Annotated in this window: 74 protein-coding genes and 1 tRNA gene (2 of these 75 running past the window's edge); 40 read left to right on the top strand and 35 right to left on the bottom strand. The window is 36.8% G+C overall.

From position 1 onward, the window contains the following. Positions 1-68, bottom strand: partial view of a Fic family protein gene (locus tag CGC58_RS07565; RefSeq protein WP_232748810.1) — the 5' portion only. The gene continues 874 nt to the left of window position 1, outside the view; 68 of the gene's 942 nt are visible here — the first part of the coding sequence; its start codon is at positions 66-68; the stop codon falls past the left edge of the window. Positions 69-219: 151 nt separating this feature from the next. Between CGC58_RS07565 and CGC58_RS07560 the strand changes: the two genes are divergently transcribed. The 3 genes from CGC58_RS07560 to CGC58_RS07550 all read left to right on the top strand — a co-directional run bounded on the left by CGC58_RS07560 (position 220) and on the right by CGC58_RS07550 (position 5932). Further along, on the top strand, positions 220-1563 hold the full coding sequence (locus CGC58_RS07560) for a PKD domain-containing protein (protein ID WP_095896176.1): 1344 nt from the start codon (positions 220-222) through the stop codon (positions 1561-1563). Positions 1564-1586: 23 nt separating this feature from the next. Beyond that, positions 1587-3800 carry a TonB-dependent receptor gene (locus tag CGC58_RS07555; protein ID WP_095896175.1) on the top strand — a complete coding sequence of 738 codons (2214 nt, stop codon included), beginning with the start codon at positions 1587-1589 and terminating at the stop codon, positions 3798-3800. Between the two features lie 65 nt (positions 3801-3865). After that, complete coding sequence (locus CGC58_RS07550; protein ID WP_232748809.1) at positions 3866-5932, top strand: fibronectin type III domain-containing protein; 2067 nt, start codon at positions 3866-3868, stop codon at positions 5930-5932. A gap of 49 nt (positions 5933-5981) precedes the next feature. Here CGC58_RS07550 and CGC58_RS07545 read toward each other — a convergent pair whose 3' ends face one another. Next, positions 5982-6386: a lipocalin-like domain-containing protein gene (locus CGC58_RS07545; RefSeq protein WP_095896173.1), complete on the bottom strand. Its 405-nt coding sequence runs from the start codon at positions 6384-6386 to the stop codon at positions 5982-5984. A 114-nt stretch (positions 6387-6500) separates the two neighbouring features. Here CGC58_RS07545 and CGC58_RS07540 point away from each other — a divergent pair, with 114 nt between their 5' ends. The 11 genes from CGC58_RS07540 to CGC58_RS07490 all read left to right on the top strand — a co-directional run bounded on the left by CGC58_RS07540 (position 6501) and on the right by CGC58_RS07490 (position 26566). Further along, positions 6501-9839 carry a T9SS type A sorting domain-containing protein gene (locus CGC58_RS07540; RefSeq protein ID WP_095896172.1) on the top strand — a complete coding sequence of 1113 codons (3339 nt, stop codon included), beginning with the start codon at positions 6501-6503 and terminating at the stop codon, positions 9837-9839. 115 nt (positions 9840-9954) lie between these two features. Next, entirely contained in the window at positions 9955-14976 is a 5022-nt protein-coding gene (locus tag CGC58_RS07535) for an AHH domain-containing protein (protein ID WP_095896171.1), read from the top strand. An 11-nt stretch (positions 14977-14987) separates the two neighbouring features. Continuing rightward, on the top strand, positions 14988-15677 hold the full coding sequence (locus CGC58_RS07530) for a hypothetical protein (RefSeq protein WP_095896170.1): 690 nt from the start codon (positions 14988-14990) through the stop codon (positions 15675-15677). A gap of 5 nt (positions 15678-15682) precedes the next feature. Continuing rightward, a complete protein-coding gene (locus tag CGC58_RS12855; RefSeq protein ID WP_232748808.1) occupies positions 15683-16165 on the top strand; it encodes a hypothetical protein in 483 nt (160 codons plus the stop codon). Positions 16166-16182: 17 nt separating this feature from the next. Further along, the gene (locus CGC58_RS07520) at positions 16183-16878 is read left to right on the top strand and encodes a hypothetical protein (protein ID WP_095896169.1); all 696 of its coding nucleotides are present in this window, start codon (positions 16183-16185) and stop codon (positions 16876-16878) included. 218 nt (positions 16879-17096) lie between these two features. Continuing rightward, entirely contained in the window at positions 17097-18542 is a 1446-nt protein-coding gene (locus tag CGC58_RS07515) for a hypothetical protein (protein WP_095896168.1), read from the top strand. After that, positions 18514-19503 (top strand): hypothetical protein, encoded by a 990-nt coding sequence (locus CGC58_RS07510; RefSeq protein WP_095896167.1) that lies wholly within the window; start codon positions 18514-18516, stop codon positions 19501-19503. Before CGC58_RS07515 ends, CGC58_RS07510 begins: the two co-directional genes overlap by 29 nt. Continuing rightward, on the top strand, positions 19490-20155 hold the full coding sequence (locus tag CGC58_RS07505) for a hypothetical protein (protein ID WP_095896166.1): 666 nt from the start codon (positions 19490-19492) through the stop codon (positions 20153-20155). The genes CGC58_RS07510 and CGC58_RS07505 overlap by 14 nt, the downstream gene beginning before the upstream one ends. A 1-nt stretch (position 20156) precedes the next feature. Then, complete coding sequence (locus CGC58_RS07500) at positions 20157-21197, top strand: hypothetical protein (RefSeq protein WP_095896165.1); 1041 nt, start codon at positions 20157-20159, stop codon at positions 21195-21197. A 67-nt stretch (positions 21198-21264) separates the two neighbouring features. Beyond that, positions 21265-21990 carry a hypothetical protein gene (locus CGC58_RS07495; RefSeq protein ID WP_095896164.1) on the top strand — a complete coding sequence of 242 codons (726 nt, stop codon included), beginning with the start codon at positions 21265-21267 and terminating at the stop codon, positions 21988-21990. 40 nt (positions 21991-22030) lie between these two features. After that, positions 22031-26566, top strand: a complete 4536-nt coding sequence (locus tag CGC58_RS07490; RefSeq protein WP_095896163.1) for an Ig-like domain-containing protein — start codon at positions 22031-22033, stop codon at positions 26564-26566. Positions 26567-26632: 66 nt separating this feature from the next. Here the strand turns inward: CGC58_RS07490 and porV are convergent, their stop codons facing one another. Further along, on the bottom strand, positions 26633-27787 hold the full coding sequence (gene porV, locus CGC58_RS07485; RefSeq protein WP_095896162.1) for a type IX secretion system outer membrane channel protein PorV: 1155 nt from the start codon (positions 27785-27787) through the stop codon (positions 26633-26635). A 222-nt stretch (positions 27788-28009) separates the two neighbouring features. Continuing rightward, on the bottom strand, positions 28010-29221 hold the full coding sequence (locus CGC58_RS07480) for a site-specific integrase (protein ID WP_198540712.1): 1212 nt from the start codon (positions 29219-29221) through the stop codon (positions 28010-28012). A gap of 282 nt (positions 29222-29503) precedes the next feature. On the opposite strand from CGC58_RS07480, the gene CGC58_RS07475 reads away from it, so the two are divergent. Beyond that, on the top strand, positions 29504-30388 hold the full coding sequence (locus CGC58_RS07475; RefSeq protein WP_095896160.1) for a hypothetical protein: 885 nt from the start codon (positions 29504-29506) through the stop codon (positions 30386-30388). A gap of 173 nt (positions 30389-30561) precedes the next feature. Continuing rightward, entirely contained in the window at positions 30562-30807 is a 246-nt protein-coding gene (locus CGC58_RS07470) for a helix-turn-helix domain-containing protein (RefSeq protein WP_095896159.1), read from the top strand. A gap of 36 nt (positions 30808-30843) precedes the next feature. Here the strand turns inward: CGC58_RS07470 and CGC58_RS07465 are convergent, their stop codons facing one another. The 3 genes from CGC58_RS07465 to CGC58_RS07455 are packed head-to-tail and all read right to left on the bottom strand — an operon-like array spanning position 30844 to position 34287. Next, positions 30844-32271: a hypothetical protein gene (locus CGC58_RS07465; protein ID WP_095896158.1), complete on the bottom strand. Its 1428-nt coding sequence runs from the start codon at positions 32269-32271 to the stop codon at positions 30844-30846. Beyond that, on the bottom strand, positions 32268-33296 hold the full coding sequence (locus CGC58_RS07460) for a nucleoid-associated protein (RefSeq protein WP_095896157.1): 1029 nt from the start codon (positions 33294-33296) through the stop codon (positions 32268-32270). Before CGC58_RS07460 ends, CGC58_RS07465 begins: the two co-directional genes overlap by 4 nt. Before the next feature lie 4 nt (positions 33297-33300). Next, positions 33301-34287 (bottom strand): virulence RhuM family protein, encoded by a 987-nt coding sequence (locus tag CGC58_RS07455; protein WP_095896156.1) that lies wholly within the window; start codon positions 34285-34287, stop codon positions 33301-33303. A gap of 260 nt (positions 34288-34547) precedes the next feature. Between CGC58_RS07455 and CGC58_RS07450 the strand changes: the two genes are divergently transcribed. Then, a complete protein-coding gene (locus CGC58_RS07450) occupies positions 34548-34976 on the top strand; it encodes a hypothetical protein (protein ID WP_095896155.1) in 429 nt (142 codons plus the stop codon). Positions 34977-35444: 468 nt separating this feature from the next. Here the strand turns inward: CGC58_RS07450 and CGC58_RS07440 are convergent. Together CGC58_RS07440 and CGC58_RS07430 are read right to left on the bottom strand one after the other, a co-directional pair. Next, positions 35445-35518, bottom strand: a tRNA-Asn gene (locus CGC58_RS07440). Positions 35519-35664: 146 nt separating this feature from the next. After that, positions 35665-36897 carry a 3-deoxy-D-manno-octulosonic acid transferase gene (locus CGC58_RS07430; RefSeq protein ID WP_095896152.1) on the bottom strand — a complete coding sequence of 411 codons (1233 nt, stop codon included), beginning with the start codon at positions 36895-36897 and terminating at the stop codon, positions 35665-35667. A 129-nt stretch (positions 36898-37026) separates the two neighbouring features. Here CGC58_RS07430 and CGC58_RS07425 point away from each other — a divergent pair, with 129 nt between their 5' ends. Next, a complete protein-coding gene (locus CGC58_RS07425; protein ID WP_095896151.1) occupies positions 37027-38154 on the top strand; it encodes a DegT/DnrJ/EryC1/StrS family aminotransferase in 1128 nt (375 codons plus the stop codon). A 1-nt stretch (position 38155) separates the two neighbouring features. Beyond that, positions 38156-39127 carry a glycoside hydrolase family 130 protein gene (locus tag CGC58_RS07420; RefSeq protein ID WP_095896150.1) on the top strand — a complete coding sequence of 324 codons (972 nt, stop codon included), beginning with the start codon at positions 38156-38158 and terminating at the stop codon, positions 39125-39127. Positions 39128-39174: 47 nt separating this feature from the next. Here CGC58_RS07420 and CGC58_RS07415 read toward each other — a convergent pair whose 3' ends face one another. The 8 genes from CGC58_RS07415 to CGC58_RS07380 form a co-directional block, all read right to left on the bottom strand. Next, positions 39175-39897, bottom strand: a complete 723-nt coding sequence (locus CGC58_RS07415; RefSeq protein WP_095896149.1) for an energy transducer TonB — start codon at positions 39895-39897, stop codon at positions 39175-39177. 43 nt (positions 39898-39940) lie between these two features. Beyond that, positions 39941-40324: a VanZ family protein gene (locus CGC58_RS07410; RefSeq protein WP_095896148.1), complete on the bottom strand. Its 384-nt coding sequence runs from the start codon at positions 40322-40324 to the stop codon at positions 39941-39943. Beyond that, on the bottom strand, positions 40317-40697 hold the full coding sequence (gcvH, locus tag CGC58_RS07405) for a glycine cleavage system protein GcvH (protein ID WP_095896147.1): 381 nt from the start codon (positions 40695-40697) through the stop codon (positions 40317-40319). The genes CGC58_RS07410 and gcvH overlap by 8 nt, the downstream gene beginning before the upstream one ends. Before the next feature lie 202 nt (positions 40698-40899). Beyond that, entirely contained in the window at positions 40900-56160 is a 15261-nt protein-coding gene (locus CGC58_RS07400) for a T9SS type B sorting domain-containing protein (protein ID WP_095896146.1), read from the bottom strand. Between the two features lie 77 nt (positions 56161-56237). Further along, a complete protein-coding gene (locus CGC58_RS07395; RefSeq protein WP_095896145.1) occupies positions 56238-57677 on the bottom strand; it encodes a PorP/SprF family type IX secretion system membrane protein in 1440 nt (479 codons plus the stop codon). Next, on the bottom strand, positions 57677-60754 hold the full coding sequence (locus tag CGC58_RS07390; RefSeq protein ID WP_095896144.1) for an Ig-like domain-containing protein: 3078 nt from the start codon (positions 60752-60754) through the stop codon (positions 57677-57679). The genes CGC58_RS07395 and CGC58_RS07390 overlap by 1 nt, the downstream gene beginning before the upstream one ends. A gap of 403 nt (positions 60755-61157) precedes the next feature. Continuing rightward, entirely contained in the window at positions 61158-63350 is a 2193-nt protein-coding gene (locus CGC58_RS07385) for a PepSY domain-containing protein (RefSeq protein WP_095896143.1), read from the bottom strand. Positions 63351-63477: 127 nt separating this feature from the next. Next, positions 63478-64734, bottom strand: coding sequence for a sigma-54 interaction domain-containing protein (locus CGC58_RS07380; protein WP_095896142.1), 1257 nt, complete (start codon positions 64732-64734; stop codon positions 63478-63480). A gap of 266 nt (positions 64735-65000) precedes the next feature. Here CGC58_RS07380 and CGC58_RS12905 point away from each other — a divergent pair, with 266 nt between their 5' ends. Continuing rightward, positions 65001-65132 carry a hypothetical protein gene (locus CGC58_RS12905; protein WP_255318135.1) on the top strand — a complete coding sequence of 44 codons (132 nt, stop codon included), beginning with the start codon at positions 65001-65003 and terminating at the stop codon, positions 65130-65132. A 40-nt stretch (positions 65133-65172) separates the two neighbouring features. Here the strand turns inward: CGC58_RS12905 and radA are convergent, their stop codons facing one another. From radA to CGC58_RS07365, 3 genes are read right to left on the bottom strand one after another with little or no spacing between them, the layout of a single operon-like run. Further along, the gene (gene radA, locus CGC58_RS07375; protein WP_095896141.1) at positions 65173-66534 is read right to left on the bottom strand and encodes a DNA repair protein RadA; all 1362 of its coding nucleotides are present in this window, start codon (positions 66532-66534) and stop codon (positions 65173-65175) included. A 27-nt stretch (positions 66535-66561) separates the two neighbouring features. Then, on the bottom strand, positions 66562-67686 hold the full coding sequence (locus CGC58_RS07370; RefSeq protein ID WP_095896140.1) for an alpha/beta hydrolase: 1125 nt from the start codon (positions 67684-67686) through the stop codon (positions 66562-66564). A gap of 36 nt (positions 67687-67722) precedes the next feature. Further along, on the bottom strand, positions 67723-69030 hold the full coding sequence (locus CGC58_RS07365; protein WP_095896139.1) for a hydroxymethylglutaryl-CoA reductase, degradative: 1308 nt from the start codon (positions 69028-69030) through the stop codon (positions 67723-67725). Between the two features lie 191 nt (positions 69031-69221). Here CGC58_RS07365 and gldB point away from each other — a divergent pair, with 191 nt between their 5' ends. After that, on the top strand, positions 69222-70175 hold the full coding sequence (gldB, locus tag CGC58_RS07360) for a gliding motility lipoprotein GldB (protein WP_095896138.1): 954 nt from the start codon (positions 69222-69224) through the stop codon (positions 70173-70175). Then, on the top strand, positions 70175-70504 hold the full coding sequence (gene gldC / locus CGC58_RS07355) for a gliding motility protein GldC (protein ID WP_095896137.1): 330 nt from the start codon (positions 70175-70177) through the stop codon (positions 70502-70504). The genes gldB and gldC overlap by 1 nt, the downstream gene beginning before the upstream one ends. A gap of 83 nt (positions 70505-70587) precedes the next feature. Here the strand turns inward: gldC and CGC58_RS07350 are convergent, their stop codons facing one another. The 4 genes from CGC58_RS07350 to CGC58_RS07335 form a co-directional block, all read right to left on the bottom strand. Further along, the gene (locus tag CGC58_RS07350) at positions 70588-71778 is read right to left on the bottom strand and encodes a RagB/SusD family nutrient uptake outer membrane protein (RefSeq protein WP_095896136.1); all 1191 of its coding nucleotides are present in this window, start codon (positions 71776-71778) and stop codon (positions 70588-70590) included. A gap of 11 nt (positions 71779-71789) precedes the next feature. Next, on the bottom strand, positions 71790-74861 hold the full coding sequence (locus tag CGC58_RS07345) for a SusC/RagA family TonB-linked outer membrane protein (RefSeq protein WP_095896135.1): 3072 nt from the start codon (positions 74859-74861) through the stop codon (positions 71790-71792). Positions 74862-75316: 455 nt separating this feature from the next. After that, on the bottom strand, positions 75317-76918 hold the full coding sequence (locus CGC58_RS07340; protein ID WP_095896134.1) for a SusD/RagB family nutrient-binding outer membrane lipoprotein: 1602 nt from the start codon (positions 76916-76918) through the stop codon (positions 75317-75319). Between the two features lie 10 nt (positions 76919-76928). Further along, positions 76929-80060: a SusC/RagA family TonB-linked outer membrane protein gene (locus CGC58_RS07335; protein WP_095896133.1), complete on the bottom strand. Its 3132-nt coding sequence runs from the start codon at positions 80058-80060 to the stop codon at positions 76929-76931. 496 nt (positions 80061-80556) lie between these two features. Here CGC58_RS07335 and hemL point away from each other — a divergent pair, with 496 nt between their 5' ends. Next, positions 80557-81852 (top strand): glutamate-1-semialdehyde 2,1-aminomutase, encoded by a 1296-nt coding sequence (gene hemL, locus CGC58_RS07330; RefSeq protein ID WP_095896132.1) that lies wholly within the window; start codon positions 80557-80559, stop codon positions 81850-81852. An 83-nt stretch (positions 81853-81935) separates the two neighbouring features. Here the strand turns inward: hemL and dinB are convergent, their stop codons facing one another. Continuing rightward, entirely contained in the window at positions 81936-83063 is a 1128-nt protein-coding gene (dinB, locus tag CGC58_RS07325; protein ID WP_095896131.1) for a DNA polymerase IV, read from the bottom strand. Between the two features lie 110 nt (positions 83064-83173). Beyond that, entirely contained in the window at positions 83174-85423 is a 2250-nt protein-coding gene (locus tag CGC58_RS07320; protein ID WP_095897155.1) for a GH92 family glycosyl hydrolase, read from the bottom strand. A 171-nt stretch (positions 85424-85594) separates the two neighbouring features. Here CGC58_RS07320 and CGC58_RS07315 point away from each other — a divergent pair, with 171 nt between their 5' ends. The 6 genes from CGC58_RS07315 to CGC58_RS07290 all read left to right on the top strand — a co-directional run bounded on the left by CGC58_RS07315 (position 85595) and on the right by CGC58_RS07290 (position 93055). Then, complete coding sequence (locus tag CGC58_RS07315) at positions 85595-86122, top strand: NADPH-dependent FMN reductase (RefSeq protein ID WP_095896130.1); 528 nt, start codon at positions 85595-85597, stop codon at positions 86120-86122. Between the two features lie 145 nt (positions 86123-86267). After that, a complete protein-coding gene (locus CGC58_RS07310; RefSeq protein ID WP_095896129.1) occupies positions 86268-86960 on the top strand; it encodes a NigD1/NigD2 family lipoprotein in 693 nt (230 codons plus the stop codon). Between the two features lie 324 nt (positions 86961-87284). Further along, the gene (locus CGC58_RS07305; protein ID WP_095896128.1) at positions 87285-87854 is read left to right on the top strand and encodes an RNA polymerase sigma factor; all 570 of its coding nucleotides are present in this window, start codon (positions 87285-87287) and stop codon (positions 87852-87854) included. Next, positions 87851-89125 carry an outer membrane beta-barrel protein gene (locus CGC58_RS07300; protein ID WP_095896127.1) on the top strand — a complete coding sequence of 425 codons (1275 nt, stop codon included), beginning with the start codon at positions 87851-87853 and terminating at the stop codon, positions 89123-89125. Before CGC58_RS07305 ends, CGC58_RS07300 begins: the two co-directional genes overlap by 4 nt. 169 nt (positions 89126-89294) lie before the next feature. After that, positions 89295-90803 (top strand): thiol-activated cytolysin family protein, encoded by a 1509-nt coding sequence (locus CGC58_RS07295; RefSeq protein WP_095896126.1) that lies wholly within the window; start codon positions 89295-89297, stop codon positions 90801-90803. 26 nt (positions 90804-90829) lie between these two features. Further along, positions 90830-93055 carry a family 20 glycosylhydrolase gene (locus CGC58_RS07290; protein ID WP_232748807.1) on the top strand — a complete coding sequence of 742 codons (2226 nt, stop codon included), beginning with the start codon at positions 90830-90832 and terminating at the stop codon, positions 93053-93055. A gap of 58 nt (positions 93056-93113) precedes the next feature. Here the strand turns inward: CGC58_RS07290 and CGC58_RS07285 are convergent, their stop codons facing one another. The 7 genes from CGC58_RS07285 to CGC58_RS07255 all read right to left on the bottom strand — a co-directional run bounded on the left by CGC58_RS07285 (position 93114) and on the right by CGC58_RS07255 (position 100856). Then, positions 93114-93575, bottom strand: a complete 462-nt coding sequence (locus CGC58_RS07285; protein ID WP_095896124.1) for a copper resistance protein CopD — start codon at positions 93573-93575, stop codon at positions 93114-93116. 33 nt (positions 93576-93608) lie between these two features. Beyond that, positions 93609-94175: an aminoacyl-tRNA hydrolase gene (gene pth, locus CGC58_RS07280; protein WP_095896123.1), complete on the bottom strand. Its 567-nt coding sequence runs from the start codon at positions 94173-94175 to the stop codon at positions 93609-93611. A 59-nt stretch (positions 94176-94234) separates the two neighbouring features. Then, a complete protein-coding gene (locus CGC58_RS07275) occupies positions 94235-95248 on the bottom strand; it encodes a LacI family DNA-binding transcriptional regulator (protein WP_095896122.1) in 1014 nt (337 codons plus the stop codon). Positions 95249-95372: 124 nt separating this feature from the next. After that, positions 95373-96683, bottom strand: a complete 1311-nt coding sequence (locus CGC58_RS07270; protein WP_095896121.1) for a hypothetical protein — start codon at positions 96681-96683, stop codon at positions 95373-95375. A gap of 62 nt (positions 96684-96745) precedes the next feature. After that, positions 96746-97447: a DUF4198 domain-containing protein gene (locus tag CGC58_RS07265; RefSeq protein ID WP_095896120.1), complete on the bottom strand. Its 702-nt coding sequence runs from the start codon at positions 97445-97447 to the stop codon at positions 96746-96748. A gap of 29 nt (positions 97448-97476) precedes the next feature. Continuing rightward, positions 97477-99927, bottom strand: coding sequence for a TonB-dependent receptor (locus tag CGC58_RS07260; RefSeq protein WP_095896119.1), 2451 nt, complete (start codon positions 99925-99927; stop codon positions 97477-97479). Between the two features lie 20 nt (positions 99928-99947). Next, entirely contained in the window at positions 99948-100856 is a 909-nt protein-coding gene (locus tag CGC58_RS07255) for a DUF6607 family protein (RefSeq protein ID WP_095896118.1), read from the bottom strand. A 281-nt stretch (positions 100857-101137) separates the two neighbouring features. On the opposite strand from CGC58_RS07255, the gene CGC58_RS07250 reads away from it, so the two are divergent. From CGC58_RS07250 to CGC58_RS07225, 6 genes are all read left to right on the top strand, one after another. Further along, positions 101138-101815, top strand: coding sequence for a YceI family protein (locus tag CGC58_RS07250; RefSeq protein WP_095896117.1), 678 nt, complete (start codon positions 101138-101140; stop codon positions 101813-101815). A gap of 100 nt (positions 101816-101915) precedes the next feature. Then, positions 101916-103166, top strand: coding sequence for a hemolysin family protein (locus tag CGC58_RS07245; protein WP_095896116.1), 1251 nt, complete (start codon positions 101916-101918; stop codon positions 103164-103166). A 235-nt stretch (positions 103167-103401) separates the two neighbouring features. After that, the gene (gene lysS / locus CGC58_RS07240; protein ID WP_095896115.1) at positions 103402-105099 is read left to right on the top strand and encodes a lysine--tRNA ligase; all 1698 of its coding nucleotides are present in this window, start codon (positions 103402-103404) and stop codon (positions 105097-105099) included. 495 nt (positions 105100-105594) lie between these two features. After that, on the top strand, positions 105595-106545 hold the full coding sequence (locus CGC58_RS07235; protein WP_095896114.1) for a hypothetical protein: 951 nt from the start codon (positions 105595-105597) through the stop codon (positions 106543-106545). Positions 106546-106716: 171 nt separating this feature from the next. Beyond that, positions 106717-107979: a TlpA disulfide reductase family protein gene (locus CGC58_RS07230; RefSeq protein WP_157909230.1), complete on the top strand. Its 1263-nt coding sequence runs from the start codon at positions 106717-106719 to the stop codon at positions 107977-107979. 230 nt (positions 107980-108209) lie between these two features. Next, on the top strand, positions 108210-109034 hold the full coding sequence (locus CGC58_RS07225) for a thymidylate synthase (RefSeq protein WP_095896112.1): 825 nt from the start codon (positions 108210-108212) through the stop codon (positions 109032-109034). 233 nt (positions 109035-109267) lie between these two features. Here the strand turns inward: CGC58_RS07225 and purD are convergent, their stop codons facing one another. Together purD and nadE are read right to left on the bottom strand one after the other, a co-directional pair. Then, entirely contained in the window at positions 109268-110539 is a 1272-nt protein-coding gene (gene purD, locus CGC58_RS07220) for a phosphoribosylamine--glycine ligase (RefSeq protein ID WP_095896111.1), read from the bottom strand. Between the two features lie 65 nt (positions 110540-110604). Further along, complete coding sequence (nadE, locus tag CGC58_RS07215) at positions 110605-111387, bottom strand: NAD(+) synthase (protein ID WP_095896110.1); 783 nt, start codon at positions 111385-111387, stop codon at positions 110605-110607. A gap of 196 nt (positions 111388-111583) precedes the next feature. Between nadE and CGC58_RS07210 the strand changes: the two genes are divergently transcribed. The 5 genes from CGC58_RS07210 to CGC58_RS07190 all read left to right on the top strand — a co-directional run. Next, the gene (locus CGC58_RS07210; protein WP_095896109.1) at positions 111584-112510 is read left to right on the top strand and encodes an alpha/beta hydrolase; all 927 of its coding nucleotides are present in this window, start codon (positions 111584-111586) and stop codon (positions 112508-112510) included. A gap of 138 nt (positions 112511-112648) precedes the next feature. Continuing rightward, the gene (locus CGC58_RS07205) at positions 112649-113305 is read left to right on the top strand and encodes a CBS domain-containing protein (protein WP_227977385.1); all 657 of its coding nucleotides are present in this window, start codon (positions 112649-112651) and stop codon (positions 113303-113305) included. Between the two features lie 28 nt (positions 113306-113333). Beyond that, on the top strand, positions 113334-114224 hold the full coding sequence (locus tag CGC58_RS07200; RefSeq protein ID WP_095896108.1) for an NAD kinase: 891 nt from the start codon (positions 113334-113336) through the stop codon (positions 114222-114224). A 22-nt stretch (positions 114225-114246) separates the two neighbouring features. Next, entirely contained in the window at positions 114247-114591 is a 345-nt protein-coding gene (locus CGC58_RS07195) for a DUF6787 family protein (RefSeq protein ID WP_095896107.1), read from the top strand. Between the two features lie 6 nt (positions 114592-114597). Then, a protein-coding gene (locus tag CGC58_RS07190) for a S9 family peptidase (protein WP_095896106.1) crosses the window boundary here: on the top strand, positions 114598-115343 show its beginning. The gene runs 1408 nt beyond the window's last position; 746 of the gene's 2154 nt are visible here — the first part of the coding sequence; its start codon is at positions 114598-114600; the stop codon falls past the right edge of the window.

Below are 115343 nucleotides of genomic sequence, written 5' to 3'. Positions count from 1 at the left end.
GGTGGAAGATGTGTATGAAATAAATGAAGGTTGTATATTTGGGCGTTGTTAAAGTGGTTAAGATTCATTTTTAGAATTGGTCACAATAGAGGTAATAAGGGAAAAATGATATAAAGTAAGTTCCCAATTTCAATACGTTTGTCTTGGGAGAAATGTTAATTTTTTTGATGAATAATATCTTTTCTTAATTTTGTGGTTGATATATAAAATATTGCTACGATGATTTTGAGCAGGATTGGATATTTTTGTGTCTGTTTTGTTGTGCTTTTGGGTTGTGCTGTAGAGCAAAATATTCCTATTGAAGGTAATTTTGAGGTTTTGGTTGTGGGGGAGCGATATAACGTTCCTGTGCGGGTTAGGATGCTCAACAAAGTACAAGGAGCTGATACCTTTAAGTGGGAGTTTCCGGGGGGTAGTTATACTTCGTCGGACGTAATGCATCCTGAAGAAATTGTGTACAGACAGCCAGGCACCCACACGATAACCTTGCACACATCGAATGTTGATGGAGAACAAAAAACATTTCAAAAACATTTTACTGCATTTGCAGAATTGGTTGCTTCTTTTGATTGGCAACAGCAAGGAAGTCTGCACGCTCCTCTTACACTAGTGATGCAGAACAACAGCCAAGGAGCTCAGGCGTACCAATGGCATTTTGAGGGTGGTATCCCCGAGTATAGTTCTGAAAAAAATCCGACCGTAGTTTTTAGTCAAGAAGGAGAATTTACAATAAGTTTGGAGGTGATTAATCATTCTCAACGTGAAAGAATGGAAAAAAACATTCGTGTCAATCCGCCTTTGGAGGTTGCTTTTGGTTGGAAAAATGAATATTTTGAAAATTACCAAGCACCTGTACGTATTTTTTTGAGCAATCAAACCAAAAATGCTACTTTGGGGTATCATTGGCAGGTTACCGACGGAATTTCTACGCAGGAAAGTAACGAAGAAAATCCGAATTTTTTACTCGCTCGTGAAGGAAAATACCAAATTACTCTGACCGCAAAAAATGATAAACAAACCCTTTCTTTAAGCAAAGAAATCATCGTTGAAAAGGGAGACAATTTATTGACTTTTAAAGATATAAAATTGGGTGTTAATACGGCTCAAAATACCATCGGTTGCTTTTTTTCTTCTTATTTGGGAAGAATTTTAACTTCGGAAGAAATTACCCTCGAAACAGGAAAACTCATTGATTTTGTTTATTTTGGGCAGAACTCTTCTTTCTCTTATAATATTTTTCTTTCTCCCGATAAAGTTCAAGAAACCGTTTTCGAAAAAATTCCCGGAGCCACACAAAGCCATTTTATCAACAAGCAAGAAAATGTAGGACAAACTTTGTTAGATGTTGATGGTTTTGACCAATTAAGTTCAGGCAGTGCAATTGCTCCAATAGATATTGTTTCTTATAAGAATCAAGCTCCTTTTAATAAAGATTTGATTCCCAGAATTGTACTTTTCCAAACTTCTGATGGAAGAAAAGGTGCGATTAAGGTAAAGGAATACATAAATGCTGGTTTACAATCCTACATACTGGTAGATATAAAAATACAAAAAATACCGTAATTTCATTGTAATTATGTAACATTATGAAATTAAGGCTTTTGTTTTTCGGATTATGGTTTTTGCTGAGTGCTTTGGGATTCTCCCAGCAGATAGATTTGGAGAATATCGGCAGCCGTACTGAAGAAACGCTCAAAAAGAATCCGTTTTCAATTTCAGGGAGTGCCTCTGCCAGTGGGGTTTACACTCATTCTTCGGAAAACAAACAGGCTATACAAAATGCCCCGTTTCTGTACTTTTTCAGCGGAAATATGAATCTTGGTTTTTACAACTGGACGATTCCTTTCAGCTATCGTTTCACCAATCAGGGCAGTAAGTTTGATTATCAAATACCTTTTAAATTCAACCGACTCAGTTTACACCCCAAGTACAAGTGGATACAAGCTCACATAGGAGATGTAAATATGTCCTTTTCGCCCTATACTTTTAACGGTTTGCAGTTTACGGGAGGTGGCTTGGAGCTAAATCCAGAAAAATTTCCTGTTAAGGTGTCCTTAATGGGTGGTCGATTACAAAAAGCCATCGAATATGATGGCAATCCGCAAACCGTGCCTATGTACGAACGTTGGGGCTATGGAACCAAATTGATGTACAAAAGCAATGATGTAGAAGTGGGCGGTATTTTCTTTTTTGCTAAGGATAAACCCAATTCGCTTGAAGTTTTTATTCCTGATGAAAAGAAAATATATCCGTTGGAAAACCAAACCTATTCTCTGTTCGGAAAATACAAACCCTTGCATTTTGTGGAGGTTTTTGGCGAATACGCTCTCAGTAGGTTTTCATATACAAACGAAACGCCCAAAAATTATGCGGCTTATAACACGGGCATCAACTTTTTGATAGGAAAGACAAGTGTTGGATTGCGTTATGAATCCGTAGCCCCTGATTATAAAACTCTTGGAGCGTATTATTTTGTAAATGATATGGAGAATATTACGTTAAATGGTTCGATGCATCTTTTTCAAGGGAATGTAATGATTTCGGGGAGTATCGGAAAACAGCGAGATAACCTCAATGGTCAGAAAATCAAGCAATCCAATCAATGGGTAGGCTCGATGAACGTATCGGCAAAAGTGAATCAATCATTCACACTAACGGGTAGTTATAGTAATTTTACGATGTTTACCAACAAACAGACAAACCCTTTTGAAAAGCTCAACAATCCGCAATTATACGAGCAGCCTCAGGATTCGATTCGTTACAGACAAGTATCGCAAAATGTAGCCGTGAATCTTGCTTATACTCTTTCTGAAAATCAACAATTAACATTGAATTATACGCTCAATGATGTGGTAAATCGAGAGAATGAAATAGTTCGCAGAGGAGGTATTTCCCGATTTCATAACGCAGGAATAAATTATTCGTTGTTGTTTCCCAATGAGAAACTTTCTATAACGCCTTCGCTAAACTATACGCATAATTGGGCGGCTCGCGAAAAATCACAAATTTTCGGTCCCTCGATTTTGGTAACTAAAAGTTTTTTTGAAGATAAACTTTCTGCATCATTGGGTGGTAATTATAGCCGCTCTGTAGGTGTTCATACACAAGCAAATACTGCAAATATTCAATTGGGAGCAGGATATTCGCCTTGGAAAAATCACCAGTTTACTCTCAGTGCCGTACAATCTTTCCGCAATAGCCAATCTCAAAACGATTACCAAACCGGACAAGAAAGCAACATCAGCATCGGTTACACCTATCGTTTTGATAAAACAGAAATTCCTCTGCCTAAGTTCAAATTCAAGAAGAAAAAAGCAAGAAACAAGGAAAAAGATACAAGGAGCAAGGAAAAAGATACAAGGAATAAGGAGAAAAATAACATAAAAGAAAGAAAAATACTTTCTCCTGAGGAAAAATTGGAACAAGATTACCGAATGTTTGTTTTCCGATGCTTACAAAATCTGTATCGGCAGGCACATCAAGCGGACGGTTATTTAAAAAGTAATTTATTTGCCAAAAAACAACAATGGGACAAGGAAAAAACACCTCAGTCGGAAGCCGAATTCCGCAAGGCAGAGCAAGGATATGTCAATCATCTGTGGATGATGCAACAACTTGAAGGACTTACCCTACAAGATGTTATGGAAGAAAAAGGTCTTTTGCAAAACTTTGGGCAACTTCATAAAGAAGATATCTATAAAACGTTGCAAAAAGACATTACCGCCAAAGAAAAAACGGATTACATTTCCGTGTTGCTGGCTGATTTTTATCACAAAGCTTTTTCACAAACAAAAGATTAAAAATTGGCAAAAACACCATTCCATTCTGATAAAAACAAATTAAAAAATATCAAAAAATCAATTGAATGATACCGTTTAGATGCATACTTATTACGATTTTGATGCTCAGCACTGAAATTTTTTCCCAAGAAACAGCATCATTACAGTTAGTTAAGGAAACCCAAAGTGATGCCATTTGTTTGCGATGGGCGGTGGATGCTCCCCTTGCTTGGCAGAAATCCAATACGATAGGTTTTCGGCTGGAACGCTTTACCGTTTTACGTGACGGAAAGTTGCTGTCCGCTCCTGAGCGATTGGATTTGGGAACTTTTATGGTACCTAAGCTCGAAGCGTGGCAATCACTGGTGGAACAAAACGATAATGCCGCCATTGTAGCACAGGCTATCTATGGGGAAGATTTTCAGGTAGAAATCAGTTCCAACCAAAGTGCCATCGAAGGGATTGTAAACAAAGCCAAAGAGGTGGAACAGCGTTTTTCCTTTGCCTTAATGGCTGCCGATTTGGATTTTGAGGTGGCTCGGTTTGCGGGTTGGGGGTATGTGGACAAGCAGGTCAAAAAAAACGAGAAATATTTTTATAAAATTCATCTGCTCCCCAACGAAAAGCTCTCCCTTGAAGCAGGAAGCGTTATGGCAAGTTTGCAGGAGTACGAACCGCTTCCCGTTCCGCTTGATTTTAATGCTTTTTTTCAAGACCAAAAGGTACTTCTTACGTGGGATTATAAAACGTTGAGCAGTTTGTATAGCTATTATTTTTTGGAGAAAGCGGAAGGGAAAACGGATTTCAAGCCTGTTAGCGAACTTCCGGTGGTAAATATGAATCAAGGTGCTAATGCTTCTTCGATGGTTTATATTGATTCGCTTTCACAAAACGATAAAGAATTTTCATATCGTTTGCGGGGAAAAACCATTTTTGGAAGTTATAGCCCTTACACAGAAGTTGTAAGCGGAAAAGGTATCAAATCCCTCAGCATTGCAGCCCAACTTTCAAAAATACAAGCCATAACGGACAATCAATATCGCATTGTGTGGAATTTCCCGAAGGAAAACGAAAATGAAATCACACATTTTGCCTTATTACATTCTGCCAATGACAGAGAATATCGTATCGTGAAAGATGAGATTTCTGTTGCAGAACGAAGTGTAGTGCATTCACCTCCAACGTCTTCTAATTATTATAAGATACGAACCTTTGGCAGAGATGGCTCACAGCAAGATTCTTTTGCAATGCTTGTACAACCCGAAGATGACACGCCACCTATTGAAGTACAGCAACTTATCGGAAATATTGATTCTCTGGGGATTGTTCGTTTGCAATGGAAAGCCAACACCGAAGCCGATTTGATGGGGTATTATCTGTTTCGGGCCTTCCAAAAAGAAGAAGAAATGATGCGTATCACAGGCTCGCACATTACCGACACGCATTTTACCGATACGCTGTCGCTTAAAAATCTCAACGAAAAAATATTTTACGCTGTAACGGCGATTGATTTTCGCAAAAACGAATCCGCTCGCTCTGAAATTTTGCAACTGACCAAACCTGATAAAATTCCGCCTTCAACGCCGATTTTTACGGGGTATATGCAAGAGAAAAACCATTGGAAAATCACTTGGCGACAAAGTTTTGACGATGATGTAACCCATTATCATCTTTACCGAAAAGAAAAGGAGGCGACACAGTGGCACAAAATCCATTCCGAAAAACATAGCCATCAGGAAAGCTATACGTACAAAGAACCTGCAACCCTCTCAGGGACATTTGTGTATTCGCTTAGGGCAGAGGACAGAAGCGGTAATTTTTCAGAGTATGCTCCTGTGATTCACATTCATCACAAGCCACTGACCGATACTCGGGTGCTTCGTGGGCTTAATAGCCGTGTGGGGCAGGGAAAAATAGAACTTCGGTGGGATAAACTAAAAGTAACTATCAGTGAAATAGTGATCTACAAAGCTATTAAAGGTGAAAAACCAACCCTTTGGCGGAGTTTTTCCCAGCCTGTAACCTCAGTGGAAGACACCGACATAGCCCCCGAAACCACTTACCAATATCTGATAAAAGTAATCCTGCAAGACCAAAGCCCCACATCTACTGAGAAAATTGAGGTTTTTGTAAAAGAAATTGGAGGGATATAACAAAAAACCCTCCCACCTCTACAGGTGGGAGGGCTTTGTATTTTAATGATTAAGGCATTACCTTACGAGCATTTTTTTTGTAGATTTGAGTAACAGAACCTAACGTAATCGTTAAAATATCATCTTTAACTGAAAAAGGTATACTTGTCTTTTGCCCATTAGCTTCGCCATGAATTTGATTATTTGAAATAGTGTAAGGGACTTTACTTTCAAATTTATCTGTACAAACGCTTCCCTCTTTTTTAAATCGGTGAAGTTCAACATCTTTTTCAGTAAAAAGAAAATAGGTGTACTCTTGACATTCTTCCTTAAACTCTTTACCACCTTCTGATTGTGATTGTAACGCCCACTCGCCAATTAGCGGATTTGGTGCATCATTTTTCTTGTCATCTTTCCCACAAGAATACAGGGAAACTGCCAAAATAGCTACTACAAAAGTTAAAATTTTTTTCATATGAAATTGCTTTTTAAAGTTATTGAGGCAAATGTATAAAAAAAAGTAAATCAAGCAAATAAATTAAGATAAATTTTTTACCTTTGCGAAGAAAACAGCTTAAAAACAAGGACGATGAGAAGAATTGTTTTTTTTATACTATTACTCTCAAACTTATCTTTTTCGCAAGAAGAAAACCCTTTTGCTTATATAGATTTAACAAATATGCATATAATTTCTTATGCGGAAGACCGTTTATGTACTTCAATAACCGAAATCAAAGCTATTTATGAAGGAGGAGGATATGAAGTTATTTTTTATTCCGACGATAATTCCAATAGCAATATATATCCGCCTAATAAACACTCAACTATATTGAAAAAAAAAGTAATAAGAATTGAAGTGTATAGACGGGTTGTTGATGCAAGAGATCAATGGGTATCTACTTGCTGTGATTGCAACTATACCTCAGAAGCTAAAGCAACTAAACCACACACGAATATTTCTTATTGTAAAACTAACTTCGTTCATTTTGGGGAAATCGAAAGTGGTGATAAAGGAGGTAGCCAAGCAAAAGCAGATTTAAAATTCAACTACAAAATCAGACCCAATCACACGCTTTCTTCCGAAAAGCTAAGAGGCACAATTCCCAACACATATTTACCTATCGGGACAAAGGTAAAGCTATTGGCTAAGGAGGGTTTTCCGTCGGAATTGTATAACTATCAATATTCAAAAACCCGCACTTGGAACAATGCTATTGATGATTATGAATACCAGTGGGAAACTTTATCCCAAACCTCAAAATCGTATATTCTCTCAGTTTCCGCCGAAGATATTTTCGGCAATAAATTGGAGGCTGAGAAACATATTGGAGAAACGATTTATTTTCGGGTGGTATCGTTCGATAAGGACAATCCTAATGAAGTTTGCTCTTCTTCCAATGTCATTCCGTTAGACGTAACCATTTCCGCTCCTAAGGTCAAAGAATTTAAGCCCGAGCAGCCTCGTTGCCCCAAAGAAAGCGGAAACGTTCAAGTGGTTTTAGACAGGGAATTGTACACAAATGAAAAAGCAAGTCTTTCCATTGTTCAGGGTGCGATGGTTAATGGTACATTTAGCAGTACGGGACAGCCTGTTATTTCATATGATAATGAACAATTTAAAGCAAATTTTAAAAACAAAACCATCACCATACCCAACATTGCTTCGCTGACAGATTCTCTCCATTGGTATCAATTGCAATTCATAGGCAAATATCACTACGACAGGGACTCTATTTCAAGTTTTTCCGATGGTGCGGAATTTGAAAAAACCTTTCGTATTGTAGCTATTCCCGAACTAAAAGCGGAAATTACCTCCAAAAACGACAACAAGTGCTATGGCAAGAACGAAGGTTCTATAAAAGTTTCTGTGTCAGGAGGTACGCCTCCGTACAGATACATAAAAGATGGAAAAACAGTAGCTTTTATGGGCAATGAATTTACTCTTGACAACCTTTCGGCGAGAGATTATACCATCGGCATTTTGGACAAAAATGATTGTCAGATGGAAGGGGCTGTTACAGTAACCATTACCCAGCCTGCTGCTCCCATAACTATTCTCAATGAAAAGGAAGCAGAGGACGAAAACGACCAGCCGAATCCGTCATTTTTCAAAAAGGACGTTTCGGGTTTTGGGCTGAAAAACGGAGAAATTCAGGCAATTCTCACTGGCGGAACGCCTTTTAAAGTCCCCTCAGAGCCGTATCAATGTACGCTAACAACTAAAAGTGGCACTACAATCAACACATTTTCAACCCAAACAAATCTGCAAAATCAGTTTGTAGTTCATTATACTCAGCTTGATAAAGGCGATTATATGCTGACCATTACCGACAAAAATCATTGTGTGCTAACCAAAACCATTTCCATTGATGAGCCTGACCCGCTGTTAGTTAGCATTTCTGAAAAAGTAGCGATTTCGTGTAATCCTGCCAATGACGACCCCAATAACGACCCAAAACTCAATAAAGACGGCGAGCTTTACGCATACGTACAAGGTGGCAGACCTCTGTATGAGTACCAGTGGTATCGTGTGGAAGCCACCACTTCTGAAAAATTATTGGGAGAGACAGAACCCGTGCTAAAACAACTCTCCGAAGGGACGTATCGTGTGGATATTAAGGACAAAAAAAACAATACCACCAGCGGTACTTTTACACTGAAATTTCCAGAGCGATTGATACTTACCACCGAAAGTACCGAAATCCGTTGTTCAGCTCCTACTTCGGGAACGGCTAAGGCATTGCCACAAGGGGGAACGCCTCCTTACACCTATCAGTGGAGCGATGGGCAAACCACCCCAACCGCTACGGGGCTTTCGGTAGGAAAATATTTTGTGGTGGTAAGCGACAGCAAAGGCTGTTCGGTGCAGTCGCAAGTGGTACTTTCGTACCCTGAGGCAGCAAGGATTGATAGCGAAGAGATTACTCAGCTTACCTGCTATGGTGATGATAACGGAAGTATTGTTTTAACCACCTCGGGAGGAAAAGGAACGGTAACCCATACGTGGTACGACGCTTCGGGGAGAATGCTAACCAAAGGTGTTTCCCACGATGGAAAGAGCGTGAAAAACCTTGTTGCGGGGACGTACAAAATAGTACTTCGTGATGAGGGAGATTGCCCGCCTATTGAAAAAACCTTTGAAATTACTCAGCCCCAAAAATTACAATTGCAACTCCCCCCAGAAGTTACCCTTTGCCAGGGAGATAGCCACAGTTTTGAGCTTGGCGGACAGATACCTAATGCCACCTATCGTTGGACAGATGCCTCAGGAAATTTGCTCGGCACGGAAGCTTCTTTGGAAGTACATCGGGCAGGAAATTATTATGTAGAAGCCACCACCGATAAGGGTTGTAAAATTTCAGCCCAAACCACTGTAAAACAAAGCTCTCAGGTATTGGAAGTTGATTTTTTAGTGGCTACTACTTCCTACTATGATTATACGTTAAAGCTGATAAATCTTTCTAAAAAAGCAGATGCTTTACAATGGCAATTTCCGGATGATGTGATTGTGATAAATCAAAACAGACAAGAGGCGGAAGTACGTTTTCCTAAAGAGGGGATTTATCGTGTGGGACTTAAAGGTACACTGGGTGAATGCCAAAAAGTGATTGAAAAACAGCTTTTTGTTGAAAAAGACCGTGTGGGCATCTCGCAAGCAATACAGGTACAAAAAAATATCGAATCGTTTTTGATTGTGCCGAACCCCAATTCAGGTTCCTATCAGTTGCATATCAAACTAAATAAGGTATCAACCATTCGGGTACGGCTGATAGATATGCTGGGCAGAGAGCTTTTTGCCCCTGAGGAATTTTCAGCACAAACCGATTTTATACTGCCATTTAACAAACCGAATCTATCGGCGGGGCAATACATCATTCTTGTTGAAGCAGGAGGCGACGTGCTCTCACAAAAAATGATAGTGAAATAGGGATGCGTGAGGCGGTGTAGGGGCGTAATGCTTACGCCCAAATCTACATACCATAATGCTTACGCCCAAATTTAGAAGTAATAAGTAGAGACCTTTGAAAAAATTAGTGTATTTTATGAAACCTATCAAACCACTGTACGTTTTCTTGCTTTTTTGGGTGAGTTTTTCACTCAAAGCCCAGCAATATCCTGTTGATGTACAGCTTGTGGTAACGCCTCCGTATGAGCAAAGTTTGCGGGATTATTGGGCGAGTTTTGAGCCTAAAATACAGGTGTATCTGCTTTTGAAAGATTTAAACAGCCCTGTACGCAATGTGGCCCTTCGGTTTTCGTTGGAAAATGTACAAGGACAGCCCTTGGCACAAACCCCTGATTTTCTGCAACCGTTTCAAACACAGCTTACCTCGGGAGTGCGAAAGTCCCTCTCCAATATCGAACTCAAAGCCCTTTTCGCCTTTGAAAATTTACACGGAGTTACAGAATATTTTTACAATGATTTACTGCCCGAAGGAGCTTATTTTTTCTGTTTGACGGCTTACGATATGGCTACACAAACGCCTCTTTCCGCTAAAGCCCGAACGCTGGTGCAGATACGCCGATACACCCCGCCACTGCTTACCCTACCCGCCCAAGGCGAGGTCATTGCCAAACAGAGCCAATTCCAACACCTTGTGTTTCAGTGGATGTTGCGAGACCCGGCTCCGTTTACGCAATACGAATTTACGCTGAAGGAAGTCTGGGATAACAGCCTCAACCCCGACCAGGCATTCGTTTCGGGGCGATTGGTGTATCAGGGAAAAATTCCGAGCAATACGATTTTGTATGGACCTGATAAACCTATACTGCTGGAAAATAAACGCTATGTATGGAAAGTACGTGCTTTTACCCAAAATCCGAACAACCCCAATCAGCGACAATCTTTTTTTCATAATAACGGGGAATCACAGGCGTTTTATTTTGACTACGTAAGCCATTGCTACGCCCCTAAGTTCCTGACAGCCACTACCAAAGACAATACCGCCCACATCCGTTGGAGCAGTGGAGAGCCGCCACGGGCAAGTATTTCAAATGCAGACGGAAATGGAGGATTGTATAAAATTTTGTATCGCGAAAAGGGAAAGAACTGGAAATCACAGACTTCCAATCTCCCGCAAACGACATTGGCAGGCTTAAAACGCGGAAAAAATTACATTTACAAAGTGGGCATCGCCTGCGGGTTGGGCAAAGCGATGGGCAATGTGTTTGGCGAACAAACCTATTTGTACAGTACTGAACAAGAGTTTGTTACGCCTCACAAAGCGAACGACAGCACCAGCGTACAATGTGGCGTAAAACCTGAGATACGCATTAAAAACCGAGAGCCGTTGCAGGAAGTGTTGGGCGTGAATGAAACCTTTGTAGCGGGTGATTTTCCCGTTACAATTATCAGAGCCACAGGTAGTAATGGCGTTTTTTCGGGCGAGGGTTACGTACAAGTGCCGTACCTTTTGGACACCAAAATCAAAGTAAAATTTGACGGGATAAAAATCAACTCCGAAAGACAACTTTTTGAGGGTAAGCTTATTACGACGTACGATGTGAATGAGAAAAACGTTAAATTCCTTCAAGAAGGCATTGGCGAGGTTTTCGGTGATGCAGGGGTAAAAACCAACAAAATTGATTTTGAAATCGCCGAAATTAAAAAAGACGCAAACGGGCGGGTTGTCGTTATCGGTAAGCCTGACGAAAAAACAGGCATCGCTCCGCAGGTGGTGTTGCCGGCAGGGTCGGACTACCAGCTTTCCGATGCTTCGGGGAAAGTCTGGACATTGGACGAACAAGGCGAGGTAACCTCCGTAGGTGAAAAAGCAGACACCCAACTGGCTCAAAATCAAAATAAAAACAATCTTCCGAAAGGACAAGTCAAATCCGAAAATTTTGAAATACAATGGGATTTTTCGCCAAGTGAATTTGCTTTTGATGCTTCGGGGGAAATTCCGTACAAAGCACTCGTAAAAGGTAAAAACGATGTGTTTCAGGTAGTTATCAAACAGAAAGATACTTTGCGGTATAGTTTTCATTTTCAGACCGATAAAGGCTTGAAAATCGATTCGAAAAAAGAAAAAGAAGGCGTTTTTGAAATCTCACGCAAAGGACTTTTTGATTTTGCCGATGAGGAGCTTTGGGTGGTTGCTAAAAATGCAAAAACCGAAAAAGAAGAGGTTATCGGCAAGTGTATTTTGGTGCATCTCTCTGAAAAAGAGGTGAATGTAACCCTTATTCCCGTAGCGGAAAACTTACCCATCGACACGGAAAAAATCAAAGCCATTTATGCCAAAGTGGGGGTAAAACTCACGATTTCAACCGATAAGCTATTTCCTGTTACAGAAACCATCGACACGAAAAATGCCTTTGGCGACCTTTCCACGTACAGTCCTGAACAACAAGATATTATCACGCGATATAAATCAGAAAGAGCGGTAAAATCGGATACGTATTATGTTTTTGTGGGTAAACAGGAAGGCTCGCAGGCGGGTTATATGCGGTTGGGCGGTCAGTTTGGGTTTGTGTTGGATGCAAATGAACGAACCATTGCCCACGAGTTGGGTCACGGGATTTTCAAACTGGAACACCCATTCAAAAAGGACGAAACCAAAAAAGGAACATTCAGAACCTTAATGGATTACGCCAGCGAGACCAATTTTGCTCACACCGATTGGAAACAAATAAACGACCCGAAGTTGAAAATCTATGCCTTTCAGGGGCAAAGTGAGGGGGAGTTTGGAGGAAAAATATGGCTAACACCTGATTGGAGACCTTTCTCATTTAATAAATCACACACAACATCAATTGATAGAAAAGAATTGACTAAAATTCCACAAGGTACATTACCCGCTATCAAGTATGATGAAGAACCTTATTTTGCTGAGTTTTCAGCACAAGGAAAGTTTGTTGGTTATCAAACTGTTCAAGGCAGCACTTTAAATATTTATTATCAAACGGTTACTGATAAAACAGAAATTTATTTATACAGAGCTGGAAGTATTTGTGGTTCCGATAGGTATTATGTAACTACTTGGGGCTATATAAAAGATAAACGAGGTAAGGAGATAGATTTCGAAAATAACGGAGGAAATATAAAATACGCAGGTACTGTTGTTTGTGATGAACTGAAAAAAGGTAATTGTAGTGAATTTGCACTTATAACAGCGGGGCATATTTCAGAGATAGCAAAATATCAAAAACAACTAAATAGCGATTTAAAAAATGCTGTTACGAAAATAGCAAAATCTCGACAAACAGAAATACAACCTTTGGGTACGTATAATCACATCGTTAATAGTGTTGTGAGCAATGAATCAGCCAGCCAATTATATGAATTGGAAGAAAAACTACATCTTCTTTCTCATTACACTGACGTAGATGTTGTGGTTACCTTTTTACAATTAGAAAGTAATAAATACATAGAGGAACACATAGTTTCTGATTTGGCACAAAATGCTGTACGAGAACTACCGACCAATAATCGTAAAGTAGTGTATGTGGTCATAGCCTCATCAAATTATGAATCTATTTTTAAAGAAGGAACGATAAACCAAAAAACGTGTTATAGCATAGCTTACGCACAGAGTCACAACGATGTTGTTAGAGTTAAACAACAGGGAAAATCTGTGTTTGAAACCATTATTGGTTTGTATGCAGACATTGAAAAACCCGTTATTTTCAACAAGTTTTATCAATATGCCGATGGTTCGGTACAGAATTATATCTATAAATCGAAAACCAACCAAAGAGGATATCCGTTTATAAAACATTTGGAGTTTTATCAATCCAAGTCTTTAAGTAGTAGAAGCGTATTTTATCCAACTTCTCCCAGCATTTCTGATGACAAACCATTAGAAGAAATAATGGAACAAGTTCGGCAAGCGAGAGCAGATGCTGAGTTGGCTTTACAAAAAGAAACCTCTCAAAACGGACTTGCTAACAAAGAACTATGGAAAACACTATCCATTAATGATTTGGGTAAATTCCGAGAGGTATTTATGGATTATGGGCAAAACGGAACGCCTGATTACCCGCGTTATTTGTGGCAAAATTCAGTAAATACTTGGAACTGGGGCAATAAGGTAACCATAGCCTTGGGGCAAAGTTCGTTGTCATCAGAGGCACTGTATGACTTTAAGAAAATGACATTGTTAGACGATGCCGTTTACTCAATGTTGGATATTTTTGGAACCATACCGGGTGTTGATACCTTTACCGACCCCATTGGAGCAGCTTATGCACTGGCACGTAGTGATGTGGAAAATGCCATAATTTATTCGGCATCTGCGGTAACTCCTTTGGTTGGAATAGCCTACGTGCGTGGTGGTGCCAAAGCCCTTTCAAAAGCCGAACCAGCAGTGGCATTGGTTGCCAAAAAAGCCGATAATGCCGATGGTTTTGAACTGGTTTATAAAAGCGTAAACGACATACAAGCCAATGAATTTTACGTAGCCTCTGCCATTGATGGCAAACAAAGTCAAGAATTTTTGGAGCAAACTAAAAAATATCTTGATAAAGATGCCATTAAAAAGCAGGTGGATAACTTGGCGAAAGCGAAAAACACTTTAAAAACTTTCAACACCGCCCAAGAGTTGGTTGATGATATTGTTGCAAACCGAAGTACAATACGAAAAAACATCATAGAACTGGCTGAAAGTAAAGCGTATGCCAAAAAATACTTTGATAAATTTGTAAAGCAAGGCGATTTTGACGATTGGTTTAAAAACACCTTTGCCAAATATGAGGGCAACACCTTAAACTTTGAGGCACACCACATTATACCAGTTGATGTGTTAAAAACAAACCCCGATTTAAAACAATTACTCTTTGACCTAAAAAAGGCTAACCCAGATTTTACATTTGATTTTAATGGTATTGACAATGGTATGATGATACAAAAGAAAAGTTTAAAATTAGACATCAATGGACACGCAAGTCATAATGATTACAATAGAGAGATTGGTAAAAAAATATCAGAGATTATAAATAATGTTAATGGAGATAATGAATTAGCCTTTAAGCAAATCCAAAGACTAATAAAAAATACGAAAAATAAATTAGAACAAGAGGTCTTGTTAGGGACTAAAAATGTAAATGATATTATTAATTTTTAAATTTGGAAGTAATGAGATATTATAGAATAACAGATAAAAGTATTGATTTAGAGCAAAAATCGAAAGGTTTAGTGGCGGATATACCAAGTGCCAATGGGGAATTTGTCCCCAACGGAGCGTTTTATTTTGACAGAATGAGAAAAAGAGAAATTATAGAAGATGCCCCTATATTTGATTATTTTCATTTACAGAGTTTTGGCGAAGAAAAAGATTGGGAATGGCGATTGCAAGATGTCCACGGAGGAATGGGGGAATATCCCAGTGGAGCATACTGGTATGTATCCGATAAACTAAAAACCTTATTAGAAAAATTTAAAATAGCCCCCAAATATCATTTTTATGAAACGAGGCTTTTATACAAAGGTGAAAAATTGAAATACTGGATTTTTCAGTTTCCGATAAATCCTTTGCAAAACATTATATTTGGACAAAGTCACTTTTACTATCTAAAAAATGATATAAATACTGTTATAGAAATAGAAAATGAATCTGAATTTATAAAAATAAGACGAAAATTAATGTTGGAGGAAGACATTGAATTGGAATGCTCAAAAGTTTGTTTTTCAAGAGAATATGATATTATTTACAATTTGCCTAATGGTGATACGCTTTGTTCCGAAGCTCTAAAACAATCCATTGAGGAAAATGGTATTATTGGCTTTGAGTTTTCAGAGCTTGATTATGAAGTGGTTGTAGAGTAGCCTATGTGCGTGGTGGTGCCAAAGCCCTTTCAAAAGCCGAACCAACAGTGGCATTGGTTGCCACAGTAAAAACAAAAATGGGCAAAGCCTATAACGAACTTAAAAAATTAATCCCCGACCTTGACCAGCGCAAACTTATTAGCCAGATGCAGTTTTGTTTACCAGGCAAAACACCGCCTTGCTCTGCACAAGGGGAGTATTTTATTGCCGACCAAGTGTGGGTAAAATATGATGACTTTGATGAAATTGTAGATATGGTAATAGTAGATACCAAATTAAGCGAAAAAACAGCTTTTACCAAGGGACAAAAACTGGCTCAACAACAAGCTGGAAAAGGTAAATTGGCATATAAATCAAAAGAAGTGAAGGGGGAAGATGAATTAAAAATTAAATTACCGAAAGAAATAGAACAAGGAGAACAGATACAAATAAAAGCCTTTTATAAAATGTATGGCGATGGAAATAACCAATTTTTAGGAATAAAATAAATAAAAAATAGATAACTATGTGTTTAGAAGTAAAAAAAGATTTTATTAAGAAGTGGGCAAAGAAAACAATGCCAGACTATAAAGTATGGATAGGTGATTCGGGATATATTATCTTTGTAAAAGAAGATATTGATTTTAGTATAGAAACCAGAATAAGAGTTCAATTTAATGGAACTATTCTTAATTTTGAAGGTTTTATAGTTGATTTAAATTCTTTTGAAAATATTTTTAGTCTATTACTTAACAATGTAGTTAATGAAATTATTGTTAAAGAGTATTATAGACGAAGATTTATTTTTGTGATTAAAGATTTTTATCATTCAGAATATGTTTTTCCTGAAAGTGTAAAAGATGAAGAAGAATTAAACCTTTATTTATCAGAATTTTGTAAATGTGTTCGTTTCTATGAAACCGAAATTTTCCCAAAACTAACAGATATAAACTTTTTGGCGGAATATGTAGGTAGTGTTCCGTTTGAGCAAAGGTCTGAAATCGTTGTTGGCGGTTCTTTTCCTTTGCAATTATTTAAAAAATTAGCGATTCTCAAATGGGGAAATCATTCACGCTACGAAGAATACAAAGAAGGAACTCAAAAATTAATCGAGCTATATGGGATTAAAAAACCTGAAAAAATAGATGAAGTGAAATTTTTTCAGCAAGGTTTTGAAAAACTGATTTATCATTTAGAAAATGAACCCAATCCTTTTTTGTAAAGTGGGTGTTTTTACTACCAAATAGTATACTTTGTATATTTTGAAAGAGGGTAAAAATTGGAGGATATTAGTAAATTATTTATATTGTAACCCACAGAGCAGCCGATACAAATGAAGATTTTGAGCTGGTTACTTTTTTAGAAGGAGCCGATCCGTTTAGTGGCATTTCTGAACATTCGTTCCATAAAAAAGAAATAGCATTTTCAAATGAAGGGTATTTGTTGCCTCTAATTTTTTTAGAATATCTGGATGTTAAAAAGGATAGACAGCGTTTTAAAAATTTTGCTTGGAACACGTTTAATGTGGTTTTAACAGTCAGTACCTTTGGAGAAGGCACAGCAGCAATGGCTTCTTTACGGGTTGCCGCCAAACAAGGAACAACGGCTTTTACAAGAACCTTAGCCACCAAGGCAATACCTCTTGCCGATTTTGCATATACCACAGGAACAATAGCTTATAAATCAATTACGGATACAGAACTCCCTAAGTTTTTTGGCTGGATAGAGGGCTTTTTTGTAACGAAGGGAAGTTATGATTTGCTTAACGAAGGGTTCAAAACGCTTGCTTCCCTGAATAAAATAAAAGCGATTCAAAACACCTCTGAGCGAAGCACAAAATTAACCAAACTTATCAATGAGTTAAATATTACGGAGGCTAATGGCTACATAATGACTGATAAGCAATTGGAAGAGCTTATTGAGAAAAATGTCATCAGGCTTAAAGAAACTGCTTTGAATGACCCCAAAGTTAGGAGGGCTTGGGAAGAAGCTCAGATGTACGCCGAAGGTAATGCGGTGAATTATCTTGATGAACTATCAAAGAATAATATCCCCAAACTTGAAAGTTTGGGTTGGCAAAAAACCGACATAGAGCTTTTCAAAAATACTTTTAAAGGAACTTTTTCAATAGAAAACGCCCAAAGCTGGAAACTTTTAAAAGATGCCAACCGCACGGGGTTAATGAAAAACGCCGATGCAGTAGAAGCCCTTACAAGGGTAAGAAATAACCAACAGATACAAAAACTTGGATTTATAGATGAGCTTTTAGCACGGGTAAGAGCAAGCCGATTAGAAGACGGTGCTTTTAAGAATATATTAGATAATTTAGATAGCTTTGGTAAAGAATTGGAAAAATACCCGATTGAGTTTGATAATTTTAAAAACATTATAAGTAAACTCACGGATAAAAACCCGCAGAATTCCCAAGCAGCTCATTGGATATTGCAAGATATTACCCAAAATGCAAAAGAGTTCTCAGGAAAGAAATTAAGTATTGAGTTTAAAGTGATAAATAGTGATAAAAACATTTCCTATATTGATGTAGCTACTGATGATGTTCCTCCATTAACTATTGAGTATAAATGGCTGACAAGTGGCATAGTAAGTAAAGATGATTTTATAAGAGAATTTGTAAAACGCGACCTTTTTAATGCCACAGATTTAACTAAAATACAATGGCGTATAAAAGGCAACAAACTTACCAAAGAAAAAGTATTGGAATATTTATCCTCAAAAGAAGCAAGAGAGGCTTTGGAAGTAATTGGAGTAGAAAAAGTAAAATCATTCTTTCCTAAATTAAGCAGGCAAATTAATGAGGATAATTATGTAGATTTTTTAATTAATAACTTAACAACAGATGAAATTTTTAATGAAATTTTTAAATAAAATAACTAATGTAGATAAATATATCATTTTAGATAAAAAATTATATATCTTACAAAATAAAAAACTCTATCTTACTGGTAAAAATGAGATTATTGAGGAACACTATGATTTTCCATCTAATAATCTTTATGAATATGAAGATAAGATTTTTTCAGGGAAAAATTTCTTTTTTGATACACAAAAGAAGAAAATAATAAAAATCGAAGAATTAAATAATTATTACTACACAAATGATTATTACAAAGATTTATTGATTTTTTCAAATGAGGATATGATATTATTTTCAGTAAAAGAACAAAAAAATCTTATTCACATTCCATTTAATGAAGATTTTGGAATTTATAAATTATTGGATAATAAATTTATAGGCAGAGGAGATGATTTTTATAATTTGTGTACTTTTGACAACCAAATCCTCTGGCAACACACTTTTTCGGATTTATTACAGGGAGAAGCAATAGAGCAAGTAGGTAATATTATCGTGTGTAATAATCATTTGTATTTATGTTTAAAAGATGGTAAAAATGAAAAAAACAATGCTACTTTTTGCATAGAGATAGAAACAGGAAAAGTAACAGACGTATATAGAGGTTTTTATGGCTTTTTATTTTTAGAAGAGGGTCGTATATATACTTCATATATTTATTTTTTAAAAGGACTCAATCTAAACTCAGGAGAAATCATAGAATATAATTTTGAAGAAATTTTAAAACCTTTAAATTTGAAAATTCATTGGAATAAGTCGGTAGTAAAGGACAATAAGCTGTATTTTGTTGATTTTAAGATATATTCCACAAACCGAATGGGTATCATAGATTTAGAAACTAAGCAGCTTATTTGGCAAAAAGATTTTGAAATCAATGACGGAATCAACAATAACATACAAGAAATACGAGTGATAGATAATAGACTATATGTACATTGCTCGGATAATACATTGCATATTTTTGAAAGAGAATAAAATTCAAAAAAAATTTCTTATTGCTCATAAAAATGACAATTGGAGTTGGAATAAATTTGCACTAAAAGAGCATTTGGATAAACTTAAAACCATTACAAATAGGTATGAAGGCGTTGAAGGTTTTAACAAAAGCCTGCGTGATGCTCTAAACAACCCTGCTCCTGCTGTGCAAGACGGACTTTGGCATATGATTACCGATTTGGAAAAACGAAACATTGCTAAAACAAAGATAAAGGCTTTTGATTTGGAGTTTGATGGCGATGACTTACCTTGTATAAATTGCCGTTTTGATGTAGAACTTATCACTCAAAACACGGATGAATTAAAATTTATAGAATACAAAAGCTACAAAAACGCTGAAAATATTAGTAAAAAACAATTTTTGAACTATATTGCAAAGATTGACGATATTAAGCAATTGCAATATGTGTTTAATAAAAACAAACTATCTTTGAACGAGGCGAAAAACGGAATGAAAAAATTCTTTGATGAAAATGCAAAAGAAATTTTTGAAGCAAATTCTAATTTATTTAAAAAGATAAAAGATTTTGATGGAGATTTAATTGAAAAATGGCAAGATTTCAAAAATTATACCTCTGATAAAAGATTCACCACGGATAATAAATTGTTTGATTTTATAAAAACAGAATAAGATGAAACTAAGAAGGAAAATTAAAAGTATTAAAACATATCTATTAAACAAAGGTATAGTAATAATAGACAATGAAATTGTATCATTGAAAAATGGTGCGAAAACAATTATTGAAAATGCTTATAGGCTATTTGACTTAGAAAATGAAATATTAGTTTTAGATGATGAAAATAAACCATATGTATTTAATGAAGAACTAGAATTAATAAATAAAATATCTGATTTTGAAGTCAGTTTTGCAAAATACCCTTTTATTTGTTTTTACTACGGAAAAGCTCCAAGAATTTATGGTGTTTTGGATTGTATAAAATTTAAAAAAAATTTTGAAGTAAAGGAAGAGATAGGAAGAAATATTATAGAAAACTACATTTTCACAGATGATTTAATTTGCAGAGATATAAGAACTGGTAATGTTCTTTGGCAATACAATTTAGGAAAAAAATACAACTATTTCAAAGAAGCTGATTATCAAGGCGAACCGCCTGTGGAGGTTCAAGCAGAAGTGATTAAGTTTTTGGGTGTTTATAAAGATGAACTTTGGTTGGTACTTAATAGCGGGCTACTGGCATTAGACATTAAAACAGGCAAAGAAACTCACTATATAAAAGAAGGCAAAATGGCTTTGGGAGAGCCTTTTTTTGAAGATTTTAAAGGTTATTTTGGCTATGATACTGTTTTAGACGAAGAAAAAGGCATTATTTTTAATCTAAACCTACATTTTTATATAGAATACGACCTAAATTCTAACAAAAATTACTTTGATAGTTATAGTTTTAAAGATTCTTCCCAGAAAAATGGGCTTGTTTTGAACTATATTGGCGGGTATGATGCAGAAAATATCTATGCTTATGAGGGGAGCAAAAACAATCGTTTTGCGATTTTCAGCCGAGATAAAAAAGGGATTATTTGGAGTGGGGAAATTCCCGAAGCCAAAGATAAGTTCCCTGCAATCAAGGATTTGCAATACGGTGCTGGAAAACTCTATGTGTTAGACCATCACAATACGTTGCATATTTTTGAGGGAGAAATCAACAGAAGTTAAAAACTGTGCAGATTGTGCAAATAAGTGTTTTTACAATGATTGTCTTATAAAATATTTTCAAAATAAAATGAAACCAATAAGTTTTTTTGTGTATTCGTTGATGTATATGGTCATTGCGGGTGTGGTGGCGTTTGTGATGGGCTTGCGTATTTTGGAAGCCGGGAAAGCTATCGAAACATCGCCTAAAAAATATACGGAAATCGAAAAAATTAATTTTTGGTATTACGGCTTCGATACCAATTATTTGAATGTCTCTTTCGAGGTTTTTGATGATAAGATAAATTGCCAATATTTTGTTCCTGATGGCGAGCAAAATAAGCTGTTAGCATTGCTCCAAACTGAGGGAATTATAGCTTCACCTGAGGCATTTTTACAAACGATACCCAAAGCTATGGATGGTGCAAAACATCAAGCGTTGTCTGCTTTAAAAACGATTGAGGTTGAGGGTAATGGAGCGAAATTTATCAAAGTAAAACCTGAAATCAATGCAGTAAGTTTGGAGAAGGAACAACTGAAAAAACTACATTCTTTGGAGATTATCCGAAACGACCAAGGATACATCCAATTTTTAGCTTTAAATGAGAAGACACTTTCTGGAAGCAAGGCGGTTCTTAGAAAAACTTTTGCGATAGGTATTGGCTATGTTGTTATTATATTCGGAGGTTTAGCGTTGCTATTAATGCCTTTTAATATGTACATTCAGCTGAAAGATTATTATACGAAAGGAACTCCTTTTTACATTCCCAATCGTTGGCAATCTTTCAAAAACTTTTTCAATATGTTCAAGAGATAAAATTTTTGTTACTTTTGTCGGTGTATTAAATCAATTGGTTATGGTTCGTATCTTCCGTTTGTGTTTGTTTTTTGCAATTTTTCCGATTTTTGTTTTTTCTCAGGAACATCCCTTGGGAGCGACTTTTGAGCAAACTCGCTGGGCAGAAACCTTAGAAGACATCACGGAGCTTCCTGTTGGGATTCGAGAGACGAAAGACGGAATGGAATACGCCATTATCATCACCCAAGCGACTTTTTTGCCTGAACAGACGCTGGTCAATGCATACGCTCGCCTTACGGTGCCAGATAGTCAAAGTCCTACGGGTAAAAAGCAACTTTTTTTCGGGGCTACGGGGCTTTCGTTTTCGTATGAAGGACAAATTGTGGGCGATATGCGTCTTTCGCTTTTGGGAGATTTTACAGTGAGCTCGAACAAGAATTGGGAGTTTTTGCTTCGTGGTGGAAACATTGACACCCGCACAGGCGATACGGTTGGTGATTTGACGTATATTACCTTTGATTGTGATGGTTTGCGTGAGATTGCTTTGAATGGCGTAATTCGGGTATCTCCGCAACTGATAGTGCCTGTTGATGAGCGAACGTACCAGCCCATACCTAACGCAAGGGTAGAAACTTCAGTGGCTTTAAAGGCTGAAAGCTGGAACAATTTGCTGTTACGGGTTTCTTTGCCTGCGTTTGCCATTACCAAACAAATACAAAATAGTGAACGTGGAGCTTTTGTGTTTGAGGCAGAGGATATCATTCTGGATATGAGTGATACACATAATGCAGAGGGAATGTTTTTGCCCCGAGGTTATGAGGAGTATTTGGTAGCCGAAGCGGAGTCGTGGCGTGGTTTTTATATGGGTAAATTGAAAATCACTTTGCCAGAAGAGTTTAAAAAGTCCCAAGCGAGGGTAAGTATTTCAGCAGAGCGTTTTATTTTGGATTCGTACGGTGTTTCGGGTAGTTTTTCGGCAGAGCATTTAATCTCTCTTAATGAAGGTACTACGGCAGGAGGGGAAAATGCGTGGCGGTATTCATTGGATTTTATTCAGGCTGATTTTGTGGCTTCCAAAATCAAAGGCGGGGCTCTTTCGGGGCGTATATTGCTTCCTATTGAATCAGCTGACGATTCGCAAGAAACAAGTAATGCAACCGATGGTGAAAACAAACAGAAAACCAACGAAAAAGGCATTCTTTTTACGGGAATTTTTACCGATGATGATTATATGCTCAAAGCCTCTTCTTTGGAAAAACTCAATTTTGATTTATGGAAAGCCCAAGCCACTATTGAACCTTCGTCATACCTTGAACTAAGGGTAAAGAATAAAGAATTCGTCCCCAAAGTAGTTCTTGACGGACAAATGTCATTGCGAGAAAATAACACCGAAAAGAACAGTTATGAGTTTAACGGTATCACTTTTCGCAAATTTACGCTTCAAACCGAAGAACCTTATATTTCAGCAGAACATTTTGGAGTTAAGGGAGAGCAGCGTTTGGCTAATTTTCCTGTAAGCGTGAAAGATGTGAATGTTAATTTCAGGGGTGATAGAGCGATGTTGAATTTTGGCATTCGTGTAGGTTTACAGAAAGATAAATTTTCTGCCGAAGGAGGATTTAGCATTTATGCCAAAAGAGAAAAAGCGGCTTGGCGATATGACACTTTTGATGTCAACGATTTAGCCTTGAACAATGTAGATGTAACGGTGGCTACAGTATCAGGAAGGCTCAAACTAATGAAAGATGACCCATTTTATGGCAACGGTTTTAGGGCGATGTTGGCGGTAGAGATTGAAAATCCTGCCATTAAGGTAGATGCCAATGCCGTATTCGGAAATAAAGATTTTCGTTATTGGGGCTTTGATGCGGCTGTTGATGGGCTAAATATTCCAGCTTCGTTTGTGAATATCACGGGCTTTGTGGGGGGGGCTTACTATCATATGCGTCCGAAAGATGGCACAATGGCAAACAAGGATAAGGATGACAATATATCGGGAATAAAAAGAGCTTTTGAGCTTATTCCAGATGCGTCGGTGGAATTGGAGTTAAAAGCTGGTGTATTAGGAGCTTTTCAGAGCAAAAATGTAGCTTCTTTTATGGCTATTTTAAGTCTTCAAACCAATAAAAACGGGGGGCTTTCCCGTGTTGGTATTGATGGGGAGGCTACCATAATGTATGCTTTACAGGACAAATTGGACAATCCTTTTGAATCTCTGCAAGAAGGATTTTCTTCGCAGGTTAATCAGTTAGTAGATATGAAAAAACTCAAAGAAGGCGACAAACTAGAAAATTTCCTTTCGATGGATAACAGTAGTACTTCTTCACAAGTGGATATTTCTTTGGATAAAAATGGAAAAGCAAAGCAAGCTCCTATTTATGCTACAATGGCAATGAACTATGATTTTAGCCAAAAAGCGTTTCACGCCAATATGCAGGCGTATATAAACGTCGCGGGAGGGATTATCAAAGGCACGGGCGACAACGGACTGGCAGGAAGAGCTGTGATTCATATCGACCCCAAAGATTGGTACATTCATATAGGTACTTCGCGTGAGATGATAGGTTTGCAAGTAGGTTTCGGTAACTTAAGTGTAAATGCAAAAAGTTACTTTATGATAGGAACGAAAATTTATGAAACGCCTCAACCGCCTGCCAAAGTAGCTGAAATTTTAGGAATGAAAGCAAGTAACTTAGGGTATATGCAAAGCCTCAATCAGGTTAAGGAAGGAAAAGGGTTTGCCTTTGGTTCGCACCTGAATTTTGACACGGGTAACATCAATGCAGGGTTTATCTATGCACAATTTGCTGCGGGCTTGGGTGCTGATATAATGCTGAAAAATTATGGCAACGCTCATTGTAAAAACCGCAGTGGAGAACTCGGAATCAATGGTTGGTATGCCAACGGGCAAACGTATGTATATCTTCAAGGAGAGTTGGGAATACGAGTGCGTTTATTTTTCGTTCGTAAAAATATTCCTATTCTTAAAGCAGGCGTTGCCGCTATTTTGCAAGGTTCAGGACCCAATCCTTTTTGGGCAAGGGGCTATCTTGGAGGCTATTACAACGTATTGGGCGGATTGGTAAAAGGGCGTTTCCGACTCAAAATGGAATTTGGTGAGCAATGCGAACTGGCACAAGAACAAGTATTGGGCGGAATGAAAATCATTTCCGACGTGTCTCCTTCAGATAAAAGTACCAATGTAGATGTGTTCATTGCTCCTCAGGTAAGTTTTAATCTTGAAGTAGAAAAACCCATTGTTATTCCCGAAGATGATGGCGACCATACGTATGTTGTAAAGTTAGAAAAATTGGAAATGACCGATGAAAAAGGTAGTAAAATCAGCGGAAAATTGGAGTTTGGAAAATCTTCTGACGTAGTGAATTTTATACCTACGGAGACGCTTTCTTCCAATACAAAATATACAATCACCACTGAGGTGAGTTTTCAGGAATTAAAGGGGAACTCCTATCAAACAGTAATGGTAGATGGCAAAAAAGCCACAGAAACAGAAGAGCGAACTTTTGTTACAGGAGTAGCCCCTGAATATATTCCCAACGGAAACATTCAATATGCGTACCCTGTGCTTGACCAAAAAAACTATTTTGTTGATGAAACCAAAAATGCGTTTATACAGCTCAAACAAGGTCAGGCGTATTTGTTCGAGTCCGATAATTGGGAAACACAGTTGCATTTGATTTCAAACAACGGAAATAAACTAACAGCCCAGCCGAGTTATGATGCTGCTAAAAATGCAATTACGTACGTAATGCCAAAACTCAATACGGGGGAAAAATATACCCTTTCGATAGTAAGTTACAGCAAAAATAACACGAAAAACAACAAAAAAGACATTTCTGAAAAAGTAACAAAGCAAGTTGAAGGAGGATACGATAATTCGGAAGAGGAAACTTCCGCCATTGTTAAAAACACTAAGGCACAAGCCTCTGTCAAGGAAGGGAATTTTGAGCGATTGACTTACACTTTCAAAACCAGTAAATATAAATCGCTCAAACAGAAGATGAATGCTTTTAAAACAGAGCGAAAACTTTGGGATAAAATTTCTTCGGACGTAGTAACGTTGTTTAACAATATGAATACAGACGAATCTTTTGAAGTTATTGAACTTTTAGGAACGGCATACACCGATGGAAAGCCTTTGTTTTATACCGAAGCAATATTAGATGATACTTACGATGCGGTGTTTAAAAAATATTTATATACAAATCCACAAGTTATCAGTATCTTAAAAAGAGGTTCATCGAATGAAAAAATAGGTTTTCCTCCTAAAGAGGCAATCTCTGTGGTGAGTTCGTATGCGGAAAATTTGCAAAATAATTCACAGGGTTCCGTACTTAAACGTCTTTTTCCGTATCGTTACGACGTACTGATATATTACAGAAACGACTGGATTGAGTTGAGCAGACATATTTCGGATAAATTGACAAGAGGCATATTAAATCCTGCTTGGGAGACTGAATTTATGGAACGAAACTTCCCTGCAATTCCCGAGAAAAAATATAAGGCAATTTTAAGATATCGCCTACCTAATGGAGAAGTTACATCGGAAGTGCCGTACTACTACCAATTTTGATGTATAAAGAAGCAAAGTCCACTACTTGATTAATACTGATTAATACAGTAATGGACTTTTTGTATTCTAAAGTTTACATTGTAGTGCAACTCTCAAAGAAGAACTCATCGGATTATTTGTTTTTGCTGTTGAAAAAAGGTATGAAAAATCAATTTGCCACGATTGTATGCGAAACCCTGTACCTAAGGTCAGATACTTTCTGTCTCCTTTGTTTTTGTGCTGATTGAAATAACCTGTTCGTAAAAATAAAGTTTCATTATAGGCGTATTCAAAACCTAACGACCAAGAAATTTCCTGTAATTCCTCCGAAAAACCATCAGGGGCATCACCAAATGATTGGAAAATACCTTGTAAAAAATCAACATTTGGGTTTTTCCCCGCTACGATTTCAGTAGGTTCAGTAGGCTCTTGAATGCCATTGCTATTAGTATCATTAAAACCATACTTGGCTGGTGAAGGGACGAGTAATTTATTGATTTCTAAAAGAAACTGAAAATGATTGTAACTATTAGTTTGTAGGTTGTACCCCGTACCTAATTTAAGATTGGTAGGTAAGAAAAAAGACTGTCCTAATTTTTCATATTGCACTTTACTACCAATGTTTGAAATTTGGAATCCCCAAGTATATTTTCCGAAATAATTCCCTATTAGATGCTCCTTGGAAGAATAAAATCCGCAGATGTCAAAAGCAACCCCTCTGGCTACATTGCTTTCTTCTATAGGGAGCCTTAAATTTGAGTTCAAATAACGAGTAGTAATACCCATTGCGTAGCGAGCACTTAACTGCAAACTATAGGAAATGTCAAAAGCAAATTCAGAGGGACGAAAATCTCCCAGAATGTAAATGTCTTTATCAAAACCGCGAGTAAGTGTTACATTTCCTATATTGAAATAATTGAAGCTTCCAGCCCAAGCTCCTCGCTTTGTTTTCTTGTAATATACAAGATTTCCTATGAAAATATCTTGTACTGCCCGATTTAGATAGGGAGCATACGCCATTGCAAAGGCAGATTTTTCCTTTGCAAAAATATATTTGGAAGCATTCCAATGTTGAGAAAAAACGTCTGGTGTTGAGGCTACTCCCAAGTCTCCCTTACCACAAGCTATGGCATCAGTACCTAGTAATAAGAAAGGAAATGCAGTTGAAATAGGGCGTTTCTCTTGTGGAAAAACATAACAAACACCAATCATAAACACAAGTACTGAAAGGAAAGACTTCATAACTATCTTATTTTTGGGAATGTAATATTAATGATGTCCTCATATCTCTAGGAAAGCATTTTGAAAAAACTTTCTGCAAATATAGTTTTTTTCAGTTAAAAGTTAATTATAATATAAATAATTAAACTGATGACTTACGATGGGATTACTTGCGTTTAGTATTAATCGTTCAAGCAATGGGATGATTCAAATTTTTATATTAGGTCAATATTATAATTCTAACTAAATCAAAGCCATATCAATAATTTCATCTAATTTCTTGTCTGGTAACGAATTGAGATAAGCCATCGTAGAATTAATGTCTTTTTGTCCTAATGCTTGTCTGATAATATCTACTGATACATTTTTAAACTTTAAAGCTGTAGCAAAAGAATGTCTAGCACAGTAATAGGTTATATGTTTATTAATTCCTAAATTTTGGATAATGACCTTTAAACTTGGATTGATATATTTGTTCAAATATTTGTGAGATTTATTTTTCAAATAAGTAATATCTGCATTATTATTCTGCACGATATTGAAAAGATATTCGGAGGAATCATCCGATAGGTATTTTTTCATAATATCTTTGTTGTATCCAGCTAATTTAAAGGTCACGGGCACATTTGTTTTGGTTCTGATAAAAGTCAAATTTTCGCTCGATAATGCATTTTTCTTTAGCTTTAATAAATCTATAAAGTTAATTCCTCTTGAGTAGTAGCTAAATAAAAACATATCTTTTGCAAAAGCTTCTCGATTATCTTTAGGTACATAATTCTTCAAAGCCTGAATTTCATCTTCATCTAAAAACTCTTTTTTAGCATCGGTTTTTATTTTTGAAATCTTGTAATCCTTAAAGGGATATTGTGATTCTTTAATGATTTTTGAAGTAATGGCTTGATTAAAAATGTAGCGCATCGTTCGCATCCTGATAGCTATCGTTGTTGGTGAATTACCTTTTTCATAGCAATAGAATTCATATTTTTTCAATGATAAAAAAGTTATCTCATTAAATCCGATTTCTTTCTTGTTAAAAAATTTTTGTAGTGAATTTAGAGTATCTTTTTCAATTCTTGCTGAACCTATCTTACCTGAAACTTTTTGGTTGTTTATACTTTGTAATAAATACTCTGTGAAGGAGGCAGTCTTATTTTTTCCTTTGTATTTTTTTATGCTTTCTATAAGGTCAGGTAAGGAATAGGGAATATTTCTATCTTCAAAGTCTTCAATAATATCCTGAATAATCTTTTTATATTTTTCAATAAAGGTATTGAGTTTTTTGTGCTCAGGGTGGTTTTTCTTTACTCTCTCTGTTTCATAGCTCCATTGTTCTTCCTTACAAGATTTCCTGATGGATAAACTTGTGTTTTTTCTGTCTTTTATAAACGTAATGATGATACTTCTTTCACCATTTACTTTTGGGTTGTTTTTAAGTGTGAATTGAAAAGTGGTCATAACTTTTGACGAACATTTGACGAACATTAATGTCGTAAAAGTAACATAAAATAAGATAATAACAAAATTATTTTAGTGGCAATATGTTGATTTATAGTATAAATATAATAAAAATGGAATTAAATAAACTACAATAAACAATAAAAAATATGTCTCATAATCAGGTGGTCGCTGGTTCGAGCCCAGCTGGGACCACAAAGAAAATCAAGGCTTTACAGAAATGTGAAGCCTTTTTTGTTTTTCTGTGTGAAACATATGTGAAACATTTGATACATTTGCATTATGGTAAAAGAAAGTAACTTACATAACCCTTTAGATTTTTTTGTATCTATATCCGATGCAAATGCGTTTAAAAATTTCCTAGTAGAATTTATTGAGTATGGTGGGACTCCCTATTCTTTTGTAAATCCTACCACTGTGCGAATTCCCTGTCTGGAAGACTATGGGGAGTGGATAGACCGAGATTTCCATATCAGTTATTTTATTGGAAACAAATTAGATGAAGAATTTACAAGAAGTAAAAATCTCATTCAGACTTACACGTTAGAAAACACAACCGAAAATGCTGTTAAATATTTAAAAATCCAATTTTCTATTATTCAAACAATAGTTGACAAGAGAACTTCTTTCCTTATTGAGTATCCTGATATTTTTAAATTTTTAAAAGCGTTAGCAGACCATATAGTATTCTTGCTACATAGTTTGGATACAACCAACATTCAGCTAGATTATGAAAAATTTTTAAAAGCTTATGAGCGAAGTAATCGTACAATTATAACACAAGAAGAACAGGATGATTTAATTATGTTGGTTCTGGGTTATATGAAAGGACAAAATCAAGCGAGAGAAATAATACTCTCAGAAGCTGATTTTAATTTATTAATTCAATATACTATACACTTGGTTAAAAAAGGGGAAATTCCTGAAATTGAAACCCAACTTTCTCCCAATATCCATCAAAGGTTACTCGCTTTTTCTTTTTGGGTACTCCACAAGGAACTTTATACTACAACACGCATAAAACCTCATTTTATTTCTTTTTTAAAGAATATTTTTTCAAATTTTGAGAATGTAAGTGAAGAATCTATTCGAGGTTTTTGGGGAACAAAAACTCAAATAAAAAAAGATGATTTTTTACCCGAAATCATTAAAAAACACCTATCATAGACATAATTATTTTGTCAACACAACTTCTACATCATTTTTTATGCAACTTCTACAAAAATTCCCTTGTTTCTACAAGGGAATAATTTTTTCTATATAACTTCTAATCAAATCTTTGCATTGTTAATATAACCCTCTAAATTTTATGAGCTCAAGAGGGCTTAAAAGATAAAAATATGAATTATAAAAAAGAAATTTTGAGTTTAAATGAAGCTGTCGAATATCTTAATGTCAGTAAATCATTGTTGTATAAGCTAACGTCTGATAGAAAAATAAGCTTCAGCAAACCCAATGGGGGTAAAATTTACTTTAAAAAAAGTGAATTAGATGCTTGGATGCTTTCCAATGAATGTAAAAGCAGAAAAGAATTAGAAGAAAATTTAAAGAAAAAAATTAAAGAAGATGGTGGAAGAAAAAAATGATGGCTACACCAACTGTATGGTTACTCCCCTTACAATCTAGTGAAGGAGTGTTCTTTCAATTAGAAATTTTAAATATTCAGAAGTACACAACAAGATAAAAAATAATATTAGTATAGTTATTATCCACAAAAAAGTTATAGTCCTTTTCTTTTTGTTATAAAACATTAAATCTTTATTGAACTCTTCATCTTTATTTAATATTTTATTTATATCATTCTCATTAAGAATATCTTGAAATCTAATTTTAATTAAATTATATTTTTGTTTTACTCTATTAATGTCTGACTGTAGAATTATTAATGAGAATAACATAAAAAGTATTGATAATAATAAAATGCCTATTCCGAAAAATGTTGCCTCTTTGTTGATAACATTTGATATATCTGCTTTGTTAAAAATTCTTATTGCAAAAACGCCAATATAAAAACTGACAAAAGCAAATACAGACTTCTGAAAATTACTTAAAAATAGATCTAAAGAAGTATTTATTTTATTAGTGATTTGATCAACCTGTTCATATATTTTATTTCTAGAGTCTATATACTTTGTCAAATTACCCTTTATATATAGTTGGTTAGCTGATATTATAGAGGGGAAAACTCTATTGTCTAAAGATATATCGTTATCTTTGAGATAGAACGCTATTATATTTCTAGCAATTCCTAATTTATCCTCTACTTTATCCTTCTCTGAGTAAACCCAGTTATAAATTTTTTTATATTCTTCAAGGTTACTTACATTTAACATTGAAAAATCTAAATTAAAATCGTGAACTTTATGTCCCTTCAATTTTAATATAACATTATTGTCTTTTATTTCTGAAGTGTCAAATAAAAAAATAAGCAGATAAATAAAGTACAGCTTATTAATTATTTGACACAGAATATCTTCACCATTTTGTTCACAAGTACAGAAGTTTTCAGGAGCAAATCTGAATTCAGAATAATTATAAAAGAGACACTGAATACTAATAATTTTATTTTCTAAATCTTCTATGTTAGAATTGTATCCAATGATGTTAGTTTTTAAAGATATATTACTATACTGACTTGTAATTAATATAGGTTTTTCTCTTTTTTGAAAATATGATAAAATATCATACAAAGACATTTTATTTAATGTGTCTTCAAAGAGTTTTTGATTGAATATTATAGTGTTTTTTAGTGATTTAAAGATTTTTATGGTTAACTTGACATTCGTGAGATCGTCATAATAGTTATAATATTCAATTGGTAAATCTTCGAAAGTTTTTTGGGATATTGTGTAGGAGATTTCTTCGATTTCTAAGTTCCAATCATATCCTAATTTTTTGAAATAACTATTGATCTTATTATACAAAGACCTATTTAGTTGCCTAGTACTATCTGTTATGCCAACATAAGCTATGTATTCATATTGGGTAAAATTATCAATATGACTTAAAATTTTATTAGTTTTAAATAATTGAATGAGAGTATTAATCATTTTGCTTCCATCAAATCTTCAAGTTTATCAAACCCTTCAGAAGATAATATTTGCACATATTTATTGCCTTCCGAATCTTTATATGTTTTAATAATATTTTTTAAATTATCAACATAATCATCTATACTTAGAAATAAGTTATTAGCAAGCTTAATTTTATGTTTGATTTTTTTATTTATCTTTTTTTTGACAATAGAAAATTGAGTGTCAAATCCTTTTTTTGAAGGAAGTTCAGTTAACTTTTTAGCTATTGCTTCTTTTGGAAAATCTGTGTTTACTGAGTCGTAATTGTTAATTACATTTGAAATAAAATCAGAATAATTTAGAACGTTATTATTTTTAAAATATCCAATTATGGAATTTCTCAATATAGTATAGTCAGCGTAAAATTTGTTTTTTAACGGATTAAGAGCCTTATCTATTTCATTTAAAGATTTCTCTGTATTTTCATCATCCGTATATTGTTGCTCTAACTCAAGAAAATCATACCACCAATATTTACTATTGTTTTTATCAAATACTAAACTTTCATAAATTTCTCCAGATTGATCAAAAACTATAAGTATAGCTTTAAAAATTTTTTTTCTTATATTCAAACCTCTTACTATCTCAAAATTTGATTCATTTAAAATTTCATCATGCTCAACCTTACAAATAATTATTTGTTTGCTTTCGTTTATATTAAAATTTAAGTGTAAAAGACTCCCTTTTTGAATTTCAATAGACATATTTTTATTTTTCATAAAATTTTGAGCATCTATTTCTTTTTGAAGGAGTCTTTGTGCATTTAATTCAACTACCTTTTCGATTTCAGAATCGTTATTCAATATTTTGTATAGTGAAGTTTTAATTTCTGTATTGCCATTGCTAAACTTATAAATTCTCCTATTAGGATTATTAATGATTTCATCTAGCAACTCATTAATATAATCTTCTAAATTTTGATTATTTAGCTCTAAGTCAACAGTAGTAACACTACTGTTTTTTATATCAATATGATGAAGGAAGTGACTAACTATTTTCATAAAACTATTTTTTCAATTTTTTAATTTCTTTATCAAAATCAGAGATTATTTTTTGGGTTTTGTTAAACTCCTCATATTCTGCAATAGCTTTTCTGTCGGCTTGAACTTTGGAAATTTTACCCTTTCCTTCCAAAATTTTATATTCATTAAAGCTCAAAAACCTATTTACACTCTCGGCTAATTGCTCCATCGTAAATGTGTTTTTTCTTTCTATAAGTCCTTCAATATAATCAAAGTAGCCTGTAACAGTTCTTTCTAATTGCTGAATTTCTTTTTCTTGAAGATAATTTTTAGCAATAACTACATCTTGTTTTAAAATTCTGCCGTCAGGAGCATTTTTCCAAGTACTTAAACCCATATTCTCTTTGGTCTTATCTGCTTGAGAATATATAATCTCTGGGGCTGTTTTCCCTGTAATGGCGTAGTGAAATTTATTCTGAACCATTGCATAAAAATTCTTCGTGATTTCGGAATTGGAGTCGTAATCAATACTACATTCTGCAAAAATATCCGTAACTTGTTGATAAATCCTTCTTTCACTGGCTCTTATGGAACGAATTCTTTGTAAAAGCTCTCTAAAGTAATCTTTGCCGAAAACCTTTTGTCCTTGTTTTAATCTTTCATCATCTAAAACAAAGCCTTTAACAATATATTCTTTCAAAGTGTTGGTTGCCCATATCCTAAATTGTGTCGCTTTTGATGAATTAACCCTATAACCTACAGATATTATGGCATCTAGGTTATAAAATTTGGTATTGTACTTTTTTCCGTCATTTGCAGTATGTTCCAAAATGGAACTAACTGAATTTTCCTCTAGTTCTCCACTTTCGAAGATGTTATTCAAATGTTTGGTAATAGCGGGTCTTTGCACTCCAAAAAGTTCTGCAATAGCTTTTTGTGTAAGCCATAAAGTTTCATTCTGAAGCAAAACATCTAGTCTCACATCTCCATTAGGGGTGGTATAAAGGATTATATTTTGGGTATTTTCCATATTGTGAACAATTTCCTCTCTTAAGATACAAAATTATAAAAATTCCTATAAAATTTAATTTTTGCTCAATAAACGTAAGTCCATCCCAACTTTGTAAGCCCACCCCACTTGTCTTGGAAATCAAAAGTCCCCCCTACCTTGTTCTGTAGTTATTTTTTCGTGGAGGAATTTTCAATCCTTTAAATGGTCGCAATCAATTGATTTTATGAGCTATGGTTGGTTGTTTAAAGAACATATTTATATCAGAACTACACTAATTTTTGGCTTTTAGAATTAATAAAGAACAAATTTGTATTAAAATATTAAAAGAAAAATTTAGTATTGAGTACATAATAAAGGAGTTTTACAAGAGAGGAGTAAAAGTTTCTTTAAATGGCTATTTTGGGGAAGAAATAGTAGCTTTGCCAAAGAATGGTGATTATGTTGATTTATTAGGGATAAATATTTGTTGTATCAATGGTTCACAAAATGAATTTGGAATTAATATTTGCAATCTAAAGGAAGAAAATATATACTTGTATATTACTTTCGAATTACAAAATTCTAATATGATTTCTTTTTGGCATACTTTCTTAGATATAATAATTTCCTATAATTTTGTTCTTGAGGTAAAATCAGGAAATATTACTTATTCTAATCATCAATTACATCTATTAAGAAAAGATTTTGAAATGTTACAGGATATATGAAAAATATTACTTAATTACCTAAAAATTTATACTTATTCAACACGTTCTTTGACATATTAACTTTTCTCGGGCATCGGCTATGTACAAGTGCCACGCCTACTCGATACGAGAATCAAAGTCAAATTTGACGGGATAAAAATCAACTCTGAAAGACAGCTATTTGAAGGAAAACTCATTACTATCTATGAAGTAAATGAAAAGCTATTTACATCAAGACATATATTAAAAGATTCTACAAAAGGGGGATTGATTTTTGCTGTTGGAAAATATTCTTATACAAAATAATAATATGCTGCCCTCATTGTAGGTTGCTACTTCTTCAAAAAAAGCTATTGGTTTTTGGCTGGTGCTTTGAATTATAATGTGCGTGGTTTAGAGTTTCCGAAGTTACAAAAAATGTTTCACATATGTTTCACACAGAAAAACAAAAAAAGGCTTCACATTTCTGTAAAGCCTTGATTTTCTTTGCTCCCCCTACTGGACTTGAACCAGTGACCCTCTGATTAACAGTCAGATGCTCTAACCAACTGAGCTAAGGAGGAATATTTTCTTCTGTTTTGCGATTGCAAAGGTACTATATTTTTTTATTCTGACAATAGTTTCAGATAAAATTTTAGTGTTAAAAAAAGTTAAATGAAATAATTTACTGATTATCAGATATAAAAATACGTCTTTTTTGGAGCCATATTTAGCTTGGAAACACAATTTCCAAAAATTCATACGTGGCTCCGCTGTTTTTTTTAACAAAGTCAGCATTGATTTTGCCAATTTCCGCTCGTTTATCAGGGTTTTGAATAAGTAAACTCAGTTTTTCTTCCAGCTCTTTTTCGGTTGAAACAGAAATCACGCCTCCCCTTTCCACCAATTCTTTGGCTTCAGCAAACTTGTCATAATTTTTGCCAATCATCACAGGAATTCCGAAAACAGCCGGTTCCAACACGTTGTGAAGCCCACTATTGCCCATTCCTCCGCCCACATAAGCAATGTCGGCATAGCTGTACACTTTCGTTAAAATCCCGATTGTATCCAAAATCAAAACATCGTATTCCGATAGGTTTTTCCCTTCTTTTTCAGAAAAAAATACGGTTTTCAAAGCAATTTTTCGTCGAAAACTGTCGATTTTCTCAGGTTTTATATCGTGAGGAGCAATCACATATTTTACATTTTTGTTATCGGAATAGTTAATGGCTTTCAGGTAGATTTCCTCGTCGCTTTCCCACGAGCTTCCAAAAACCACGCAAAGCGAATTTCCTTTGAACGCTTCCATAAAATCCAAAGAATTATCTCGTTTCAAAATTTCCGAAACTCGGTCAAAACGCGTATCGCCACTCACCGTTATATTCTCAAAACCAATGGATTGAAGCAATTTTTTAGATTTTTCATTCTGAACAAAAAAATGATGGAACGCACGCAAACAATCTCGCATCATTGCTCCATAAGGTTTGAAAAAAATCTGATTTTCGCGAAAAATCCCAGACAACAAATAGGTTTTTATCCCTCTATTTTTCAGCTCATTAAGATAATGATACCAAAATTCATATTTTACAAAAATTGCCATTTCGGGCTGAACAATTTCCAAAAATTTACGGGCATTTTTCGGTGTATCCAAAGGCAGGTAAACAACCAAATCGGCATCGGGGCTATTCTTGCGAATCTCGTATCCCGAAGGCGAAAAAAATGTAACAAGAATCTTTTTCCCTCTGTTTTTCAAAGCTTTAATCACAGGAAGACCTTGTTCAAACTCACCCAACGAAGCTGTGTGTACCCAAACGTATCGCTCTCCTTTCTGGATATTTTCTTGCAAATAAGGAAATACGTTTTTGCGTCCTTCAACAAAAAGTTTGAGTTTTTTATTGAATAAAGCTATGATTTTCAGTACAAAACCAACCACATAAATGGATAGCGTATAAAGCGTTTTCATCCGGAAATTATTTTTTGCGAAAATACACTATTTATTCAAATTACTTCCTTATTTTTGTGGGATATTTTTATGACAGAATTAAAAAAACCGTGAAAACAAAAGTGTGCGGTTTAAAATAATAATTTACGTATGAAAAAAATACAAATGGTTGACTTAAACGGTCAATATCAGCAAATTAAAGAACAAATACACTCTTCCTTCAATGAGATTTTGGACAGCACGGCTTTCATTAACGGACCGCAAGTTCACGCCTTTCAAAAAGAATTGGAAGATTATTTAGGCGTTAAGCACGTCATTCCGTGTGCAAACGGAACCGATGCTTTGCAAATCGCAATGATGGGACTCGGATTAAAACCTGGTGATGAGGTTATTACCGCCGATTTTACTTTTGCTGCCACTGTAGAAGTTATTGCTCTTCTGAATCTTACACCTGTTTTGGTTGATGTTTACGATGATACTTTCAATATCAACATCGAAGCCATAAAAAAAGCTATTACTCCAAAAACAAAAGCAATTGTTCCAGTGCACCTATTCGGACAACCTGCTGATATGGAATCTATTATGGAAATAGCGAAAGAACATAACTTGTTTGTAATTGAAGATAACGCGCAAGCCATTGGAGCTGATTTCACGTGGTCAGACGGACGAAAACAAAAAGTAGGAACTATCGGACACGTGGGAGCGACTTCTTTCTTTCCTTCCAAAAATTTAGGTTGTTATGGCGATGGAGGGGCGATTTTCACCAATGACGATGCTCTTGCTCACACTATCAGAGGAATCGTAAACCACGGAATGTATGTACGTTATCATCACGATGTTGTGGGTGTAAATTCCCGTTTGGACTCTCTGCAAGCTGCAGTACTTCGTGCTAAACTTCCGCATTTGGACACTTACAACAAAAAACGTCAAGAAGCAGCCAAAAAATATACAGATGCCCTGAAAAACAATCCGAACATTATAACTCCTTTTACAGCAAAAGGTTACGACCACGTTTATCATCAATACACTTTGCGAATCACTAACGGAAAACGTGATGAATTGGTAAAAGTTTTGTCCGAAAATGATATTCCTTTTGGAATTTATTACCCAATTCCGTTGCATTTGCAAAAAGCCTATGCGAGCGAACGATACAACGAAGAAGACTTCTTGATTACCAACCAATTGGCAAACGAAGTCATTTCTCTTCCGATGCATACCGAGTTAGATAACGAACAAATAACATTTATTACCAATTTGATAAACAATACTTTAAAATAATATGACAAATGCTAAAATGCCTTGGCAAGAACGCCCCGAAGGATGCAAAGATGTTATGTGGCGATACAGCGAAAATCCTATCATTAATCGTTACGACATCCCCACTTCAAATAGTATTTTCAACAGTGCCGTTGTTCCTTTTGGCGATGGATTTGCAGGAGTTTTCCGCTGTGATAACAAAGCCGTGCAAATGAATATTTTTGCAGGTTTCAGTAAAGACGGAATCAACTGGAAAATTAACCACGAACCCATCGTAATGAAAGCCGGAAACACCCAAATGATTGATTCCGATTACAAATACGACCCCCGCGTTACGTGGATTGAAGACCGCTATTGGGTAACTTGGTGCAACGGCTACCACGGACCAACCATCGGGATTGCTTACACCTATGATTTCAAGGAGTTTTTCCAATGCGAAAATGCTTTTTTGCCTTTCAACCGAAACGGAGTTCTTTTCCCTGAAAAAATCAACGGAAAATACGCAATGCTTTCACGCCCAAGCGATAACGGACATACGCCTTTTGGGGACATCTACCTCAGCTACAGCCCTGATATGAAGTACTGGGGCGAGCATCGTTGTGTAATGAAAGTAGCTCCGTTTATGGAGAGTGCTTGGCAATGTACCAAAATCGGGGCGGGAGCTGTGCCTATCAAAACCGATGAAGGTTGGCTAATGTTCTATCACGGGGTAATTAACACCTGCAACGGATTTCGTTACTCAATGGGAGCTGCGATTCTGGATTTGAACGACCCAAGCCAAGTAAAATATCGTACGCAACCTTATTTGTTGGCTCCCGCGGAAATTTACGAACTCACAGGCGACGTTCCTAATGTGGTTTTCCCTTGTGCCGCATTACATTCCATTGAAGATGATAAAGTAGCGGTTTATTACGGAGCTGCCGATACGGTAGTAGGGGTAGCTTTTGGGCATATCTCAGAAATTATTAAATTCACGAAAGAAAACAGTTTATAATACTAAGTATAACATAAAAAAGCCAACTTAAAAGTTGGCTTTTTTTATTATGTGTTTAACTTGAAATTAATTGGATAAGAGAATGTTACTGATGTTGGTTTTCCACGTTGTTTACCTGGAATAAGTTTAGGTAACTTCTCTATAATTCTGCGTGCTTCCGCTTCTAACATTTTGTCTGGTCCACGAACACCTATGATTGTTATACTTCCATCTTTATTAATACGGAAGTGAACATTCACCCTTCCTTGGATTCCCATCTCTGCGGCTGCTTGCGGATAACTGAAGTTCTTTTGTACGTGTTTGTCCAAATTCTGTTTGAAACAGTCAAACTGTTTGTCTTTTGGTACGTCTTTACAACTTTCGAACATAGGCTTATCCTCGATAATTGTAAAAGGAACGTCAACCTCTTCTGGTTCTTCAACAACTTCTTGAATTTGAGACACTTCAATAACCTCATCTTTCTTAACCTCAGTATCTTGGATGATAGTTTCTTCTATTTCTTTCTCATTTTCAACAATTTCTACCTCTTGAACTACTGCCGGCGGAGGTGGCGGAGGTGGCGGAGGAGTAACATTTTCCAATACAATCTCCTCTTGTTCTTCATCAAGTAACTTATCGACGTCTGTTTTTCGGTCGTCGAAAACTTGCCTGTCGTACGATTTCAACTCAAATCCTGCATAAGATAAGGCTGAAACCAAAGCAAATCCGATAGCAAAAAATAACCCACTATTTTTGGTTAAATCTGCTTTTGGGCTCTTTTTAGGTTGCATAACTTAAATCTTTTTTAAAAGGTTATTAAACATTTCTTTAACATTAATTAAAAGCTTTTTTATTAATGATTGTCACAAACAATAAAGCAACAATTGTGCCAAAAGAGTTGAAAAAAACATCATAGATTTCTCCACTTCTTGTAGTTGTTATCGTTTTTTGTAACAATTCTATACAAATTCCCAATAAAAAAGCAAACAAAGCCGAAATAATATAAATATAAGTCAATTTTTTAACACACTTACATTCATATTTTAATGTTAAAAAAAACAAAACCGTAAATACAAAATAAAAAGTAAAATGTGCTATTTTATCTATGTATGGGATACGGGGCAAATCGGGGGTGCTATCTCCCGGCATTAGGCTCAATGTTACTACAATGATGAACCATATTACCAGTAAGATTGTAAATTTACGTTTCTTAAGCACCTATCAACTCTGTGTATTCCTCGGCAGAAAGCAATGCGTCCATCTCAGAAGCATCACTGAATTTGATTTTAATCATCCAACCTTCGCCATATGGGTCTGAATTCACTTTTTCAGGCTCTTGCTCCAATGCGTCGTTAAACGAAACGATTTCTCCGCTTAAAGGCAAGAACAAATCCGAAACTGTTTTTACAGCCTCAACAGTTCCGAAAACTTCCTCTCTGTCAAGAACTTCTCCTTCTGTTTCAACCTCAACGTAAACGATGTCGCCCAATTCTTTTTGAGCAAAATCAGTAATCCCCACTACTGCAAGATCACCCTCAATGCGAACCCATTCGTGGTCCTTTGTGTACTTTAATTCCGATGGTATATTCATAACTTTTTTGATTTTTTAAATAGATTCCAAAAGTATGATTTTTTTTTGAAAGAACAAAATTATTATTCTTCTAAATTTTTAATAATTAAATTTTCGGCGGAAGACAGAAAAACTTTGGAAAAAACAGGTTTTGAACAAAAAACTCAAGGCTCGGAATCAAATCCCGAGCCTTGAGTTTTTCTTTTGATAAATATCATCTTAACTATCTGAATAGCGTGAAGTTTCCTATAAATTCACGTTCATCGCCATCTCCATTTAGTTTGACTAAGTACCAGTAATCTCCCGTAGGCAAATCACGAGTATTGTATTTTCCGTCCCAAGATTCATCCTGACGTAAAGTGGCTATCAATCTACCATATCTGTCGTAAATTATAACCTCAATGTTCGGATAACTTCTGGTGTTTTCAGGTTTCCAACGGTCATTATTTCCATCGTTATTCGGTGTGAAATAATTCGGTATGTGAATATCAACAAATTCTTTTTCGATAGTAATGGTTTGCGAACAACCTAAGTCATCAATTACCATTACTTCAATTTGCTTGATTATGCGTCCGTTAGCGTCAACACGTCCTGGGTCGGTTGATGAAATGTAATACTCATCGCTGCTGCTCATTCTTCCGTTGAAGTAATAAGTGTACGGTGCTTTTCCTCCGTTTGCCTGTACTTTGATTTGATTCATTTTTCTTGGGTCAGACTTATCTTGCAATGTCAATGGATCAAAATCTTGTACATCGAAGTACTCACTTAACGGAATCGTATAGCTACAAGTATTATGGAAAATAGTTATAAACTGGTCGCTTCCTGCCGGCAAGTTTCGGATAATTGCTGTGCTTCCGTTAAATTCCGTAAATCGTCTTGCATCTGCAATGTTTGTGCTATTTAACGCATAGAACGTATTGGTGTGGTTCAAAACTGCATTATCAAACACAACTTGGAGATAATTTGAAGGTATGCTCGTTGTACACTCGTACTTAACCTCAAGCTGATTTATAGGTTTAAGATTTGGTGCAGCTCCTACCGTTATGGTTTCGGTTTTTGTACAAACTCCGCCTAAATCTACATAAGTCAGTACATAAGCACCAGGTGCCAAGCCTCCTTTAGTAACAACTTGCCCCGCAGCTATTCCGTTTGCAACATCAACTTGTTGTCCTTGCGGATTTGTAAGTACATAACTATATGTCGGTTTGCCTCCTTTGATTTCAAAACGAATTTGACCATCGTTATCTCCATAACAAGTTTCAGAAACAGTGCTTGCTTCTAAGTACAGAGGATCCGGATTAACAAATCTAAATCTTTCCGTAACAATACATCCAAGAACGTTGTCTCTTACAACCACTGTGTAACTTCCTGCAGGCAAAGATGTAAATTTCTGAGTTGCCATATCAAAGTTTCCTTCCTGAGGAGTAATCGTGTAAGTGTAACTTGATGAACCTCCGGTAACTTGCAGAGTTATGGTTGCATCGTTTGCTCCGCTACAAGTTATTTCTGTAGTACTTGTTACCACTGATAATGGTGTATAGTTAGGCATTGTTACCGCAACCTCTCCGTTACATCCATCCGGATGAGAAACTGTGATTGTGTGTACCCCAGCCGGAACGTTATCAAAGATATTGCTTCTTTGTGGCGTTCCACCATCCAAGCTATAAGTAACTTGAGTAGCATACGTAGGATTAACCGACACAACAACTCGATTATTAAGTACATTATCGTTTGAACACTGTGGCGTTGCTTCTGCTTTTAATTGCAAATCAATTCCTGGTTCTATTTTCGGTATTACAACATAAGCTTTACATCCGCTGGCGTCTTTAACAAAGATTGCGTGATTTTCTCCTGCCGGCAAATTATTATAAACTAATTTACCTTCTACCCAATTTGCCGTATCAGAATCGCTGTTGAATGCCGTATAGTACGGAGGCGTTCCACCGGTGATGGATATAGTTGCACTTCCGTCGTTGCTACCTAAGCACGTTTCGTGTGTTACTGAAACTAAAGTTACTTCTATCTTACTTGCCGGAGCAATTACAAACTCGTGTTCAAGTGTACAACCGTTTTCATCTTGAGCAATTACAACATATGTTCCCGGTTCATACTTCTGACTTCTGATGTACTCAGCCGTTACAACTCGGTCTAAACGTGGTGAAATTGCGTATGTTATTGCTCCCGTACCACCTGTAGCTTCAACGTTGATAGTTCCGTCTTTCTCATTGAAACAAGTTTCGTTTGTGCTTGTTAATGTTGCAAAAACCAACGCAGGTGCCTCATTGATAACTATAGGGGTTGGAGTTATTTCCTCACAATCCAAGCTTGTTACTTTTATGTTATATGTTCCTGTAGCCAAGCCTCCAAACACTCCATCTGTGTTTGTAACTGGTCGTGCGAACGATGCTCCTGCAGCATTTAAGAGTTCATATTTATAATCTCCTAAACCTCCGTAAGCTTCTGCTTTAATCGTTGCAGAACTGTCACCATTACATTTCACATAAGCCAAAGATGTATCAATTTTCAGACCTAAATTCTCCACAGGGTGTATCTCAATTGTATTTGACATTTCGGATTTACAACCATTACCATCTACTGCTGTGAAGACGTAAGTTCCCGGTTTAGCCAAGTAAACTCCCGCTGTGCCGGATGGTGTGATATTTCCTACTGATGATGGATCAACAGTAAATACATAACCTGTACCTGAACCTCCTGTTGCAATTAATGTAATTTCAGCATCTTGCTTACAAGTTATATTTCTGGATATAATTGCCTCTACCCGAACCGGAGCCGGTGCATCTATTGTAACGAAATCGGAATCCTTATCACAATTCCAGCCGTCAACTACTCTCACGGCATATTCTCCTGCTCCTAATCCTGTAAATGTAGGGCTATCTTGAGCTCCTGATTCAATAATTCCGGAAGGAGTTCTTGTTAACAATATATATTTGTAATTACCACTTCCTGCATTTGGCGGCGTAACTGTCGCTGTAATGCTTGCTGATTTATCTTCAAAACAAGTCAATCTCGTTACATTTGGAACTGCAATTACGTTTATTGGGGTAGGTGCTGAGATTTCTCTATCTGCTGATTTCTCACAACCTCCTTTATCTTTTACCCAAACTTTGTAATTACCTGCATCCAAATTAACAAATGTTGAAGTAGTAGAATACGTTCCGTAAACCGGGTGAGCTGCTCCATTTTTCTCCAATCGATATTCGTAATTACCCCAGCCTCCTTGAGCTTCAGCAATTAACACTGCATCGTTGCCTTTACAAGTAAGCGGATTGGTAATTGTTGGCGTTACCACCAATGATTGCGGATTGGCTATTTGTACAATTGGCGAAGTGATTTCACAGAATGGTGTAGCATTTTGTTTAATTTTCACCACATAATCACCCGCTGAAAGTCCTCCGATAGTAGTTACTAACGGTGTACCAAATACTGTTGCGTTACCTGTACCTGTTTTAACTACGGTTGGGTTCGTTGATGTAACTGTAGCTGCTTCAATCACTTCCCAAGTAAAACTTCCTACATAATCAACTGTTTCAAGCTTAATTTCCCCGTCTGCACTTCCTGAACAAGAGATTTCTTTTCCGATTGTTGCAGAAACTTTCATTTGGTCATAAGCATTCACAACGTGAGTTACCACAGTATAACAACCTGTCTGTAGGTCAATTACTTTGAATTCATACTGACCCGCTTTTGACAAGCTGAATGTAGCCTCAGATGTACCTGCTGGCAACTGACTTGTTCCTGGCGTGATTACCGCACCCGTAACAGTTGTTTTTGCTTCAATTTGGTATCCCGTCGCTCCTGCTCCTGTTATTTTGATTTTAACTTCTTCAGGATTTGCACAAGTAAGTGCCTTTCTATCAACTGTTACGTTTGTTATTTTTGGCAATGGATTTAGAACCACAGGCGTTGCTGTTGCACTACATCCATTAGCATCTTTTACGGTAACTGTGATATTTTGGACAGCTCCCGTATCAGCAATGCTGAACTCTCCTGTAGTATTTTCGAAATTAACTCCGTCAATACTATATCGGAATGGTGCAGTTCCTCCATTAACAGTAGCTTTTATAACCGCTTGTTGAGGCACATTTGATGTAACATCACAAGCAAACTCAGTTGTTACAACAGCTGTTACAGCCAACTGTACAGGTTCATCAATGGTTATGGTTTGCTGACTCTCACAACCCCTTGCAGAAGTTACCGTTACTTGATAAACACCTGCTTTCAAATTGCTGAAAGTATGGGTTGCTGGTACGGTTGTAACGGTTTGCTCTTGCGTTGTAAATCCTGCAACCGTACTTGTTACTGAAATCTTATAATTCAACTGTGTTTGCGTGTTATCCAAGCTTATCACAAATGAACCATCACTTCCTCCGTTACAGCTTACATTCGTTTTCGTATGTGTAAACGCAACCGGGATAGTGCCCGTTAACTCAAACTTAGCGTTCACCGGTGGGCAATTTGTTACATTATCAGTGATTGTCACATTGTAAGTTCCCACCTCATTTAGGTTTGTAAATACAGGATTATTTCGTGTTACCGCTGCGCCTGATGGTGGCGTTACCACATAGGTAATATTTCCTGAATTACCACCCTGATGTGTTATTGTAACATTAGCTCCCGTATGAGGATTATTGTTACAAGTAATTTCCTTATCAATAGTAACACTCGGATTGGTAATCGGTTCGTAAAGTGTTACCGCAGTTACCGATGCGTTTTCACAGTTCCAAGTATCGGTAACTTTTACTGTATATACCCCAGCTGACAAATTACTGAACGTAGCCGAATTCGTAGCATCTCCCGATACAGGAGTACCGTAATTCACTCCGTCTTTTATCAATTGGAAAGTGTAGTTTTTACCTTCACCACCCGAAGCCGTAGCTTTAATCACTCCAGAACCTGCAACGCAGTTTTGTGTATCAACTGTTAAGTTTGCTACAATTTGCTGTGGTCTCTCTAAATTAGCATCTCCTATTAATATCTCACAACCTCCGATATCTTTGATATAAACTCGGTAGTAGGCAGGAGAAAGACCTGTAAACAATGGTGTGCTTGTCCACCCAGTTGCATTTGCATCCGGATCAATACGATATTGGTATCCTCCCCAACCTCCTTTTGCATTTATCACTTCAATAGCTCCATCATTTCCGTTACAAGTAATCTTTTTAACCTTAAGTTCCGCTTGTAAAGGTATTTCAGGCTCCGTAACTGTGAACTCATATTCTTGGTCACATTCCGGATGAGCAACCTGTTTCACTACGAAGAAGTAACTTCCCTTAGTGATTTCAAATGATATTTCTCTATTACTAGTTCTAGTTGGATTATTAAGATGTGTTCCTCGTACTTGCCATTCATAATCTCCAGTGTAGTTATCATCCTCTACAGTAAATACCACTGTTGCCCTGTCTCCCACACACTTAGGCGGTGTAATTCCTTTTAGGGTAACTACGAAAGTATTTGGTTCTTTTACCGTATGGGTTACTGAAGTCATACAACCTGTTTCAATATGACCTGCCCAGAAGGTATAGGTTCCTGGAGTGAGATTATTGAAAGTACCTACCGTTGTAGTCCAAGTACTTGGTGCTGTGGTTGGCACAGTAGCACTTTGGATGTAACGTATCTTCTGGTTGTTATTAATTGCGGTACCCGCATCTGTTGTGGTAACCAGTACATCTATATTTTCATTAACTTTACAAGAGATATTTTGAGTTATATTTATGGAAATACCCGTTAAAGCATCAAACTTGTCTATTGTTGCTGTTGGAGTTACTGTTGTACAACCATTTGCATCCCTAACCTCAACAGTTACTGTTCCTCCAGTATGGTCATTTGTAATTAACTGGGTTCCATTGACAGTTTGATCATTATACATAATAGTAAAACTATACGGAGGCGTTCCTCCCGTAACTTTTGATGGGTCAAGGGTAACCTCAGCACTTACAGGGGTGTTGCCCGAAGTACAAGCAAATTGTTTTACAGTTACAAAGTCGGCAGCAACATTCACAGCATCAGGCTGAGCTACCGTTACCGTAGTTTCTGTATGACAACCATTTGCAGAAGTTGCACGAACCGTGTAAGAAACTCCTCCTGCCAAGTTTTCAAATCCTTTTATGGTAGGATTATAAACCGGAGCAGGTGTTACGTTTGGTATAGTATAAGTAACCGTTGGAGCTCCCGTAGCAACTTCATTAATTAAGATTTTTCCGTCAGAAACGCCGTTACAAGTTGCCGAAACTGTGCTTGCCGTAAAGGCTGGATACACAGGGTCAGCTACCGTTACCGTAAAGGTAAGTGGCGGACAAGTAGCGGCACTTGCATCTTTATCCCACAACTTGATAATGTATGTTCCTGCAACAGAAACTGTATAATTATGCGTTGTTGCTGGCAAATCTTGACGTGAAACAGTAGCCGCTCCCGAAACCTCATATTGGTATGTTCCTGAACCTTCGCTGGCTTTTATTTCTATTTCAGCATTTTGTCCGCAACCTAACAATTTGGTTTGTTTTACCTCTCCTTTTATTTTGGTAAGCAAAGTAACCGCAAGACTTTCAGACTCACAGCCCGTAACCCTGTCAATAAGTTTTACTTTGTACTGCTGACCTCCTTCAAGGTTAGTAAACTTAGGATCTTTCTGCCAAGCACTCCAAGCACCTGTTCCTTTTTGGATAGCAAATTCATAATTTCTACCTGCAACAGAAGTATATTTTGCCGTAATTGATAGCGGTTCTTCACAACTATCAGGCTCTGCCGTAACGGCAGGAGCAGATTTTTCAATACCTAAAGTTACTGTTCCCAACACTTTTCTACAACCGTGCTGATCCTCTATCCTCACTTCCACGGAAATAGAATTTGCTGTTGTGTTGATTTTTGCAACAGGCACATCAACAACCGTATTATTTGAACGAATAATGTTACCCGTCGTATTAAACGCCGTACTATAAAGCTCAAAGGTATAAGTACCTCCACCACCGTGCGGATTTTTGATTTCTATAAGTCCAGGTAAAGCACAAGTAACATCACGTTTTACTTCCGGAGTTCCTTGCAATTCTGTTTGTTGGTACATTTCCGTATCAAGACTTGCCCATTTACAACCCGTTCCTTGTTCCTCAATTTCCATATAGTACGTACCTATTGGTAAATTCGAAACAGAAATTGTAACCGAGCCAGGCTTAGGAGGCATCGGACTGGTTCCTGTAAAGCCTGCTCCAGACACCACATTTCCTGTTGCTTTATCAATCACTTTCCAGTTAAACTGGTTTGCTGTTGATATGGAGTTTGCTGTTCTACTCACAACAAAATCAATAGAACCTGTATTGGCATCAAAACAGATAGGTTTTACATTTCCTACCACTTTCATTGGTGGATTATACTCTTCATAAATGTCGTGTTCATTTTGCTGTATACATCCTTGACTATCTTTTACATAGAATATATAACTTCTTCCTGGTGTAAGACCTGTAAATTGGTATTTATTCGACTGCCCCGCAACATTCGATGGAAGCCAAACAGTTGCTGTAGTAGGTTTTTCCATAGTAAATTCATATGGAGCTACGCCTCCAGAGGCTGTAACTTCTACGGTAAATCCTCCTGACGTACAAGTTCCTGCAAATTTTGTTTTCAAATCAGTTGCTACAGCCAACTCGCTTAGTGGGTATGGTACTGTATATTGTGGCAATGCTTGCAAACAAATAACATTATTAGCTGTGTTAATAACACGTAACGAAGGCGTGAAACTTTCTCCCACTGTTTTACCCGTAATGGTCGTAACTACATTAGTAATTTGCATCCAATTCGTTCCATCAACACTATACTCAATTTTGTAACCCAATGCGGTGTAAGCATCAATAAGAGCTTGAGATACTTCTAACTCTAAATCAACTGATTTACCTACTGTGATACAACCAGTTGTTGTAAGTGATATAATTGCTGTTAGTTCTGGTTTGTCTTTAAGTGTAAGTGTTTCAGTATGAACACAAGCATATCTGTCAGTTACCGTAACGACGTACTCACCTACTTCCAAATCTGAAAACTCGTAGGAAGCATTTATGTAATTTGATACGGACGTTATTGAAGTTGCAGGATTTGCTGCACTGTATAAATTCAATGTGTAAGGTGCATCTCCCACAATGTCCGTAAGTGCAATACTTCCTTTGTAACCGTGGCAATTAGGTTGTTTTGCCGTTGCTGTAAAGCCTACTGCTGGAGCCTGTTTAATAGTTACTGTTTTGGAATACGTACATTCTGCTGATTTTACATAAACATCGTAATCTCCTGCTGTAGTTATACTTTGGTTGTAAGGACTTGCACTTTGAGTGTAAGTAGGAGCTGTTCCTGCCTGAATTACTGCAAATTCATACGTTCCATCTCCTCCTGTAGCCGTAACCTCTATTTCTCCGTTATTACAATTTCTCGGAGTTTCTTTTATGGTTACCAGCAACGGCGGATGAATCACAACATTCTTCGTATCGGAACAACCAAAAGCATCTTCCACACGGATAATATGACCCGTTCCTGTAGATGAAGGCAAGCCCGTAAAGGTATATGTTAACGGAGTTGTCGCTGAAGGTGTTTGCCAAGCTCCATTATTGATACTGAAGCGATAATCTCCGTTACCATTAGTTACCGTTACCACAATTTCGGCATCGTTATTTCCGGAATAACAAGCCGTTGGAACAGCCGTGAATTCAATGTTTTTCGGAGCTTCTATATCAATTTTTACCTCTTGCTCACAATTGTTTTTATCTTTTACTTTAAATATCTGTTGCTGACCTACAGATACTTGAGTAAACACATTTGTAGATTGTTCCAAACCATTGTAGATATATTTGTAAGGAGGCGTTCCGCCCTGAACTTGAAGCGTAACAGTTGCTTTTTGGTTGTTGCTACATTTCGCTGGAACAGTTACTGCACCTGTAAGTGTAAGTACATCAGGCTGAGCGATATTGAAGGGTACAGATACTGGACAAGTATCATAAACCAATGTCACTGTATGCACACCCGCAGACAGATTTGGAATTGTGATGGTAGGAGTATTTCCATTTTGTGGAGCACCTCCATCAACAGTGTATGTATAGCCCGCACCAAAGTTTTCAACATTTATGGTTGCTTGGGCATTATTTTCTCCATTACATTTTACATCAGTAACACTTGCAAGGCTTGCTTTAAATTCTTTATTAGGTTCTACGGTTACTGTTACGGTCATTGTATAACCACAATCTTCAGCACCTGGAACCGGATTTTTCTCCTTATACTGAATTCCAACTTGGTGTGTTCCTACGGCAACATTGTTAAATTCTCCGGTATCATTAGTTACTGTTCCGAGTGTGTATGTATAGTTATACGTATCTGGCGTAGCAGTTATAGTAAATTTACCTGTTCCGTCACAGTTGTAATTAATTGTAGGAGTCGCATTTACCGTTGGTGGTGTTGGTCTTTGTGGGACTACCACTTGAGTTTGAACTTGACATCCGTTTGCATCAGTTACAACAATGTTGTGAGTACCAATACTTAATTTAATGGTTCTCGGTTCTGTAGCATAATTTGTTCCGCCTTGATTGTCACTATAATTTGGCGTTCCACCTGTTACAGTGTACTCTACCTCCGCTTTATCTTCAGCAGGATTACAGCTTATTAGTTTTTTAATAACTGCATTTATTGCTAATGGAGCAGCAGGTTCAGCAATAGTCACTGATTCAGTAACCTCACAATTTTTAGCATCACGAACTGTAATTGTGTAAGTACCAGCCTTCAAATTATGATATTCATTTTGATTTCCTCTGTCTATTGAATTGACAAAGTATCTGTAAGGAGGCGTTCCGTTTGTGGTAGTCACAACAATAGAACCTGTACTTTCTCCGTGACATTTAACATCTTCTTTCGCAAGAACTACAGTCGGATTTTGCGGAGCTACTAATTCTTTTGAAACAATGGCTTCACATCCTTTACTGTCTGTAACCTGAATTGCATAAATTCCCGCCTCTTCTGTTTCAAAAGTTACTTCTGTGCCATTAACTGCTGTTTCTGCAACTACAACATTATTTCCTTTTTTGACGTTATATTTGTAAGGAGCATAACCACCTGTAAAAGAAACTTTTATTCTTCCTTTATTAGCCGGTGCTGCATCACAAGTAATTTCTTTTTCTACTGTAGAATTATTTATCTTAAGTTCCGGCTGAATAGTCTCTGGTAGAGGAGCCTCACAGCCATACTTATCTACCACCTTAATATTGTATGTTCCCGGTTGCAGATTCCCAAACGAGAATGAGGCATCATTGGTAGTTGCCTGAACATTTCCGTTTATTGAATAAGTAAACGGAGGCGTTCCGTTTGTTACCTCTACGTCAATTTTGGCTGGCGTTCCGGCTTTTACACAATAATTTGATGTATTGGCAATGGTAACTGTTGGATTAGGAGCCTGATTTACTTTGAACGTAGAAGTTGCAGAACAGTTATTAGCGTCTGTTACCGTAACTTCGTGGTCTCCTGCTTGTGTAAGTACAAAATTAGGAGAACTTTGTGTAAGAACTGTTCCGTCAGGTTGTTTAACAGCATATTGCAAAGCTCCCACACCGCCCGAAGCCGTGATTGCCAAATCCACTGAAGCAGGATTACAACCCAAAGTTAAATCTGCAATAGGTTGAATGGTTATCTGTGATGGATTATTAACTGTGAAAGTACGTGTTACCTCACAGTGTGTTGTATTTTCCCCATAACGGAAAACAACACTATGATTTCCTTCGGAAATACCATTCCATACAAACGGATTTACAGTTTCACGCACAAACGCACCTCCGTCTTTTGACACCCAATATCCTGCAGGGTCTGCATTCTTGAGGGCTATTTCATAAGAACCATTATTGGCATCGTTACAAAGAATGTTTGTTACTTTTTCTGTATTAGGCAATACTCCAAATTCCTTGTTTGGCTCAATAACCACATTGATTTCTTCATTAAACGAACAAACTTTGGGCAATTGATACAGTAATATGTCATCTATAGCCACATCATTCCCATTTGTTACCAAACTTCCCGACCTGATTACAGCGTAGAGTTTAGTGCTATTTCCCTGATAATTAAGAGAAAGATTATACTCTCTCCAATCATTGGGATTAGTACTTTTAGGCGGTGATCCAATATGCTGACTAACAACTGGGGCTCCTACTAAAATATCTGCTTCACTTGTGTATAATTCAATGGTTAAATCTGGGTCTGCCGCGGTAGGGTTAGCACCTCTTGTATTGATTAGGTTGAAGACTGCGATAGAAAACTCAATAGGCTGATTAGGAATAACATCTATCATTTCTCTTTGATAAAGAATTCCTCCTTCTTTACCCAAGACATCTCCAACATTTACAAATAGCATTCTTCCTTTAGTAAGACCTGTATGGTCAATAGGGATTGTCCAAGCACGATTATTTGGAGTTAATCTGTCCGTTACAATATATTCCCCATCGTTCATATTCAAATTGCTATGATAGGTTCTAAATTTTTGGTCTGTTTGTGGCGTACCAGCACCATTTTTGATATACCAAATCCCTCCAACTTCGACAAGATCGGAAGCATATATTCCCGTATTATCACGAGTTTGAGGCTCAAAGAAATAATTCGGGTTGATATATTGTGTTTTAAACTTACCTTGACCAACACCAAAATCCTCTGTGAACAATTCGTGGCGTGCGGGCGTGGTCGGGTCGGCATATTTAATTTTGATGTTATGTGTTCCTGGAGGTAGATTCGGGAAAGTAGAAGTAGTTGTAGTTACTCCCCCTATAGTATATGTATAACTATAGGTACCTTGGTTACTACCTATGCTTATATTTCCTGTTCCATCACAATTGTAAGTTACAGTACTTGTAAATACCGGATTTACAGGTCGTGGTTCTACCACTACTTGAGTTCTGTACTGACAATCAACATCATCACTTGCAATTACAGTATAAGTACCTGGTAATAGCCATTTTTCTCTTTCAGTTCCCCAAGTAACTCCGCCGTCAAAACTATACTTATACCTGCCCGTACCTCCTCGTACGTTTGTGATACGAACTTGTGCCTTATCAGCATTCTCTCCTTCTCCACAACCTATTAATTGAGCAACCCCAGCTGAAGCAATAACCCTTCCTGTTGCTGCAGGAGGCAAAGTTATCGTTCTTGAAACGGTACATTCAACCGAACCATTACCATAGATTACTGTTGGAGTGTACGTTTCTTCCGGAGTTAATCCTATAAACTTAGTTCCTAATTGGTTAGTTAATCCTCCATCAATGCTATATTTTATTTGATATCCGTCTGGATTAACAACATCTGTAAATTCAATCGTACCCTTCGCTCCACAATCTGTTAATTTATCTACAACATTGAAAGTCGGAGGAGTAGCAGCTCTAACTGCTTCGGAAGTAACTTCTACCTCACAATTGTTAGCATCCACCACTTTTATTGTATAAGTCCCTGGATTAGAGACTGTAAACTCATAGAAAGAATCCGCATAATTATAAAAATATGTGTTTCCTCCATCAATACTATAGGCATAACTATTACCTGGAGTACCATCCCAAGCATCCACACGAACTATTCCTTTTCCATCACACATTAAGTGACTTTTGACAGTAACTCTTGCTTGTAACGGAGGTATTTTACCTACTCTTCCTGTTCCAGTGAGCTTACAATCAGGTGTATTTACCTCTACGTAGTACTCGCCTTCATCAAGCCCCGTGAATGTGATATCTGAGGTATTCGTTGCCGTAGCTCCTGCCACAACAGCTCCTGTGACATTATTTTTCCTAATCGTGTACGTATATTGAGGATATGCGTCCAATACCTGAACTCGAAGCGTTCCTTTAGAACCCTCACACGCCAACGGAGTCGTATCAACACTAAGCCTTGATGCTTTCTGTACAATTGATGCAGGAGCTTCAAACACACAGGGTTGATATGTAGCTCCTGATACTAATTTCTGACGTATCAAAACCGTATATGAATCCGGATTAGCAACATTGAATACATTGCTATTTTGGTAATTTTGTACAATGTTACCCGCACTACTTTGCAATGCATATTCATATCCAGTTGCCGGGTGTGTTACTGTAATTTTTCCTTGAGTATTACAGATAATATCCCTCACATCCACCGTTGGAGTGAGTAATGTCTTAGTCACTTTAAAGTAGAAAATCGCAACGCAACCTCCATCATAAGTAATTTCTACGCGATAATCTCCTGGTTCTGAAACGTTATAATTTCTTCCCGTATGTACTTGCGACCACGTACATCCATAATTGTCACGAACGGGACATTCTTTAGGGTGTGTTGTTGGTACAGTACAGTTCTCGTTTCTTTTTTCCCATTTATAACTCAAAGCCTCAGTAACGTTCAAAGTTAGGAGTTTTGAAGCCGACGTTCCGCAAAGATATATTTGAGGGTAATCCGTATTGTCATTTCCACATTTGAAAACTTCAGAAGCAAAAGGATTTATCGGATTTGTTTTCAGTGCATTATCGTGAAGCTCTACTGTGATTTCTTCTGTCATATCTGCACACCCCTGTTTTTTCTTAAGAACACGATAAGTCCCTGATGATGTAGCTGTTAATGTTTGTTGATTTCCTCCGGGAACAGCTACTCCATCTTTAGTCCAAGCGTATGTATCAAAATTAGCCCCTGCTACCAAATCAAGTGTTTTCTCACAAAGTGTTCTTTTTGTTTTACTTACACAATTTCCTAAGTTTGCAATGAAGGTAGAAGGACCTGTTAAGTTACCCTCACAATCCTGATGTGAAATTACACTCACTGCTTGGAACCCGTCAGAAGACCTGTTTTGCACACCAAAATATTTGGCGTGAACAATATTGGCTATGACATTGGAGCAAGCATCACGCAAATCATCACAATGATCAGGAACTTTCATCTCAAAGGTAATCTTGTGCCAATCTTTTTGTCCTTTTTTTACTTTATCATTCGGAATTTTGAATTTTATCTCGTGATTTGCAGCATTGTATTCGTAATCGGTAGGTTGTGTAGGTCTTGATGTCCAAGGTAATTTTATTGATGCTATATTTTCAAACAACAAGTTTTTGGGTAACTTATCTGTAATTACCAAATCACGAGCGTCATCATTTCCTGAGTTTCTAAATTTTATTTCATAACGCAGCTTATCTCCTAAATCTACGCTTCCTCCTGTTACATCTCTGTTTGAATTTACTTTAAAAACTTTTTTCTCCAAATCAATCACAGGAGCAATGACCTCAACGTTAAATGCAAACATAAAAGGATAATAAGAATCCTGTTCAGTTGAAGGAGTGATCGTTGCAGAATTGGAGTTATTTCGTATTAGGGAATTTCCCGTATTAGGGATTTCAAAAATACCCGCATCAAATCCCAATAGGTTTTTACTGGCTGGAGTACGATTCAGATTTTCACCTCCAATATCTGTAATCTTACTGTTAAAAAAGTTAGCCCTATATGTATTGTAATAATCATAGTAAGTATTACTGTTTCTTCCAGGTACATCAATTAGAACGCCATTAGGTCTTGAAGGGCTTTTGATTCTCAAAGCGTCACCAACTATCCCTAACTCTCCTTCCAAAGCGGCAAAAGCAAACTTGGCATTTACATTTCCGGAAGGAATTGTTTGGAATCCGCTCACGGGAATATCTAAGGAAGAATTTCTTCTATCAATGATATTGATAGAAGAAAAACCATCAAACAAAGTAATATGACGGCTCGCTTGGGTTTGATCTTCATAAACAACAATAAGCGTCCAGCCTGCTGCATAACCTACTCCAGACTCTTCCTTCCCTTTGGGAGCCATTATGTTAGCTACCGTATAGCTTCCATCAAAAGCTCCGTTACGTCGTGTACTTTCAGCTTCCAATAAAGAGGTTACATCCTTAACGTAAACATAGGCTCGTTGGGCGTGATTAGCTGACCATCCAGAAGTTTGACTGACAATGTCAAAACCATCATATACCATATCACCAACCAAATCGTGATAGCCAGAATTCGGCGTTTTAAATTTTACTTGTGCAAATTTACTTCGTTCAAATCTCGGATTTTGTTGGTTATTGATGCGCTCTTGCGTATAGGCAGCCGACCAATACAGGTAGGCTTTCTTAACTTTCAAGCACGAAGTACGGGTATTCGGGCTTTGAATCTGTGCCGAACTTGAATTGAAGGTAGAACTATCTCCATCAATATCAATATAATCCAAATTTACATACGCATTATGTCCGTGTTTTCCTGTATAAGGTAAATTGGGATTAGTATGATTGTGTTCCCTGCTCCTGTCATTTACGTTCAAAATAGAGTTTCCTATTAGCAACATATCCCCTTTCACCGTTTCCTGATAACGGATTCCGAAAGGTTTATAATTTTGTGCCGATAGCTTTCCTATGTTAAACACTGCTAATAGTGCAACGTATAAAATAAAAATCGCCTTTTTCATAAACGTTGATTTATTTTTAGTTTTTGTATCTACTTCCATCTTATTAAAGTATAAGTACTGTGATTATCTTCTGCTATATTATATATCTGAAATAAGTTTTTTGAATATTTATCGTATTATTTAACAACTCTTAATATCCAAATACTTATGTCTGAAAATTCACGTCGTTTTAACATTTGACTCATTACCAAACCTGCATCTTCTTTCGAATCATACGGCTGATTGAAATACACATAGGTCATATTATTTTGAGGATGCAAGAAAGCACTTGCCGTAAGCCCCATTGACCTAACTTCTTTTAAGCGTTGATACGCCCCTTTCGGATTTCTAAACACCCCAACAATAACATAGTAACCATCAACAATTTTTCCTCCGGCAATTTTGTGTTCTTGCACGTTGATTCGGTCTTGCAATGATTTTACAGGGTCTTTAGGTTGCTCCACTACTGGTTTGACTGTCTCTTTCGGTTTTTCAGCCACGGCTTCTTTCGGAGTTTCCGGCTTAGCACTTTCTATCACTTTTTTTCTGTCCGAATCAGCTTCTTTGGCTTTTCTGGCTTCTTCTAACTTTCTGGCTTTCTCGTGTCTTTTTCCTCCGTACTGGTAAACCAAACTGATTTCATACGTTCCTCCCAGATTGCTCACGTAAGAACCTATCCCTTGCTCATATCCAAAGCCTGCACTGAAATGAGATGTCACGTTAAAGCCCAACCCTCCAAACACTCCATATTTTTGGTCATAACCTCCATAAACCCAGCCAATCAAAGGCATATCCAGCATTATGTTACCACCCAATTGAAAGTTTTCGGAACTTCTTCTGGCTCTTGCCATCATCGAAAAAGTAGCTTCCTCCAATATACCGGAACCACTCATCATTGTATTGCGGTACATTAAATGCCCTACAAAAGATTTTGCGTTGAACGGCACAGCCATTTCTTCGGCTGAGATGGCGTAATCCACTAAATTTTCAGCTACAACCCCAAAATGTATTTTCCCGAAATTAATATCGAATCCCGGCTGAATATTAAAAATCCCGGTATTTGAAACATTCTCAAAAATTGGGTCTCCGGGGTTGTTTATTATCACTTCATCTTTGGAAATTCCTGTCATCCCGAACATTGCATTGATTCCCAATCGAAGGTAATTTTCATCAGAAATTTCAATCTGATGTATGTAATTTCCTAAAACTCCGTAATTGGTAAATACACCTGCCTTTTTCTGAAAAATCATCCCGTGGAACATCTCTTGGTCAGACCATTTTCTGCCATAAGTTCCCATATAGGTTTTAAAATTATTTCTGAAATTCATCCACTGATTTCTGTGGTACAACGCGATATGAGATTCCCTTTCTCCAAAAATCGGAAATGCGGGGTTCATTAAAAAAGAATTAAATTTCACGGCTGTATGCCCAGGCATTTCGTAGGGCAAATAATGATATGCCTTCTGAGCCACAGCAAATTGCAGAAAAAAAGTAAAAACGATTAATATGATAGTACTTCTTTTTGTCATAATTCCGTCTTTATTATCTAAATAAAGTAATAAGTTATTTGTGTTCATTATTTAATTACGGTAATAACCCCTTGTTTCTCGACTTTCCCATTGACTTCAATTACGTACATATAAAGGAGAGCTCTTTTGCCTATATCTTTGGAGATATTTACATTAGGCCACCTGTTGTCATAATTCGTTCCGTCGAAAGCCACTTTCCCTTCTTGAGAATATATCCTTACCCTCACATAACTTTTATTTAGATACTCATTTGGAATTTCCCAAAAATCATTAAATCCATCCCCATTCGGTGTTACAACATTCGGTATATCATTAATTTCGTACAAATCTTTTATTTCAAATGAAACCACTACCGGCGAACAAGTTCCTCCGATTGTAGTTGTTAAAGTATAAACTCCAACTTCTGTAATTACAACCTTTTCACCAAAGGTTTGCTTATCAGGGGTACTCCAATAATACTGATAATCACTACTACTGTCTAAAACTCCAACCTCAAGCCCTTTCGTTGCAGAAAAAGAAGATTTATCAGGAACCTCCATATTGTTATCCAAACGAATAATCTTTATGTTTTCTGCTTTAAAGTAATTCACGGAAACCGTCTCGGATTTCTTAGTACATACTCCGTTTGATATTTCTATGTAATAATTTCCTGCTTCGGTAACATCATAATTAGCTTCCACTGCACCTTCAATTTTGCTACCTTCTTTATACCACTGATAAGAATATGCCGCTGAAGAAACAGAAGAAGATAATGTTGTTTTTCCTCCCGGACATATTATAGGTGTATTGTTAGGACTTTCGGTTTGTATTGTAACATCAGGAACAGAGGCGAACGAAACTCTCAATTTGTTGGACTCTGTAATTGATGACTTATACGTTGCTTGCAACGAATACTCCCCTATCGACCCATCATTCATTACCAGCAAATTTTTGTAATCAGTTTGTCCTTGGATTGGAATGCCATCTTTCAACCATTGGTAAGTGAAATTATCAAAATCGGCACTATTGAAAGGTAATGGTTCTTCCCCCACCAAAACTCCTTCTAACTTCTGCAATTCCAGCGTAGTTTGAGTAGCCGTCCCATCACAGTTCTCTGACTGATTCTGTTGCATTTTAAAACCTATGGTTGGTTTCAAACTTTTTACCTCTATATAATATTGTGTTGGTGTTACTCTTTTTTCATTCGCACAAGTAGTTCCACCATTCACCAACTCAGCGTAATAACTACCTGGTTGCGTAACAGTTAGTGAAAGTCCCGTTTGACCGGATATTTCCTGTCCGTTACGGAACCATTTTATTGTTGGGTTTGTCATCGTATGAGAAATGGTTAATGTGTAGGATTTTCCTTCAACATAAATTTCCTTTGGTCTCATATCTCTTGACCAGCCTGCCGTAACATCATCTTTAATCGCTACTATGGAGTTAGAAACTGCGGCACATCCGGCTTCACCTTGCTTCATCATAGAAACGTGATAAGTTCCCGTTTGTGAAATTTCATATTCGTATTTACCAACTTCACTAAGTACCTCAACACCTTCCTTATACCAAGTGTAGGTTGCTGAAGGATCAGCAGGATCAGCAGTAAGTTTTGCGGAACTGGTACAAAATTCAATATTTCTGCGTCCCTCATTCAATTTAACTGCACTCGCATCAATAAGTTGAATAGGTAATTCATTGGAACGAGGAATTGAATTATATCCCGAAGCAGAAACTTGTAAGGAATAAGCTCCATTTTTTGAAGTGTTATCTAAAAAGATTTCATTATTAGTAGCCCCATTAACGGCCTCTGTTCCTTTGTACCATTGATATGTGAATACATTATATGTAGAAGGCTCCATAACTACTTCACCGGAATCCGTTATAGCTACAATTTTTTCAATTGCCAGTGATGTTTTGTCATACAAACAAGCCTGATAGGAAGCTGATTTATACTTGATTTCCACTTTAAAACTCGTCGGGCTTTTCAGAGTAACTTTTTCAGACAATACCGAACCTGCACAAGTTCCGCCTTGTGTTACTTTCACCTGATATTCTCCCGGCTGGGAAGCCGTATAGTTCTGAGAAGTAGCTCCACTAATTTCCGTACCATTCAAAAGCCATTGATACGAGGGACTTTCTGCCACAGTCTCCGCTCTGAGCTGTTTCGTCGCTCCAGGCAACATCAAATCACCATCTGTTGCAGTGGCTGAAACTTTAAAATCTTCTTTGAGTTTTATTTCGATAACATTGGTACGTTCTTCACAATCCTGACCTGGAACTGCAACTCCTAAGTAATATCTTCCCGCAACGTCTCCGGTTGTTGGTATCGTATAGGTATCAAGCCCTACTCCCTCTGACACTACAACATCATTACGATACCACTTATAAGTGTATGAAGTGTTTTTACTGCTTGCATTGAGTGTCACACTCTGCCCTTTACAAATATTCGTTTCTGAAGGACTTGAAGATATACTCATCCCCATATTACCTGCTACTGTCACCTCAACGTTGTTAGAACGAGAGTTTGATGAACCAGAGCAAAAATTACCATAATCCACAGTGACGTGATACGTTCCTGCTTCTGAAACAGTATATGAAGGACCTGTAACTCCAGGTATCAAAACGTTGTTCTTATACCATTTGTACGCTTTTTCCGTATTCTTATCCACAGATATTTCTTTGGAATGCCCTGGACAGAGAGCTAACCTTGACTCATCATTATTGAGTTTCAAACGTGTTGTAACATTCAAGTAATACGCTGAAAAAGCATTACTTACCAAAGAGCTTGAAGGAGCAGTACTACTTACCCTTATTTTATAACCATCACCGTGAACTGTAGTGGGCAGTTGCACATTGGTTGATACTTCTAAGTTTGTATTTTGTCCTGTTATTCTCTTAAGTTCAACGGGATTAGAGAAACTCCCCGTTGCGTCTGATAATTCAATTATGTATTGGTTGGTTGCTGTTGGAAATGGAGGACTCCATTTAAACGATAAGCTGAAATTGTTGTGAGTAGCTGAAACACAAGCATCACTGAAATTCAAAGAAACAGACTCCACCCTACCAGTTGACTGAGAGTGTATCTCATTTAAAAATAAAAAAGAAATAAATAAAACTAAAATACTATGAAAAAAACGAGTCTTCATTGTGCAAAATCTTTACTAAACAATTCTAAAAATACACTCCTTACAAAGCATATTTAACAAGACAAATGTACAAAAATTAATCAAAATCAAAACCTCACATTAATAGGAGACTCTCAAAAACACAATTATTAACTAATTCCTTTTTATTCCTAAAAAACAGACAATCCCATACAAAACAAAATTTAAAATAAATTTATTCTAATAAAAATAAAATTAAAAGAATTTTATTCCATAAAACTAAGTAAATAAAAAATAATATTCCTTAACGGAATTTTCAAAGTCAGATTCTAAAGATATTGTTAATTATGAAATTTTTAAGATTTCGGAAACAAATTTTCGCAAAGTTTTCAACATTTGTTGTTGATAACTTAGACCGAAATAAGCGTTTTTTTAAGCATTTTGTTTAATAGCAATCCATCCGGATTTGCCCTTTGTTTTGGAAATAACTCAGGGATTTTCCTAAATGTTTTTCACAGATACTTTCAAGAGTAGCAATTACTCCTTTTTGCATTGCAACAGAACCACAAATCATTACAACTCCATTATTTTCAAGTAGTTTTGCGAAAAATAAAGCCTTTTCCCGAACAATATCCTGCACATAGCATTTATTTTCAGAACGAGAGAAAGCCAAATGCAAATCTGAAATCCTTTTCTCGGACACATTTTTCAAAATGGTTTCGCGGTAAATATCAAACGATTCCCTGTTTTTTCCTCCCCAAATGAGCGTTATAGGAATTTGCTTCTTATTGTTTTCAACCATTCCCAAAAAAGGAGCAATCCCTGTTCCCGTAGCAATACAAGCCACCTGATTCATTTTTTTAGGAAAGTGAAATTCTTGATTAACCTCCAATCCTGCTTTCAATAAATCTCCTGATTTTAAATTATTTAGAAAATTTGATACAATTCCCTTTTCGTGACGTTTGATACTTAATAACACCTCATTATCAATGGTTTTACCAATGGAATACAATCGTTCACGACCATCAGTATCGGGCGTTACGGCAAGTAAATCTCCAGATTCAAAATTCACTTTATCAATAGGCTTTAAAACAAGCAAAAATGTTTCATCACACTGAATATCTGTTTTTTTAACTACCTTAAAATCAAATTGTTTTCGTCTCTTCCTCAAAATCATTTCAGCCGGCAATTGCAATACAATTCCTTGTTTTTCAGCCCATAAGTTTGCCCAGTGAGAAAATGACTCAAAGGACTGATTATTAACTGTATGTATATCAACAAAAGATTTTCCTTTTAAAGACTTTCTCAACAACTCATCAACCTCGTAGGCATATTTGCAGAAATCAGGATAAGCCAACGAACCAAAGCCCACAACAGAAAACCAAAAAGGATTCTTAACCTCATTTTCTTGCCATAATTTTTTAAATTTTGTAGCGTTAAAAGGCTCATTTCCTTGACCATAGGTTGAAGTCATCACAATTAAATGTTCCATATTTTCGTAAAGAGAAAAAGCGTTCATTTCTGCCAGAAAACTTTTCTTTCCCAACCTAATCAATTCATTATGAAGCATATTGGCAAAAACAAAAGTAGTTCCTCCCTCCGAACCTACAAGGATTATATGCGTGCATTCTTCCTTCTTAAAAGTATTCTTAATCTTTGATTTTCTGCGTTTTAGCGTAATTGCAAATCCTGAGTAAATAAAAAACAATATCCCAATGCAGGACAAAAACAGCACAAAAGACCAAATTAAAGTACCGCGACCCGTATGCAAAATTAGGCTGTAATGCGAAATAATCTTTGTTAAAAGAGAATCGGACTGGCGAAGCACTTCTCCTGTAAACTGATTAATTATCAACTTCTTATCTATCATTTCTATCCGATAGAATTCTTCAACATCTTCAAAAAGAGGAAATTCCACTTTACGAACTTTTGACAAAGGAACCTCAAATGTCACAAAGTCCGAAATCTCTTTTTTAGGCTCTTCCAAAAGCAAATCGGCGTTCACTTCCTCCAAAGATTCTTCCGCTGGCAATAGCGAAAATCCTTCCAAAGAAAGGTAAAATCCCGTAAAAGTAATGATGAAAATAGGCACCAAAACCCACCTGCCGAAAATTGTATGATAGTACGGAAAAAAGCTCTCCTTCACAATGTTACGAAAAAAATGCTTCCAGCTTTTCTGTTTCCTGATAATCAGAAAAATACCTGAAAAAGCAATCATCATAAGCAGAAAAGAAGCCACCGCCATAATAACACGCCCCGTTTTTCCCATAAAAAGCGAGCGGTGCAACGTCTGTGAAAAGGTGAAAATCTCGGCTCTTTTGAAGGTTTCTCCGATTTTTTCAGCTGTTTTGGGATTGATGTAGAAAACAGAATTATTCCCCTCGTTATCAACAACTTCAGCCTGAACAAACTCGTTTTCATCTATTTTCAAAGTAAGGATTTCCGAATATTTTTCCTTCAAAGAAATAATCGTTTCTTTTAAGTTAACATCATCCAAATCAACACTTTTTAAAGCTTTAGAATGATTCACGACAGACTCAAAAGCCAAAATCATTCCTGTTACAGAAGCAATTAGGATGAAAACAGAACCCAACAAAGCCAAAGCCAAATGAGCGTAACGCCAAACAGACAAAGTCATTTTTAATATTTTAAAATTATTTTTATTTAATTTAATTATAATCTAAAAAATAAGTTATATAAAAATCAATATCTTCAACGATTTTATCATCAAAAATATTGATTTCTACTATCTTAAGAATCTATATTTACAAATCCAGATTGTACTGTTTAATCTTTCGGTAAAGAGTTCTTTCTGAGATACCTAACTCCTTCGCTGCTTCCTTTCGCTTTCCTCCATTTCTTTCCAAAGCTTTGATAATCAATTCCAATTCTTTATCTTGTAAGGAAAGAGGTTCTTCAGTTATATCTTCCTCATAATCATACAGTTCCTCCTTATCAGAAATATCTCGCAAAGGTTGTACTCGCTCCACCGGAATTATAGAAACCACGGGGGTAACTTCCGTTGGATGTGAACTTTCTCCGTATATCCTGTGAATCAGTCCTTTATTATCTTCTTTAACTTTCTGAGAATTATCGTGTTGTAGCAATTCTAAGGTTAATTTTTTCAAATCATTCAGGTCGTTTTTCATATCAAACAACACCTTATATAATATCTCCCGCTCGTTACTGAATTCACTTTCACTTCGGGTTGTTCCTACCACTGTTGGCAAGTTTGTTCCTTCTTCGGGCAAATATTCTCGTAAAATTGCTGCTGAAATATCTCTTTTTCTTTCCAAAACCGAAACCTTCTCCGCAATATTTCGTAATTCACGTATATTTCCACTCCATCGATAATTTAAAAGTAAATTTACCGCATCATCGGTTAGCTTAATCGGAGGCATTTTGTATTTTTCGGCAGAATCAGAGGCAAATTTTCGGAATAACAGATGAATATCTTCTTTTCGTTCACGAAGCGGAGGCAAATAAATCTCAACTGTGTTCAAACGATAGTATAAATCCTCACGAAACTTTCCTTTTTTGATGGCTTCAAACAAATTTACGTTCGTTGCAGCCACAATACGAACGTTGGTTTTCTGTACAACTGACAAACCTACTTTAATAAATTCGCCATTTTCAAGCACACGAAGTAACCTCACTTGCGTGGTTAACGGAAGCTCGCCCACCTCGTCCAAAAAAATGGTTCCTCCATCGGCTTCTTCAAAATATCCGCTACGAGTAGAAGTTGCACCTGTAAAAGCTCCCTTTTCGTGACCAAATAGCTCAGAATCAATCGTTCCTTCCGGAATAGCACCACAGTTCACAGCGATGTATTTACCGTGTTTTCGCAAAGACAGAGAATGTATTATTCTCGGGATAGATTCCTTTCCCACGCCACTTTCTCCCGTAACCAACACCGAAATATCCGTTGGAGCAACTTGTATTGCTTTTTCAATAGCTCGGTTAAGTTTTGGGTTATTCCCGATGATGCTAAACCGTTGTTTTATAGCCTGTATATTTTCCATCAGTATCCTCGCCTTAATAGTAGTTCAACGTTGCAAATGTAAGATTTATTTCTCAAAAATTTAAATGATTTGGCTTACAGACGAAAATAGAAATAACTCGTATTTTGCAGAAATATTTTTTAAAACAACTCAAAATAGCAGAACAATTCATTAATAACCAATAATTTAAATACAAAAAATCACTTCAAACACTCAAATTATGACAAATATCATATTTTTCGACACTAAAAAGCTATAAATTAGCCACTTCAAATTCACTATTTAATATGATACCTCAAAACATTGCACTTTATGACCACACTGCTGGCAGCATCATTATCGGTTTTTTCGGACTTGTTTGTATCGGGTTTATCGTTATGACTGTGTTATTTTTCCGCAGTGGAAAGAAGAAAAAATAGGTTTTCAAAAGCTCAAATTTTAAAATTTGAGCTTTTGGGCTTATCCGAATAATTCCTGAATAGCATCCTCTATTTTAGCTACTTTTACAATTTTTATCGCCGTATTTTTCAGAGCTATTTTGTTGTATTTGGAAATAAAAATGGTTTCAAATCCGAGTTTTTCGGCTTCCGTGATGCGTTGTTCCACACGTTGCACGGGGCGTATTTCTCCTCCTAATCCCACTTCACCTGCAAAACAGACATTTTTCTCAATTGCAATATCTTCATTAGAAGAAAGAATTGCCATCGCAACTCCCAAATCAGTAGCCGGATCGTCAATAGTGATACCTCCTGTTATGTTCAAAAATACATCTTTTGCCCCCAATCGGAAACCAGCTCTTTTTTCCAATACCGCGAGTAACATATTGAGTCTCTTTGCGTTAAATCCCGTCGCACTTCGTTGAGGCGTACCGTAAACCGCAGTACTTACAAGTGATTGTATTTCAATCATTAACGGACGCATTCCTTCCAAAGTGGCAGCAATAGCAGTTCCACTAATGTTTTCATCCGTTTTGGAAATTAAAATCTCGGACGGATTATTCACCTCACGCAAACCGCTACTCATCATTTCATAAATACCTAATTCTGAAGTAGAACCAAATCTATTTTTTAGTGAACGTAAAATGCGATACACGTGATTTCGGTCTCCTTCGAACTGAAGAACCGTATCCACCATATGTTCCAAAATTTTGGGTCCTGCAATTTGTCCGTCTTTAGTGATATGCCCAATAAGAATAACTGGCGTATTGGTCGTCTTCGCAAATTTTATAAGCTCGGAGGTACACTCTCTGATTTGTGAAATGCTTCCCGCAGAAGCTTCGATGTAATCCGTTTGCAAGGTTTGAATAGAATCAATTATAACAATTTCGGGTTGTAATTCTTTGATTTGATGGAAAATATTTTGTGTTTTTGTTTCTGTAAGTATGAAACAGTTATCCAACTTGTGTGGGATACGGTCAGCTCTCATTTTGATTTGCTTTTCGCTTTCTTCCCCCGATACGTAAAGCGTTTTGTAAGGCAAATTAAGTGCGATTTGTAGCAAAAGTGTACTTTTCCCAATGCCCGGCTCACCACCGAGTAATATCACAGAACCGGGAACAATTCCTCCTCCCAGAACATTATTCAACTCGTGATTGTTGCTATTCAATCGAGTTTCTTGCTGGGTACTTATCTGAGAAACAGATACATATTTGGCTGTTTTTTTTACTTTAGAAGGTTCAGCCTGCCAAGTTTTTTTTTCTTCTTTTTGAACTACTTCTTCAACAATCGTATTCCACTGCTTACAGGCATAACACTGCCCTTGCCATTTACTGTACTGAGTACCACAGTTTTGGCAAAAGTATGTCGTTTTAACTTTCATAATTCACTGTTAATCAGACTAAAAATTTGATTATTTTCCTCTTAAGTTTGTTATTCGGTCATTAATAAGGTCGGAGTTTATAAAATCAATACTCGGCTCTCCATAAGCTTTTTGATACGCTCTGGTCGCCTTTTTGTATTCTTCTATTTTTTCATAATATTCTCCTAAGAAGAAATTTGGCATTGCCGTATCACTGTATCCATTTGCTTTCACAAAATCAGATAAATCCGATAATGATAACCAATCTTCTCTTTGATGAATAGCATCGTAAATGGCAAGAACATCATTGAGTGACGGCTTTTTCTTCACGCCCAGTTCATTCTGAATTTTTGTGTATTTCTCTCCCAAATACTGAAAAATATTTTCTTGTAGGGGCTGTATTTTTTCCTTAAATTCTTTTGCGGTAATTGGCTTATAAATATCAAAAAGCAAATCCAATCCTCTTGCAATACCCATTAAATCAGCAGATTCAGGCGATGTTCCCGTGAATTTTTCGTAGTTATAATTTACGTTTTTATTGAAAGCTTTTTTGAGTTGAATATCCAAATCTTCGATTTCTTTCAAGGTTTTGTCGTTTTCCATATCGGTAGTTGCGATGTAACAAAACTTGTGATGCCTTGCTTTTGTAAACTGCTCAGGAAGATACTTTTTAATATAAGATTGAATTTTAGGATTCAATGCTATCAAGGCATTAAACAGAGGCTTATCACTTAAAAGATAATGACTTGCAAAATGTGCCGCTTCTTCCGAAGCCACGATTCCTCGCAAAGTATTGATTGGATATTTTCCTTTTATGTAAGGCACTAACTCAGTTCCGATAAATTCAAAAAACTGAGCAGTTTCATTCATTGGATGACCTACTTCTTCAGCAATGGCAACATCTGTATGTGTGTTGAATATCCCAACAATTATGCTTTTGGGCATACACTGAAGATACTCGTAATAACGTGTCGCTGCAATCATAGGCTCCATAAGTGAAGCTGCGTCAAGCACAACAAAAAGTGGATATGATTCTCTTTCGGAATATCCTTCAGGAAGGTAAATTGCTATTTTCCGCTTGTCATTAAGCCGACTTGAACTGAACTCTTCCGAAGTAATTTGCCCAAACACATTCTGTAAGAATAGAAACGCGATTAGTAAAAATAGTCTTTTCATAGAAAAATATTTTTAAGTTAATAATTATTTGATTTGTCAATTTAAATGACGTACACTTTCAAAAACGGCAGAAACATCTCTGTACGTTAATGTTTTATCTTTAAAATAATCTGTAATATATTGCTTTTGAGCATCATTAGCACCCAATTGATTCAAAATATTCATCAAATGCATCTTCATATGCCCTTTTTGGATGCCAAGCGTAATAAGCGAACTTACCGCAGCAAAATTCTGAGCCAGCCCCACCGTAGCGGCAATTTGCATTAATTCCTTAGCAGAAGGCTTTTCTAAAATTTGCAGAGCGGTTTTCACAAGTGGATGCAAGTTGGTCAATCCGCCAACAGTACCCAATGCGAGCGGAACTTCTATTTTGAAATGAAAAACATCATCTTCAACAAAAGCCTCTGTTAAACTTTGATATTTTCCGCTTCGGGAAGCATAAGCGTGAATGCCAGCCTCCACCGCACGGAAATCATTTCCTGTAGCTAAAATTACCGAGTCTATTCCGTTCATAATCCCTTTGTTATGAGTCGTTGCCCGACGAACCTCAGCATTAGCGATTGCTATTGCTCTGACAAATTTTTCTGCAAATTCCTTTCCGCCTAAGTTCGCAACAGCTAAACGTTCTGTAGGGCAAGAAACTTCAACCCTCACCAAACATTCCGGAACGTAATTTGACAAAATGGACATTACAATTTCATATTTTTTATCGATTTCAGGGAAATTCACAGCTTCCTGACGGAAAGTTTGCGAAAAAGATTCCAAACACGAATTGATGAAATTCGCACCCATCGCATCCAAAGTTTCAAAAGTAACAAAGAGTTGATAATAGTTAGCCAGTTCAGAAGTTTTATCCACCAAACGGATGCCTGTTATGCCCCCGCCTCGTTTTTCCATATTGGCAGTAATAACCTGAGCATCAGCTAACATTTTGGGTTTTATTTCATTAAAAAAGCGTTCCAAATCTGTTTTTTCCCCATAGAACATAAAATGTACCTGTCCGTTTTTTTCAGTAGAAATCACTTTAGCTTTAAATCCTCCGCGAGATTCCCAAAATTTGGCAGCTCGGCTGGCAGCAGCAACCACAGAACTTTCTTCAATAACCATCGGGACGGTGTAAGTTTTCCCATTTATAACAAAATTCGGGGCTATGGCAAAGGGCAGATAATAATTAGAAACTGCATTTTCTATAAACTCATCGTGCAATTTTTGTAGGTTTTCATCTGCATTGTGATATTTCTCGAAATAGGAATGTGCCTGCTCATCACCCGAAAAATACGCCTCACACAGCCAATCTATTTTTTGTTGTTTTGTTAGTTTTGAAAATCCTTGTATTTTTTTCATCTATGCAATATTTTGCTATCTTTCTAACTTAAAAAAATCAAATTTTAATCCAAAGTACCTCGCAAATATACGACAGAAAAACAAATAAACGCCTAATTATCACGAAAAAGTAAAATGCAGGCAGTTTTTGCTCATTTTTTACTTTTCATTTTTTTCATATATTTGCCACCATAGTTTAGATTTTGTTTGTAATGAAAAAATTACTTCTGTGTACTGGATTGCTTGCCGCTATGGCGTGCGGAAACAAAAAAGAAAGAGAAATTGCTCAAATTCCGATGGAAATCGAAACGATACGCTTTGATTCTCTCTTTTTTGCGACCCCTTCGGAGAAAATTCCGGAACTGAGAAAAACTTATCCCTTCTTTTTTACTTCAAACATAAGTGATATCGAATGGATTGAAATTCAAAAAGATAGCTTGCGACAAGCACTATACAAGGAAGTTCAGAAAAATGTGGGCGATTTGTCAAAAGAGAAGAAAGAAATCAAAAATTTATTTCAGCACATCAAATATTATTTCCCTAATTTTCAAGCCCCTAAGGTCATCACACTCACCTCAGAGGTAGATTACCAATCCAGAGTTATTTATGCAGACAGCTTGTTATTAATTGGGATTGATAATTATTTAGGAGAAAATCATCATTTTTACGAAAATATTCAGAAATACATTCGTTTTGAACTAAAAAAGGAAAATATTGTGATTGATGTTGCCGAATCCTTTACAGATAAATTAGTTCCTCGTCGTCAGCATCTTACATTTTTGGATAATATGATTTATGAAGGAAAAAAATTGTACCTGACTGAGGTTCTTCTCCCTAAAAAATCGGAAGCCGAAATTTTGAAATATGACAAAACAAAATGGAAATGGGCGGTGGAAAACGAATCGCAAATATGGAGATATTTCATTGATAATGAACTCCTTTATCAAACAGATAAAAAACTACTGAACAGATTTATATATCCTTCTCCTTTCTCAAAATTTTACTTGGAGTTGGATAGCGAATCGCCTGGAGGTGTGGGACGCTTTATCGGATTACAAATTATCAAAGCATTTATGAACAAAAATGAGCAAACATCAGTAATTGAGATGCTTGCAATCAAGCCAGACGAATTATTCAAACAATCTTTTTACAAACCTAAAAAATAATGCAAAAAAAGACATCAAACATTCAGTTAACCGTTGAGTTAGACGAAAATAAGATTCCTGAAAAATTATTTTGGAATGCCGAAGACGGCGGAATTTATAACGAAGAAGCCAAAGCCGTTTTCCTCTCGGTGTGGGACGCTAAAACTAAGGAAGCCTTACGTATTGATCTGTGGACCAAAGAAATGCCCGTTGACGAAATGAAAATGTTTTTCTACCAGACTCTTTCTGCAATGGCTGACACTTTTCACAGAGCCACCAACGATGAAAAAATGCGTGACACAATGCGTGATTTCTGCGACTATTTTGCCGAGAAAATGGAGTTGAAATGACCACTTAGATTGAATCCAAAACAAAAATCGCAGTAAAAAATATATTACTGCGATTTTTGTTGTTTGTTTCTATCAAAAAGAAACTATTTACCTAACAATGTATTTGCATTTAAAGCTCCTTCAGGATAAGGTGGCACGTAATTTTCTATCCCTTTAAGTTTTAAATCCTGCCAGCGAGTCCATTCGAAAGACATTTCCAATCTTCTTTCATCATCTAAGGATAATGAAGATTTTCTTACGGCTTGCAATTCTGTAAGCCTGTTTGTATTTCCTCCCTCAGCAGAAATCAAATACATTTCTGCAATTCGTGAAATAAGTAAATCTGAATTGGATTCTGTTTTATATTTTTTAGAAAAGACGTAACCATTTCTATCTGCACTATTTTCAAAATCAAATAGTGCTTTACGAGTATCCTCACCTTTAATAAGGGCTGTAAGTTCATCGGCTGCACCGAAACAATTCCAGTTTCTTGCTTCCCAGCTCATAATCCAACCCCAATCTCCGTTCTCTTCTGCTTTATTACCTGCAAAGCGGAAAATGACCTCTGAGGTTCTTTCCAAAGGATTATCAGCCAACGAGAACTTTCCTAAGGTAATCAAAGCCTCAGCCTCAGCCGTAGCTGCTGCTATATTTCCTCGAACTCGATACACACGCGCTAGAAGCGCCATCGCGGCTTCTTTTGTCGGAAATTTTTGAGCCTGTTCCAAATTCTTTCTATCCAATTCAGGAGAGTACTCTTTTGCAAACTTTAAGTCTTCCAAAATGAAATCTAAAACTGCCTCTTTGGTAGAAGCTGCTATGGGCTCTCCTTTGTAATTCTCATCCACCAAAGGCACTCTCTCGTAGATATCAAACAATCTAAGGTAGGTTAAAGCTCTGCAATAACGAGCCTGTCCCTTTTGTGCATCAGTGGCAGTAGGCACATTCAAAATCGTATTGGCACGGCTGATACCTTTGTAATAATCTCTATACTGGTAACTCAACAAAATATCTTTTGTAGGAATGGTTTTTTCGTACAAATTTTTTACTTGAAACCACTGAAACTTATAGGGCTTGAAGTTGTCTCCCATAATTTCGGTCATCATAATATTAAAATAACCATAATCATTAGGCTTCTGAACAGCTGTATATAACCCATTCAGTAATTTGTCTACATCTTCTGATGATAAAGGTGCATTTGCTGAAAGCGAAGCTTGTGAAGGCAAATCCAATTCCTTACTGCACGATGCAAACAGACTTATCACCACTGATAATATTAATGCTATTTTTTTCATCTTCTTCTTTTTTAAAAATTAATGTTTAATCCCAAAGAATACACCTTCACGTTCGGAATACCATTATAATCAACTCCTGCGGATATCTTGCTTGTATCAGAACGATTTTGACTTGAATATTGAGATTGATCAACGTAATGAGTTTCAGGATCTACACCTGAATATTTAGTAAAGGTAAAAGGATTTCTTACCTGAGCGTATATGCGCAATGACTTCACAATATTTTTTATATCCTCTCCTTTCACATTAAATCCTAACGTAATGTCGGATATTCTTAAATAATCTGCGTTTTCCAAAAAACGAGAAGATCTCAAATTATTCCAACTTGCAACAGAAGCAGCCATATGTGGACGCGGATTTACTGCATTGGTATTTTGCGGTGTCCAATAATCCATCTGGTCTAATATCATATTTTCAGAATAGGCAGGATAACCAACATCTCCTCCTGCTAATGCATTCTCTTTGTACATCGCATAAATTCTCTTACCAATTGAATATTGTGCTGTGACAGACAAGTCAAACATTTTATAAGCAAACTTGGTACCTAACCCTCCGTATATTGGGGCTATTCCTCCTTCAAAAAGAACGTTGTCTTCCGCATCTATTTTACCATCACCATTGATATCCTTATACAACATATCTCCTGGATATACAACTTTGGTAACCTCTCCTTTTTGGTTTTTGTATTCATACTTTTCCTGTGCAATTCCTATTGCCTCTGGTAAGTAGAAAGAACCTAACGGAGCACCTTCTTTAACAACTGATACAAAACCTGTTGTATAGTATCCTTTCTCATTTCCAATCTTTTCTACCGTATTCTTATTGTATGAAAAATTAGAATTGAAATCCCAAGTAAAATCTTCACTCTTAATAATTTGAGCATTTAACGTAACTTCAAATCCTTTGTTTCTTATAGAACCTATATTTCTCAATTGAGTAGAAAATCCTGACTCGTGCGGAACAGCAACTCGTGTAAGTAAATCCTTGGTTTTCTTATCATAAACATCAGCCGATAATGTTATTCTGTTTTTGAATAACCCTAAATCAAGTCCAAGGTTTATTGTCTGACCTGTTTCCCATTTTAACGCAGGATTAAACAATTCAGCGGATGCCAATCCCGGATTTTGGTCGTAGTTGTAGCCACTACCGATAAGATCTTGTCCCGAAGCATATGAAATACCTGTTTGATTACCTGTATATCCTATGGAAGCTCTTAATTTCAAGTCATTTATAAATGAAACCTTGAAAAACTCTTCCTCAGAAACCGTCCAGCCCAAAGAAGCAGCTGGGAATGCTCCCCAACGATTTTCAGGCAAAAACTTAGAAGAACCATCGTAACGAGCCGATACCATTAAATGGTATTTGTTTCTCCAATTTAGCTGTAATCGTGAGAAATAGGATTCTAATCCCATAGCAATATAATAACTACGACCTTTATTTATCTCAGCAGCAGAAACCAACCATCTCAAGTCAGACGAAGCAAATTTTTCCCCCTCAACGTATGAATCTTCATATATCCATTTTTGGAATGAGTGTCCTGCCAAGAAGTTAAGTTTAAGTTTTTTATCAAAGAAACTCTTATCATAGGTTAAGGTATTTTCTGATTGAAAATCCCTATTGTTCTGTGTTGAATAATATCCATATCCAGTTGGCACACCATCTCCGTTCTCTCCTCGTTTTGTGTTAGGTGCGTCATATCTGTTATAGCGGTTTACATTCAGATTTCCCGTATAAGCCGAACGCCATCTAAGTCCTTCCAATATGTCATAATTCATATAGAAAGTTCCTCCAACGCGTTGCCATTCACTAATCACATATCTTTCAAAAGCGTGCAAAGGGTTGTTCACACCTAAATTTCTATTCAATTTTCCATCTTCTGTATAAGGAGACAAATCGGGTCGAGCGTTTAAAGCTTTTGACCAAGGTTGATACGTATTGTTGTCGTCCGCAATAGGTGAAGACTCTGACATTGTAAAATATGACTGCACGCCAAACGAAAACTTTTTACCTACTTTTTGTTCGGCATTCAAACGGAAACGACTCATCTGGTACTGGTCTTGCTTGATAATACCTTCTTGCTTAATATTTGATGCAGAAAAATACAAGCTGGTTGATTCTCCCCCTCCACTCACACTAATTTGATTGTTACGGATAAGCCCTTTCTGTAAAACCAAAGACATCCAATCTGTTTCATAGTTTCCTAATTGCAAAGGAGTTAACTCATTAGGATTTTTAGGAGCATTAAGTATGCCAGTAGCTATATCATTTTGATAGTTTATACGAGAAGCATCTAATACTTGTTTGTACTGTTGAGCTTTCAACAACTTAGGATATTTTATAATCTCCTGAATACCAACAGATGATGTAAATGTAACAGAAGGTTTAGAATTATTCTTACCAGTTTTGGTTTCAATAATCACTACCCCATTAGATGCTCTTGAACCATAGATAGCCGCTGAAGCTGCATCTTTAAGCACTTGCATACTTTTAATGTCCTCAGCTGCAACATTGACCATTGTCTCTTGTGGAACCCCATCAATGATGTATAGCACATTATTTGAAGCAGTTAAAGAGCCATTACCACGTATACTAATTTGGGTATTATCCCCTGCACGTCCTCCTGTACTCACAACTTGAACCCCAGCTGTCTTCCCTTGTAAAGCCTGTGCTACTGATGTTACAGGTTTTTCAACCAATGTCCCTGCATCCACAATAGAAACCGCTGAGGTCAAATCTTTTTTAGATACAGAACCATACCCTACGATTACCACTCCTTCAAGTTCTTCTACTTCTTCCTCCATTACCACATCAATCTTAGTTGTAGAGGCTGAAACCTTTTTATCAACGGTTCTAAGCCCTATCCCAAGAAAATGAAGAACATCTCCCGCCTTAGCTTTGATAGAGTACTTTCCATCAAAATCTGTTGCCACTCCTCGCGTAGTTCCTTTAACAGTCACTGTAATACTAGGTAAAGGCACACCCGAAACATCTTTTACCACACCAGTTATCGTTTTCTCTTGTGCGAGGGCAATTTGTAACGCCAAAAAGAAGAACGATACTGTCCAAATTAATTTTTCTTTCATCTTTTATCCCTTTTTTGAATTAGTCTGGCAAATATTAGCTTTATTTTTAGAAATTGCAAACTTCATACAAATCAACTCTTAAACATAGATTAATCTCAACAGAATATCTATTTTTTAATATTTAAAATCCACAAAAGGCATTTTTTTTATTAATTTCTTATCATTATAGCAACTTTATTTTGCATTGAAAATAAATTTATTATTTGATTTCTGCTTCATTTAGTGAATGATAGCAAATATTTAGAAAACCAATTTGAAGGTTAAAAAACTAAAAATCAACAAGTAAACCTTCAAAAAATATATAAATGTAAAAAATAATAAGAAAATCCGTATTTTAACATTGTTTAACTTTTTAAAATTCGATTTTTTTGCACTAAAATCAATTTTTATAACAAGAAAAAACCACTCTTTCGAGTGGTTCAAATTTAGGATAAAACTTCAAAATATCAGTATTTCTATTTTGCCCAAATGAGTTTGTGAGTCATAGAATCATCACTCATTCCCATATTTTGAAGAGCCTTAGCGTAATTTTCCTTGTTTAATTGACTGTATCGAGCCGAATAAAGCAAACGAGCAGGCAAATCCGTAACTCCTTCTACCAATGAGTTAAAAACATAATTGGTAACATCCGGTTTGTCTTTTTCTTTGTAAGGAGCGTTTAAGTTGTAGGTTTGCCCTACTTTATTCAATACGTTAGGAAAACCTGTTCTGCGATATTCACTCCAAGCCTCATATGGTTGCATATAAAGTGCTACGTACTTCTGAGTAATTACATTTTCTTCGTTGGCAGGAGCCAAAGTAGCTACAAAGGCTGCTGATTTGGTTGCATCTACGCCCCAACGCTCCATTGAAGCTTGCACTCCTTTTTTGTACCAAGCATCGTCCCAGCTATTATTTTCTGAAAGCAAGAAACATACTTCGGCATATTCCATCAATACTTCAGTGTAGTTTGCTTTTAAAACGTTGGAACTGAAAAACGACACTCCCGCTGCTACTTGTGATTCTGTAAGATGATTCGGTATTCCGTAAGGCATTCCTACGTAATCAGCTAAATTATCACTTTCAGCGTAAGTGTTATCTCTTACTTGACCTATTTTGGTATTACGAGGAGTGACATATTTCTGCAAACGTGGGTCAGCACCAAACGAACCTCTTTCTCCTTTCAACAATTCCACAAACGAACTTCCTGCTGCGAAATCAACCCTTGCATCAACGAAAAAGGCAGTGTACATTGGCGAAGGAGCTACCTTGTTATTTTCATAAGTTAAACCTACCGTATCGTCGTTAGATTGCATCACACCACCGGCGATGGCTTCTGTAATATGTGTTTGAGCAACGGCTGATAAAGCGGGTACGTTCTTTACTCTGTTAGCAACACGCAAACGTAATGAATTGGCAAATCGTTTCATTTTACCTACAGACCCAAATAAAGCATCACCTTTAACGAATACTTTGTCCGTATCTTCACCCACAGTCATCGCTACGGCTTCTTTGAGTTCTTTAAGAATATCCGCATAGATTACCTCTTGTGAAACGTAAACCGGAGTAAGTGTTTTATCGCTATCTAATGCCTGAAAATCAGGATTGTTGTTTCCAAAAGAATAATAAGGAACATCACCGAATGTATCTGCCAAATTACTGAATATATAAGCCAACATAATGCGTGACGCCGCGATTTGGTTCTCGTTTTTTCCGTAATTTGAAGACTCTCCTTTAGTTTTCTCAGAAGCATTCAAATCGATAATCGTTTTATAATCTTGTGCTCTCAAGTAATACGTAGCCCACAAATTATCTCCAGAAGTAGGACGATATTGATATCTATCCTCTTCAGTGTAGTTAGTTTGTGCAGAATACTGCATCCATTGCAGTGCCACACGACCAGATGAGAAAGCCCCTCGCGTACCATCCATCAATGACTTGTTGGCACTATTAAAAACCGCATACGAAATAAAGGCATCTGGGCTATTTGGGTTTGAATTGATTTCCTCAAAATCTTTATCACAACTTGATAAAGACAAAAGCCCGCCTAAAAACAATAATGTATATATTTTTTTCATATTTTCAATGTTATAGTTTTATTTGAACACTCATACCGTAAGTTCTTGTTGATGGTAATGAACCGGTTTCAATTCCTTGCACGTTTCCACTTCCGTAAGAGGCTTGCTCTGGGTCAATACCTTTGTAATCAAGCCCTGTTGTCCATAAATTTCTACCATAAGCCGAGAAAACAAGCTCTTTTACGTGTTTATTTTTCGGTAAATTTACAGTATATGACAAAGACACATTTCTCAATTTCAAATAAGTAGCATCAAAAACACTTTGTGCACGAACCCCCGAGTAGTGACTTGCTGCCCAATCTGTTGCCTTGGCTGCAATTGTATTTGGTTGCCCATCAGCGGTTACCCCACTAAGTACAATACCTTGTTCACGAATGTCTCCTTCGGCAGTTTCTTTAAGCATTCCCGAATACATACCAAACATATGATTAGTTGAGAAGTACTTTCCTCCTTTTTGGAAATCGAACAATACGGAAAGGTCAAAGTTTTTATAACGGAATGCGTTATTAAGCCCCATATTGTAATCCGGAATTACAGAGCCTAATGATTCTACTTTTCCTTTGGCATAAAGTCCGTTTGAGCCAACAATAGGTTGCCCTGTACCTTCGTGAAATCTGTAATTGGTAGTATATAACTGTCCGTAAGGCTCTCCTTCCACAGCATTCAAGATTGTGCTACTAAAGAAGCTTGATAGCTGATACACTTTCATTTGCGGATGCAACTCTAACAATTTGTTATTATTTTTGGCAAAGTTCCAAGTAACATCCCACGAAAAATTATCCGTTTTCACCGGCGTAGCACTCAAGCTAACCTCAATACCTTGATTTTGCATTGAACCGGCATTGATATACTTATAAGCATATCCTGTTGACGGGTCGGTAGTTAATGGCAAAATCAAATCTTTAGTTCTTGTATCATAATAAGTTACATCAAGCCCTACTCTGTTTTTGAACAATTTAAGTTCTAACCCAACTTCTTGCGTGGTTTTAACCTCTGGCAATAGATTCGGATTGTTTGCCGTATTTGGATTTGAATAACGTGGTGAACCTAAGAAAGGATTACTTACAGTTGGGTAGGTTTCCAATCGGTACGGACCAGTGTCATTACCCACTTGTGCCCATCCTAAACGCACTTTACCGAAAGACAACCATTCCGGTTTAATTACCGATGAGAATATAAATGTTCCTGTTACGGAAGGATAGAACACAGGCTTAGAAACTGTTGAAAACCAATCGTTTCTTCCGGTAGCTTCAACAAATAACATTTCTTTAAAGCCTAATGAAACCATTCCGTAAACGCTGTTGGTTCTTCTCCAACTTTCGTAATTAGTTGCTTTAGGTGTTTCAATACTATTTGCTAAGTTGTAATAGTTAGGTTTTAATAAACCACCCACAGTTTCACCATTCACGTAATTATAGCGTGCTTCTCTGCGTGACACCCCTACAAACGAATTTAAGCTGAAATTGTCTCCCATTTTAGGATCAAAATGCAAACGTGCTTCGTAGTTAAAGTCAGAAGAATTTCTAACAATATCTTTAAAATACGATTCTGCTTGCGAACCTACGGCTACTTGTTCCTTCACGTGGAACGAATACACATCACCATAAACATTACCCACAGCATACAAATTATCTGCAATGTTGTATGTTAAGCCCACATTTCCAAAGAAACGATGACGTTTATCCTCAGAAGTGTTTTCATAAGCAATCCAATATGGGTTATCGGAGTACTTAGGTGTTGGGTCGTCCCAAGCCGTTCTGTTCCAAGTACGTTGCTCTCCTGTTGAAAGTTTGTAATCACGTAACTTTTTCATATCCAATTGGCGTTGTCCCCATTGGTAAAATTTTTGAGAAACTGAATTATCGTTATAACCTTGGTCTTGGCGGTTAAATCCGTTAGTCAGCACATAATTCAACCCTCCATCAACTTTGAATTTTTCACTTAATTTCGAATTAAAATTGAATGACAAAGTCGATTTTTTCAAATGCGAATTTGGCACAATCCCGTCTGTTTTGCTCGTACTTGCTGACAAACGCAAATTCGTTGCCTGAACGGAGCGTGTAACTGCCACTGAATTAGAAGTAGTTATCCCTGTGCGGAAAAACGAATCCACATCATTTTCAGAGGCTTTCCAAGGTACTTCTTTCAAATAATCATCCGGAAAATTTTCCTTGTCGAAGGCGTACCAAGGCAAGTAAAGCTGATTTTCAAACTTAGGTCCCCAGCTTTCATCAACTCTGTACTGAGCGATGCTGTATTTTCTTCCATTGATTTCAACCTCAGGGAAAGAAGTAGAAGAACCTCCTCCGTATTTATTTTGTAAAATCGGAGCAATATAAGTTGATTCAAAAGTAATTCCTGATTTTACATCAACAGAGGTTTTTCCTCTTTTACCTGATTTTGTGGTGTAAACAATTACCCCGTTACCTCCACGACTTCCATAAAGAGCCGTTGCAGGTCCACCTTTAAGCACAGTAACCGATTCAATATCATCAGGATTAATATCTGCCGAAGCATCACCATAGTCACGCCCTCCCAAATCACTGCCTAAATTTCTCTCATTGTTATAGTTACTGTTATTCATTGGAATACCATCTACAACAATAAGCGGACGGTTATCACCAGTTACAGAACCAACCCCACGAATGGTAATACGCGTTGAACCTCCCATAGATGAAGAAGCCGTAACTTGCACTCCCGCAACATTTCCTGACAAGGCACTAATAGCGTTTTGCTGTCCAGCTTTGGAAAGTCTATCACCTTCAACTTTTTGAGTAGCATAACCTAAGGATTTCTCGTCACGCGAAACCCCCATAGCCGTAACCACAACTTCTTCCAATTGCTCAGCTTCTTCCTCCATTGTTACATCAATTTTGCTTGTTGAAGCTGAAACTGCCTTATCCACAGACTTCAAGCCTATACCAAGAAAATGAAGAATATCACCATTTTTCGCCTTAATGCTATAGTTTCCATCAAAATCAGTAGAAACCCCACGAGCCGAGCCTTTTACCATAACAGTAACGCCAGGTAAAGGCACACCTGACACATCCTTTACTGTTCCAGTTATCGTTTTATCTTGTGCGAAAGCAAATTGCAATGCCAGAAAAAATAACGATACTGTCCAAATTAGTTTTTCTTTCATCTTTTATCCTTTTTTGAATTAGTCTGGCAAATATTAAGATTATTTTCAAAAATTGCAAACATCGCATAAATTACATCATAAAAACTAAATAAAAACACTACAATCTCTATTTTTTAGCATTTAAAACATCAAAAAAGCATTTTTTTAATTAATTTTTTATTCTAATAATATTTTTACCATCCAATAAAGATGAATTTGCCATTTTGCTCTCCATCTTTTAAATCAATGAAAACGATACATTTAGCAGAAAATAAAAATATAAACATCTTAAAATCAGTCAAATAAAACAAAATCAAAATATATCCACAAAAAGCAATGAAAAACCTAACATTTAACCAATTTTAACGATTTAAAAATTTATGAATTTTACTTATATTCGGAAAGTATAAAATCCTATTTCTTAATTTCATTCTATCATTTTTGTAATTTTTAATCTCAAATAATTTTATATCCTTATAAAATCTTACCTTTGTCATTGAAAAAACAATACGAAATTATGTTATATAAAAGGAGTAGTGAGCTTTTTGCTCAAGCAAAAAAAGTATTACCAGGAGGGGTTAACTCCCCTGTTCGGGCATTTAATGCGGTAGGAGGCGAACCTATTTTCATCAAAGAAGCACAAGGAGCCTACCTAATTGATGAAGATGGACGCAAACTCATTGACTATATCGCATCGTGGGGTCCTCTTATTTTAGGACACGCGTATCCACCTGTTATTGATGCAGTTACAAATCGTGCAAAAAAAGGAACTTCTTTTGGAATCCCTACTGAAATTGAAATCAAAATTGCCGAACTGGCAGTAGCAATGGTGCCAAATATTGATAAAATTCGCTTTGTAAATAGCGGAACAGAAGCTTGTATGAGTGCTATACGCTTGGCAAGAGGATACACCAATCGAGATAAAATCATTAAGTTCGTCGGTTGTTATCACGGGCATTCCGACTCGTTCCTTATCGAAGCGGGAAGCGGAGCCACTACCTTCGGAAATCCCAACAGTCCGGGAGTTACGCAAGGGACAGCAAAAGACACACTTTCAGCAAAATACAATGATATTGAATCGGTTAAAACTCTTTTTGAAGCTAATAAAAATCAGATTGCGGGAGTTATTATCGAACCAATTGCAGGAAATATGGGTTGCGTTCCTCCCAAAAAAGGATTTATGGAAGCCTTGAGAAAACTTTGTACGGAAAACGGAACGTTACTCATTTTTGATGAAGTAATGACCGGTTTCCGATTGGCTAAAGGAGGTGCTCAAGAAGTACTTGGTATTCAAGCAGATATTGTAACTTTCGGAAAAGTAATCGGGGGCGGACTTCCTGTAGGTGCTTTTGCAGCTCGCAATGAAATTATGCGTTTTCTTGCTCCGGAAGGACCTGTATATCAAGCAGGAACGTTAAGCGGAAATCCATTGGCGATGAGTGCCGGATTGGCTATGCTTACCGAACTTAATAACAATCCGCAAGTTTTTGAAAGCCTTGCTAAAAAAACGGCTTATTTGCACGAAGGATTTGATAAAGTGCTTTCCAAAACAGATATTCCATATCAGATAAATCGCTTTGGTTCAATGATTTCACTGCATTTTAACGAAAATCCTGTGGTTGATTTTGAATCTTCAGCTAAAGGCGATTTGGAACGATTTAAAAAATACTTCCACGGAATGCTTGCCGAAGGTATATACTTGCCTCCGAGTGCCTTCGAAAGCTATTTCTTGAACGATGCTTTAACATATGAGGATTTGGACGCAACTATTAAAGCTCTTGAAAAAATTATTGCTGACGGACGCTTGAATTAATCTTACCAAAAATAAACCATTCATACAGAATGAGATAAATCTTTTTAAAAGTTTTTATTTCATTCTGTTTTTTTATGATGCAATCAGATAAAAAGATAATTATCAGGAAATTGTAATTCCAACTGAATGTATTTCGGCTTAATTCTTTCCTCTTTTTCTTCCTTTTTATTATCAAAATTTGATAATGAGATTCCGAGCAAACGCACGGAATCCTCCAACGGTTGTTGATAAAGTAATTCTTTTACGCAACTTAATATATCTTCCTTATTATCAATAAATTGATTAAGCGTTTTACTTCGTGTATTTACTGAAAAATCGCTGTATTTTATCTTCAAAGTGACTGTTTTTCCTGCTAATTTTTTACGTTGCATCCGCTGGCTAAGTTCCTCAGCTATGGAAACTAACTTTTCTTCAACATACACTTCGCTGGTGATATTTTTTGAATACGTATGTTCTGTACCTAATGATTTCGGAATTCGATAAGGTTTTACTTCGCTTCGGTGAATACCACGTGCTAATTCATAGAAATAGAGTCCGTTATTACCAAAATGTACTTCCAAAAATTCGAGTGATTTTTCCCGCAAATCTTTTCCGGTAAAAATCCCTTTCAGATACATTTTCTCGGCGGTAACTTTTCCGATTCCGTAAAACTTTTTGATGTCAAGTACATCTAAAAAATCTTGTATCTCGCTGATAGTAACCGTTTTTTGCCCGTTAGGTTTATTAACATCGCTGGCTATTTTTGCAATAAATTTATTCACGGAAATTCCTGCGGAAGCCGTAAGCCCCGTAGTTTCAAAAATACGTTGACGAATTTCCTTCGCAATTAATGTGGCTGACGGATTATTTTTCTTGTTCTGGGTTACATCCAAATAGGCTTCATCTAACGACAAAGGTTCCACTAAATCAGTATATTCGTAGAAAATAGAACGAATTTGCATTGATACTTCTCGGTATCGTTCAAATCGCGGACGAACAAAAATCAATTCAGAGCATAATCGCCTTGCTTGCATCCCGCTGATGGCACTTCGCACACCAAATTTCCGAGCCTCATAACTGGCTGCCGCCACAACGCCTCGTTCGCGTTCGCCTCCCACTGCAATGGGCTTGCCTCGAAGTTCGGGAAAATCCAATTGCTCCACAGAAGCATAAAATGCATCCATATCCACGTGGATAATCTTCCGTAAATGAGTATTTTCGAGGCTTTCCATACAATGAAATCTATTTTTTAAATACAAATCACACGAAATCCTTCAATGTAAGTAATCGCTACAACAGATTTCGTGTGATTTATTCAGAATTTATTTCCTTACAACAGATATTATCTATTATTTGTTAGTTCAAAACGTATTTTTTTAGCTTTTTTGAGCTGTTCGTGAGTTATAAAGTATGAATTATAAGGTTTTTCGTCTATAAAAATACGTTTAATATAAATATTTTCAGGTGATGCGTTCGATTCGATGGTAAGTTCGCCATTCGGATAGTATTTTTTATCCAAAGCAAGTGTGATTTTACTAAATTTTGGCGAAGTAAACGTATAAATAGGCTCACCTGGACTTACGGGATAGAAGCCCATCATTCCGTAAATAAGCCAAGCCGACATTACACCTGTATCTTCATTCCCTGGCAAGCCTGCTGGTTTATTTTGGAAATATTGTTCAATCAAATCGTGTACGCGTTTTTGTGTTTTCCACTCGCTTCCTTTTATATAATTATAAAGGTACGGATACGCAATATCAGGCTCATTTGCCATATCATACTGTCCTTTATCAAAAATGTAATCCAACTGTTTTTCAAAGGCTTTCGCTCCTCCCATCATTTGCATCATTCCTTTTACATCGTGAGTCACCATATACACATATTGCCACGCATTTCCTTCGATATATCCCACATTTTTCTCAAAATTAGCACCACTTTCAGGATTGAAAGGAGCATACCACTTTCCATCTGCGTGACGTGGACGCAATAACTTGGTTTGCTTATCAAATAACTTTCGGTATGAGAGCGATTGTTTGCTAAATCGTTCAAAATCTTTCTTTTTGCCAAGTTTTTTTGCCAACTGAGCGATTGCAAAATCAGCAATGTTATATTCTTGCGTAGTGGAAACAGGTCCTGCCACCCCTCCATCTACGCTCAAATAACCTAAATTCCAGTATTCTTCTACTCCCAAACGTATCGGATTATTTTTCAACGTGTTAGCACCTTTAAGCATCGCCTCGTAAGCTTTCTCTACATTAAAATCAGTAAGCCCTCGTAAATACGTGTCTGCCAGCACAATACTTGCCGGGTCGCCCACCATTGTGAAAGTTTCGGTAGAATTAAGTTCCCACTTCGGAAGCCAGCCGCTTTCATCATAGATATCCAGCATCGTCCTAACCATACCAAGCTGTTGCTCAGGGTAAAGCAAAGTCATTAGCTGATGATAATTTCGGTATGTATCCCAAAGTGAAAAAACCGTGTATCGCTCATTTGATTTTCCTATTTTATTGGTAGAACTTTCAGGATAGTCACCATTTACATCGTTAAAAATATGCGGATGAATAAGTGCGTGATACAATCCTGTGTAAAAAATAGTTTTTTGGTCGTCAGTTCCACCTTCCAGAGCTACGTGAAATTGTTTATTCCATTCATTTTTAGTTTGCTCGTAAACTTCTGCAAATGACTTATTACCAATTTCTTTCTCCAAATTTTCTCGTGCATTTTCAATACTCACGTATGAAACCCCGACTTTCATTTCCACAACCTCATCTTTATCGAATTTATATCGGAAATATGCTCCAATACTGTCACCGACTACCTCTCTTGTAAAGCCTTCTTTCAATCGTGTTTTTCCGTTGTAAAGCATCCATTCGGCTTCCACTCCGTCGTATTTTTCAGGTTTATGCCAAACTCCGTACGAATCTGCCGGTTTTGATAATTTTGCAACAAAGTACACAGGATACGCCAATTCCGGACTATTATAACAGAAAGAACCCACCATTCGTACACCTTGTACTTCGGTTGGCGAAATGATTTTTAGCATCGCTCCTTGCTCATTCGTAAGCCCTAAACCTAAATTTATCAACACGTTAGATTCTCCTTTCGGAAAATGATAACGGCTCACTCCGGCTCTCATTGAAGCTGTCATTTCGGTTTTGACGTTGTATTTATCGATGTGCGTGCTGTAATATCCTGCCGAAGCCTGTTCGTCTTTATAAGTTGAACCGTATTTCAAGTGATTTGTTTCCAACTTTCCGGTGGTTGGCATTGCGATGATAACTCCCAATTCAGGACAACCTACACCGCTCATATTCACGTGTGTAAATCCTGTCAAAAATTTATTTTCATTTACATAAGGATTTGATAACCAACGACTATCCTTCTCAAGCGGATTTTCAATTCCTTTGGTATCGAAAGACACATTAAAAGGCGAAATACTAAGCATCCCACGCGGAGCAATGGCACCCGGGTGTGTAGCTCCAAAATTTGACGTGCCAATAAACGGATTTACATAATCCGCGGGAGTTTTTTGCGAAAATGATAGCTGAAAAGCTAAAAGAAAAGCAAATAAGCTAAATTTGGATAATTGCATAATGTATGTTTTATTTTTTCTTATCGGTAAAAAGTATCCGCAAATATATGAAAATATTTTAACTTTTTCGGAAGATTTGATTTCTGTCGTTTTCTGCAAATTTTGTTTCACTACAATGATTTCTTTCAATTGTTAAATTAAAGAATTATTTTTGCAAAAAACGTATTTAATATGAAAGTAATAGCTTTTGGTGCAAGCACCAGCAAAAATTCCATCAATCAAAAATTGGCAGAATTTACAGCCAAACAAATTTCAAATGATGTAGAAATCATCAATTTACGCGATTATGAAATGCCTTTGTTCTCCGTGGATAAAGAAAAGGAAGATGGAATCCCCTCAAAGGCTTCGGATTTGTTAGAAAAATGGCAATCTGCCGACGTAATCGTGATTTCCTTTGCAGAACACAACGGAGCATACACTGCGGCTTTCAAAAATACTTTTGATTGGGTAACCCGCATCAAACAAAAATGCTTTGCAGACAAAAAACTTTTCCTTTTGGCGACATCCCCAGGAGCGAGAGGCGGAAAATCCGTTTTGGAAATTGCCTTAGCCAGAATGCCTTTCCACGGAGGTGAAATCATAGGAAGTTTCTCTTTACCCAATTTCGAAGAGAATTTTTCGGAAGAAAACGGAATTACAACCCCAGAATTTAAAAATATTTTTGAGCAGGAAATCAAAAAAGTAAAACAATCTATATAACAGCTATTTACAAAATATTTTTAACTAAAAAGGCATACAAAAATACATTTCTTAAAATGTAAAATTTAGTTAAAATTTAATTCTTGGTGCAAGATTTGTCAATAATGGGATTTACTAAGATGAATAACATTAAAAACAAATTGCGATGAACAAGATTAAATTTTCAAAGTATGTTTTGGGGCTTTTCGCGGCTGTTCTTTCCTTGCAGTCTTGCCTCAAAGATGATAACATTATTGATACGCTACGCCCTACTGCCGTAGTAACCGTACGACCACAGTCTGACGGAAGTTTTTTCCTTCAACTGGATGATGTTACCCGATTGAATCCTACCAATATGAAAAAATCTCCTTTTAAAGATAAAGAGGTGCGAGCATTGGTAAATTACACAAAAGAAAAAACTGACACAAAACAGAAAATTGAAAATGTGCACATCAATTGGATAGACAGCATCAGAACCAAAAAACCTGTGCCTGATTTAGGAGCAGAAAACGATGCCAAATACGGAAACGACCCTATCGAAATTGTGAGAGATTGGCTAACAGTTGCCGAAGATGGTTACCTAACCTTACGAGTTCGCACACAATGGAGCCGAGCAAATGTGAAGCACAGCATCAATTTACTTACTGGTGCCAATTCTGAGAATCCGTATGAGGTGGAGTTACGACACGATGCCAAAGGTGACGTTGGCGGACCTATGGGAGAAGCTCTTATCGCATTTAATTTGAATGAATTACCTCGAAAAGATGCACAAAAAGTGAAACTAAAACTCAAATGGAAATCATTCAATGGCGAAAAATCTGCTGAATTTGATTTGCAGCTTCGTCCTAATAATCCTTAATAGTATTGCTTTTTAACTGAAATCGTACAAAAAACAAATTCTAAGCCACCAAAAACAAGAATTTACCGCATAGAAATGGGTTTTTACCGAACACAAATCAATTCTTACTGATAATAAATGATTTTTCATTACACCAAAATGGACTTTTACCGGTAAAAATCCATTTCTGTGCGGTAACATTCACAAAAAAGTGAAAATTTGTAAATAAAAATATAGCTTAGTACAAGAAAAATATCTAAATATTCCCTTTTAAAGTAAACGAAGTGGACTTGTAAGTAAAGTCCACTTCGTTAAAATACCAAAAAAGGAATCATAATTGAAAGGATGACATCAAACGATAACGATAATGAACAAATGCTTCTACTTGAAATACAAAAAGGTAGTGAGCAGGCGATGAGGGAGATATACTGCAAATACGTCAGATATCTTACCGCTGTTTGTTCTCGTTATTTACAAGATGAAGAAGATGTTAAAGATGTGCTTCAAGAAGGATTTCTGAAAATATTTTCGTCCGTGAGTTCATTTGAATATCGTGGTGTTGGTTCGCTCAAAGGTTGGATGACCAAAATTATCGTTAATGAAACGCTCAAATTTATGAAACGAAACAGCCAAGCAATGTTCGTTGAACTCAAACAAGAAAAAATGGACGCTATTGACGAAGAACCTGATACTTCGGGCATTCCATCTGATGTTATTCATCAAATGATTCGAGAGTTGCCCGACGGCTATCGTACCATTTTCAACCTTTATGTGATTGAAGAAAAAAGCCACAAAGAAATTGCAGCGTTGTTAAACATCAAGGAAAACTCCTCTGCATCTCAATTTCACAGAGCCAAACTTTTATTGGCTGACAAAATTAAACAATACCGAACCCTTAATTCTGTTTCGTTATGAAAGAAAAATGGTTAAAAGACATACAAAAACAAATGACTGACTATCAAACCGATGAACCCGATGGTTTGTGGGAAGGCATTCAGGCGAAAATGTCACAAAAAAACAAAAAACACCGACGAGCCGTTTTGTTCCTATGGACGAAGCGTTTCGCAGCCGCAGCCGCCGTGTTAGCCTTTGTTTTGACGCTAAATCATTATTTCAACAGCGAAAAAGAATTATCAAATTCTGTTATAACAAATATTTCGGAAGAAGTTAAAAATATTGACAAAAAATTGCCAACTTCCCCAACTGAAAACGATAAAAAAGAAGTACTTACTGATGAAATTACAAATTCAAACGAGTTGGAAAGTGTTGCTTCTTCTTCCAAAACAAAAAGAAAAGTTTCGTCTGAAAAGGAAGCTGTTGATGAGTTTTTCATCGCCATAAAAGAAGACAAAACCGACAATCAGCCTGAAACAAAAACACGAAAAGATACTTGGGCTGTAATATCGCAACCCAAAGAACATCAGGAGAAAATAGTATCCAGCGAGGAACTTCCGTTAGAAGAAGTTGCAGAGGTTGATAATCAGAAAATTTTACGGAATCGGATGTCTTTCGGGATTTTTACCTCTGGCGGAATGGGCTCATCTTTAAGCAATAAACCCGAACTTACAAGCGAATTTACCGCTGTAAACGCCGACACGGAAGAAATGATGTGGAAAGACAGTCCGCTACTGGGAACGCTTGCTTTCAGCAATGGCGAAACGATGCAAACCGAAGCCAAACACCGATTGCCTATTCGCACAGGGATTTTGTTCGCTTACAAGTTCAGCAATCGTTTTGCTTTGGAAAGTGGTTTGACTTATACGCGTTTAGTTTCCGATTTACAAGAAGGAAGTGATACTTATTATTTCACCAGTGAGCAGAAGCTCCATTTCGTAGGATTGCCACTTAATCTGAAATATCAAGTGCTTTCTTGGAAAGGTTTTGAATTGTATTCCGCTGTGGGAATGCTTGCCGAAAAAAATGTATCAGGAACGCTTAACAAAACACATTTCTTTGACGGAGTTATGCAACAAAATGAGAACGAAAACATTAAAATAGACCCTTTGCAATGGTCAGCCAATGCATCGGTTGGTTTCCAATATAACTTTTCATCATTGATTGGTGTTTATGCCGAACCCAGTATAAGTTATTATTTCAGCAATAACACACCAATAAAAACTATTTATCAAGACAGACCGTTTAATTTTCACTTGAATTTCGGTTTACGATTTTCTTTCGGAAAATAAACTCATTATCAGTTCTTTTACTAAATTACTTTGTGGTTTCGCATATAAACCGAAAAACATTCACAACGCATATAAATACTACATACTACTACTAACAATTTAATAACTCACTTTACAGCAATAACAAACTGTAAAAAAACAACGAAAATTAATAATTAAATTATATTATATGCAAACACAAATTTCAGTAAAAGCAGCCTTATTTGCTTTGTCATCAGCAGTACTTTTTTCTTGCCAAAAGGCAGAAAATGCTGAAAATCCAAATGCTATTGAAAATGTAAACGGATTCATAAGTTCGTTGCCTTCCGTTGAGCAAATCACTCCTTTCGCGGAAAGATTGGTAACCTCTGCCTCATCAAGACCCGCTTCAATGTTTGCCAAAAGGTTGGCTGTTTCAGGAGAAGGAGAACAATACGAACAAGCAAAACAGTTTGAAGAACAGCTTTTATTCTCTGACGACCAAGAAATTTTCTATCCTGGGGCTTTGGTAAAAGCCAGAACCGTAGTTGATGGGTCATACCTACCGATTGCCGCTCCCAGAAAGCCTATAACGTTATCCGTTTCCCTACAAGGAAAACAAGGAACAAACCCTTCAATCACCATTGATAATCCGAAACTTTCAACCGTGCGTACGGCAATAAGCGGTCTGTTAGAAAAAGATTTTCAGCTTCCTCCTGCCAATATTTCTTATTCTTACGAAGAGGTACACGATGAGCAACATCTGAAAATTGCTTTGGGCGGTAGCTACAACGGAACAGCCACACAAGTAAGTGCAAGCACAGGATTCAAGTACGACAAAGAAAAAACGCGTTTTTTGGTAAAAATTCAGCAAGTTTTCTACACCGTTGACCTTGATATTCCTGCCAAAGCGTCTGATTTCTTCTCCGAAGATTTTGATTACAGAACTGCTTTCGGCGATGTAAAGCCTGTTTACATTTCTTCCATTAAAATGGGTAGAGTGCTTCTTTTGGGGATAGAAACCAGTTTAAGCAAAAAAGAAGCAGAAGCAAAAATCAATGCTTCTATTATGAACAAAACCTTTGATGCTAATGCGGAAGTAGCGTACAGCGACTTGCAAAAATCATCAAAAATCACGGGACGTGTTTTGGGAGGAAATGCCCGACTTGGAGGCGAAGCCATCACAAGTATTGAGCAAATCAAAAAGTTCGTAACCGAAGGTGCTGCTTACGATAAAGACAACCCAGGTATTGCTATTGCCTACAAATTAAGAGAGTTAGGTACAAACGAAACTTTCAGAACGGTTATCTACTCAAAATATTTCAAAAAATTTGACACAGGAAGAATCAGTTTTGATTTGGTTATAAAAGATAATTTACAAACCATCGCAGGACAATCTGCCAACACAGGAAGAGGATTTTTAAGAAGATTGAACAAGAAAAATATCCTTTCAGAAAACCAATTTTTCTTTAATAACGGAGGTACGACCATAAATATTCCTGCTTATGAAAAAGGTGAAGAACTCTCCATTGAGTTCAGAAGAAACGGAGAAGACAATATCATTTTCAAATTACCTTCTTCCGAAACCTTATTAAAAACCCTTGAACCACTTCAAGAAGGACAGCATTTGTATGACATTGATAAAAACGGCTTAGTTTTAAAAGACAAAGATGAAAAATATATTCTAAGAATAGGTCTTCATAATCCAAAGTCAGAATAGAAAACACTAAAAACGTGTAATTTATTTTGAACAAAACCTTTAACGGAGCATCTTCTCTGTTGAAGGTTTTTGCCTATTTATTACCTTGTGTTTTTCCTTTTTACACCTTGAACTTTGCTTCTGTGGTGGGGTTTCATTATCTTTGTGGCTTGGCGTTTTGCCATAATACGAAACCAACATTTATTATGAAACTACACATCTTTTTACTTGCTTTACCGCTTTTTTGCATAGGATTGGCAAAAGCCCAACAAACCAACCCAAAACCGGAAGTGATTCCGTCCGTACAACAATGGGAAGGAAAAACAGGTTTTTTTGTCCTCTCGCAAAACACTCAAATAATTGTCGATAAAAATTTTCCGCAATTAGAAAGCTACATTTCAGTATTTATCAATGATTTACGAACGGAATATGGCATCCGTAACCAATTCAAATTTGTACAACCTCAGTCAAGTTATATTTTTTTTACGTTGAGTAGCGACACGTCCATTCCTGAGGAAGGTTATCGTATCGACATTGATGAAAATATTACTGTAACAGCTTCAAACACAAAAGGAATCTTTTGGGCAACTCGAACGCTCTTGCAAATGCTCGAAAACGGAGGCACAAATCTTCCGAAGGGAACAATTAACGATTTTCCGATGTATTCCCATCGCGGATTTATGCTCGACGTGGGGCGTAAATTCTTCACCATTGATTATTTAAGAGATTACATCAAAATTCTGTCATATTACAAAATCAACGAATTTCAAATTCACCTGAACGACAACGGTTTTAAGGTTTTCTACAACGATGATTGGGACAAAACCTATTCGGCTTTTCGCTTGCAAAGTGATGTATTTCCGGGACTTGCAGCCAAAGACGGGCATTACACCAAAGATGAATTTCGTGATTTACAGCGAATGGGAATGCTTTACGGCGTTAATGTAATTCCCGAAATTGACGTGCCAGCTCATTCACTGGCTTTTACACATTACAAACCCGAAATAGGAAGCGACAAATACGGCAGAGACCATTTGGATTTGTATCATCCTGAAACTTACAAGTTTGTCGATGCCCTTTATGCCGAATATTTAAACGGAGGAAATCCTGTATTTGTGGGTGCTGATGTTCATATCGGTACGGACGAATACGACAAACGCGAGTCGGAAAAATACCGCGAATTTACGGACAGATACCTAAAATACATTCAGAAATTGGGCAAAAACGTGCGTATGTGGGGCGGATTGCGTTGGCTAAAAGGCGAAACGCCCGTACATTCGGAAAATGTGGTGGTAAACGCTTGGTCGTACGACTGGGTTGACCCCGAACTTTCGCTAAAAGACGGTTACAAACTCATCTCAACGTGTGATACGTGGCTATATATCGTGCCGGCGGCGGGTTATTATCGTGATTTTCTGGACGAAAAATGGCTTTATGAAGAATGGACACCCGAAAAAGTAAATCGGAAAGAAACACTCGCCGAAGGCACAAAAGGGCTTCTTGGCGGAATGTTCGCCGTGTGGAACGACCACTGTGGCAATGGCATCAGTCAGCAAGATGTACACATCCGCACGCTTCCGGCAGTGAAAGTATTGGCTGAAAAAATGTGGAAACGCAACACTTCCGTAAACTTCGATACGTTCAAAAAACTTTCCGACCGTATGGGAGAAGCTCCGCAAGTTAATCTAAGCGGAAAAATTTCTTCCAAAACGAATTTGGTAATGCATTATGCACTTAACAGCAAAAAAGAAAAAGATTTATCCGAAAATGAATACAACGAACTCCAAAGAAATAAAATCGCTATAAACAAAAAAGATAAATCGCTAATTTTCAAATCAAAAGAAAGCTTTATCAAAACACCTATTTTGGAAATTGGCTATGATTATCGGGTGGATTTTAGCTTGCTTCTGTTAGAAAAAACTATCGATGGAGCCACACTTTTTGAAGGACACGACAGCAAAATTCACATCAAAAAAGAAGGAGAGCAATTCCAAATTGGTTTTAGTCGTGATGGATATACCTACTATTTTGCGGAGAAATTCGGTTTTGGAAAATGGTACAATTTTGGAATTTCAGGCGATTACAAAGGAACATCGCTTTACGTAAACGGCAAACAATCCGAACGATTGGAAGGAAAAACGCACAGCACCAACAACGGAAAAAATAAAATATACATTCAGCAAACGCTTATCTTCCCATTGCAATACATCGGAAGTTCAAACCAAAACAGCTTCCAAGGAAGAATCAAAAACTTGAAAATTAATAAGTTGTAAAACTAATTCTATTGGAGGAATTAATCTTGTATTGAGGATATTTTTTAGGTCATTTCAGTTACAGATTGATTCCTCCATAACGAACAAAACTCCCTAAAATAACCATTATCACCCCTAAAGTAGTTACGGAAATGATGTGAAATGCCATTTCAGGCAGTTTTTTGATATTTCCTTTGCGTAGTTGAGGCAACACACGAGTTTGAGCACTTATGGCAAAGCAAACCGAAATCAGCAAACAAGTGATTTTCAACGAAACAACGGTTTCAATAGACGAAGAAAACGAAAACCAACTTCCGATTTCCGCACCAAAATTATAAGCCATCAAAATTCCGGTAACGACCAACAACAGAAGAGAAGGCATCCCGATAGGTTCGTACGTTTTTTCAAATCTTTGAATGTAGCCAAAATCTCTGTTTTTCAATGCTTTGGGCAAAAAACCAATCGCAAGCACCAAATGCCCTCCTACCCAGATAGTTGCAGCAAGCAGATGAATAATTAAATATATGTGATGTAAAGCCATTGTATTACACTTATTTAGCTGATTTTTATGTTTTTACTTGTTGTTAAACGTATTCATTGTAATGTTTAGCCCTGCCAAGCCGAAAGAAAGCACCGCTTCGGCACTTTTTTCCAAACGCTCGGTAAGTAATTTTTCCTCTTCCTCGTTCCATTGCCCCAGAACATAATCCACTTGTTTTCCTTTTGTGAAATCATTACTTATCCCGAAGCGGAAACGTGCATACACAGTGGTTCCAAGCTGAGCCTGAATATCTTTAAGCCCGTTATGCCCTCCGTCACTGCCTTTTGCTTTAATGCGAATGGTTCCAAAAGCCAAATTCAAATCATCGGTAACAACAAGCAGATTTTCAATAGGAATATTTTCCTTCTCCAACCAATAACGAACTGCTTTTCCGCTGAGATTCATATAAGTAGAAGGTTTTAACAGAATGAAAGTACGCCCTTTATGCTTTAATTCGGCAATATCGCCCAATCTTTGCGTGGTAAAGGTAACGTTATGCTTTTCTGCCAAATGGTCAACTACCTTAAAACCAATATTATGACGTGTATTTTTATATTCCAACCCGATATTTCCTAACCCTGCTATTAAATATTTCTTCATTTGTTTTAAACTACTAATAAATACTTTCTGAAATCATTCAGAATATCTCTACATATTCATTATCTTGTTGATTCTCTGACTACTAATGAGGTTTTTATTATTTCTGTCCGATAATTTCGTTCCTTATCCTTACTTTCGGTTCTTTCTATGAGAAGTTCTGCGGCTTTTTTACCAATCTCTATTCCGTGTTGGTCAATTGCTGTAAGTTTCGGATATGAATTTTTTGCCAAAAACCCGTCTGCAAAAGTTACAACTCCCAGTTGCTCAGGCACTTTAATGTTTCTGTCGTGAGCTTCTCGCAAAGCTTTTACTGCTAAAAATTCATTGCTGCACAATAAAGCATCGAACTTACGTGTGTTAAAAAAATCGGATATTTCCCCATCGGAATGGATATCCTCAATAGCCAAAATCAGATTTTCATCAACCGATATGTTAGCATCTTGCAACGCATTTTTGTAACCTTGTGTGCGTAAATTCCCCACACTGATGTAATCAGGTATGGTCAATATCCCGATACGATGATACCCACTGTTTATCAAATGATTAACTGCTTTGTATGAAGCCATTGCATCATCAACAATTACTTTATCACAGTAAATATCCTGAGCCACACGGTCAATCAAAACTAAGGAAATTTCTTGATTGAGCACTTCACGCAAATGTCGGTAATCTTTCTTTTGTTGTGTTTCTTTGGAAAGAGCTACAATGAATCCGTCAATGCCTGTTTGTACTAAAGTTTCAATATTTTTCACTTCTTGCTCAAGCAATTCATTTGAAAAACAAGCGATTATCTTGTATCCTTTTTCATTGGTAACACTTTCTATTCCTTTCACTACCATTGAAAAGAAATCGTGTGCAATTTCAGGAATGATAAGCCCAATTGTTTTGGATTTTTTGCTTTTCAGGCTCAAGGCAACGCTATTAGGCTTGTAATCATACAGTTCCACCAAGGCTTTTACGCGTTGTTTTGTTTCATCACTGATTTCATCACTGTCATTAATTGCCTTAGAAACAGTTGAAACGCTCACGTCCAATTCCTTTGCAATGTCCTTTATAGTGATTTTTCGTTTCATAATTTGTTTTTATTTCGCAGCTTCTTTTTTTAAGAATAACCCCGTAAAATTACAACTTTTTCCCGAAAATACAAAAAGGCTATCACTTTGCGATAGCCTCTTCGTTCTTTGTTATGTAAAAACTTTAATATACTCCCATATAGAAGCCCTCTCCTGAAACTTGAAGTGTCGCACCTTTTTCAAATCCGTTAGGGTCGGCTTTGGCTGGGTCGAAAATATAAATATTCCCTGTACCTTCAACAGGAGCAATCGCCATATAAAGCTTACCGTCTTTGCCTACTTTGGCAGATTGATAGTAATTTAACCAAAGTTTTTCGGGCAAGTTCATTTTGATTGCTGTTCTGGCTTTCAAATCTACACGAGCCACTCCCCAAGCAGCATCAGCAGGTTGTCTTCCTTTTTCTGAATCATAAAACGGCATATACGCAATACCATCTTTCACATAAAAAATACCTGTTCCGCCTACTTTATTCATTCCTAAGGCTTTTGCCAAATCAAAATCATATGTATTGTCATATTCACCCGTTTGCGGATTGATTTTTAAAATACGTGATTCTTCCATACTTACGTTATACACATCACCTGCTTCATCTGTAAAGAAAGAAGGAGCACGATAACCATAAGTTTCTCCGTTACCCAAAGTAGAGGTAGTGATTTTCGGATTTTGGAATGAAGGAAAATCAAGTACCAAAGCAGTTGCCGGATGTGCCACCAAGCTCTCACCCGTACCGTACTGACGCGTTTTCACAATCTTCGTTCCGTCAAAACCTTGTACGGCTGTCCCAATATATACTTTCCCGTTGTGAATGATGGCATTATCCACACGCCAGATGTGAGCGTCAGGTAATTTGTCAGATGAAATACCTGCCGGAAGCTCTACCTCTTTTACCTCACCTAAGGTTAAATCAGGAAGTGATATATGAACAATACGCAAAGTTGAAGCCGCTTTGCTGGTAATTCCTCCCGATTTCTTTTCTTCGTGTTTCGAAACAACATTAAAAAGAAGTGCATTTCGGTCATCAATTACACGCCAACGCGGATATGGCGTTCCTATAGTATTGGTAATGCTAAGAGCTTTTTCTACATTATATAATTGCGAAGGTGTTGATACGACATATTTTACGATTCTTCCTTCACCATATTCCAAATCATACAATATTTTCCCGTCAGAAGAACCATACAAACGGTGAGTTCTGGTGTTTTCAAGAGCTTTTCCTCTTCCTTCAAAAGTGAGATTACCCTCTTTTAAACTATTGAAAGGCATTGCATAAGCACTTGCATTTTTCTCATAGCCAACCCCGTAAGCTACGTGGAAGTTAGCGTCAATTACCGATTCCGGTTCGGGTCCGTCATCTTTCTTGCAACTTGTTGCCAATAATCCTGCCCCAACTACTGTCAAGGCTATCATTTTTGATGTTAAATTTCTGTTTTTCATTATAAATTATTATTAGTGATTATTCTGTTTATAAAAATGTTTTTTGTCTGTTTTTCCTGAAATTACTTTACCTTAATCAAGTAATTAACAGTGTGATAGTTCACTTTGTAAGGTTTTCCGTTGTGGTTGCCTTCCTCTTTGTTTGACCACGAAAACTCCAGCAAATAATTTCCTTTCCAAAGCGGATTGAATTTTATTCTGCCGTTGCTGTCGCTGCGGTATGCCATCGCCCAGCCGTTTTGGGAAGTGATGCTAACACGTTCTTTCGCAGCAACATTGCCTTCTTTCAGCATTTTAAAAGTTTTGCTGCCGTTTACTTTCACTGCTGAAGTATCAAACGAAAGCTGCAAAGGCAATTCACCCAAAGTAAGTTCTGAAACTTCTTTCGTGCCAACACTTACAAAAGCTACCGACTGATACGTAATTTTCATTTCTTTAAAGGTATCTTTTACCAAATGCTTCACCGAAAGGGTGTAAACGCCTTTTTCAGCAGGAATAAACGATGCCAAATAATAGCTTTCTTGTTGGCTTTTACTCAAGATTTCTTTCTTTCCCGAAGGATGTATCAACAAGAGTTCCAAATCTTTAATATCCGAAAACCATTTTTCGGTAAAAGTAGGGCTGTCGGGCTCTCCGAAGAAGACCTTAACCTGATGCGGTTTGTTTAATTTTCCACTACTTTCCGTTTCTATCCATACCGTGTGGGCTTGCATCGCTAAGCAACCCATAAAGAACAGCATTATGTTCAAAAGATGTTTTTTCATTGTTATTTAATTTTTGATGATTAACTTTTTTAAAATACAGAAAATGTTAATTTCCCGAAAATAGCTCGCCCGGGTTTTTGCAGAGCGAAATTGTCAAATACCTGTGTATCAAATATGTTTTTGGCGTTGAATGCCAGTGTCCATTTTTGATTCGGGAAGGTGTAAGTAAGCCCCACATCGTGCAAAGGTTGCGTAGGAATGATGGCTTTGCCTACCGCTCCATATACTTCCCATTCTTTGAAAAACTCGTGCGTATAACCGAAATTATAGTTGATTGCCAATCGTGATTTCTTCTGAATCAAATCATTAAGCAAATATTCGGCATTTACGTTGGCTGTGAAATAGGGCGTGTTACGCAATCGGGTTCGGTAATGAGCATATTTTAAGCCTGTGTCAGGGTCGTGTTCCAAATTAAAGAGTGCATTTGTATAAGAAACATTCGCATTGATGAAAAGACGCTTATTCCAATTGTAACGCAGTTCGGCATCGGCTCCTTTGCTGATAACTTTTCCTAAGTTTTCAAATCGGAAGAAATCATCATTCGTACGAGGCACTCCACGCAGAATCATATCCCGTATGTCCCGTATAAAAAGGTTTATTTCTCCTCCTATTTCGTGTTTGCCAAAAATGAAAGCATTTAAGGTAAGCCCCAAATTGGCATTGTTGCTGTATTCGGGTTTTAATGACAGATTGGTAGTAACGCCTTCGCTGGTATTTCCTAAAAGTTCGGTGCTTCCGGGCAGGCGTATGGCTTTTTCCACAGAAGCTGAAACCATTATTTTAGGAGTTATGGCATATGAAAGAGACATTCCGTAACCTTTATCATTTATTTTTCGGTCGTGTACGATAACCTTCTCATCAACAGTTCCGTTAGGTCTTCGAACTACATCATATTCGGTCAAATATACTTTCTGCCTGTATAATTTATAGAATAACGATGCCTTTAGTTTATTGCTGAATAAATTCAAATCGTAATTAAAACCGATGATTTGCTTGTTGTACTTGCGTTGATCAAGCCTATTGCGAATATGCTGAGGTAAGGTCGGGTCATCAATATCACGGGTAAAAGCTCCTAAAAAATAGCTCACCCCAACAGCGTGATTTCTGGTGATGTGATAATGAACGTTAGAACGATTGGCAAGATTACGCTCATCGTTCATTGCCAAGGTGGGGGCTCCTGCTTCGGCTCCTTGTTGCCAAGTAAGCTCTTTCCCGTTACGCCCGATGGCTCTTTTGCCTTCCCAAGTGTATATATAAGGAACTGTGTCAATTACTTGTCTGTTGGTTTTGGAATAGGTAGTAAATGTGCTTACGTCCAATCCTTTGAAAAACAAATCGTTTTTCTTGTACTGCAAACTTGCCATACGGCTATTGTACTCGGTTCGGCGATTACCGTAAACCACTTGCATTGTGGCTCCTGTTTGTATGTCTTTCTCTGTTTCAGAAAACATAAACCCAAGCAGGAATTCATCTGCCCACTTTTTACGCGTGAAACCAAAGTTCGACTTAATCCCTGACGAATAATATTTATCGTGAAAACGCTTGGCTTTTACGTGCGTATATTCGCCCGTAGTGTTGTCGGTAACATAAATGGTTTCGCCCCATACTTTGTAATTGTTATCCGTATAATTATAAAAGGAAGACAAATTAGCCGTAAAGCCCGATTTTTTATCGCGATATGTTCCGTTTAAGTCCCATTGATGCGTATTGAACGACCCGTAGGAGTACGACGTGGTAAGCGAATTGCTCATTTCTTTCTTTAAAACCACGTTGATTCCTCCGCCCAAGGCATCTTCCGAAAGCTCTGCAGGAAGCACTCCTTTGTAAACCTCAATGCGTTCAATCATTGATGGCGGAATGCTACTGAGTGAAAACGAACGCCCGTAATTGCGTATGGGGATTCCGTCAATGAAAATCCGTACCGAATTGCCCGTAAGTCCGTTCAGGTTGAAGGAAATATCCGAACCCATCCCCGCCGACTGACGTATTTTCACCCCCGCCGAACGCCCCAAAAGTTCCGTAGTTTGGATGTTCTGTAAAATGGCTTCTTTAGTGCTGATAACATTCATCGCATAGCCTTGTTCTTTGGCTTGCCTGCCCTTACTGCTACCCGAAACGGCAACCTCGCCAAGCGAAATTCCTTGGTTGTTATTGAGCCTTATGGTAATTTGTTGATTGCTCTTTGTGAAATGCACCTTAACCTTAACACTTTCATTACCAAAGGTTTTAACTTCAATTTCATAATGTTTCCCAATGGGTAAATGTTCTATTTTGAAGAATCCTTCCTCATCGGTTTGGGTGTATCTGTTCACACTTTTGATAAATACCGTAACCATATCGGCGGGCGTTCCGTCAGTGTAAATCACTTTACCCGAAAGCGTTCCCTTGCGAGGTGGTGGCTGTTGAGCGTACAAATCCGCGAAAGAAAATCCAAAACAGAACAATAAAAGTATTAAGAAGCGTGCTTTAATGTTTTTCATAGTTAGTGTTTATACTATAATTATTTTTTTGTGCTTATGTAAACATCCATAATAGCATCTATTTGTTCCTTGGTTTTGTATTTTTCTTCATTAAAAAGATGTTCGTGCAATGCCTTGCCATCAACTTTTTCTTCCACTTTAAGATTTCCTTTTTGAGCGAAAGCAGCATCCCAATGGTTGCGAACCAAAGCCCATTTTTCTTTGTTTTTCTGCCAGAATTCCTGAGCTGCTTTGCATTTTTCGTCAGCTACTTTTTTGTAAGTATTGTAGCCTCGCTCCTGTGCAATTACCAAATCATCTTTGCCATCACGACGTAAAACCTTATCATTGTCTTGCACGTGCAACCAGCCATAATTGGTGATTTCGTGTCGGTTACGTCTTAAAAGTATGTTGTAATCACTTCGGATTTCTTGTTCGCGTCGTGGCATAGGAGCAGCTGCTTCGCTCTCCCAGAAACTTTTTCCGTCCACGTGAACCCAAGTAGCAGTTTGTTCGTAACGAGGGCTGTCATCTACTTGATATACTTTTTGTGTCCATTGCCCTTTCACCGCCGATTTGGGCAAAGAATAACTGCTCCACTCATTGTCTTTTTGATATTTTAAAAGGTCGGTATTTTCATAAATCCAATCTTGTCGCCAATGCTTGATAACGTGCTGTTTATCTCTTTTCCCAACCACGAGCAAATGTTGCAAAACGAGCTTCTTTTTGCTATCTTCAATAAGTTCTACCCATTCCAATGCTTTGGAACGACTTGATTTTGAAGGCACATACGTAGAATCCGCACCATACTGAAAAGTTTCCGCATAACGGAAAGTTACCTCATAACAGCCACACATATTTTTTATGGCTTCAACATCTTTTTTGTTCTGAGCATTTGTTCCTACCGAAAAAAGAGAAACCAAACACGAAACGACAAATAGCTTTTTCATATCCTACAAATATTTTAGATTAAATCGGGGCAAATATAGTATTTTATTTTTATTTAGAATATATTTAAATAATGATTTTGGGAAAAGTATTGTTTTTTAGTTGCCATTTCCCTTTACAAATCATAAAATAATCTGTAAATCAAAATAATACAATTAAAAACAATCAGGTTAAACAGACATAAATCCTTAGTAAAACATCTTGTTTAACATTTATTTAACCAGTCATTTCAAATTAATCGCATAACTTTGCGGAATTATTAATTAATAAACTCTATCTATTTATGAAGAAAATCGTATTAAGTGCAGTGGTAATTTCCGCTCTTACGCTAACAAGTTGTAACAACACAAATACACAGCAAAAAGCTGAAACAGCTACTCAAGCAGAGCAAATGCAAACAGAAGCTGAAAAAGTTCAGAAAGAAGAAGCAAAATTTGCTTACACAGTAGCTCCTACATCTGTTATTGAGTGGGTTGGTACAAAACCAACAGGAAAACACAACGGAATCGTAAACGTTACCGAAGGTGGGGTAAACATTGAAAACCAAACTATTACAAATGGTAAATTCATTATTGATATGAATACAATCACTGTTTTGGATTTGGCTGCCGGTGACGGAAAAGAAGATTTGGAAGGTCACTTAAAAGGAACAGGAAAAGAAGAAGCTGAAGACCATTTCTTCAATGTTAAAAAATTCCCTACAGCTACATTTGAATTCAAATCTTTTGACGGAACAAACGTTGTAGGTGATTTAACAATCAAAGGAATTACAAAAGAAGTTTCTTTCCCTGCAACAGTTACTGTTACGGATACGGAAGTAAACATCGAATCAAAAGCCTTCAAAATCAACCGTGTAGATTTTGGTGTTAATTACGCTTCAAAATCAGTTTTTGGTGATTTGAAAGATAAATTCATCAATGATGAAATGGAGCTTGTTGTTAAAGCAAAAGCTACAAAATAATCATCAACCGAAAAAACGGTAATTGCTTTGGTTAGCAAATAGTGAATTCTTTTCGCTACTTGCTAACCATTTGCATACTAACCAATCCGTTAAACTTACAATGGAAACAACATCTATCATCATCATTATCACTACGTTAGTTCTGTCAGCCTTCTTTTCAGGATTTGAAATTGCGTATGTATCTTCCAATAAAGTACACATCGAAATCCAAAAAAAACAAGGAGGTTTTATGGCTAATATTTTGACAAAAATCACCCGAAAACCTTCAAAACTTATTGCTACGGTACTGGTAGGCAACAACATAGCGTTAGTTATATATGGTTTTGAAATGGGAAAAGTGATGACAGAAATGTTACCTCCATTCTTTCAAAATGTTTTATGGCATACCGTAATTTCCACACTGATAATACTCATTACTGCGGAGTTTATGCCAAAGGTGTTTTTCCAAATTTATGCCAATCAAGTTCTTAAAATTTTGGCTGTTCCTGCGTATTTTTTCTATTGGCTGTTCTCTCCTATTTCCAACTTCATTATTTGGATTTCCGACTTTATCCTGAAAGTTTTCTTTAAAACCGAAGGCGATTCCGTTCCGCTGTCGTTCACAAAAGTAGAGTTGGGAGATTATATTTCCGAACAGATGGAAAATGCCTCAAAGAAAGAACAAGTTGACGCAGAGATACAAATTTTTCAGAATGCATTGGAATTTTCCGGCGTAAAGGCTCGTGAAATTATGATTCCACGAACTGAAATCATCGCAGTGGACATTAACGAAAAACCAGAAGATTTAATTCACTCCTTTGTTTCCTCAGGATTCTCTAAAATATTGGTTTACAACGAAAATATTGATGATATTGTGGGATATGTACATACCTTTGATATGTTCAAAAAACCGAAAGACATCAAAAGCATTTTAATTCCTATTCCATACATTCCTGAAACTATGCTCATTCACGAAGTACTTGATATGCTTACCCGAAAACGCAAAAGTATGGCTGTGGTTTTGGACGAATACGGCGGAACATCAGGGATGCTGACCCTTGAAGATATCGTTGAAGAGCTTTTCGGTGAAATTGAAGATGAGCACGACAAAGATATTTTCTTGGAAGAAAAAATTTCGGACACCGAATACCTCTTTTCGGCACGATTGGAAGTTGATTATATTAATGAAAAATACAACCTCGACCTACCTGAAAGTGAGGATTATGAAACTCTCGGCGGACTTATCGTAGCTTTTAACGAAGGTATCCCGTCCAAAGGAGAAACCGTATCGATGCCTCCTTTCGATTTTTACATAGAAGAAAGCTCCGAAACCAAAATACAAACCGTAAAACTATTTGTAATCAACGGATAATATTCTTCTTTGGCTTTGTACTTTCTTTTAACCCGCTTTTTGCTATATTTTTGTAACTTTTTGCTGTTAATAAGTAACTAATTTCTGGCAGAAAGTAACAAAAAATTACAATTTTGGCTTCAAAACTTTGATAGTTTTTCAATCGTGTGTGTTTAATAACGATTAAATCCGCTTTAAATCAAATCTATTTCCCAAAAAATCCTTACTTTTGCGGTTTAAAAAATAGGTTAATTATATGCAACTATCAGAACAAGAGATAATTCGTAGAGAGAAACTCCATAAATTGAGAGCAATGGGCATCAATCCGTATCCGGCGGAATTATTCCCTGTAAATACCACTTCAAAAGAGGTCGAAAGCCAGTTCGAGGAAGGCAAAAGCGTGATTTTGGCAGGTAGGCTGATGTCTGTTCGCATTCAAGGAAAGGCTTCATTTGCTTCGTTGCAAGATAGTGAAGGGCGTGTACAGCTTTACATCAACCGTGACGAAATTTGCCCCGATGAGGACAAAACTCTTTATAATGAGGTATTTAAAAAATTGCTCGATTTGGGTGATTTCATCGGTGTAGAAGGCGAACTTTTCACTACACAGGTGGGCGAAAAATCCGTACGCGTGAAGAAAATCAAACTACTTAGCAAAGTACTTCGTCCGTTGCCACTTCCTAAAACCGATGCCGACGGAAATGTATTCGATGCCTTCACCGATCCTGAACTTCGCTACCGTATGCGTTACGTGGACTTGGTAGTAAACCCACAAGTGAAGGAAGTTTTCATCAAACGAACCAAACTTTTCAATGCAATGCGTCAGTTTTTTAACGACCGCGGCTATATGGAAGTTGAAACTCCTGTATTGCAATCTATTCCGGGCGGGGCAGCAGCACGTCCGTTCATAACTCACCACAATTCGTTGGATATTCCGCTTTATATGCGAATTGCCAATGAGTTGTACCTCAAAAGACTTATCGTAGGCGGATTTGATGGCGTGTACGAGTTCTCTAAAAACTTCCGAAACGAAGGAATGGACAGAACTCACAACCCTGAATTTACCGCAATGGAAATTTATGTGGCGTACAAGGATTACCATTGGATGATGGAATTTACCGAACAGCTCTTGGAACATTGTGCCATCGCGGTAAATGGCTCAACCAAAGCAACTTTCGGCAAGAACGAAATCGACTTTAAGGCACCTTATCCGCGCGTTACGATGACCGAAGCCATCAAAAAATTCACAGGATTTGACATCACGGGAAAAACCGAAAAAGAATTGTTCGATTTTGCCAAATCCATCGGAATTGAAGTTGATGATACGATGGGCAAAGGCAAGCTGATTGATGAAATTTTCGGCGAAAAATGCGAAGGAAATTTCATTCAGCCGACTTTCATTACCGATTACCCGAAAGAAATGTCGCCACTGACCAAAGAACACCGTTCAAACCCCGAGCTTACCGAGCGTTTCGAGCTAATGGTTTGCGGAAAAGAGATTGCCAACGCCTATTCCGAGCTAAACGACCCTATCGACCAACGTGAACGCTTCGAAGCACAGATGGCACTTTCCGAGCGAGGCGATGACGAGGCTATGTTCATTGACCAAGACTTTTTGCGAGCGTTGGAATTTGGTATGCCGCCCACATCAGGACTCGGTATCGGAATGGACAGACTTATTATGTTCCTAACGGGTAACGAAAGCATACAAGAAGTACTTTTCTTCCCGCAAATGAAGCCGCAGGTGCGAGCCGCACAGGCAGTTGAACTAAACGAAGATGAAAAAATGGTGTTTGAAATTCTGCAAAAAGCCGAAACACTCCCCTTGGAAGACTTAAAAACACAATCGGGATTGTCCAATAAAAAATGGGACAAAGCCATAAAAGGACTAACCGGTAAAAAAGTAGCTTCCGTTGAGAAAGAGGGCGATAATTTATTGGTGAAATTGGCATAATGTAGGGTCGTATTGCATACACACCCATAAAAAATACACAATGTAAGGGCGAAATATATTTCGCCCTTTATTTTTAGCAGTTTTATCTGATATTATGGTAGGTATTAAGAAATTAAAACCACCTCGAAGCTGATAAAAACTATCTTTTAGATAATTATAATCTGCTTTTAGATATTAAAAAGTACCTCGAAGCGGGTTTTTACTATCTTTTTCTTAATTAAAACCACCTCAAAGTCTGTAAAAACTACCTTTTAGATAATTATAACCCGCTTTTAGATATTAAAAAGTACCTCAAAGGGGGTTTTTACTATCTTTTTCTTAATTAAAACTATCTTAAAGTTCCTTTTATATAAACGTTAGTCAGTAACAACATAACTAAGATTATTTATCTTCCTCTTTCTAATAGTAAAAATCAAACACATTTAACATTTAGTTGAATGTATTTAAGAAATTTTCTATTACCTTTGCCGCCATTAATTGTAAAACTATATACATATGAAAAGATTTATTTTATCTTTATTCGCATTGTCTTTAATTGTAAGTTGTGACAAAGACAATACTGACGGAGGGCAACCCATTGAGGAAGCATCTATATTACCTAAAAAGATTGTGGAACGCTCCACTGAGGTAAAACGCGACCAAAATGGTGTAGAAACTCGAATAGAACACGTTGAGGAAGTCAATTATGAAATTGTAGAAAATAAAGTTGTAGGTGGCACATTCAACTCATTTAAAAATAACAAAAAAGAAGATTCCTCAAAATTCACTCATACGTACGAAAACGACTTATTAAAAACTTCGGTTTATGTAAATCTTAAAACCAATAAAGAAGACTCAAAAAATACCTACAAATATGAAAATGGAAAATTGGTGGAAAAAGTAGAAGAATGGTTAACTAATAGCGGTAAAAACAGTAATACTACTACATACAAGTATTCGGGTGATAAGTTAATTGAAAAACAAGTAAAAAACAATTGGGGTTCTGATGAAAGTATCAAGGTAAGCGAATTTGTGTATGTTTCTCCTACCGAAATAAAAGAAATTAAAACAATTCCTTATATAATAAATGATCAGAAAATGACAAGAACTGAAACTACAACCTATACACTTGACGCCGAGGGACGAGTTATAAGGTCTGTGGAAGAAGAAGAGGATCGTAAAATAACTAAGGAGTTTCAGTATGATGATAAAAAGAATTATAAACACCATCCAATTGCTCTTGCTACAGAACCAGATCATTTTCTTGATGAAGAAGTGATGAAAAACAATCTAATTTCTTTAAAAATGACCTTCGAATACAAACAAGGTTCTCAATATAACAGAACAGAGACTTCAACTTACAGCTATCAGTACAACGATAAGGGCTATCCTACAAGAATAGAAGAGGTTTATAAGAGTAGTCCTAATGCAAAACCCCAAACAATAATAACAGAAATCACTTATTAATACAACTTTGATAAAAACCACTTCGTTATGAGGTGGTTTTTTGTATCTCTTAGCTCCAAATATGTAGCTTATAAGGGCTTTTTGAGCGTCAATCCATACTATTTATTGCTTATGTCATACTTTTTGCCTATATTTGTAACCAAAATCAACCTTAAATATAAATCAATCAAAATGAAAAGAATCTTATGTGTAGTATCACTTCTGGTGCTGTATTTTAATGTCTCTTTTGCCCAACAAAAACCAATGCTAAAACTCAAAGGAGAAGTTATCGGGGCAGAAACAAAATCTATTTTATTAGCAAAACCTACACAGTCCTTGCTTGAAGGACCCGTTATAGAAATTCCTGTAAAAAACGGAAAGTTTTACTATGAATCGCACTTAGAATTTCCGGAAGCAGTGGAACTTTCTTTTAGTGAAATTCGTGAGAAAGGAAGTGGAAGTTTTATGGAATTGTTTTTGGAAAATGAAGAGATACAAGTAACGCTTTATAACGAAGAAGAGTTTAACAAAAACATAGTAAAAGGAGGCAAATGGAATGCTGAGTATAAAAAATATACGGACAATTTGAATCGTAAGTTTGCTCATCTTTTCCAACCGATTACAGATAGTTTGGAGATTTTGTATGAAAATGATTTGGATGATAGCCAAGAGGCGAAGGAACTATACAAACAGTTAGATGAGAAGACAGGCGTTGAGAAAAAACTTATTTATGAAAAACTTGAAGCTCTAAGAGAGGCTGACAAACATCTCAGCCCTGAGGCTAAAAAGCTCAATGATAGGTTAAAACCTCTGATTGAGCAAGCCAAAGCCTACCGTCAGAACTACATTGAGGAAAATCCGAACTTAGTTGCCTACTCATTTCTTTTGAAAGATTTGATGTATAAAAGGGAGGAGATGGATATTACTTACAGCAAAAGAGTTGCTGAGAAACTTGCAAAAGCCAATCCGAAACATCCATACAATAAATTGGTTGCCGAATTGGTTTCCTCTCTTGAAAATATTCAAGTAGGGCAGAAATTCGTAGATTTTACAGCTCCTGACCTAGACGGAAAGCAAGTGCAACTATCAAAAGTTATCGAAGGGAAAATCACATTATTAGATTTTTGGGCTACGTGGTGTGGTTCTTGCATTGCTAGTACCCGTATGATGATTCCTATTTATGAGGCATACAAAGATAAAGGCTTCACAATGGTGGGAATCGCCGGTGAATTTAAAAATACAGACAGGCTAACTCAATTTTTAGAGAAAGAAAAATGGGATTGGTTGCAATTGGTTGAATTAGACAGGCAAAATAAAATTTGGCAGAAATATGGAATTCAAAATAGAGGGGGAGGGGTTTTCCTTATTGATGAGAAAGGCATTATCATTGCAATTGACCCTACCGCCGAAGAAGTTAAAAAGGAATTAGAAAAACGATTAGGTAAAAGTAATTAGCCAAAATCATTCTATTATGCAAACTAATTTTGATATTTACTATAATGAGGATTGATGCTTTGACTTCGCTCAGCAAGACAAATAGCGTGTTACTCCAAGCAAAGGCAAAGACTTTTATTTTAGTAATTTTAAATTCAAAATAACATTAATATATTGATAAAACCACTTCGTTATGAGGTGGTTTTTTGTATCTTTGCGGTAATAATTTTTCTTTTTTCAAAACTAATAAAATGCAACAGTATCACAATTTATTACGACATATTTTAGAAAACGGACATAAGAAAGAAGACCGCACAGGAACAGGCACCATTAGTGTATTCGGATATCAAATGCGGTTCGATTTAAGTCAAGGATTTCCGGTTGTTACTACCAAAAAGTTACATTTAAAGTCCATCATTCACGAGCTTTTGTGGTTTTTGAAAGGTGATACTAACATTAAGTATCTCACTGATAACGGCGTTCGTATTTGGAACGAGTGGGCGAATGAAAATGGCGATTTAGGACCTATTTACGGGCATCAATGGCGAAATTGGAACAGCGAAGGCATCGACCAGATTAAGGAAGTTATTGAAACGTTACAGAAAAATCCGGATAGCCGCCGGATGTTAGTTTCAGCTTGGAATCCTTCGGTGTTGCCCGATACTTCAAAGTCCTTTTCTGAAAATGTTGCCAACGGAAAGGCAGCTTTGCCTCCTTGTCACGCCTTTTTTCAGTTCTATGTGGCTGACGGAAAGCTCTCGTGTCAGCTTTACCAACGCAGTGCCGATGTATTTTTGGGCGTGCCTTTCAATATTGCCTCCTATGCCCTACTAACAATGATGCTTGCTCAGGTTTGCGGGCTACAAGCGGGAGATTTTGTGCATACATTCGGTGATGTTCACATCTATAACAATCATCTTGAGCAGGTGAATTTACAACTAAGCCGCGAGCCACGTCCTCTTCCCTTAATGAAACTAAACCCAGAGGTGACCGACCTATTTTCTTTCAAATACGAAGACTTTACTTTGGAAGGTTACGACCCTTATCCTGCCATTAAAGGAGAAGTTTCTATCTAAAAGCGAATTAATTTCAGCCAAAAGCAGATTATTTGAATTCTTAAAACATATATTAATCGTAAGAATTTTTCTGCAACACAATAAAAGAAAAAATGTATCGAGAAGCAATAACAATCTTTCCCGATACATTTTTTTATTCTATTTCTGTGAATCGCTAAAAGTACCAATTAGCAACTATTATAGCGTAAACTTTTGGAAATAAACACCTTTTTCCGTGTTTTACATTCATTTTTCTATAAATCAAACCCGATATCTTTTCGGAAATACATCTTATCGAAGTGAATTTTTCCGATATTCTCGTATGATTTCTGCAAGGCTTGCTTAAAATCCTCCCCGAAAGAAGTAACGGCAAGCACTCGTCCGCCTGAAGTTTGCAACTCGCCATCTTTTAAGGTTGTTCCTGCGTGAAAAACGATGCTTCCTGACACATTTTCTATTCCGGAAATTCGTTTTCCTTTCTCGTAATCTTCCGGATAACCTCCCGAAACCATCATCACGGTGGTTGCACTTTGTGGCGTGATGGCAAGAGAAACCGAATCCAAGGTTTGTGTTTTCAATGTTTTAAAAATAGGGACTAAATCGCTTTCAATGCGAGGCAGAACTACCTCCGTTTCAGGGTCACCCATACGCACGTTATATTCAATCACGTAAGGTTCGCCTTTAACTTTAATAAGCCCGATGAAAACAAATCCTTTGTAATCAATATTATCCTTTTGAAGCCCTAAAATGGTTGGTTTTACGATACGAGTTTCTATTTTTTCCATAAAATCCGCATCAGCGAAAGGCACCGGGGACACTGCTCCCATTCCGCCCGTGTTTAAGCCTTGGTCATTCTCACCGATACGTTTATAATCTTTGGCTGTAGGTAGTAATTTGTAATTTTTGCCATCGGTAAGCACAAAACAACTTAGTTCTATTCCGTCTAAGAACTCCTCAATAACAACCTTTTGGCTTGCATTCCCGAACTTCTCGTTGAGTAACATATTTTTAAGTTCGGTTTTAGCTTCGTTCAAATCATTAATAATCAAAACTCCCTTGCCCGCCGCCAATCCGTCGGCTTTTAAAACATAAGGAGGTTGCATTGATTCCAAAAATTTGCATCCTTGTTCTACGGTTTCTTTGGTAAAACTCTCGTACTTAGCCGTTGGGATATTGTGGCGTTGCATAAATTGTTTGGCGAATTCCTTACTTCCTTCCAATTTAGCTCCTTCGCGTGATGGCCCCACCACTTGAACGTGTTGCAATTGTGTATCTGCCTTGAAAAAATCGTAAACTCCTTGTACCAGAGGGTCTTCAGGGCCTACTACAACCATTTCGATATGCTTATCCAACACTATTTGTTTCACTGCTTGAAAATCAGTGGGATTTATGTTTATATTGGTTGCTACCTGATGCGTTCCGCCATTTCCTGGAGCTACATATAGGTTTTCACATTGGTTACTTTGGCTGATTTTCAAAGCAAAAGCGTGTTCACGTCCGCCCGAACCTAAAATTAATATGTTCATAATATTCTTTTATTAAGAGATTAATGGTTGAAAAAATATACAAATTTGAAATAATTAAAAAGAAACTAATTTTTATCCTCTATTTTACAAATCGGAATAGGATTCATTTTGTGTTGATTGATTTTATTCAAGCGTTTATAAATTTGAAACACTTCCTTTTCACGCCCCGAGAAGTCATCGGCTTGTTTTCCCTTCTCATCTTGCAACATAGCCCATTCCAGTTCGTCATACGAGGCTTTTAGCTGGTCTTCATCGCTTCGGTCATCACCAAAAAGCCCGTCCGAAGGTTTTGCGTTCAGGATAGATTCAGGAATTTTCAAATGTTTTCCTAAAAGATATACTTCGCTTTTCATTAAATCGGCAATTGGGCTGACATCTACGCCTCCATCGCCATATTTAGTAAAAAATCCGACCCCGAAATCTTCTATCTTATTACCTGTTCCCACTACGATATATCCTTCTAAACCAGCGAAATAATAAAGAGTTGTCATTCGCAATCTTGCTCGGGTGTTTGCCAAAGCCATTTCATACGTGGGCTTATCTGTTTCCGGAATTTGACTCACAAATTGGTCAAAAACGGGAGTTAAATCTACCTCAAGGCTGGAAACATTGGTGTAGTTTTTCTTTAAAAAATCGATATGTTCCTTAGCTCTCGACACGTGGCTTTCTGCTTGATGTATGGGAAGCTCAAGACAAAGCGTGGGCAAGCCCGTTTTGGCACAAAGTGTGGAAACTACCGCCGAATCCACTCCTCCTGAAATCCCGATAACGAGTCCTTTCACTCGGGAGCTTTCAACATAGTTCTGTAACCATTGTACAATGTGTTTTGATACTTTTTCTGCGTTCATTATTATCTATTAAGGTAAAATTTCCCTTTCGGAAAGGTCAAAAGTACGAAATCTTTTTGGTATCACAAGCCTATAACAGAAACATCAAAGCAATAAATTCTGTTTTTATCATTGAATTTTATCTCATTTGTAAATTTTATTTTCCTTATTTCAAAAATAAAGTATATTTTTGTTAGCAAATTATATCTTTTAGATTATGAAAAGAACCTTTTTACTATTTATTTTATTTTCGATGCAGGTTTTTGCACAACAGACTTCTTTTATTTCAGAAAATGTTGAGATTAATTCACTTTTAAGCGGAACTTTATACACCCCCAACACATCTCAGCCAACAGATTTGGTTATTTTAATTGCCGGTTCGGGACCTACTGACCGCGACGGAAATCAACCACTTATGAAAAACAACTCACTTAAGTTCTTGGCTCAGGAATTGGCTAAAAATGAAATTTCTGTTTTCAGTTATGACAAGCGTATTTTCGGGCTAATGAAGCAAAATAACCTCAAGGAAGAGGAACTGTCTTTCAATGACTTTATTGAAGATGCCGTTTTGGTTGCTGAATTTTTCCTGAAGGGGAAAAAATACAAATCCGTGACCATTGCCGGGCATTCCGAAGGCTCGCTTGTTGGAATGGTGGCTTCGCAAAAAGCAAATGTTGATAAATTCGTTTCCATCGCCGGAGCCGGAAACTCAATCGATAAAGTTATTGAACATCAAATGGAAACAAACGCTCCATTGCTGCTCAAGCAAAGTAAAGAAATTCTTTCCGAACTCAAAAAAGGAAATGTTGTAGAGGTGCAAAACCCTATGTTACAAGCTGTTTTCAGAAAAAGCGTTCAGCCATATATGATTTCGTGGCTGAAGTACGACCCAAAAACTGAGCTTCAAAAGCTTAAAATGCCCGTACTCATAGTAAACGGAACTTCTGACTTGCAAGTACCTGTTTCCGAGGCAGAAATACTAAAAGAAGCATCGCCTAATGCTAAATTCTGCATCATTGAAGAAATGAATCACGTGCTGAAAACGGTAACCAACAGCGTTGAAAATATGCAATCTTACGCAAATCCTGATTTACCTATTAATGCAAAATTAGTGCAAGAAATCGCAGACTTCGTAAAGGAATAATTAAAAAGGTCGGATTCCGTTCTTCTTAAATTGAATTGCTTTGTAAAATATGCTATCTTTGTGCCAAAGAGTTGCAAAAAAGCGATAGAACTCGCATTAATTTAATTATCAACAAATTGTAAATCAATATTATCCGATATGTCAATTCATAATTCCTTAAAAACCAATCTGCCTGTTATCACGCCAGAGAATTCTGTTTGTGAAGCCGTGGAATTGCTAAAATCTCAACATTTGTCGCATTTACCCATATTTAATATGGGAAATATGATTGGGATGCTTCCTCGTGAGGTTGTGCTTTCTGCTTCAGACAACAACAAACTTACTGATTTTCTGTACGATATGGATATATTTTTCGCCAAGAAAGATGCTCGTTGGGAAGAAGTAATGGAGATTTTTGTAAAATACGATAGCAATATCGTTCCGGTTTTGGATGAAGAAAATCAATATTTAGGTTATTATCAATTAGTTGACTTTATTCACTTATTTTCAGAAACTCCTTTTTTGAGAGAAATTGGCAGTTTTATCGTTTTGGAAAAAAATCAGGAAGAATATTCTTTCAGCGAAATTTCGCAAATTGTAGAATCAAACCAAGCTAAAATTTTGGGAATATTTATTTCCGATGCTTCCAACGGGAAAGTGCATATAACGCTGAAAATCATTGCCAATTCACTTACGGAAATTCTGCAAACGTTTCGCCGTTACAAGTATGCCATATTGGTTGAAAAAGAAGATGATTTTTACTTGCAAGAATTGAAAGAAAAATCGGATTATTTTGATAAATATTTGAACATATAACTAAAAACTACTGACGCACAGCACCAAAATGAAAATAGCAATTTACGCACAGCAGTATTCTGAAAATTACAAAAAAGTATTTGAAGATTTGTTCGCTCACATTGAGCCTTCAGACGTTGTTTATGTGGAACAAAAACTTTTTGAAGATTTAAAACGAGAAGCAATTCTGAGCAACGAATGCAAGTCATTTACCTGTTTTTCAGACCTTGACGCTTCTTTTGATGTAATGCTGACTATTGGTGGCGACGGAACTATTTTGCGAGCGATTACCTTCGTTCGAAATCTGAACATTCCCATTTTAGGAATCAATGTTGGGCGACTCGGATTTTTAGCAACAGCTCAAAAAGATGAAATTGAGAATGTATTTTCCGCTTTGCGTACAAAAAACTATAAAATCACAGAACGTTCTGTTATTGAAGCTATTGTGAGTAGCGACGGAAAGCCCGTAAGTGAGATTAACTTTGCTCTAAACGAAATCACCGTAACCCGAAAGAATACAGCCTCGATGATTACCATCAATACGGAACTCAATGGGGAATTTCTGACCTCGTATTGGGCAGATGGTTTGATTATATCAACTCCCACTGGTTCAACAGGTTACTCATTAAGCTGCGGAGGACCCGTAATCATCCCGAATGCAAAAAATTTTGTGATTACCCCCATCGCTCCGCACAATCTGAATGCACGTCCGCTGGTCATTCCTGACGATACGGAAATTAAGCTAACTATTTCAGGACGAGAAAAAAAGTATTTGATTTCGTTTGACTCTCGGATTGAAACGCTCCTCAACAAAGTTTCTGTAACAATTCGTAAGGCTGATTTTTCCATAAAAATGATTCGATTGGAAGGAGAAAGTTTCATCAACACACTCAGAAATAAGCTTTTATGGGGAGAAGATAGCCGAAATAAAAATAATTAACCATATATTTATCGTATAAAATATGCTTGAAAAACTAAAAAAACGCTGGAATGTTACCTCAAACACACAAGTTTGGCTCATTTTGATTACTTTTACAATTACAGGTTCGCTCTCTGCCAAAGTTTCACGTCCTTTTTGTGATTACATTGGCTTGGATTTTAATGAGTTAAACCCTGTTTTGGCTTGGATTTTGCGATTAATCATCATACTGCCCATATATCAAATTATTCTATTAATTGTGGGAACACTTTTAGGACAATTCCGATTTTTTTGGGAATTTGAAAAGAAAATGCTTGGAATCAGAAAACGAAAAGTTGAAACCGTGTCCGCAACAGAAAACGAAAAAATGTCAAATCAAAAACATTAATATCCAATGAAAAAATATCTATCACTTTTATTAGCACTGACTTCCCTCATCGTTCTGGGACAAGAAAAGAAAATTTCTATTCAAGATGCCGTTTATGGTTACATAACCGACAGCAATTCACCAAAAGGATACGCTCTTCTTTACCCCGAAGACTACAATTCCTTGCAGTGGATTGACGGGACAAACAACTACATTTATGATGATGGCTCATCATTTGAAATTATTTCGGCTACCGGACAAAAAATAAAATCCATTTCCGGCGAAGATATGGCGAGTGTATATTCAAAATTAAGACGTCTCCCATCAATCACATACATTGACCAGAAAGAATTGATTTTTGAGTTAGACAATGCTTTCCAAGTTTATGATTATCTGAATAACAATCATTTATCATCTATCACTTTTGCTTCCGGAGCAGAAAATAAAGATTTCAACAAACATCAAAAAGCCGTTGCCTACACAATTGGAAATAATCTTTTTGTGGCAGTTTCAGGCAATGAAAAAATAGAAGTCACAAACAATTCTGACAAAAATATTGTGTCAGGGCAAGCTATCCACCGCAGCGAATTCGGCATTAAAAAGGGAACTTTTTGGTCTCCTAAAGGAAATTTGTTAGCTTTTTATCAAAAAAATGAAAGCAATGTTACGGATTATCCGTTGGTAGACATCAACACTGTTCCTGCAAGTTCAAAACTCATAAAATATCCGATGGCCGGACAAAAAAGCGAGCAGGCGGCTATCGGTATTTTTGA

This window comes from Capnocytophaga stomatis (assembly GCF_002302635.1).
GTDB lineage: Bacteria > Bacteroidota > Bacteroidia > Flavobacteriales > Flavobacteriaceae > Capnocytophaga > Capnocytophaga stomatis.
This window is presented reverse-complemented; position numbering and strand designations above follow the sequence as displayed.

Excerpts from the sequence above, each read along its gene's own strand:
- lysS (WP_095896115.1), top strand. The coding sequence starts at position 103,402 with ATGCAACTATCAGAACAAGAGATAATTCGTAGAGAGAAACTCCATAAA.
- CGC58_RS07425 (WP_095896151.1), top strand. The coding sequence starts at position 37,027 with ATGAAAAAAATACAAATGGTTGACTTAAACGGTCAATATCAGCAAATT.
- CGC58_RS07250 (WP_095896117.1), top strand. The coding sequence starts at position 101,138 with ATGAAGAAAATCGTATTAAGTGCAGTGGTAATTTCCGCTCTTACGCTA.
- CGC58_RS07550 (WP_232748809.1), top strand. The coding sequence starts at position 3,866 with ATGATACCGTTTAGATGCATACTTATTACGATTTTGATGCTCAGCACT.
- CGC58_RS07295 (WP_095896126.1), top strand. The coding sequence starts at position 89,295 with ATGCAAACACAAATTTCAGTAAAAGCAGCCTTATTTGCTTTGTCATCA.
- CGC58_RS07530 (WP_095896170.1), top strand. The coding sequence starts at position 14,988 with ATGAGATATTATAGAATAACAGATAAAAGTATTGATTTAGAGCAAAAA.
- CGC58_RS07305 (WP_095896128.1), top strand. The coding sequence starts at position 87,285 with ATGACATCAAACGATAACGATAATGAACAAATGCTTCTACTTGAAATA.
- CGC58_RS07275 (WP_095896122.1), bottom strand. The coding sequence starts at position 95,248 with ATGAAACGAAAAATCACTATAAAGGACATTGCAAAGGAATTGGACGTG.
- CGC58_RS07460 (WP_095896157.1), bottom strand. The coding sequence starts at position 33,296 with ATGAAAATAGTTAGTCACTTCCTTCATCATATTGATATAAAAAACAGT.
- purD (WP_095896111.1), bottom strand. The coding sequence starts at position 110,539 with ATGAACATATTAATTTTAGGTTCGGGCGGACGTGAACACGCTTTTGCT.
- CGC58_RS07465 (WP_095896158.1), bottom strand. The coding sequence starts at position 32,271 with ATGATTAATACTCTCATTCAATTATTTAAAACTAATAAAATTTTAAGT.
- CGC58_RS07370 (WP_095896140.1), bottom strand. The coding sequence starts at position 67,686 with ATGAAAAGACTATTTTTACTAATCGCGTTTCTATTCTTACAGAATGTG.
- CGC58_RS07510 (WP_095896167.1), top strand. The coding sequence starts at position 18,514 with ATGAAATTTTTAATGAAATTTTTAAATAAAATAACTAATGTAGATAAA.
- dinB (WP_095896131.1), bottom strand. The coding sequence starts at position 83,063 with ATGGAAAGCCTCGAAAATACTCATTTACGGAAGATTATCCACGTGGAT.
- CGC58_RS07335 (WP_095896133.1), bottom strand. The coding sequence starts at position 80,060 with ATGAAAGAAAAACTAATTTGGACAGTATCGTTATTTTTTCTGGCATTG.
- CGC58_RS07195 (WP_095896107.1), top strand. The coding sequence starts at position 114,247 with ATGCTTGAAAAACTAAAAAAACGCTGGAATGTTACCTCAAACACACAA.
- CGC58_RS07480 (WP_198540712.1), bottom strand. The coding sequence starts at position 29,221 with ATGACCACTTTTCAATTCACACTTAAAAACAACCCAAAAGTAAATGGT.
- CGC58_RS07535 (WP_095896171.1), top strand. The coding sequence starts at position 9,955 with ATGAAACCTATCAAACCACTGTACGTTTTCTTGCTTTTTTGGGTGAGT.
- pth (WP_095896123.1), bottom strand. The coding sequence starts at position 94,175 with ATGAAGAAATATTTAATAGCAGGGTTAGGAAATATCGGGTTGGAATAT.
- CGC58_RS07475 (WP_095896160.1), top strand. The coding sequence starts at position 29,504 with ATGGTAAAAGAAAGTAACTTACATAACCCTTTAGATTTTTTTGTATCT.
- CGC58_RS07420 (WP_095896150.1), top strand. The coding sequence starts at position 38,156 with ATGACAAATGCTAAAATGCCTTGGCAAGAACGCCCCGAAGGATGCAAA.
- CGC58_RS07400 (WP_095896146.1), bottom strand. The coding sequence starts at position 56,160 with ATGGAAGTAGATACAAAAACTAAAAATAAATCAACGTTTATGAAAAAG.
- hemL (WP_095896132.1), top strand. The coding sequence starts at position 80,557 with ATGTTATATAAAAGGAGTAGTGAGCTTTTTGCTCAAGCAAAAAAAGTA.
- CGC58_RS07265 (WP_095896120.1), bottom strand. The coding sequence starts at position 97,447 with ATGAAAAAACATCTTTTGAACATAATGCTGTTCTTTATGGGTTGCTTA.
- CGC58_RS07320 (WP_095897155.1), bottom strand. The coding sequence starts at position 85,423 with ATGCAATTATCCAAATTTAGCTTATTTGCTTTTCTTTTAGCTTTTCAG.
- CGC58_RS07225 (WP_095896112.1), top strand. The coding sequence starts at position 108,210 with ATGCAACAGTATCACAATTTATTACGACATATTTTAGAAAACGGACAT.
- CGC58_RS07255 (WP_095896118.1), bottom strand. The coding sequence starts at position 100,856 with ATGAAAAAGCTATTTGTCGTTTCGTGTTTGGTTTCTCTTTTTTCGGTA.
- CGC58_RS07390 (WP_095896144.1), bottom strand. The coding sequence starts at position 60,754 with ATGAAGACTCGTTTTTTTCATAGTATTTTAGTTTTATTTATTTCTTTT.
- porV (WP_095896162.1), bottom strand. The coding sequence starts at position 27,787 with ATGAAGTCTTTCCTTTCAGTACTTGTGTTTATGATTGGTGTTTGTTAT.
- CGC58_RS07300 (WP_095896127.1), top strand. The coding sequence starts at position 87,851 with ATGAAAGAAAAATGGTTAAAAGACATACAAAAACAAATGACTGACTAT.
- gldB (WP_095896138.1), top strand. The coding sequence starts at position 69,222 with ATGAAAAAATTACTTCTGTGTACTGGATTGCTTGCCGCTATGGCGTGC.
- CGC58_RS07365 (WP_095896139.1), bottom strand. The coding sequence starts at position 69,030 with ATGAAAAAAATACAAGGATTTTCAAAACTAACAAAACAACAAAAAATA.
- CGC58_RS07470 (WP_095896159.1), top strand. The coding sequence starts at position 30,562 with ATGAATTATAAAAAAGAAATTTTGAGTTTAAATGAAGCTGTCGAATAT.
- CGC58_RS07260 (WP_095896119.1), bottom strand. The coding sequence starts at position 99,927 with ATGAAAAACATTAAAGCACGCTTCTTAATACTTTTATTGTTCTGTTTT.
- gcvH (WP_095896147.1), bottom strand. The coding sequence starts at position 40,697 with ATGAATATACCATCGGAATTAAAGTACACAAAGGACCACGAATGGGTT.
- CGC58_RS07430 (WP_095896152.1), bottom strand. The coding sequence starts at position 36,897 with ATGAAAACGCTTTATACGCTATCCATTTATGTGGTTGGTTTTGTACTG.
- gldC (WP_095896137.1), top strand. The coding sequence starts at position 70,175 with ATGCAAAAAAAGACATCAAACATTCAGTTAACCGTTGAGTTAGACGAA.
- CGC58_RS07540 (WP_095896172.1), top strand. The coding sequence starts at position 6,501 with ATGAGAAGAATTGTTTTTTTTATACTATTACTCTCAAACTTATCTTTT.
- CGC58_RS07455 (WP_095896156.1), bottom strand. The coding sequence starts at position 34,287 with ATGGAAAATACCCAAAATATAATCCTTTATACCACCCCTAATGGAGAT.
- CGC58_RS07555 (WP_095896175.1), top strand. The coding sequence starts at position 1,587 with ATGAAATTAAGGCTTTTGTTTTTCGGATTATGGTTTTTGCTGAGTGCT.
- CGC58_RS07340 (WP_095896134.1), bottom strand. The coding sequence starts at position 76,918 with ATGAAAAAAATATATACATTATTGTTTTTAGGCGGGCTTTTGTCTTTA.
- CGC58_RS07200 (WP_095896108.1), top strand. The coding sequence starts at position 113,334 with ATGAAAATAGCAATTTACGCACAGCAGTATTCTGAAAATTACAAAAAA.
- CGC58_RS07395 (WP_095896145.1), bottom strand. The coding sequence starts at position 57,677 with ATGAACACAAATAACTTATTACTTTATTTAGATAATAAAGACGGAATT.
- CGC58_RS07490 (WP_095896163.1), top strand. The coding sequence starts at position 22,031 with ATGGTTCGTATCTTCCGTTTGTGTTTGTTTTTTGCAATTTTTCCGATT.
- CGC58_RS07350 (WP_095896136.1), bottom strand. The coding sequence starts at position 71,778 with ATGAAAAAAATAGCATTAATATTATCAGTGGTGATAAGTCTGTTTGCA.
- CGC58_RS12905 (WP_255318135.1), top strand. The coding sequence starts at position 65,001 with ATGATACCTCAAAACATTGCACTTTATGACCACACTGCTGGCAGCATC.
- nadE (WP_095896110.1), bottom strand. The coding sequence starts at position 111,387 with ATGAACGCAGAAAAAGTATCAAAACACATTGTACAATGGTTACAGAAC.
- CGC58_RS07560 (WP_095896176.1), top strand. The coding sequence starts at position 220 with ATGATTTTGAGCAGGATTGGATATTTTTGTGTCTGTTTTGTTGTGCTT.
- CGC58_RS07520 (WP_095896169.1), top strand. The coding sequence starts at position 16,183 with ATGTGTTTAGAAGTAAAAAAAGATTTTATTAAGAAGTGGGCAAAGAAA.
- CGC58_RS07545 (WP_095896173.1), bottom strand. The coding sequence starts at position 6,386 with ATGAAAAAAATTTTAACTTTTGTAGTAGCTATTTTGGCAGTTTCCCTG.
- CGC58_RS07270 (WP_095896121.1), bottom strand. The coding sequence starts at position 96,683 with ATGAAAAACAGAAATTTAACATCAAAAATGATAGCCTTGACAGTAGTT.
- CGC58_RS07285 (WP_095896124.1), bottom strand. The coding sequence starts at position 93,575 with ATGGCTTTACATCACATATATTTAATTATTCATCTGCTTGCTGCAACT.
- CGC58_RS07205 (WP_227977385.1), top strand. The coding sequence starts at position 112,649 with ATGTCAATTCATAATTCCTTAAAAACCAATCTGCCTGTTATCACGCCA.
- CGC58_RS07230 (WP_157909230.1), top strand. The coding sequence starts at position 106,717 with ATGAAAAGAATCTTATGTGTAGTATCACTTCTGGTGCTGTATTTTAAT.
- CGC58_RS07385 (WP_095896143.1), bottom strand. The coding sequence starts at position 63,350 with ATGACTTTGTCTGTTTGGCGTTACGCTCATTTGGCTTTGGCTTTGTTG.
- CGC58_RS07495 (WP_095896164.1), top strand. The coding sequence starts at position 21,265 with ATGAAACCAATAAGTTTTTTTGTGTATTCGTTGATGTATATGGTCATT.
- CGC58_RS07235 (WP_095896114.1), top strand. The coding sequence starts at position 105,595 with ATGAAAAGATTTATTTTATCTTTATTCGCATTGTCTTTAATTGTAAGT.
- CGC58_RS07500 (WP_095896165.1), top strand. The coding sequence starts at position 20,157 with ATGAAACTAAGAAGGAAAATTAAAAGTATTAAAACATATCTATTAAAC.
- CGC58_RS07380 (WP_095896142.1), bottom strand. The coding sequence starts at position 64,734 with ATGGAAAATATACAGGCTATAAAACAACGGTTTAGCATCATCGGGAAT.
- CGC58_RS07310 (WP_095896129.1), top strand. The coding sequence starts at position 86,268 with ATGAACAAGATTAAATTTTCAAAGTATGTTTTGGGGCTTTTCGCGGCT.
- CGC58_RS07415 (WP_095896149.1), bottom strand. The coding sequence starts at position 39,897 with ATGCAACCTAAAAAGAGCCCAAAAGCAGATTTAACCAAAAATAGTGGG.
- CGC58_RS07315 (WP_095896130.1), top strand. The coding sequence starts at position 85,595 with ATGAAAGTAATAGCTTTTGGTGCAAGCACCAGCAAAAATTCCATCAAT.
- CGC58_RS07345 (WP_095896135.1), bottom strand. The coding sequence starts at position 74,861 with ATGAAAGAAAAATTAATTTGGACAGTATCGTTCTTCTTTTTGGCGTTA.
- CGC58_RS07210 (WP_095896109.1), top strand. The coding sequence starts at position 111,584 with ATGAAAAGAACCTTTTTACTATTTATTTTATTTTCGATGCAGGTTTTT.
- CGC58_RS07245 (WP_095896116.1), top strand. The coding sequence starts at position 101,916 with ATGGAAACAACATCTATCATCATCATTATCACTACGTTAGTTCTGTCA.